Consider the following 115,343-nt stretch of genomic DNA (forward strand, 5'->3'; position numbering starts at 1 on the left):
ATGAATGGTGAAAATTGCCGCTTCATCTATGTACAGTAATGCCTGTGTTAAGCGTGCTTTTACTTCTGCACTACCTATGCCTTTTACTGCAAGGTTTTGACTAAGCGCGATAAAATACTCATCAGCAATAATTAGGTCATCCCAGTTATGTAGGCTTTCTCGAATAAAATCATCAATGCGGCCACGAATTTCTTCAGTGGCATCTTTGGTAAACGTCATCACCAATATTTGCTCTATGGGTAATGCCCGCTCCAGTAATAAACGCAGGAATATGCGAGTAATGTTATGAGTTTTCCCCGTGCCTGCACTGGCTTCAATTAGGTGTTTTCCCTGCAGTGCAATTGAACTAGCATTTAAATTATTCATTACTTAGCTCCTTTCTTCACTGAAGACTTAACCACTTGTAAGGCATCTAACATAGGTTGGTATAAGCTGAGCAACTTAAGCGAAATTTCATCATAGTTTGGACATGTTGGCCAAAAGTATTGCATGTAAGCATCTTCACCAAAGGCTTGGAAGGTGTTGCTGTCTGACCAAAACTGTTCAAATTGAGCTTGTTCAAAAACTTTGCTTTTTCTAATTTTTTCGACAATATCACCATTAAGTAACAACGGCTGATGCTGACCTAAATAAAACATTGCAATTAAACGCTGCAATTGTAGTTTGGCATCAACAATATCGCTGAAATAAAACTCGCTTGGCTTTTGCGTTTTAGTATCAAAATAATAACCATGGCTTGAAACTACCGTGCCTAAAACATCGGCATGTGTTTGTGAATCATCAGTTTGCGCTACTTGTAAAATAAGTTGATGCAAGTACAAGGTAAATAAGTCTTTCGCTTTCGCGCTACTGCTGCGATAAAACACTAACTTACCGGCAATAATAAGCAGCTTAGTGTTGACGGTGACACTTTTGGGTAGCACGGTTTTTAAGATCTCTAACTCAGCGTCAGAATATAAATTCGTATCAAAAACCTGCGTATTGCTTGCACTTAAATCGACTGTAACACTACAGTCTATCGGTTCAATGGCTATTTCTGTACTTGATTCTACGCTAGCGACTTCATTCGCGGCTACCTCGTTAAGAATGAAGTGACTAAAGTCTTCGCTGTCTTTTTGCCAGCCTTGAATTAAATCATCAGTGGTCGGTAAATCAGGTAAGTTTCCTGAAAGTTTTGCCGTGAGTAAAATATCTTCACAACTTTGCTTACTTTGCGATGGCGACAAATAATAATTGAGTAAGTCTTGTCTTAATAGGTAACTATCTAGCCTGTCGGGGACAAAAGGCTCAATATCATTAATCAGGGTATTGTGTTGCTCTAAATATAAGTAAAGTGAGTGCTGGCCGTAGTAACGGGCTGGGTGCTGATAAAAACGAATAATGTCGCTTGCTGAAGCACTGTCAACTTTAGCACTGTCGGCTAGCTCATTATCTTCAAGCAAGTTCACCCTGTCATCAGTTTCTTGCGCTGTATTTGCTCGTTTTAAATTTAACCAGTTGGCGTCAAAACTTGCATAACGGCCAAGGTAGTTTTGTTCACTAAACGCCTGCATCGGTAACTGCCTAATGTGTTCAGCTAACGCTTCACCTGACTCTTCATCTGTACTTTCATTCAGGCCTTCATTTAAGCCAAGCAAGCGCCAGCCGTAACCTCGCGCAAGGTATTCCATTAACTCTTTTAGTACTAATGACGGTTGACGTTCTTTGTTATTTTTAATGTTTCGGCCTTGAAAACTTAAATACAACGCCCGTCTGGCAGAAATAATCGCTTCTAAGAATAGATATCTGTCATCACCACGGCGGGATCTATCACCCAATTGTGCAGGAGTCGTCGACATTAAATCAAAGCTTAGCGGTTGCCGCTGACGTGGAAATTCACCGTCGTTCAAGCCCAACACCGCTATAATTTTAAATGGAATACTACGCATAGGTAGCATAGAACAAAACGTCACTTGCCCGACCATAAACTGACGACCGGGATCGGGCTGACTAAAGTGAGCATTTAAATAATCGCGAATAACAGACAAGCTAATTTCGCTGTCGTAGTCGGCATGCTGACAATATTCCACCAACGACTCTATGGCAGTGCGCACAATACTCAAGCCATTGTCATTTTCGTCTTCAAACAATTGTTGTAGCAAGTCAAATAAAAACTGCTGCCATTGGCTGGCACTACGCGCTTTTGACATGCTTATGGCTGATAATTGCAGTTGCTCAATAATCAGCATTAGCTTACCGAGTAATTCGCAGTCGCTACCTTCAATATTGGGTAACAGCATTTGATCTTGATAAATGACACTGTGATCACCAAAAGCAAAGCCACGCATTAAACGGGTTAAGCCTTGCTGCCACGTAAAGCTATCGCTGACTGAGCTGACGTTGGCTGAATTGGCGTTAGCTGAATGGGTTTTATCATCTCCTGCCGTTCGGCTTTGCGCTAATATTTGTTGTTTATGGGCTTTATCTAAGCCCCAATGCACTGAAGCGGCTTCAAGCCAATGGGTGATCTTTTCAATAGCTTCTAAATTAAGACCAAAACGATTTTGCATTGCCGGTAAACGTAATAAGGCAATTAAACTTGAAACCTGAAAACGACTGTCTGGCAGTTTTAATAATTCGGCAAATGCTGCAACTAATGGTTCAGCATCTTTACTCACCCTGTCGGCAATAGAACAAGGCAGTGGCGGTACTTCGTCTGCAATATCTTGCCAACCACGGGTAAATACGGCATTAACATATGGCGCGTATTGCTCAACTTGCGGACACATGACCAGTACGTCTTTTGGTGTTAAGCTTTTATCATCATTAAACTGATGCAATAACCAGTCATGCAAACCTTGAACTTCACGTAAGGCACTGTGAGCGCTGGTGATGATAATTGAGTCATCAATTAATGGTGATTTTTCTTCGCCCTTTTCTTCGGTATGTCGAGCATCAGACAAGGACAGAATATCTTGCTGTACTCGCGCTAAAATATTGTCTTTTGTTTTTTCTTCAAAAGAAGTTTCAAGGGGTTGAGCACTATCACTTTCTTTGGCGTTTATGTCTTCAACGGCTGATTCAAAAACATCAATATTGACGGTACTGTATTGGTACAGCAAAGCCATAAACTCTCGCCCTTGTTGGCCTAAATTGGCCAGCAGCGGATTGCCCACTTGGCGATTTATATCGGCCAAATTTTCCATTGCTGTTAAGTTTTTGTCTTCATCAGCCTCGACGGTAAAACCTTGGCCCTTTATCCAAGCTTCAATAGCACGTTTCTCAGTCACCACATCGCCCCAATAGGCATAACATGGGTTTAAATGAAAGAAATGCACATCAATTTTTTTACTCAATGCATTGATAAACTCAAGCCATAATGGCGCCATAGCGTTAATACCGAAGAATGATAAACGCTGCGGTAACAATTTCGATCTGGGATTTGTTTTATCAGTTAAGTCGATATTATTAAGGTTGCTAATGGCTAGCGCGACAAGTTCGTTGGGATCATAAGGTTGTTCGCTAACCAACAAATGCCAAAGCTTACCTTGCCAAATAGCGCTGCTTTCCATGTCTGAGTCACATTCATCAGCTTGGTCAGCTTGGTCAGCTTGGTCAGCTTGGTCATAAGCGATAAATTCGCCTTGATGCCAAGCATGTATCCATTCAGGGCGGAATATTAAATATTGTTCGTATAAATCGGCTAACTGACAGGCTAATTGATAGCGTTTTAATTGCTCGGCTTCGCTATGATTTTCGCGACAAGTTTCACTTTGTTCATTACCCACATGATTTACACGCCAATAGTCACTGGCCACTTGATAAGTTGTATCATTGAGCACTTCATTCGACGCCAGCAAAGTATCGATACGCCAAGCTAAAACTTCACGCGAGTATGGCGACTGATCTGGCACGTCTTCGTCACTGGCTAAATTACGGATCAAATTCCACAAATATTGTGACGGCAAAGCATAGCGCATATTCATGCTAATACCGCGCTGCTCTGCCAACGACATATTGAGCCAATGTTGCATACCAGCATTTTGCACAATAACGGTATCTTGAGCGAAAACAGGAAGAGGAGAAATTTGCTGAATTTTATCGAGCAACACTAACAAATTTTCCATTTTGTTAGCTGGGTAAAGATAGAACAAATGCGTGCCTTTTTAGCCATTTTTTCTTATGACTAAATTTAACCACATCAAGAACAATAACACTAGAACTGTTAAGCACTTGACCTTAACTTAGCGTAGAAAAAACTGGCTATAATTTTTTAGAATACGACCAACATCACTTTATAACAAAATTAGCTCGTTTACTGATCAACAATTACTCGAAATTGACTTTCAATATTGCGACGACTTAAGAGTTAGCTTCGAGAAATTTTGCAGATATGTGGTGAAAAAGCTCAATTGAATAACGATATTATCTATCTATGACATATCAAAAAAATTATTAAAAAACAGAGATGAAGACTCTGTTCTATAATTTAATTATTTTACAAAATTGGGAGCATTTAATTTAGTGGCCGTTAACCTAGTGTTAACCCCCTTTAAGATAAAGTGATAATCACTAAGGTCTGTTGATTTTTCATTTTTGTCTCTGCTATAGACTAATTTTAAAGAGTACAAGGCGAAAAATGTGCAATGTAGTTGTGCTACTTTAACGTTTTTCAACGAGGTTAGGTTGAAAATTAGTTATAGCTCTTCGAGTTGCCTTGAAAAATTGCCTCTGTGTGTTGCCTATATGGATGTAAGTACTTAGATTGTTTTTGGAACTGATAGCCTGTACTTAATAGTCATCTTTTTCAAGAGCAACAGAGTTATAAACAGAAAGCTCAACAGACTCTGGTAAAAGATTACAAAATCTTTGCCAAAAAAACGTTCAAACGCCGTAATTAAGTTACATCTTGGAGAGAGATATGCGCACAGTTTTTATCGCTATAACAGCGAGTCTACTTATAATTGGTTGCAGTGAGCCAAAAGCTAAATTTGAAGAAACTATTCGTCCGATTGCCTGGCAAACCGTTACCCAGACCTCATTAGATCAGGTACGAAGACTATCTGGTACGGTTTACCCAATAGAAGCAACTGATCTGAGCTTCGAAGTCAATGGTAAGGTAGCGTCAGTAAAAGTTAAATTAGGTGACTCAGTAAATCGTGGCGATGAATTAGCGCGACTTGACCAACGTAATTTTAATCTCAGTGTGCAATCTTCTCAGGCAAATCTCCAACAAGCTAAGGCAGCGCAAGTAGAAGCGGAAAATGAATACAAACGTTATGCTGAGTTGCTTGAACAAGGCTTAGTTTCTCGCTCAGGCTACGACAATGCTAAAGCGACATTTGAGTCAACAACCAGTGCGGTGAGTATTGCCAAAACACAACTCGATATTTCTCAAAAGAATTTGGACGACACGGTATTAATTGCGCCATATAACGGCATGATCACTAAGCGTATGATAGAGCCATCCATGCAAACTGCTTCTGGGCAGCCAGCTTTCGAAATTGCCGGAGAAGATGGTCTAGAAATACAAGTCATGGTACCTGAAAACTTAATTAAAGATTTAAGCAAAGGCAAAGATATTGCCATTGAATTTCCAGCCATTACCGGCATAAAAGCACGAGGAAGTGTAACAGAAATTGGTTCTCGCGCCGAAACGGCCAATGCCTTTCCCGTCACTGTGGTGATTAATTCTGACATCCCAAACCTGAGAGCTGGCATGACAGCTGAGGTTGATTTCACGTTTGTCGGCGTCGGTCGCACCGGCTATACCGGCAAAATATTTAGACTACCTATTTCAGCAATCTCTGCCGACAAACAACAAAAAGCTGCGGTATTTATTTATAACTCAACCACAAAATCATTAGAAAAAAGGTTTGTTCAAACTGAAAGTATTATTGATAACCAAGTACTTATCTCTTCAGGTTTGCAAGAAGGAGATATTATTGCCACTGCGGGCGTGTCTTTTTTAAGAGATGGTCAAAGCGTACGTTTGATCGACAAAAATGTTCGCCGTTTTAATTAATTCATCAGGAACAATAATAATATGAATTTTACTGAAATAGCGTTCAAGTATCGAAAATCCGTACTTATGGTATTAGCACTACTTTTAATTAATGGTGCATTTGCCTACTTTACCTTGCCCGCGCAAGAAGACCCGACCATTACCATTCGTGACGCCATAGTAACCACGTCATTTCCGGGCATGGCGCCCGAGCGAGTAGAGCAATTGATCACTCGCGCATTAGAAAAAGAAATTCGCAAAATTCCAGAAGTAGAAAAAATTCGCTCGACTTCGGTGACTGGCCGCTCGGTGATCCATGTCGAAATATATGACCGCTACTTTAATCTCGACAATATCTGGCAAGATCTACGCAATAAAGTTAAGCAAGCAGAAGTTAATTTACCTAGCGGTACGCTAACACCTCACATTAATGACTCTTTTGGTGATGTCTCTGTTGTCACGCTAGCCTTAACCGCCGACGGTTTCTCACTTGGTGAGATGTACGATATAGCGAAACACATACGCGACAACATTTATACCGTCAACGGCACTAAAAAAGTTGATATTATTGGTGCTCAAGATGAACGGATATTTCTTGAAGTTGCAAACGCTAAGTTATCACAATTAGGTATTTCACCCGCAACCATAATTAATGAATTGCGTAACCAAAATATTATTAGTTCAGGTGGGGAAATAGATACCGGCCTGTTATCTATGGTGGTTGAACCAACGGGGAACTTTACCTCTATTGATGAAGTCGCTAATACCCAAATTAGCATTCCTGGCACTGATGAGAGCTTTGCCGTTAAAGACCTTGTTACTATTCGCAAAGGCTATATCGACCCGCCTTATCAGCCAGCCTATTATAATGGTAAGCAAGCCATCATGTTTGCGGTATCCATGTTACCTGAATACAATTTATTGGAATACGCCCCACGAATTCAGTCATTAGTAACAGATATTACCAATACCTTGCCGATAGGCTACAACATTGACTATGCAACATTCCAAGCAGATCAGGTACAGCAAAGTATTAGCGGAGTTTCAACCAGCGTGCTTCAAACACTCGCCATTGTGCTCGTGGTTGTGATTGTATTTTTAGGCATGCGTACAGGTCTTATCGTTGGCTCAATTGTCCCCTTTGTTATGTTAACGACCTTAGCTATCATGCAGTTTAGCGGTATGGTATTAGAAAAAATGAGTTTAGCGACTTTGATTATCGCGCTTGGTTTATTGGTTGATAACGGTATCGTTATCGCTGAAGACTTTAAACGAAGAATTGAAAGTGGTGCCGATCGTTTTCAAGCCATGTGTCAAGGAGGCAAAGAACTGGCACTGCCTTTACTAAGCTCTTCTATCACCACCATTTTGTTTTTCTTACCGTTAATGTTGGCTGAAAATATTGCCGGTGAATTCACTCGTTCAGTGTCATTAGTTATTTTAATTACCTTAATGACCAGCTGGGTACTCGCCCTTACAGTTACACCAACCTTATGTTATTTTTTCATTAAAACAGATGAAAAAAAGCCTAACGAACAGACAGCAGCTACCAGCCAAAATGCGAGTAGTGCAAACGGCTTCTATGGCAAGTATGAATTATTTTTGCACTGGATAATGGCCCATAAAGTGTTATTTTTAAGCGCCATGATTGCCATACTTTTTGTTTCCTTATCAGGCTTTAAATATGTCGAACAACAATTTTTCCCTGATTCCGACCGTATGCAAATCATGGTATATGTTGATTTACCAAATGGTACCTCAACACGAGAAACCAATCGCCAAATGCAAGACATCTTCACTTGGCTTGATAAAGAAGAAACCTTCCCGCAAGTCACCAGTTATGCAGGCTATACTGGTTTCAACGGGCCTAGGTTTGTTTTATCGTTAAACCCAGAAGATCCCGCTGACAATAAAGGCTTTATCATTCTCAATATAAAATCAGGTACAGACTTAGATACTGTCGTTAACGAAATGCACAACGCATTATTAGACAATTTCCCTAATATTTCCGCCCGAGTAAAACGTATGTTCGCTGGCCCGTCAGACTCTAGCTCTATCAGCATTCAAGTCAAAGGACCTGATAAAGGCGTGATCTACGACAAAGCGCAAGAGATCATGACGGTTTTACAAAATGTGCCTTATACCAAAAATGTGCGTACTGATTGGGAGAATCGCATTGTAAAGGTACAAGTAAAAGTTGACCAGCATCGAGCTCGACGAGCAGGTGTTACCTCTGAAGATATCGCGACGGCATTACAAAGCTTCTTCTCCGGTGCTTCTGTCACTGAGTATCGTGATGGTGATGATATTATCCCAATTATTTTACGAGCTAATGAAGCAGAACGCTCAAACCTTGATAGGCTGCGTACGGTTTCCGTGATGTCGAGTGGCTCTTCAACTGCAATTCCATTATTGCAGGTTGCAGACTTTATGCCGGTAAATCAATTCGCAAAAATAAAGCGCGAGGATATGTTTACCACGATTACGGTTGAAGCCAGTAATACTGAAATGACCGCACAAGATCTACAACTGGTTATTGACGAAGATATTCAAAAGCTTGCACAAGATTTACCGGTTAATCATCATATTGAATACGATGGTGTTATTGTGCAGTCAGCTGAAGCGCAACAAGCACTAAGTGCCAATATGCCGTTTGTGTTAGGTTTAGTCGTTATCTTACTTGTCATGCAATTTAACTCATTTCGTAGAGCGTGGATTATTATATTAACTATCCCTTTGACCCTCATTGGCACCGTGTCTGGGCTACTAATAATGAGCGCACCGTTCGGCTTTATGGTGACCTTAGGTATTTACAGTTTGGCAGGCATAATTATCAATAATGGCATAGTGTTAATCGATCGGATTGATATTGAACGCGCCGAAGGCAAAGATGCTTATCAAGCCATTATAAATTCTTGTTTAACTCGTCTACGTCCTATCACCATGACGACAGTAACCACCATTATGGGGCTATTACCATTAATGATGGACAGTGGCTCTATGTTTTACGGTATGGCTACGGTATTAGCTTTTGGTTTAGGCATAGGCACCATATTAACGCTGGGTGTAGTGCCGGTGCTATATGGGCTATTTTTCAAGGTCAGTCGATGAATTATAATGTACTGCTAGTGGAAGACGATTTAGATTTAGCCAGTACCATAATTGAGTACCTCGCCTTAGAAAATATTTATTGTGATCATGCCAGTAATGGCATGCTCGCTTTAACCTTACTCAAGCAACATTCATTTGATGTGGTCGTACTCGATATTAATATGCCACACATGGATGGCCTAAGTGTCTGCATGAAAATGCGAGAGCTAGGTATATCAACCCCCATTATAATGCTAACCGCCCGCGACACCTTAGAAGACAAATTAGCCGGTTTTAATGCCGGCTCTGACGACTACTTAATAAAACCGTTTGCCATGTTAGAACTTATTGCTCGGATCCAAGTCTTAGCTAAACGTATCAGTGGTCAAAGTAATAAATTAACCAAATACGGTGTTGAGTTAAATTTTTCAGAAAAACAAGCGCATCGAAATGGTCGGCGGCTATCACTTTCACCTACCGGATGGATGTTGCTCGAGCTGCTGATGCGCAAAGCAAATAACGTTCTAACAAGACAACAATTACTGCAAACGGTTTGGGGGGATTCCTCACCAGAAAGCAATAGCTTGAAGGTTCATTTGTTTAAACTACGTCAACAATTAAATAAAAATAATGAACCTGAGCTAATTCACACGATTCCAGGTCAAGGCTTTATCTTTAAAAATAAAAATGATTAATATTCTATCGTCAAAAAAAAATAAAACATTCTCACTAAAGCAGTTTATTTTACAAACACAAACCATAGTCGTCCTAGCGTTTATCTTGGCCTACACAGTGATCGTAAATTATTATTTTATCGCCGGTTTAGATGAGTCAAATTATCAAGACTTACAATTAGAAGCCCAACACTTCGCCATGCGCTATAAAGAAAACAAAACGCTGCTGCCGCCAAACTCACTGCACTTTACCGGTTTTATCGATTGGCGTAATGTGCCCATTGCCAATCAGCAACACTTTCCTGAGCTTGAAAAAACCACTAGCATAGTCAATAACAATGTTGTCTTAACTTATAAAAACAATTGGTTACCTTCTCCAAAAGAAGTTATTTATGTTGTTGCTTTACCTTTGGTCGACAACAAAATGTTATTTTTATTTCGCCATATTAATCGGGAGAAATATGCCCTTTCTACAAATAGCAAAATATTTAATTTAGCAACGCTAACGCTCCCCATCGCATTGTTTTTTTTCTTATTGATACATTTAGCCATTAAGCTAACCTTAAAATATAACCTTAAGCGGCTCAATCACTTAGCTCGTTGGGTCGGCCAGTTAAATTTAGATAATGTAAAAGAAGCAACTCCAAATTTTAATTTTGATGAACTAAATCTCATTGCAGATAAACAAAAACAAACACTTTTGCAGATCAAAAATCTCGTTGAAAATGAGCAAGACTTCTTACGTCACGCTAGTCATGAATTAAGAACCCCCATTGCAGTGGTGCGCAGCAATAGTGAGCTGTTGACCAGAATATTATCACCTGAGACTTGCAGACAAATAAATATTCCCGCAAGCCAAAACGCGGTAAGTCGTATTACTAGAGCCGCACATAATATGCAACAACTTACCGAAACATTGCTTTGGCTTAGCCGCGAACAAGAAGCTGAACTATTAACTGAAGCCGTGAGTTTAAAACAGACGTTAGTTGAATTGATCGAAGACAATAACTACTTACTCAATGGCAAGTCGGTAGAAGTTTTTACCTCGCTAACTGACAGCGAGTTATATATTGCGGCAACACCTTGTCGATTAGTACTGAGTAATATTTTGCGAAACGCATTTCAATATACTCAGCAAGGTGCGATAAATATAACCTGCCACCAGCATAAGGTGCGTATCGATAATGTAAATTACCATGCCGAAGCTGAGCAAAAAACTAACAACACAGTGGTCAATAATACAGCCAATGACTACGGATATGGCCTAGGCTTACGGCTGGTGGAAAAAATCGTTACTAAGTTAGGTTGGCAATATCAAAATATTGCTATTCTCGATGGACGTTCGGTCGAAATAGACTTTTCTCAGGAAAAATAAAAAAAGGAGCTGATGCTCCTTTTTCAGTTATAACATAGGTTTAATTACATGTTATCTTTTTCACGATAATAAACCATTAAAGAGCCAGAAACGTTACCAACGGCGACTTCTTTAATAAACTGGTAATTTACATCATTAAAAAATGCTTTATATTTTTTGCTCGTGGCATATACAGCAACGCCTTCACTGTCTTTGTGTTCAGTCAAAATAGTGTTCACTGCTGCCATTAAGTAATGGCCAAAACCGTGATGTTGATGTAACGGATGAATGGCTATAAATGACAACATATGAAATTTTTTCAACGGCACTGCTGCTAAGACCACTTTTTCCTTTTCGATCATTTGTTTGGTACTAAAGTAACCCGCACCAAGTAACATCTTTAAGCGCCAATGCCAAAACCGTTCAGAAGCCACACCTTCTTCAGGATTATTCAAGCATGCCACACCAACCATAGTCTCGCCTAAATAAAGTCCTATCATTGGTTGTTTTGCTTGCCAAAAAGCACTAAGTTCTTCTCGAATAGACGCTCGTAGTCGCTGTTCATAGTCATTTTTTTCAGCGGAAAAAATCTCAAGAAATACCGGGTCGTCATGATAGGCTTGATATAATAATGACGCCGCTAACTTTAAATCCTCTGCAGATAAATAAGCGGCTTTAATATCGACATTTGCTTCGTCAATGACTGCTGATGACATCTAGATTCCCTCATAAATGATAAGATTTATTGTTATTTTTATGCGCTCACCTTATCAGTTTTTTGGAAATCAGGTCAAATTTAAATCTTCATCAACATTATTAAACAATGCTATTTCTCGCTATTTAAATGCATATTCACGTGAAATAGCTTCATTTCGCCTGATAGTTTACTTATGTTTAAAGCGACGACGGAATAACATAAACAGCATAATACTGATAAACATCCAATGGCTGCTGCCGCCATGTTCTTCAACATGCACAACCTCAATATATTCTGGATCATAATCACTACTTTCCAAAGGCAAAGAATATAAAGCATTGGTATCATCAGAGCTATAGGTGGCAACCACATCGCCATAACCCACTTCGTATAAATCAATCAGCACATCGTAATGTTCAGGGATGTAACCCGAATCTAGTTGTGTGATCACTTCAAATTCATCATCACTGCTATCGGCGGTAATAACAAAATCATCTGTTGAGAAATACAAAATCCAAGGGCCACCATTTTCACTAAAATATAAATCGGCATAAACCAGCGCTTGCTCGTTAGCAAAAGGGGATAAAACATCGGCATCAAAGCTAACACTAAAAGATCGGAAATAGCCGTCACCATCAATATCGGTTAGTAGCTCACTGTAACCAGAGTAAATAGCAAAACTATGATGGGCACTTGCTGTACCAGCCAAGCCATTCAACGCTTGCTTTTGTTTAGTGACCAAGCGTGACTGCGATAAATTAGCCTCTATTTTTCGAAGTTCGTTCACGTCATTTCGCAATTTTCCTAGGTGCTCTGAAGGCTTAAGAGCCAATGACGATTTAGCATCTTTTAATATAGATGCTTTGCTCTGTTCACTAGTCGTCAATAGCTTCTTAAATTGTCCAACGGATTGATGCGTTTTACCGATCTGCTCAGTGTTTTCTGCCATTGATAATTGACTCACTAAAACAACAGTTAACGCTAACGCTATTTTTAAATATTGATTAAACATAATTCCAGCCTCTTCATAAATTATGACTGTTATTAAACCTAAATTAATCTGAACCTTGGCTGAACATCTGTTTAAGACAATATTAAATTATTTAACGACTTTGATGGATCTGTTCAGTAACTATTCAGTTTTTATAGTTAATAATTAACATCGACTTGGATTACATCAGCCATTATTTTAAACTGACTGATATTATCGATTAGATCAGGTGGAAAAATGAAACGTAAGTTACTTATTATCTCTCTTTTAGGTTGTTTTATTGCAAGCTCAGCACATGCTAGCCTTGAGCCTAATAACGGGTTAGAAATAAGTGCACCGGCAAAATACGCAAAATCTAAACAGAAAAAATCAATAAGTGCTCAGCAAGCCGCTCGTATTGTTAAAAGTAAATATGGCGGCAAGGTCTTAAAAGTAAATGCTAGTGGCTCTAAAAATAACCCTAGTTATCGCGTGAAATTACTAAAAGACAACGGTCATGTAATTTCGGTAAATGTTGATGCCAAATCTGGCCGTGTATCGGGACGTTAATGCATGCGCATATTGTTAATCGAAGATGATGAAAACCTACAGCAACAAATTAAAGACCATTTAACATCGGCACAATATAGTGTTGATGTCGCAGGTGATGGTGAATCAGGCTTATTTCAAGGTCAAGAATGTCCATACGATGCTGCAATTGTTGATTTAGGTCTACCCAAACTTGACGGTGTTAGTGTGGTAAAGGCGCTAAGAGAGCAAGGTTTTAACTTTCCAATATTAATTTTAACCGCACGCGGTAGCTGGCAAGATAAAGTATCGGGCCTAGATGCCGGCGCAGATGACTACTTAACCAAACCGTTTCATATTGAGGAATTGTTAGCACGTTTAAATGCACTTATTCGCCGCAGTGCCGGTAAAGCAAGTCCTGTAATTGAAAATGGCCCTTTTTCAATTAATACCGCCAGCATGCAAGTTTTGGTCAATCAAACCCCCGTATCGCTGAGTAGTTATGAATATAAGTTGTTTGAGTATTTAATGCATCACCTAGGTGAAGTGAAATCAAAAACCGTACTCACCGAACATATTTACGATCAAGACTTTGACTTAGACTCAAACGTCATCGAAGTATTTATTCGACGTTTACGCAAAAAGCTAGATCCAGAAAACCAATATAAATTTATTGAAACCTTACGTGGCCAAGGTTATTTGTTAAAGAAATTTGACTAACATCATTCTGATATTTCAATATTTATATGGGTAACGCGCATTGCTAAATAAAATAAAAACCTCATTTAATTCCTTGCGAAATAGAGTGCTATTTAGCGCTTTACTGATGATTTTTATTTTGTTGCCTTTAGTTGGGGTTATCATTAGCAATGCCTACGAAAAGCATATGATCGCGGGGATAAAAAATGAACTAACCGCCTATTCCTTTTCCATTCTCGCTATTATTGAAGTCGAAAATGATACACTAATGATGCCGGATGAATTACTTGAAACTCAGTTTAACGTTAGTCAATCTGGACTTTATGCCGTTTTAACTTCTGTCACATCAGCCAACCGCGAACGTAATAGTGAGCAAACCACACAGCTAGCTCCCTCCCAATCAATTCCCGAGCAACTGTGGAGCTCTCAATCATTACTCTCGGTATGGCAAGCTCAGCAATTTCATCAACCTAGTTTAGGTGAGCATGACTTTTATCTGGCCGATATAGACACAAAGGCGCATTTTACCTATAGCATAACAATTAGCTATGGTAGCGAAGAACAGCCTTATCCTATGACTTTGCATATTATTAAACAAAAAGATAACTTAAATAAAATGATGACTGAATTTCATCATCAACTTTTGCTTGGCTTGGCTGGCCTAATGGCAATTCTATTGCTGTTTCAATACCTTTGGTCAATCTGGACGTTAAAGCCTTTAAAAACGCTACGCTCAGAGCTAAAGAGTGTCGAGCAAGGTACTAGCGAAAGCTTAGATGCTGTCTACCCTACAGAATTATCTCAGGTCACCGACCAGTTGAACTTGCTGCTTAGCGCTGAACAAAAACAAAGACAGCGCTACCGTAATGCCCTATCCGATCTTGCCCACAGTTTGAAAACTCCACTGGCCGTAGTGCAAAGTCAGTCGCAGCTATCAAAACTGACACAAGAGCAACTTGGTATTATCAATGACATGATAGAACATCAACTGCGCAAAGCGCAAAGTGCAGGCCAGTCTTCCTGGTACTTAGGCACAAAAGTTAAACCAGTCGTCGATAAATTAATAAACAGTTTGGAAAAAATTTATCAGGATAAATCGCTCAAGATCACTTCTCATCTCGAAGCACAATTATCATTTAAAGGCGACGAAGCAGATTTACTAGAAATATTGGGTAACTTACTCGACAACGCATGCAAAGCTTGTGTTTACCAAGTCAGTCTAAATATTAGTAATCAAGATGGCTTTACAACTATGATTGTCGAGGATGATGGTCCAGGCATCAGCCCGGCACTGCGTGAAGATATTTTACAACGTGGCACACGAGCAGACACCTATCAACATGGCCATGGCATCGGGTTAGCAATTGTCAGAGATCTAGTTGATAGTTACCAAGGCAGTATTGTCATTGAAAAGTCAGAGCGTTTAAATGGCGCTAGATTTAGCTTGAAATTTCCACACTAACTTCTACGATGATAACATAAATAAAGTGACTTAATTCAAGCTACTTTATAATAAGTAAATCAATGCCTTCTAGCATCAAGGTTAAATTCATATTTTACCCCTTATCTACGCGTTCCTTCTTAATAAACTAAGCAATTTTAAAAAATATAATCTTGTTCAGCTCTTGTTCAGTTTACAACTCGTAAAATAGCCAACATAACTTAAATTGTCTTCATTAATGAAACAGCATTAATACCTTTGTTTTATTGATTACAGCTTTTTAATTGGTCGGTAATTTGGAGTGATGAAATGAAAAACTTAAAAATAAACAAATCACTAAGTCGCTTGATTGTATCTCTTTCAAGTGCGCTTGCTTTGTCTTTAACTGCATCACAGAACTTGGCTATAGCCTCAGGTATTGACAATGCCTACCAAAATAATGACTCAGCAGCTTTGCCAGCACAAAGCAGTGCTTTTAGTAATGCTGAACTTGAGCAGATGCTAGCACCTATCGCCTTATACCCTGACTCACTCCTTAGTCATATTCTTATTGCCGCAACGTATCCTATCGAGGTCGTTGATGCCGAACGTTGGCTCGCAAACAATAGTCATTTAACTGATAGTGAGCTTGCTGATCAGGCAGAAAATAAGGATTGGGATGCCAGTGTTAAAGCACTATTACCTTTTGCAAATATTTTGCAAAAATTAAGTAATGACCTGCACTGGATGCGTAATTTAGGCGATGCCTTCTTACAAGACCAAGAGCAAGTTTTGGCAAGTGTTCAGTCATTGCGTCAACAGGCAGATCTTGCCGGCAATCTCGATAAAATGGACAACGTTAATATTGTTCGAGAAACTAAAACCATCATTATAAAGCCATCAACGCCTGAGGTTATTTATGTACCTTATTATAATACCCGTGAAATTTACGGACACTGGCGTTGGGCACATTTGCCACCTGTATACTGGCATTATCCTAGCCACTACAGCCATCATCATGGACCTTATTATTGGCATAACCCTGTTCATTTAACCGTGGGTTTATTTTTTGGTAGTGTGCATTGGCATAACCGACACGTTGTTGTGCATCACCATAAATCTCGCTATTACAAACATCATAGCAACAAGAAAGTGTCAACCAGCCGCCAAGGTAAAAAGTGGCAACATAACTCACATCATAGAAAAGGCGTGGCTTATAGAACTGCACATATTCAAAAAAAATACCGTAGTTCTACGCCAAGCAGACATCAGCAGAAAATAATCAGATCAAAAAATGCCTCTTTGCATACCAGTAAGCAGCATAAGTATAAAAGTACCAATACCTTACATAAAAAGGTTAGTCATAAATTAAAAGTAAATCAGGCCGTAAAAATTAACAAACAGGCAGCTAAGAAACATAACTTGAACAAAAGCGAGCCCTATAAGAATGCAAAGTGGCGCACTCACTCAAGTAGTAAGCCCAATGCCCATAAGGTTAAGACTGTGAAAGTTAATAAAAGCTACACTGGAAACAAGCCAACTTATACTGATAAAGCGGTTAAAACCCACAAGCCGGCAAAGGTATATAAGGCGAATAAATCGACCAGTAAGGCAAAACATACTAGCAGTCATAAAAAGCAATATAATCGTTCAAGTAAGAGTTCAGCAGCAAAAATGGCTAGCGTTAGTAGAAAAAGTCACAAGTCAGGTGGGCAACGACATAGTCAGAAAAAGCGCCATTAAGGCTAGCTGAAAATTGATACCAGGTTTCAGGGGGGAGCAAAAGGGGCAGTAACCACATCAGGTTATTGCCCCTTTTTTTTAACTCGTTAACATGACTATTAAAGCAACGACTAACGACCTTGCTCAATAGCAGTCAATACATCATCAACAAAAACAAGCTTAGTGCACTCATCTTTTGTTGTTAAACCGTCTTTATGCAAACGGTGTGTACGATAATAAACAACATTAACGGTTTTGCCGTCATCCAAATATGTCTCATTAAAATCGGCTACGCCCATTTCACGAGAAACCGCTGAAAACGCACTATTTAGTTGAATACGTGCTATTTTCTTTCTGTTTTCATATTCACGATCTTCAAAATTACTGCTAATAGAATGGCCATCTTCACCGCCAACCGCAATAACACAGCCAGTTAAACCCATGGTAAGTGGTGCAACAACAATTAACGCTAATAGTGATTTTTTCATATTATTTTTCTCTCAAGAAAGTAGTTATTTTGTCTAGTCTTTTGCAAATGCCAAACCAAGATTATAAAGAACTGATTAATAAGCGTTTTGTTAAAAATCGTCAAAAATATCACAAGACAGCATTAGTATTTTTCGCTAAAATATTGCCACTTATACATCTGAATTGTGAATTATGACTATATTTGATGAAATATCCATCATTGCCAATAAACTTGCCAATCAAGGTAAAAGCCCCAGTGTGGCATTAATTAAAGCAAGGTTAAGCCAACCGGTACCACTACCAAAAATCATCGAGGTACTGAAAAATTGGCAACACGATCCCAAGTTTGTTGCTAGTAAAAATGAAAAACCTGCTGAAACAACCGAAAAAGTAACAAATCAAGCGACAGAAGAAATATCCCAAGAGGTTGCAAAAGCCTTAGTTCCTATTCAAAATGAATTAAAAGAAATAAAAGCACTTTTACAGCAGTTAACAAACAACAAGTAGAAAATCAGTAAAAATAAGGTAGCTAAGCGTAGAGGAAATAATTGCCTAGCTATCATTTTGTATAACAGTTTTTAGCTCTCAAGTTGACTTGGCGGCAAGCGTGGAGATAGTGAACTAACAAAATCAGCCAAGCTATCTGCTAGTTTCTTATGCGCTTCACTGCCGACTTTTTCAACCCAAACTTCACCCGATTCATTATCTAATGAAATAATATGGTCATCATCATCCGTAACCGCAAAAAATATCGTTAGTTTTTGTTTAAGCTTATTTTTCATTAAAATATGACCAATAATATTTTGCTGCAAACGAGCAAAATCATCTTGATTCCATGCAAACAATAACGATAGATCACCCTCTTCACAATATGCATCCAAGGAATCACAATAAATTGTTGAAAAATAATCTTTAATATCATTGTGTATTGTCATTTCCAATGCAGATTCAACATTATCAAACGATAAGTCATCCATGACTTCCACCGGTTGCCACAAGGAATAAAGCTCTTGATGAATTCCTTGTTCACACGGTGAAGGCCAATTCTCATCTCGTTCAGTAATGGGTAAATGTTGAAACTTTTTCAGGTACCCTTGGGTATATTCTTGGGAAAAATTTTTCACTGCCTCAACCACAGAGGCATTTGATATTTTCATCTAAACACTAATTCCTATAAAATAACGTCAATATTGAATAAATAGCACAACCTAGAAGAAGCTACATAAAACATGAGCACTTATCAAAACGCCAAAGAACTTAGTAATTTAACGCTAGGGAAAACAACTGACTATTGCAGCCAATATAACGCAAAATTGCTTCAAGGGGTACCAAGAAGCTTAAACAGAGACGGATTAGGGCTTAATGCTAAGAGCCTCCCCTTTAGCGGTGAAGATGTCTGGTATGGCTACGAACTTTCATGGCTAAATAGCAAAGGCAAACCTGTCGTTGCTGTCGCTGAATTTAGATTTCCCTGTACCAGTGCCAACATCATCGAGTCTAAATCTTTCAAACTGTATTTAAATAGCTTTAATCAAACAAAGTTTGATTCATGGCAAAGTGTCGAAGATGCGCTAACCACAGACTTATCTCTAGTTGCCGAAGCAGGAGCAAAAGTTAAACTTTTTCCGGTTGACCAGTGCCCTGCTCTCGAAATTCAAGATAGCCCTGCCGTTTGCATTGATGATTTAGATATCGAGATCCATGACTATAAGCTTGAGCCTGAAATATTGGCATCAGCAACTCACGCTAACGCAATAACTGTTTCTGAACACTTAGTATGTCACTTATTAAAGTCGAATTGCTTAATCACCAACCAACCCGATTGGGCGAGTGTTTACATTAAATACACTGGCAAAAAAATATCTCATGAGAGCTTGCTTAAATACCTCATTTCATTTCGTCAGCACAATGAGTTTCATGAACAATGCGTAGAGCGTATTTTTTGTGATATTCAACGTTTTGGTCAAGTTGATGAACTAACGGTTTTTGCCCGCTACACTCGACGAGGTGGCTTAGATATCAATCCATTTCGCTCGACGCTTAACGAAAAAGCACCAAATTTAAGAACAATTCGTCAATAACTCGAAATAACTGCACAGTTTTTCAGCAACCAGTAGAAGTTTAGCGACTTCTGCTGGCTTTTTATACGGTTATGTTTATTATTAGCGTATAGTTGTATAAGGTTTTAACATTACTCATAAAACCTTATTTTGATTTAGAAAATTTAGTGTTTTATTTTTAAATATCCAGTTAGGGAAGATTTTTTATGGGCGACAATACCATTGCGGAACAAACCATCAGCCACTTGAAATCAAAGCTTGATGCCGCTATTAACGCTCGTAGTGAACTTGAAGAAGAGTTTAGTGCACAATCTGCTTTACTTACCAACTTTATCGGTAAGCTTTCTCAAGCCTGTAAAGGAATTGATAAATTATTAGACAATAAATTAGCAAAATTGCGAGCGTCACTAAAAAGTGCAACTAGCTTCGCTGACTTAGAAAATGAAATTAAAACCATCTCACAGCTGTTGCAGCAACATTCAGTGCAAAATGACAAAAACATCAAAAAAATGCACGAGCAGTTGCAAGCTTCTGGCATCAGTTTACAAAAAATTAGAAACTTGTCAGCAGCAGATCGTAAACAGTTAAAACTATTGGTTGAAAATAATCAGCAAAGTCAAGATTCATTAATTCAATACGTGCCGTTATTAAGTGAATTTATTGTATTTTATGAAGCCGCATTAGCAGCTAAAGACAAAACCCCAAGCGTTGGCTTGTTAAATAAAAACAATGCTGTTTCAGTAGAAAAAATTAATAAAGTTGATGCTAGCATTAATCAAGCTGAAAGCGGAAACTCCCAACAAGTTGCGTCAAAAGAGCTATTAGTTCGATTTGACTCTATTCTCAACAGCTTGGTGATGTCAGCAAAACACAAGGCTGATATTAAAAAAATAAAATCCAGCTTAAATGAAAATATTTCAAATCACATGCTGATGACAAAATGTTTGAATGTTTTCGATCTCATTATTGAAGATGTTAAACAAGAACGCAGTACAGCGAAGATTTTTTTATCGACCTTAAGCGAAACCTTAGCGACAGTACAAGCTTCGGTTAGCTCAACCATAGCGTCAAATTCAGATTCAAATAAAAAGCAAGACAAGATAAATAAAGAGCTGCACGAAAAAATTAATGAAATGAGTATCGGCATCAAGCAAGCAAATTCATTAACCGATATGAAAGAAGACGTTAATGATAAGCTCCTGCATATTGCTAAAACATTAGAAAAGAAAACGCAATTAGAAGAAAAACAACGTCAAGCACTAGAGAAAAAATTAAATAAAATGTCTGCACAAGTTGAGCAGCTTGAGCAACAAAGTCAAAATTTTGAAAAGCGTATTCAAGAGCAACAAGCAAAAAGTCTGCAAGATGCTTTAACTAAGCTAGGCAATCGCGCCGCCTTTGATGAACATTTTGCTCGAGAAATTGTTCGCTTTCATCACAAAAACTTTGATTTAGCGATAACTGTTATTGATTTAGATGATTTTAAGCGTATCAATGATACCTATGGCCACACTGCTGGTGACAAAACACTACAAGTTATAGCGAATACCTTAAAAAAAGTTGTTGGTAATGAAGCCTTTATTGGCCGCTACGGTGGTGAAGAGTTTGTCTTGATTTATAGTGGTGTCGATAAAATCACTGTTATTAACAAGCTCAACATATTACGCAAAAAAGTCGCTAGTTTACCATTTACCTTCAAAAATAATCGCGTCAGTATCACCTTGTCCATTGGTGTGTCTTTAGTTCAGCAAGACGACAATGTTCATTCCGCATTTGAACGTGCCGATGATGCTTTGTACAAAGCCAAAAAAGACGGAAAAAATAGAGTTATTTACGGATAAAATAATTATCGAGGAGGTCGAGCTATGCATACCCAAATAAACCCAGTAGGTAATATGAACCTACTATCCCAAGCTGAAGTCGATCATTTACAACAATCAGCAACGAGTAAGCTTTACAATCTCTATCGAAATTGTTCCCTAGCGGTGCTTAATGCCGGTAGTCATACCGATAATGCCGAAGATATTTATCAACAATTTCTCGACTTTCAAATTCAAGTGTTACGCCGTGAAAGAGGCGTAAAATTGGCATTAAATAATCCGCCAGAGCATGCCTTTGTTGATGGTGCCATTATTAAAGGTATCCAAGAACACCTATCTGCCGTGTTACGTGATATTTTATTTATCAATAATCGTTATGATGGCGCTACTGAATGCAAAGATAGTGCAACTGACATCACCTTTGATATTTTACGAAATGCCAATGCCATTATTCCTGACAGTTCCCCAAACTTGATCACCTGTTGGGGCGGCCACTCCATTAATAATACTGAATATAAATATACCAAAGAAGTTGGTTACCAATTAGGCTTGCGCGGCTTTAATATTTGTACGGGTTGTGGCCCTGGCGCCATGAAAGGTCCAATGAAAGGCGCCACTTTTGGCCATGCAAAACAGCGTAATACAACCGGTCGTTACATCGGCTTAACAGAGCCTAGTATTATTGCCGCTGAGCCACCTAACCCAATTGTTAATGAATTGGTGATCATGCCTGACATTGAAAAACGCTTAGAGGCGTTTGTCCGTATGTCGCATGGCATCATTATCTTCCCAGGTGGCGCAGGTACTGCTGAAGAGTTACTTTATATTCTTGGCATCATGCTTAATCCACAAAACCAATCACAAAAACTACCGATTATTTTAACTGGGCCACGTGAGAGCGCCGAATATTTCGCACAAATAGATAAATTTATTGCCGCAACTCTTGGTGAAACTGCACAACAACTTTATACCATCATTATTGATGATCCAGAGTTAGTCGCAAAGACCTTTAAATCAACCACTGAAGATGTCGTGGCTCACCGTAAACATACCGGCGATTCATATCACTTTAATTGGTCGTTAGTTATTGAAGCGGACTTTCAACACCCTTTTGAGCCTGATCACGACAATATGGCCTCGTTAAATTTACATTATCAACAAGATATAGCTTCATTAGCTGCCAACTTACGCCGAGCCTTCTCGGGTATAGTTGCTGGCAATGTCAAAGCTAATGGTATCAAGGCGATACGAGAACATGGGCCATTTGAAATTAGTGGTGATAAAGAAATGATGACCTTAATGGATACCCTATTAAATTCTTTTGTGAAGCAACAACGTATGAAGCTTCCAGGTAGCAAATATATCCCTTGTTATAAGGTTATTGAAGGTTAAGTTTTATGGCCGTACACTTGGTATTAATTGATGCATTAAACTTAATTCGAAGAATATACGCGGTTCAAGAGCGGCCGTTCTTAATGAATAATGAATTAGCTGAAAATACCAAGCAACAAGTATTATTCAATACCGCTAAGGCCTGTGAGCAAGCACTCAGTAAAATTATTGAGCAATTGCTCCCCAGTCACGCGCTCGCGGTATTTGACTCGCAAAACCCTTGCTGGCGCTATGACATTTATCCTGATTACAAGAAAGGGCGTAAAAAAATGCCCGAGCACTTGGCTAACAAGCTCGCTGATATTCAAGATTCATTTATGAAAAAATTTGTCGACTCGCTGATATCAGAAGAAGATGAAGCCGATGACTTAATTGCAACATTAGCCGTAAAGGTCGCCCTAAGAGGTCAAAATATTACGATTGTTTCAACTGATAAATGCTTTTTATCACTATTAAGCCCTAATATTAAGGTATACGACTACTTTAATCGCCGCTATTTAGATGACGAATATGTGATAAACAAATTTAATGTCAAACCTGATAAGTTAATGGATTTGTGGACATTAACCGGCGATAGCACCAATAAAATACCTGGTGTGGCTGGTGTTGGACAAGTCACTGCATCCAAGTTGCTTAATCAGTATGGTTCAATAAAAAGCACCTTAGCTGCCGATGATCTAAAAAATAGCATCCGAGAAAAGCTAGAGCAACACAAAGACCAAATAGCACTTAGTAGACAACTACTGACATTAAAGCTCGACATTCCCCTAGGATTTAATTTAAAAGATATTAGATTACCTTGTGAAAATGCACTTGCCAGCACTTAACATTCTGGTAACATCGCCAATATTACTTTCTAATGCGACTAATCACCTTTAAAATAAGACAGAATCGCAGCCAGAAATGAAAATTTAAATTATAGTTAGTAAAATATACCAGCTAAAACCATTGTAGAAAGGCTCAAGGAAAAAAAGTGAATAAAAAAGTCATTGTTAGAATACTAATTGCGTTAGCTGTATATGGCGTTTTTGTTGGCTTAGTTGTTAATTTTTATGATGACAGCCCAGCCAAAATGCAATGGGAAGATCGAGAAGCCTACAATCGACAATTTATCGCTAAACTAACTTTAGAAAAATTTAATTTTGACAGTGCAATTGAACAACTGGGTAGCCCGGATATTACCGAAGCTAAGATTGTTGATAATATTCGCTATCAAGTGAGTTTCTACCGCACTCAACACGTAAAATCAGATGGCATAACCACCCAAGACGAATGTACCGCGCTATTATTCGCTAATGGTATTTTAACTGCCATTGGTAAAACGGCGTATCAACAGTTCCAAAGCTTATAACGTTTTTATGCAGTTACTTAATAGTTAGCTCAGTTTTTCTCCAGAAATCATTATTAATCAACTGCTAAGCAATACTATAAATACCTGTTCATCAATGTTAAAGTTCGACAAAAGTTATACATTTCAATTTATTACAACAAAAACGTCAAATTCTGCAATAAATAAGACTAAAGTTTAAGTGCAAATTTCACTAACTGCTCCGATTAGTTGCTATAATTGCCAATATTAATGCGACTAAATCTATTAAAGCGGTGCTAGATCAAGAATCTCGCCGTCTATTTGTTGTATGTTTAATCAACAAATTTCGATTCTCGTCACTCACGAAAAGTAATATTCAAAAGGTAATAAAACAATGGCTAAACAAACCATCACGGTAATCCCTGGAGACGGCATAGGTCCAGACATTATAGACGCAACAATTAAAGTACTAGATAAAGCAGGTTGTGATTTTGAATATGAGTATGCGGATGCCGGTTTAACCGCACTAGAAAACCACGGTGATCTTGTTCCTGAGTCGACATTAGATCTAATCAAGAAAAACAAAGTCACTTTAAAAGGCCCACTTACCACACCGGTAGGCGAAGGTTTTACTTCAATTAATGTTACCTTGCGTAAGCAGTTCAAATTATATGCTAACTTACGCCCTGTACTTTCTTTTAAAGGCACTAAAGCTCGCTATGAAAATATCGATATTTTAACTGTTCGAGAAAACACGCAAGGTATGTATTCAGGTGCTGGCCAAGTGGTTTCTGAAGATGGAACACAAGCAGAAGCGATGAGTATCGTGACACGCGAAGGCGCTGAAAAAATACTAACGTTTGCTTATGAAACTGCCCGCAAAGAAGGTCGAAAAAAAGTAACAGCGGTACATAAAGCTAACATTTTAAAATCAACATCTGGCCTGTTCTTAAAAGTTGCCCGTGAAGTTGCTGCTCGTTATCCTGAAATTGAATCAACAGAAATGATTGTTGATAACTGTTGCATGCAGTTAGTGATGAATCCTGAGCAATTCGATGTCATTGTTACCACTAACTTATTCGGCGATATACTTTCTGACTTATGTGCTGGTTTAGTTGGTGGTTTAGGTATGGCACCAGGCGCTAATATTGGTGAAGATTGTGCAATTTTTGAAGCCGTTCATGGTAGTGCACCTGATATTGCAGGCAAAAACTTGGCAAACCCTACTTCAGTCATTTTAGCTGCACTGCAAATGCTAGAGTACTTAGAAATGAGCGATAAAGCTGACAAGATCAGAACAGCACTAACTGACGTCATTGCCACAGGTGATCGCACGACTCGCGACTTAGGCGGCACACACGGTACTACTGACTTTACCGATGCAGTACTAGAGCGTTTGTAAAAACACACTAATTATCAGCAATAAAAACCAAGCTTAATGCTTGGTTTTTTTATGCATAACGACAAACTACAAATTGCGAGCACAACGCACGCTAATAATTTTATAGCTATGAATTAGCAATTATAAAAACGACAACTATACTAGGGAATGTTTTGCGATGGCTAAATGCACATTGTTAAACAATAAGCTGTAATACCACACTATTCCAAAGAGGACGGTAGCCGTATTAGATGTCGTTAATTGCCGGTATTTACAAATAGATAAAGCTCTTCTTGGATAATATATTGAATAAAAAAGGACTTTTTATGAAACATATTGCCGTTAAAATTTTTGCCCTACTGCTAGTTTATGCTACAGCATTCACATCGAATGCCTCACTAATCAATTTTGATTTACTGGCACCAAATTCAAGTTCACTCATTAACTATGAAAATCAGCATCACAACGCTTTTTCTAGCAGCGAAGATGCTTTTCAAATTTATCAACGAGGTGTTGATAGCGATATTGCCGCCTCACTATTAGATGATAGTAATATTGCCGCTTCTGATAGCTTGGGGATCATAGACAGTAGTAACCATCAGAATTTTTTTGGTATCGTTGATACCGTCAACCCCGATAATTCGACAACCTTTGCCACGGCAACTTGGCAAATTGATATTAGTAATTTAACCATGTTAACGTTTTTAATTGATATGGCGGCGATGGGAGACTTTGAGGATAGTGATGAATTTTGGTGGCGATATAGCATTGACAATGCTCCGTTAGTAACCGTTTTTCAAGGATTAACAGATGAAAGCACTTCATACGACTATACTTTAGAAAGTGGCAGCGAAATATCACTTTCAGACCCTATATCAGTCGACTCCGTATTGCTTAACAATGAATTTCAACATTTTTCTTCAGCATTAGCCGGCTCTGGAAATTTACTAACCTTAGAATTAACTGCAAAAGTAAACGGGGGAAGTGAAGCAATAGCTTTTCAAAATGTCCAACTACAAGGCAGTTTGCAAAATATCTCAGTTAATGAACCTAACGTATTACCGATATTACTTTTAGCATTAGCCCTGCTCTTTAGAAAAATAGGAGGCTAATAACTAAAATACCCGTCATTATGGCTAATAGTATAATGACGGGCACAGAAATAGCGCAACTTATTTAAATTCTGGCTACAACTCTATCGGTGCTGGTGATAATAAGCGGGCATGTACGGTAATTTCTTCACGATCATAATATAGGTGTTTAGCATACAACTCATATTTTACTTTATAGGTTGAAAACGCATCTTTGATGCTTTGTAAGTCTTCTGTAACTTGCTGGTATCGCCCTTTCATCGGCAATTTCAAATTAAATATTGCTTCCTGACACTGGCCTTTCAATAACCATTCGCTCATTAATTTAGCAACGCGCTGTGGCTTTTCAATCATGTCACACACTAGCCAATAAACATTCTGCTTTTGTGGCACATATTTAAAGCCATCCATCATCCGGTGTTTAACTTGTCCGGTTTCCATTAATGATTCAGCCATTGGACCGTTATCAATAGACGTGACCATCATGCCGCGACGAACTAATTGATAAGTCCAGCCACCTGGCGCCGCCCCTAAATCAACGGCATTCATACCAGAAGTTAAGCGTGTTTCCCACTCATCGCGTGGAATAAAGTGTAAAAAAGCTTCATCTAATTTCAATGTCGAGCGACTTGGTGATGCGTTAGGGAATTTCAAACGAGGGATCCCCATTACATGCGCTGAGGTATTATGCGCAAGCGAAAAACCAAAAATAACTTCTTTGCCAGAAAGAAATAAAGCATGCAAAATTGCACCATCTTTATTGCCCTTTTCCGTCAATACTTTATTTTTTCTTAACGCTTGGCGTAATGGCACCGCTAATTTACGACAAAACTTAGAGAGTTCTTTGCCATCATTAGTATCCGGTGTTTCCATGCGTAAATCCGCATACTGCCATTCGTTACCCAATGCTTCAACTATCGTTTCAACACGATTATAGTCAGGTAATTCAATTTTTTCAGTTACCGTCATAAACCATTGGCGAGCAAAAATCAGACGTCGTAATGGCATCTTGTTCATCAATGCCTCACCTTCTGCGGGATTATTTAGGTGAAAATAAACCACACCTTGGTTTTTGGTCAGCTGCAAATAGCCATACACTTCGGTCCATGCCGCTTTTTCTTGAATTTCTGCGCCACATTCTTTTTCAAATCCTGGGCGACAATATAAAACTATTGCAGTCATTTAAATTAATTACCTAACTTATGTTGAAACATTTTTGCACCAGCATAACCAAGTAACAGCCAAGCAAGTGCAAATGAAAGCCCACCTGAAGGGGCCAATTTTCCGATCATGGTCACATCGAAAAAGGTTTTAATATATAAACTACCACTAAACAATATAATACCTAATGCAAAAAATATCGCGGCAAATATCAGTACAATGTTGCGATGAACCTTGTATAAAATAATCGTTAATATTAATGCAAGTGTATGAATAAATTGATATTGAAGTGCTATCGACAATCTATCTTGTAGTGCAAGTGGTAACGCTTGTCCGCCATGCGCTAACCAAGCGCCGAATAATACCGAAAAACAGCCACTGATACCAACAAATAGTGTCAGAAGCTTCGCTATTTTAACTGTATTCATCAATAAACCCCTTCATTTTTAATACGGCTGAAGCTCGGTGTTGCTTTAAGGTAAAGCCCGATTTTACTCTTGGCTTTAAATCATGGTCGCCGTCGGTAAAAAAATGAACCTGACACTTAACAGAAAAATCATAACTTTCAATTTCGGTTTCACTACCTAAAGCATCCCGTTGACCTTGTAATATCAAAATCGGTAATTGAGTTTCTTGTAATGGTGTTAAACGTAATTTATCCAACTTTTTAACCGGATGAAATGGATAGCCTAGGCATATCACACCTTGCAGCTGATGTTTTGCTGTGAGTTCTTTGTCACTCGCAATAGTAGCAGCAACTCGGCCGCCCATAGATTTACCGGCAATAAAAATAGGCAACCGGCTGTTAACACCAGCTAACACCTGCTGATAACATGCAATTAATTTCGGCATTCGGTCGGGTGGTCGTCTTTTTCCATCAAGTTTACGCTTATCCATATAAGGGAAATTAAATCGTAGAACATTCAATTGCTGCTTATTTAATAAACGAGTTAGCTCGGTTATATATTCATGTTCCATGTCGGCACCAGCGCCATGGGCAAATATAACTAATGCTTTCGCGTTATCAACTGTGTTTAAAATTTGACGTATTTCTGGCAAGTCTTCAATACTGTTATTTTCAGCCATTAGACAATCTGCCCTTCTTCTAATAATTCTTGTTCATCTGCCACTGTTTTCAACACCCATTCACGAAAGGCTGAAATTTTTCCTAGCTCTACTTGTTGTTCTCGACAGACAATGTAGTAAGAATTTTTGCTAACAAGCACTTCATTAAACGGACAAACTAAGCGTCCAGAGTCAATGTCTGGTTTGGCTAAAACACTATGCGCTAAGGCAACCCCTTGGCCATGAATTGCTGCTTGTACCACCATCGCAGAATGACTAAATATTGGGCCATGATTAACATTACCACCTCGAACATCAACATGTTTAAACCAACGTTTCCAATCTCTGCGTGAGGTATCATGCAATAAGGTATGATTTGCCAGATCCGCGATTTTTTTCAATGGTTTTTTACCTGCCATCAATAAGGGTGAGCAAACAGGAATTAAATACTCGGTATGCAATTGTTCCGCATGAATACCACTCCAACGCCCACGACCATAATATATGGCAATATCAACATCTTCAGTTAATGAGTTTTCGGGTTGATCAACGGCTTTGATTCGCACATCTATATCAGGATGTAATAAATTAAAGGTATTAAGTCGCGGTACCAACCACTGAATCGCAAAGCTTGGCTGCAAACTAACCGTTATCGCACCTTTTGCACCACGTGCTAGTAGCCGCTCCGTTGCTTCATGCAAAGAGTTAAAAACATCTTTAATATCTAAATAATATGATTGCCCTTCTTCGGTCAACAACAGAGCGCGATTTTTACGCATGAATAACTTTATGCCTAAATTATCTTCCAAGGCTTTTATTTGATGACTTATCGCCGCCTGAGTGACGAATAATTCTTCTGCGGCACGAGTAAAGCTCAATTGTCTAGCCGAGGCTTCAAATGCTCTCAAAGCGTTTAATGGTGGGAGTCTATTGGCCAAGTTACACCTGTATTTTCAAATAAATGATAAATTGCGACTGCATAATTCATCATAATAGCGACATAAGTAGTCGGATTAGTTTTTCTAATGAAAAACATTATAAATTGTCATTTTAAAAGTTACCAGCTTTACCGTAATATACTCGCCATAGATGAAGGACTTCATCTTTGCCCCGCACTGAGCGGGTAGAAAACAAACAGGCTCCCAACCCTTGTTTGCACGTGAAAAGAAAAAGTCCCAAAACATCTATAAGGACTATTGACGTTTTATTACAGGTGACTTATGAACAACATTTTAAAATTATCAGCTATTGCTGTTTTAGCTTTCATGGCAAACAGCAGCCAAGCAACAGAATTAGTAAAAGTACAACCAACTAATACAGTTGAATTTTTGGAAATTGCTAAAGTAGATTTAGCACAATCAATCAAGCTTAACACGGTAGAGATTAACCCTATCGAAAAATTGGCTCGTACTCAAGTAGCGATGGCAAGTGCTAAAGCTGAAAAACACCATGATGTAAGTGTTAAAATTTCATCTCTTGCCGAATAATCATAGTTTGGTAACAAATTAATTTCTCTAGAATTAATGCTCGCAATAAAAAAGGTGCCATTTGGGCACCTTTTTTGTTTTACCGCACAAATACTATGTAGACTCTTGGCTCTTTTAATCGGCCAAGGTAATGATATAGAGCTTCTCCGTTAAATAATCAACATCAAAACGTCTCTGGGCAAACTGTTTATCCGCTACATCCTTGGTCGCCACACAAGTTATTTTATAACCTAAAAACAATTCAGCAACATCATCAGACGTTATGGAAAAAGGAGGCCCTTCTAATTGCTTCTGTGGAAACTCTACCGTTACCAAAAATAGTCGCGTATTAGCGGTAAAGAAATGCTGTAAATGTGCAACATATTGCTGTTGCATTAGCTTAGGTAAGGCAATTAATGCCGCTCGGTCATAAATCCAATCAAAAGGCCCTGTTATATCCACAGATAGCTTAAAAAAATCACCTTGCAACAAGGATACATCAGGACAAAAATAATGTTTAAAATCACCAATACTGTCTTGCTGATATTCAACATCGTTTTCAATAAAGAAATCTCGACAGGCAATATTACTTAGCTCGTTTCCCGTTACCTGTAAAAACTGAGCTAGGTACGTCATATCGAGTGATTTGCCGCACAAAGGCACGAAAACACGTTTATCTGAAGGTAAGCACATGGGCTTAAAGTATTCAGTTAAAAATGGGTGTATTTGCTGTTGATGGAATCCTAACGAGTTCCGTTCCCAACACTTATGCCAAAAACTACTTTTCATACTTATGCCTAAAGCATTTTAGTTTAACCTAAGCCTACATTTAGCATGCTTAGGTTATTAAGCTTAACTTGGGAAGATACGGTTATTTTGCCAAACTTTGCTAATAATGCTGTCGAAAGATAAAGACGCCGCTTTTGAAAGCTTCTCTGCTAAACCTTTTTTCGTGGCATATTTAATTTGTACAAGTTTGTGAGATTTGCAGCGTGCTTGCAGGTAGTCATCACTGGTCTGTAATTCATCAACTAAACCGAGTTCTTTAGCTTGTGTACCAAACCAATGTTCACCTGTTGCAACTTTGGCAATGTCTAACTCAGGTCTATGTTCACTAACAAAGTTTTTAAACAGAATGTGAGTTTCTTCAAGCTCTTCAATAAACTTTTCGCGACCTTTATCTGTGTTCTCACCAAACATAGTAACGGTTCGCTTAAACTCTCCTGCCGTAAATTGTTCAAAATCAACATCATTCTTTTTAAGTAGTTTGTTGAAATTTGGCACTTGAGCGATCACACCGATTGAACCAATAATAGCAAAAGGTGCTGACACTATTTTATTTGCCACACAGGCCATCATGTAGCCACCGCTAGCAGCGACTTTATCTACCGATGCGGTTAATGGAATATTGTGCTGGCGAATGCGATCTAACTGCGAAGACGCTAAGCCATAACCATGTACCATACCACCGCCACTTTCCAAACGTACAAACACTTCATCGCTTGGTTTTGCTACCGTCAAAATGGCTGATATTTCTTCACGTAAAGAGCTCACTTCCTTGGCATCAATACTACCGTTAAAATCAACGACAAATAATCTCGGTTCCGCTTCCTTCTCATCCGCCGACTGATCTTTCGCGGCCTTTTTATCGGCTTTAGCTTGCTCTTTCGCGGCTTTTTTATCTTGCTTTTCTTTTTCCTTTAACTCTTCTTTTGATAGTAAATGATGAACAATATCCTCTTCAACTTCTTTATATTGCTCTGATAAGTCGGTAATTTCCAATTCGCCTTTTTTACCACCTTGCTTCATCGCTGAAGAAGCTATGGCAATAATAATAGCAATAACAGCGACAACAAAAGTAATTGCTTTAGCTAAAAACAATCCGTATTCGTACAAAAATTCCAATGTTTTTCTCCTAAGAAAAAACTCTACTCTATATATCACAACGACATACTTATTAAACATAAGCGCATTGCATCAATTCTTGGTTAATTATATGGGGGTTAAGTGAAAAAATAAAAGGCCTAATTGCGACATTTTATTACGACACAAGCGTTTAGAAGATATGAAAGGCAAATAAAAAAGCCCTCAAATGAGGGCTTTAAATTTAAACATTAACTGTAGTAATTATTGTTGAACAACAGCCGCATCAGTTACTTTAATTAATTGCCCCATTGAGGCAAAGAATGTCGCAACTTGCGTTTGCATTTCTTGGGTTGCTCTGCCACTTAATTCAGCATCAGGCGATGCTGCATTCGGACGCGGGTCCAGAATTGAACTATGGTGGCCATTAACAAACCTAACAGCACCTGAGCCATTTGTATCTTCACTAACGCCAGCTAAACCTAACAATGCGATAGCAGGCTCTGTTCCACCCATAGGCGTAAATGGTGCTGTATTGGTTACCGTTTGGTCAGACAAATTATCAACGCCGTTACCAACGACTTCAATTAAATGAGTTGGCGTGTTAGTAGCAGCTAATGCCTGTACATAAGCAATTGGGTCGCCTGAATCCGTCACGGTTTGTGCAGCAAAAGTAAACTGAGCAAAACCCGCATCTAGAGTCGCTTTTTGTGTTGCATCTAAAGCGTCATAAAAAGCAAAGTAAAAGTCACTTAATTGCTGCTGTGTATAATCAGCAGGTAAATTTGCTTCAACCGCAGCTTTAAAGTCCGGAGATAACTCTAGTGTTAAGTTAGACTTAGCTAAACCTTCAAATGCTGGTGACTCGATACCAAAGTTAGCCAACATTAAGCCTGGCATAGCCAGTGATGTACTGGCAATTTTGAATAAGCCGTCAACTTGAGGGTCTAAACTTGTATTTGCTAACCCAACAGTATTCATACCGTAAATGCCGCCTAATGAATGACCTAAAAGGTGAACTTTAGAGCTATCGACTTTAATTGGATTTCCGTCGCCGTCAACACCGCCTAAAAAGTTAATACCTAAACGTAAACCTAGTAAATCAGCGGTACTTTGACGGGTATTATCACGCATAGTTAACATGCTAGCTAAGTTTACATAATGCAACGTTGAAACTGTGCTGGTATTGATATCATCAATGCCGTCACCGTTTAAATCAAAGCCACGGCTACCATGTAATGGTTGGTCAATAGCAATGGTCGCAATACCATATAAAGATAACAAGCCTGTAATTGGTAACATTTGTTCTTTAGTCGAAGTAATACCATGCACTAACATGGCAACTGGCCAGCCATTTTCTGGCTCTTCAAGTGCTAGCAAGGGATTACCTTCACTATCTGTCATAGTTGCACGTATCGCATTCGCTACAGCTAGATCAGGCGTAGTCATCTGTACATCAATTGGTAACATGGCAGTAGTAGCTGGAATTGGATTGAATTTAGTTAAGTTACGTTCAGCATCAACTGCAACAACAGAGCTTAAATCACGTAAACCAAAATTCATACAAAAGCCGTCATTCGCATCCAATGGTCCGGCTGGAATAGCACTTGGGTTTGTTGCAGCTAGACCTGCTAACGTAGCGCCTGAATCACAACGAGCACGCCACCAATCATTTGCAGGTGCTAGTGGATTTTCAGCCGACGGTATACCAGAGTAATAAGGTAAGGTGATTGAACCACGGAAATAGTTAGCAGAAGAATATAATGGCACTAAATCAGCAGGAATTAAACCATCAAGCACGTTTGCCACTGACATACCGGTATCAGCGATACCAATTGCCGGTGTTCCGGCTAGAGCGTCAGCCAACATTTGTGGTACACCAGCAGCCAATAATGATTTAACGGTACTTAAAACACGTGTTGTTGACTGCGTAGTCATCGCCGCACTATAAATTAGCGTATCGCTATCAACACCTGCAGCAACTAATGCCGCTTCATAGCTATTGACTGTGCCTTGAAGTGCTAGCTGTGATGCATTACCTAGCGGCAAAGTATTGATATCTTGACGTACTAATTCATAGGTACTTGAGCCCGCAACCGCCTTACCGTTATTATCACGTAGGCTATTGGTCATTGCCATGATGTAGGTTGTTTCGGCTTTCAATGGCTGCATTGGGATAACACTAACATTATTACCTGATGCTTGTGTGACGAAATCTTGGCCAAAGGTTAACTCACCAACAATTTTACACGCTAAACCACGAGTAACAGAAGTACAGTCGCTATCATTTGCGTCTCCACCCATCACAGCTTCAAAAATACGAACAGCAGAAGGGTCGACACTGGTCGCGTCTAAAGAGGTGCCTGCTGGGAATTCAATCGCCAATGAAAATGGTTGCGATATTGACCAGCCGTCAAGCGCACTAATTGCCACAAAAGGGTCTGAACCATCTAAAGGGTCATCAACAGGTATTTCTAGAGTACCGTCAACAGTACCGGAAAAAATTAGATCATTTGGAATAGAAAGTCCGGCAGCGCCAGCACTTGGGTCAAACTTAACACGAGCTGTTGGAGTAACGGCGCTACCATTATCCACAACTTCTTTTTCAACGTCTTTTATGGTTTCGTCGTCACAAGCACTTAAACCTAATGTGCTGGCAATTGCGAGACTGAGTACTAGCTTTTTCATTTTATCTCCCCACGGACTAGTCTTTTATTTTTATAAACTTAACTATTTTTTAAGAATATGTTTTTATTGTTCTATAGTTTTGTTGACTTTTATACCTATCCTAGCATTAATTTCAACTTGTTAGACCAGTTAAACTTAACTCAAGAATAGATCAAGTGCTAGTGATTTTTTGATTTATTGTTAGTTTTTGTTAATGAATTGTAGTTTAAGGTCAAAAACACTCGTCAGCATAGTGCTGAAAGTAGTAGAATTATCAGCAAATTTTATTAGCAATTAATTCAGATGTTTGACTACTCAATTACCCCACAAGTTTTAGCGAACAAAACCATACTTATCACAGGTGCTGGCGCAGGCATCGGTCGCCAAGCCGCATTAACTTACGCTGAGTTAGGTGCAACCGTTATTTTGTTAGGAAGAACCGTCGCAAAGCTTGAAGCGGTATATGATGAAATATTAGCAAACGGTCACCCTGAGCCCGCTATTGTGCCACTAGATATGAAAGGTGCCACTAAACAAAACTACATCGACTTAACCTCCACTATTGTTAGTCAGTTCGGCAAACTAGACGGCGCATTACTTAATGCCTCAATGTTGGGCGAGTTAACGCCATTTAACCAAATTCATCAGCAAATTTGGACGGACGTTATGCAAGTGAATGTTAATGCACAATTCTTAATGGCTCAGGCATTATTACCGGGATTATTAAAAGCAGAAAACGCGTCATTAATCTTTACCTCTTCAGGCGTTGGCAATAAAGGTAAAGCTTATTGGGGAGCCTATAGTGTTTCTAAGTTTGCTACAGAAGGTATGATGCAAGTTATTGCCGATGAATACGAAAATACGTCATTAAGAACTAATGCCATTAATCCTGGTGCAACGAGTACGAATATGCGCAATAGCGCCTACCCTGCAGAGAATAAAGACAGCATTGCCTCACCAGAAGATATTATGCCGCTTTATGTGTATTTAATGGCGGATGATAGCAAAGCGATAAACGGCCAACGATTAAACGCACAATAAACCGTTGCAATATAAACTTAACTAACAAATTCGTTTTGATGTTTATGTTTAACGTAATTTTAGACAATAAAAAAGGCCAACAGTAAGTTGGCCTTTTTTCTATTTTGATTTAGTAGAATTAACGCAGCTCGCGACGCAATATTTTACCAACATTGGTTTTCGGCAGGTCGTCACGAAACTCGACAATTTTAGGGACTTTATAATTTGTTAAGTTTTCACGACAATGCTTAATAAGATCTTTTTCGGTTAGTTCAGGATCTTTACGAACCACAAATATTTTCACCACTTCGCCACAAACGTCATGTGGAACGCCAATAGCAGCAGCTTCTAATACCCCTTCATTACTGGCAACAACTTCTTCAATTTCATTTGGAAATACATTAAAGCCAGAAACAATGATCATATCTTTTTTGCGGTCAACAATTTTGAAGAAACCTTGCTCATTCATACAAGCAACATCACCTGTTGCTAACCAACCATCTTTAAGAATTTCATCAGTGGCTTCTTGACGATTGTAGTAACCTTTCATAACCTGCGGGCCTTTAACCCACATTTCACCCGCCTCATCAACACCAGCGTCACTGCCATCTTCTTTAACGATACGTATATCGGTCGAGGATGCCGGCAAACCAATGCTACCACTGTAGTGTGTTTGATTATATGGACATAGCGTCACTAACGGGGCACATTCCGTTAAACCATAGCCTTCAAGTAAGCGGGTTTTGGTGACACTTTCCCACTTTTCGGCAACCGGACGTTGCACCGCCATACCACCACCAAGTGATATTTTTAAATTAGCAAAACTAAGTTCACTAAAACCTGGCGTGTTTAACAAACCGTTAAATAGCGTATTTACTCCGGTAATGGCAGTAAAAGGATATTTCGCTAACTCTTTAACAAAACCCGGCATATCACGTGGATTAGTAATTAATAAGTTGGTTCCACCAAGGGTGATAAAGGTTAGGCAATTCGCGGTTAGTGCAAAAATATGGTAAAGCGGTAGCGCGGTTACCACAAGCTCGGCACCGTATTCCAATTGTGGCTTAATCGCTGCTTTCGCTTGCTCTAAATTAGCAACCATATTGCGATGCGTTAGCATAGCGCCTTTTGAGACACCTGTGGTACCACCGGTATATTGTAGAAAAGCTAAATCTTCGCCACTCAGTGAAACCGCCTTAAATGACGACTTATAGCCTTTTGCCAATGCCTTATTAAAATGCTCGGCATTGGCAATTTTAAATGCCGGAACCATTTTCTTAACATATTTAACAACACCGTTAACAACCGCGCCTTTCACTTTACCTAAGCGATCACCAAGCGAAGTTAAAATAACTTTTTCTACCGGTGTTTTATCAATAACCTTTTCCAAAATACTGGCAAAATTTTGAATGATCAAAATCGCCTTGGTATTGGAATCTTTTAATTGATGTTCTAATTCGCGCGCAGTGTAGAGAGGATTGACATTAACAACAGTTAAGCCAGCCAACAAGGCACCAAACAATGCAATAGGATATTGCAAACAATTTGGCACCATGATGGCAAATTTATCGCCTTTCACTAGCCCTAAATCATTTTGTAAATAGGCAGCAAAGGCAGTGGCTTGTTGAGCAAGTTCACGATAGCTGATCTCCGCGCCCATGTTAATAAACGCAGCTCGTTCTGCATATACCTCAGTATATTTATGGAACATATCAACGATTGAAGCGTATTTATCAGGGTCAATATCAAATGGAACGCCAGGAGGATAACTCTTCTCAAGCCAAATTTTTTCCACAGTGCCTTTCCTCTTTTATTTCTTATTCTTAATTTTAATGATACGTTTTATCAAATTTTCACTGGTCGATCCAGTAAATTTAAACACTTGTTTAAATTTAACGCGAAATTACTTAATTCAGTATAGATTAACTGACTACAAAAATACTCTGTATATAATCTTAATTATCTTATTTGACGAAGTTAGCAATCAGCTTGGCCGTTTTTTCAGCTTGTTCCATATGAACATGATGACCACCGACAAGTTCGTGGCATTCTAATGAAGTAAATAATCCACCAAACTCCTGCAATCCAAGGCTTACCATATCCATACCTTTATTGCCATATAACAGTTGCGTTGGAGCTTGAATATCAGTCATTATTTGCTTAACCTGAGCCATACTAAATCGGTACGGCGAAGTCGCACGCAAGCGACTATCAGAGCGCCATTGATAACCCTTTTCGGTATTTTCGATACCTCGACTTACAATCAACTGAGCATTTTCCGTACTTAAATCCGACACTGATGTTCGTGCCGCAACCGCTGAAGTCATGCTGGGGTGATAACGAATATTTTTATCACTGCGGGATAACCTACTAAACATGCCTTTGCGCAATTGGCGGGTAGTCTCTTTGCTATCTATGGCCAATAATCCAATAGAATCAATCAAGGTTAATGACTTAACATATTCTGGAAACGCAGCAGCAAATGCTGAAGCTACCATCCCGCCCATTGAATGGGCGACGATATCAATTTCTGACCACTGTTGTGATTGAAACAATTGCACCAGATCGTATAGCCAATCAAGAAAATGATAGTGTGCATCTTCACTGCGGTGGCTTGACAAACCATGACCCGGCCAATCAATAGCGATCAGATGAAATTCATCAAGGTAAGGGAACAGTGGTTGAAAGCTCGCGGCATTATCCAACCAACCATGTAAACACAATAATTTAGCTGCACTATCATTACCATTCGTTAACGCGGCAATTTTTTTTGAACCTATACTAAATTCTATTTCTGTTATCTTGTTAGGTTGCAACATCTTTGTCTCATATTCATTGCCTTTTAAGCAATGTACTTAAACTAGCGTGTAAATTTAATTTTACTTAATCGATATGTCATAAAAAGTGCCGCACTAAACCAAATTATCACCCAGACAATTTCAGGAATTAAGGTGATGTCAGCTAATGCCGCCCCATCACCCCGAGCTTGGCCATCAAGTAAATATAATGGACTCATTAAGCTATTAATTAACACTAATAAACCAGTGACTTGCAATAGTTTTTGCAAAATATTATGCGATGAAAATTTTAATTGTGCCGCTACTAACAAAATAAGTACCAAGACAATAAACAATGTCAGTAAGTCTCTAACCCATAACAAAATACTAGCACTGAGTAAGCACAATAAAATGATTGAAAAAGCGCGGGCAATATTACGATGCATAGACGCTAACGAAAATAGCAATCCGCCCCAAAGAATTGCACCACCATAGCCCATTAAACTGATCAGAAGTGTTGAGCCACCACGAGTAGTACATAAGCCAGCACCGTTAGGAAACAGCTGTATTTGTACGATAGTGCCGCCGGTTATTATTGCCGTTAAACCATGGCTAATTTCGTGAAAATAACTTTCTAGCCACTTAAAAGGAATTGAAACGATGGGAATTTGTAATACGATTAACGCAAAGGCAAATAACAACCAAAATTGATATCTTGCTTGAAAACTCAATTTTTTTTCTGGAGGTAAGAAATTTTTAGATAGCTCAGGCAAACAAATCGACGCCAAAAACTTGTTGAATATTATCGCGTTGAGCAATTGAGTCTACCGACTGATAAGCCGCAACAGCTGACTGATTTTGGCTAGACGGTGCGTCGTAACGACTATTGTCATTATTGCTGCCACTGCTTTGTTGCTGGCTGGCATTATTAAACGGCTGTAACTGTTCCCGTTCAATTAAGGCAATGGCTTGTTCATCAATATCAAAACGCTGCTGTGCATTTGCATCCGCTTGAGACTTTTGTGCTTGGTTTTCTTCACGTGCCACAGCGCGAGTACGTTGCTCTTGAGCTTGTACTGAACTAGGGGCGCGAACCGGTAAGTTTGCGCTGCTTGCTATGTTTGAAGAATTGTTCACTTGCATACGGGGTAATCTAACAAATTTTAATCAAAGTGAAAATAGTTTTATTTATCTTCACATTATAAAATTAACTTGGGATAAGGCCTGACAAATGCTTTATTACAAGTTAAAAACTACTCTCGTCCGGGAAGTTTCTTCCACGATACCGTATCTCGCACATATTTCGGTTGAGCGTGTTCTGCGTCAACACTATGTTGAGCAAAATCGATTTTACCAATTGCTAACATGGCTTGAGCGGTTGGAAATAATATTTCAGGCGAACCAGCGTTTGCTTTCAATGTCGCTAACTCTGTATAAGCATCCCAGCCCGTACCAACACCATAGGCAGGTAAAGATAAGTCCTTATAATATTGATTTACTAACTCCGGCTTTAACACAGTTTCTTCAGTTTTAGCTTGCATTATGCCTTGGTCATCTGCTTCAAAATAGCAAGTATAAACTTCCGACATACGTGCATCTATTGCCGCAATAACGCGACGTTCGCCTTTATCGATATACGCTTGTTGCGCCATCGCCTGCAGCGTTGAAACACCGCGCGCGGCCAATTCAGCTGAAAAAGCCAAACCTTGTGTTACGCCAATACCAATACGCACACCGGTAAAACTGCCCGGTCCTTGACCAAAAATAATACCATCAAGCTCAGCTAACTTGCAGTTGGCTTGCTTTAAGACATTATCAACCATAGGTAATAAACGTAAGCTGTGGGACTGAGGGCAGAGCTCATATTCACTGAACTGCTTATCATTAAATGTTATTGCAACTGAACATGCTTCAGTTGAGGCGTCGATGGCCAAAAAATTCACGTCAAAAAACCTTTTTAAAGTTCGCATTATTTCTTGCGGGCGAGTTTATCACTATTTTTACTGATGTTTGAGCAGTCTTTACATTAAGTGTTAATTATTATGCAAATTAATAGATAATATCTTGGTATATCAGCATTAACTTAGTTTTGATAAAAAATCAGCAGCTTGACCAATATCTCGGCTACGCTTCATTTCCGGTAAACTTTTTAGGAACACTTCGCCATAAGGACGATTAACCAACCTATCATCACATATAACCAGTACACCATTGTCACTAACATCACGAATTAGCCGACCAACGCCCTGTTTTAACGCAATAACGGCTTGCGGTAATTGAATTTGAGCAAATGGGTCTTTACCTTGGCGTCGAACATCTTCACTGCGCGCCTGTAATAACGGGTCATCAGGCGAAGCAAAAGGTAATTTATCGATAATGACACAGGTAAGTTTATCACCACGCACATCAACTCCTTCCCAAAAGCTTGCCGTGGCGAGCAATACCGCATCTCGCTGCTCAACAAATTCTTCCAGTAACTTACGCTTGCCCATTTGCCCTTGTACTAACAAGGGGTTTTCAATTTCTTCAGCCAATAATTCAGCGACTTGGTGCATCACTCGGTAACTGGTAAATAGCATAAAACATGCCCCAGCACTTGCTGCAATTAACGGTTTTGCTAACTCACCTAACGCTTTGGCTCTATTTCTATCATTAGCAGCCGGTAAATAACGCGGGATTATCAGTTGAGATTGTTTGCCATAATCGAACGGGCTATCTAGTAGTAAGCTTGCTGAATTCTCTATGCCTAAGTGACGTGAGAAATGTTTAAATTCGCCATCAACTGCCAGCGTGGCTGAGGTAAAAACCCAACCCGCCCCCGACTCCTTAACATAGTTGCCAAACTTATCGGCAACCGATAATGGTGTTTTATGCAACACCACATGACGAGGAGTGGTTTCGTACCAAAAACTCATGCCCATGGCATCAACATCGGCCATTATTTCGTACTGAGTTAATAAGTTAACCGCACGATCAAAACAATTATCTATCGCTTCATTACGAGAAACACAAAGCTTAATAACTTGATAAAGAAAGTCTAAATCAGTTTTAAGTAAGGCAAAGGCGTGTGAAAATCGTTGTTGCTGATGTTTTTCTCGCCAGTTTCCTCGCTCGGGATCATAGTTAAATAATAAGCGAAATTCTTGACTGGTTTTCAATAGCTTCTCTGCCGCTCTACCCAGCTGTTTGACGTCAGTTAATTCACTGCGATAAACCTGCAAAACATCCGTACATAAATCGAGTAATTGCCGTGTTGAAAACGCTTCACCAAAATATTCACTGGCAATATCAGCAATTTGATGGGCTTCATCAAATATCATCACGTCAGCCTTTGGGATCAACTCTCCAAACCCCGTATCTTTTAATGCCATGTCGGCAAAAAACAAGTGATGATTAACCACCACTAGATCGGCATCAATCGCTTTTTCGCGTGCTTTGATTAAGTAACAATCATCTATATTTGGGCAATCTTTTGCCAAACAATTATCAACCGTGCTGGTCACAAACGGAAAAACTGGCGAGCCTTCAGTTACATTGACCACTTCACCAATATCACCACTTTGCGTGCCATTAGCCCAGGCCCGAACTTTAACAAAATCTGCCAAAGTTTGTGCGTCGAGCTGGCCTCGCGATTGCTGATATTGTTCTAAGCGATATAAACAAAGATAATTAGCCCGCCCTTTTAATAAAGCGACTTGTGCGTTACTGGCCAGTGCTTTACGAATTAACGGTAAGTCTTTATGAAATAGTTGTTCTTGTAGGTTTTTTGTCCCTGTAGAGACAATAATTTTTTTCTGCCCTTGATCACGCTCAGCATCGGCTTTATTCGCCAACAAAGCAGGAATTAAATAGGCAAAAGTTTTGCCTGTGCCTGTTCCGGCCTCCACCACTAACGAACTTTTTTGTTCGATAGCCTTAGCCACTTCGAGTGCCATATCAAGTTGAGCTTGACGAGGAGAAAAGCCATTAATCGCTTTAGCTAAGACTCCTTGATGTGAAAACGCGTGTTCTACAGCACTCATTAAGAAAAGGTATAAAGGAATTTGCGCTCATTATACCCAAGCCACTTTAAGATGCGAGTTGATATTTATCGAAATATAAAGTTTAACTGCTTGGAAAGTTAGTGAGATAAAACGATTAATTCGCTAAAAAATGTTAAACAAAAATATCTAAATGGGGTTTGTCATCTTTGCTGGTTTTACTCTCAACATCATTATCATCAAAGATATCTATATTCTGACCAGTATTATCAGAAGGCACAGGAGAAGGTTCAATAACACTATCAGGTTTTGCCTCTACCGCTTGCTCTTGCTCACTTTCACTGTATGACGGTTTTTTATAATAATACTCATGATCTTCTAAACCTTGAATATCATCCGAAACCCCCGTTGCTGCGGCTTCTTTTGCTAGCGCTTTCACTTTTAAATTTGCACGTTTAATCGGCACGGGAACAACACGTGTTAACGCCGTAGTAAAAATATCCATGCTTGCCTCCCGTTATTAATAACGCGCTATTGAGTAAATTTAAAATATGCACTGAGATTATTGCATAGCCTTGCTTCTTTATCGACAATCAAAAGAAAAGCTTTAATAGTCCCGCATACTAGTTCTTAGATCGAAAGCAAACTAACTTAGTTCAAAATATAATATCGATGCAAAATTAAACACTTGCTCTAGTGATAAAATCAACGTAATGTAAAAACATAAATTAAAGTAACTACTTTAATTTATCTACGAGCTTTTGTTTAACATACATTAAGCAAAGCCATTTTAAACTTACAGCAAATTAATGAAATACTAATAGAGTAGACAACAAATGATATTAAACCTGATTGCCATCCATCTTCATCACCATCATACGGATTAGCTGCTCAGGTTTATTCGCTGAGGGGCTATGAACCTTTCAGCGGTGTAAGATAAATAAAAATTAATTTCTAAACCCCCGAAAGAGTTCACCTCTCTCGGGGGTTTTCGCATTTTTATGGCCTTAGAATTGTATATACATGATATTTTTTGAGCAATTTTAACAACAAAAAAAGCGACTAAATGAAGACAGAATTTAAAATTTAATAGGAAAGAACATGACAACAGAACCACGTTTACGCATCGCAATGCAAAAATCAGGTCGCTTAAGTGAAGACACCCAAGCCTTATTAAAACGCTGTGGCTTAAAGCTCAACGTATCAGATCGCCGCTTACTCGCCCACGTCACCAATATGCCTATCGATATTATGCGAGTACGCAGCAGTGATATTCCAGGTTTGGTGATGGACGGCGTATGTGATTTAGGGATTGTCGGCGACAACACCTTAGAAGAAACCGCGTTAGAGCGCGAATTAATGGGGCAAAAATCACAATACATTCGCACCTCAGGCTTAAACTTTGGTGGCTGTCGATTATCCATCGCTATGCCAGAAGGCTTTGAATATCAAGGAGTACAAAGTCTCGACGGCCTGAGATTTGCCACCACTTACCCGCAGCTACTAAACCGCTACGCAAAAGCCAATGGCATAAATGTTGAGTTTTGCTTATTGAAAGGCTCTGTTGAAGTGGCGCCTCGTGTTGGCCTATCTGATGGCATATGTGACTTAGTCTCTACCGGCGCAACACTAGAAGCCAATGGTCTTGTTGAAGTTGAGGAAATTTTTCGCTCAAAAGCCTCACTTATTCAAACCGCTGATGCTTTGGCACCGGAAAAACAAGCCATTCTCGATACCTTATTGCCACGTATTCAAGGGGTAATGAAAGCCAAAGAAAGTAAGTACATTATGTTGCACGCGCCGAAAGACAAAATTAACCAAGTTAGCGCGCTAATGCCAGGCAAAGAAACACCAACGATTCTGCCATTAGCAGGTCGAGACGATATAGTTGCCGTGCATGTTGTTGCAACTGAAACCTTCTTTTGGGAAACCATGGAGCAACTTAATGCCTTAGGTTGTAACTCTATTTTAGTGATGCCAATTGAAAAAATGATGGGATAGGAAAAGATTCAGTGCGAATTATCTCGACAACATTTGCACTGAACAATAACCCACTAAAGAAAATTATTAGAAGTTGAATGATATGAAAAATGAAATAATCAATTGGCAGAACTTATCCAACACTGAGCGCAAGTTTGCACTATCGCGCCCAGCCATTGCAGAAAGTGCATTATTGTCGCAGCAAGTAGAAAATATTTTAACCAATGTACGAAAAAATGGTGATGCCGCACTCTTTGATTTAACCGAGAAATTTGACGGCGTAAAACTTGAAAGCCTACAAGTTAGTCAAGCACAGGTTAACGCGGCTAAAACTCGCTTAACAAGCAAGCGACTTAGCGCCATTGAAAGTGCTTATGCAAATATAAAACGTTTCCACCAAGCACAAAGCACTGAAGATGTGCGTGTTGAAACTACACCTGGAGTGATCTGTACATTAAAAACCGAAGCTATTGCTAGTGTTGGTTTATATATTCCGGCAGGCAGTGCACCATTACCATCAACTGTGCTGATGTTAGGTGTTCCGGCGCAATTAGCTAAATGTCCGCGAAAAGTGCTGGTTTGCCCACCCGATAAAAATGGTCAATTGGCCGATGAAATATTGGTTGCGGCAGCACTTTGTCAAATTGATGAAATTTATAATATTGGTGGTGCTCAAGCTTGTGCGGCGCTGGCTTTTGGTACCCAAACAATAAAAGCAGTAAATAAAATATTTGGCCCAGGTAATAAGTATGTTACTGAAGCTAAAAAGCAACTATCACAACAAGTTAATGGTTTTGCTATTGATATGCCAGCTGGCCCATCGGAAGTGTTAGTTATCGCTGATAAGAATGCCAATGCTGGGTACGTTGCCGCCGATTTATTGTCACAAGCAGAGCACGGACCTGACAGCCAAGTTATGCTGTTATCTGACAGTGAAACCTTAATAGCTAACGTACAGTCAGCATTAACCGCGCAATTAGCTGAGCTTTCAAGAGCAAATATCGCTAAGCAAGCCTTAAAACAAAGCCGTTTAATATTAACTAGCGATTTAGCACAAGCGGTTGAAGTATCGAATGAATATGGCCCAGAGCACTTAATTATTCAAACCGACAACGCGCAAGCATTATTAACACAGTTACGTAATGCTGGCTCTATTTTTGTTGGGGCTTATACACCGGAATCTGCTGGTGATTATGCTAGTGGCACCAACCACGTGCTACCAACCTATGGCTATTCTAAAGTCGTTAGCAGCTTGTCATTAGCAGACTTTTCTAGACGCTTTACCGTGCAAGAAATTACCCGCCAGGGTTTGAGTAATTTAGCCGAATGTATTTGTGAACTTACCGATGCTGAAGGCTTAGATGGTCACAAACGTGCGGTAACTATTCGCTTGGAAGAGCAAGCTGCTGATAAAACGGGAGAAGCATAAATGACCATTGCCAACAAACTTGCTCGTAAAGAATTAATCGACATGGTGCCTTACCAGTCGGCACGTCGACTCCATTCAAGTAACGGCGAAATGGACAGTAAAATTTGGTTAAATGCCAATGAAGCATCGGGCTCAGGTCGCTATCAAGTCAATAGCAATAACATTAATCGCTACCCTGATTTTCAACCGGAAAACTTAATCTATGCTTACCGTGATTATTGTAGCTCGAGCATGGATAACATAAATGCAAATAATATCTTAGCGACTCGCGGTGCCGATGAAGGCATTGAACTACTGATCAGAACATTTTGCCAAGCCTACCAAGACAAAATATTAATTTGTCCGCCCACTTATGGCATGTATGCCATCAGTGCTGAAAACCATGGCGTTGATACTATTAAAGTACCATTAACGGCTGAGCTATCACTCGATCTTGAGGCGTTAAAAGCTCAAGTTGGTCAAGCAAAAGTAGTGTTTTTATGTTCTCCCGGAAACCCAACTGGCAATTTACTATCGCAAGCTGAAATTAAAGCCGCACTAGCATTATTTGCCGATACGGCCATTGTTGTGGTCGATGAAGCCTATATTGAATTTAGTCCAGAGCAATCGGTTGTCAATTGGCTAAAAGATCACCCACAATTAGTGGTATTGCGCACTTTATCAAAAGCCTTTGCTTTAGCGGGTTTACGCTGTGGCTTCACGTTAGCCAATGAAGACATTATTACCATGTTGAGCAAAGTTATTGCCCCTTACCCTATTTCAGCGCCGGTTGCAGACATTGCCAGTGCAGCGCTTAATGAGGCGGGTTTAGCGCAAATGAATGCAAGAGTGCAAGAAACAAAAACCTTACGCGGCGAACTTGCTAACTGGTTAGCGCAACAGAGCTGGTGTCAGCAAGTATTTGCCAGTGATGCTAATTTTGTTTTATTTCGCTGTGAAAATAACGCCAGCAAAAACTTTATTTTTGACCAACTTGTTGCCCACAATATTTTAATTCGCGACCAATCTAAACAACAAAGTCTATCAAACTGCTTACGAATAAGTATCGGCAGCGAGAGTGAATTATCACAATTAAAACAAGTAATAACGAACGCCATAACAGCAAATAAAAGAGAATTAGTATGAGCCAGCAGAATATTTTATTTATCGACCGAGACGGTACCCTGATTGAAGAGCCGGTAACTGATAAGCAAGTTGATAGCCTAGAAAAATTAGTTTTTGAGCCCAATGTTATTCCTGTGCTTATTGCCCTGCAAAAGAAAGGCTTTCGCTTGGTGATGGTGTCAAATCAAGACGGCTTAGGCACCGCAAGTTACCCACAAGCGGATTTCGACTTACCGCACGACAAAATGATGGCGATGTTTTCATCACAAGGTATTAGCTTTGATGAGGTGCTGCTTTGCCCTCATTTTGACGCTGACAATTGCAGCTGTCGTAAACCCAAATTAGGTTTAGTGAGTGATTATTTGCAACAAGGAAAAGTTAATTTTGCCAACTCTTATGTTATCGGCGACCGTGAAACAGATATTCAACTTGCCGCGAATATGGGCATAAAAGGCATTAAATATGATCGCCAATCATTAAATTGGAGTGATATTGCTGAGCAATTGCTCACTCAGTCTCGACAAGCGAATGTTGTTCGCACCACCAAAGAAACCGATATTAATGTCGCAATAAACTTAGATAAAGTTGGCGATATTAATATCAAAACTGGGTTAGGTTTTTTCGACCATATGCTTGAACAAATCGCCACTCACGGTGGCTTTAGCATGAATGTAAATGTTGATGGCGATTACCACATTGACGAACACCACAGCGTGGAAGACACGGCATTAGCATTAGGACAAGCATTAAAACAGGCGCTTGGCGACAAGCGTGGCATTGGTCGTTTTGGCTTTGTACTGCCTATGGATGAATGCCGAGCGGAATGTTCTATTGATTTATCAGGCCGGCCTTGGCTAGAGTTTGATGCAACATTTACCGACAATAATGTGGGGCAAATGTCGACTCAGATGGTGTCGCATTTTTTCCGCTCATTGGCTGATGCGATGGCGATCACCTTGCACCTTTCTACTACCGAAGGTAATTGTCATCATCAAGTAGAAAGCTTGTTTAAAGTTTTTGGCCGCGCCTTACGCCAAGCCATTACCATATCAGGTGATGATTTACCGAGTTCGAAAGGGTGTTTGTAAGATGACAACAAAGCAACAGACTAATTTTGTGATTGTTGATACCGGCTGCGCTAACCTTGCTTCGGTAAAATTTGCCGTTGAACGCTTAGGTTTTGCTATCAATATTTCCGATAACATAGAGGAAATAAAAGCCGCAGATAAAGTTATTTTACCTGGTGTTGGCAGCGCGCGTCATGCCATGGAAAATATTGTCGCTAAAGGTTTAGTTACGACACTACAACAACTTAAGCAACCGGTATTAGGTTTTTGCTTAGGCATGCAATTAATGGCGCAAACCTCTGCTGAAGGCGTTGATAGCCATGAGGCGGTGCAATGTTTAGGCTTAATTCCAACAGACATTCGCCCACTAGACGCACACAATTTGCGTATGCCTCATATGGGCTGGAATACCCTAACAGGTGTTGAAAATCATGCCATTTTTAAGGGCATTAAAGCAGGCGACTATTTCTACTTTGTGCATAGTTTTGCTGCACCTATATCTCAATACACCATTGCTCGCTGTCAATATGGCAGTGAATTTTCTGCTGCTATTGCCAAAGACAATTTTATTGGTTGTCAATTTCATCCCGAACGCTCAAGCGAGCTTGGCAGCAGAATTATTAAAAATTTCTTGGAGATGTAAGCCATGATGATCCCAGCAATCGATTTAATCAACGGTGAAGTCGTACGATTATTTCAAGGTGATTACCAACAGAAAACCAACTATCAATACACAGCAAAAGATCGCCAAAATGCTTATGCTAGCGCTGGCGCTACGGTTATGCACTTTGTTGACTTAGACGGTGCAAAAGACAGTGATAAACGCCAATTAAGCCTACTAAAAACCTTAGTTAATCACGACAGTATGATCATTCAAGTTGGCGGCGGCGTACGCTGTAAAGAAGACGTGCAGCAATTACTCAACTTAGGTGCTGACCGTGTGGTTATTGGCTCACTCGCTATTAAAGAGCCAAATTTAGTACGTACTTGGCTCAGTGAATTTGGCGGTGAACGTATAGTATTAGCACTTGATGTGAAAATTGATGCTGCAGGCAATAAAACCTTACCAACCCACGGCTGGATAAAAGACAGCGGCGTAAATTTAGAATCATTATTAGATGATTATATTGCCGCCGGCTTAATTCACGTACTGTGCACTGACATCAGCAAAGATGGCACCTTAACCGGTAGCAATGTTTCAATGTATAGCGAACTTTGCCAGCAATATCGGCAAATAAAATGGCAAGCTTCTGGTGGCATTGGTTCATTGGACGACATTAAAGCACTGATCCCTACCGGTGTTGATGGCGTCATTTTAGGGCGTTCTCTATTAGAAGGAAAATTTACCCTTGAGGAGGCTATTGCATGTTGGCCAAACGCGTAGTTTTTTTTGTTAAAGGTATCAGCCCATGTCTTGATGTTCGTGATGGAAAAGTCGTAAAAGAAAGCGATGCGACGCAATTGGGTAAATTAGAAATTAGGGAGCTATTTTTATGTTAGCCAAACGTATCATTCCTTGTCTCGATGTAAGAGACGGCAAAGTCGTTAAAGGTGTTCAGTTTCGTAACCACGAAATTATTGGTGACATAGTACCACTAGCGCAAAAATATGCTGAAGCCGGTGCTGATGAATTAGTATTTTATGATATTACTGCAAGTTCAGATGACCGTGTAGTCGACAAAAGCTGGGTAAGCCGTATTGCACAAGTTATCGACATTCCTTTTTGTGTCGCTGGCGGTATCAAAACAGAAGCTGATGCCAAACAGATTCTTATGATGGGGGCTGACAAAATATCAATTAACTCCCCTGCTTTGCGAGATCCAAATTTAATATCTCGCCTTGCCGATGTTTTTGGCCAACAATGTATTGTTGTTGGCATTGACAGTTTTTTCAATCAAGACGCGAACAACGGCCAAGGAGAGTATCAAGTTTATCAATTTACCGGTGATGAAACTCGCACACAAAAAACCAAATGGTGCACGCTTGATTGGATACAAGAAGTACAAAAACTAGGCGCTGGTGAAATAGTGCTTAACTGCATGAACCAAGATGGCGTTCGCCAAGGATACGACATTAAGCAACTTAGCCAAGTGCGTGCTCAGTGTAACGTCCCACTTATCGCCTCTGGCGGCGCCGGTGAAATATCACACTTTGTTGATGTTTTTCAACAAGCTGATGTTGACGGCGCACTTGCAGCCAGCGTGTTCCACAAAGGCATTATCGCTATGAACCAGTTAAAACAAAACCTTAAAGATAACCAAATAGAGATTCGACTATGCTAATTACCAATGAAAACATCAGCCAATTGGCATGGAATAAAATGAATGGTCTTATTCCCGCCATTATTCAACACCAAGATACCGGTGCGGTGTTAATGCAAGGCTTTATGAACATTGAAGCTTTGCAGCAAACACTAAGCTCAGGTTTAGCAACATTTTATAGTCGCGCGAAACAAGCACTGTGGTGTAAAGGCGAAACCAGCGGCAATTACTTAAAGGTTAGCCAAGTGCTGACCGATTGTGATCAAGACAGTTTGTTGATTGCTTGTCGCCCTGTAGGCCCTACTTGTCATTTAGGCACTGAGTCGTGTTTTCCTGAGCAAAAGCTTAGTCAACAAAATTTTCTTAGCCAACTTGAGCAAGTAATTGCCAGTCGTAAGAATGATGCGCCAGAAGATAGCTACACTGCTCACCTATTTTCACGCGGCACCACTAAAATTGCGCAAAAAGTCGGCGAAGAAGGCGTTGAAGTCGCATTAGCGGCAGTAGCTGAAACTAAAGCAGACTTACTAGGTGAATGTGCCGATTTGTTTTACCACACCTTAGTATTGCTACAAGATAAAAATATTGAGCTCAGTGAAGTGATGGAGGTATTACAAACAAGACATCACAAATAATAACAGCCCCGAATTAAATGTGAATGAAGAAGTCCCGACTTTGCTATTACACATCTGGCAATATGTGTAATAGCAAGGTAATAATTTTCGTTAATTATTCTGAAAAAATATAAAGGTGATGAAGTAGTGGTTATTTCCGGTAAAAATTAGCAAGCTTGTCGCTAATTGTTGCAAAAAACGTAAGACATCCACCAAAAAACATGTGCAACAAATTCCACACAGCCCAATAACAGCAAGACTTCCATCAAATTATCGTTGACGACATGATGGCTGAGACACTATAATAGCCGCCCTCAGTTAGGATGTAATAAAACGCTAAGGATTAGCATATGTTTAAATACTATTCGATAAAAAAATATGGCGCAAAATTATTACCTGCGCTTGAAAAACGTTATGGTGAAAAAGCTCATTATAGCGCCTCAGAAGTTAGAGCAACGGTATATCAGAACAACTTTAATCCCAAGTATTTGCCTCTTGCCTATTTACTATTTCTCGATCAAAATGCTTTAAAAAATGTACTCTATGTTGAATACCCAGAGCTCAACATTAGTCAGTACAAGCAAGAAATTATCGACTACCTAAATAGAAAACGTTATAACGGCTATTTAAAAAAATTAGCATAATACTCTCTTCGCTATACAAGAAACGGTAATCATGAAAAAATAGTACTAACTATTTTTTCATGTGATGCCCTATGTCTCATAAATCTGAATCCAATAAAATCAACTGGCAAAGTAAAACCTTTGCCGAACTCAATACCAATGAACTTTATGATTTGTTGAAGTTGCGTATTGATGTTTTCGTTGTAGAGCAAAGCTGTTTTTACCCCGACTTAGATGATCATGATCGCCACCCCGACACTCGTCATTTATTTTGCTATCAAAATGGTGTTATGACTGGCTATTTACGAATTTTGCCAAAAGGACTAACTTATCAAGATTATATTAGTATTGGCCGAGTTGTAATCGCGCCTTGCGCTCGCGGCACAGGTTTAGGTCACCAGTTAATGATAATGGCATTAGCTGATTGCTTACAAAATTTCCCCGATGATACGGTAAAAATATCGGCACAAGAGCATTTAGAAAAGTTCTATAATCAGCATGGCTTTGAGCGGGTTACTGAGATGTATTTAGAAGACGATATTCCACATATTGGTATGCTAAAAACCCGTTAAGCACTAACCATTCTACTAACAAAGCAGGTGCAACTAACACCTGCTGTTATCACATTTACTCTATGTGAAAATAAATAAGCGAATATTCTCGAAAGCTAAAATTAAAATTACAAAGAATGTTGATAACATTCCGACTTGTCTTTGCATTGAAACACCAATGGTTTTGCTTAAACCAATAACATGCAGTGCTCGGCCAACAACTAATGCAGCACCTAATGCATGTAACATGATTACTGAAGCATGATTTAGCTCATAACAAGCAAATAATATTAGTGCTACGGGCACATATTCGGAAAAATTACCGTGAACCCTGATCGCCTTAGCTAAATCTTTATTGCCACCATCATTAATGCCAACCTTAAACTTTTTCCTTAAACGAATAATATTAATGGCTAAGCCAATATATAAAATGCCAAGTAGGCTTGCGTAAAACCCCGTTATTGACAATGTCATCATGATAAATTCCTTATTACTAATTTTTATAGAGAATTGTTTTTATTATTGTTAGGAATAATACCTAGTCGAAAATGCAATGAACAGCGGCATTTACGTAAAAATGAAGTGCAGAAAGGCCAGACACAAGATATGAAAGAAAGTTATTAACCAGAGAGTTTATCGAGATGCGCTAAAGCGTTGAAATACAGGATGCCTGAGAAAGGCCTGAACATAAAAAAGCTCGCAGAAGCGAGCTTTTTTATAGAACATTTACTACTGAAAGAGCTAACTTACGCTAACTTCTCATTTAACAATGAGCTAACTTCTTCAACAGCTTGTGTACCATCGATAGTTAAGTACGCACAAGCGCCAGCACCGGCTTCTGCTTGATAGTATTCAACTAATGGTTTTGTTTGTTCATGATAGATGCCTAAACGCTTACGAACCGTTGCTTCTTCATCATCTGGACGAATTGATAAATCATCGCCAGTTTCATCATCTTTACCTTCCACTTTTGGCGGGTTGTAAACAATGTGGTAAACACGGCCAGAGCCAGCGTGAACACGACGTCCACCCATACGTTCCACAATCACTTCATCAGGTACGTCAAATTCGATAACATGGTCAACTGAAACACCATTTTCTTTCATGGCATCCGCTTGTGGGATAGTGCGAGGAAAGCCGTCAAGTAAGAAGCCGGCTTTACAGTCGTCTTGTGCGATACGCTCTTTAACTAAACCAATAATTAATTCATCAGAAACGAGTTGACCTGCGTCCATTACTTCCTTGGCTTTTTTCCCAAGTTCAGTTCCTGCTTTAATTGCAGCACGTAGCATGTCACCAGTAGAGATTTGTGGAATGCCAAATTTAGCCATTAAAAATTGTGCCTGAGTACCCTTACCTGCACCCGGTGCACCTAATAAAATAATGCGCATTTAGTATAACCCTATTTAATTAATGAATTGGTTTTGCGTAAAAGCTGACACTATACATATTCAAAGGGTTGCAAACAAGTAGCTAGCTGTGTAAAAAAACAAAAAAGAGGCTAAAAAGCCCCTTTTTTTGACTAAAGTCTAACGATTAAATTAGACTTGCAGCGCTGAAAACTTATTTTGTTAAGCTCAACATTAATTTATTCAAACGAGATACAAATGTCGCTGGATCTTTCAAGCTACCACGCTCAGCTAACATTGCTTGTTCAAACAATACTTCTGACCATTGTTTAAATTGTTCATCGTCTTGCTCATCGGCAACATGTTTGATCAAATCATGCTCAGCATTGATTTCAAAAATCGGCAATGCATCTGGAACTTCTTGGCCCACTGACTGCATTAACTTCATCATTTGGCTACTCATATCGTGCTCATCGGCAACGATACATGCTGGAGAATCCGTCAAACGTTGTGAAATTTTCACGTCTTTTGCTTTACCTTCAAGCGCCGTCTTAATGCGAGCGACTACTGAATCAAATTCTTGCTCAAGTTTTTCTTGTGCTTCTTTCGTTTCAGCATCATCCATATCACCAAGATCTAAGCCACCTCGGGTAACAGATTGTAATTGTTTACCATCAAACTCTGTTAAGTGACTGACTAACCACTCATCAATGCGGTCAGACATTAATAAAACTTCAATACCTTTCTTGCGGAATACTTCTAAGTGCGGGCTATTTTTCGCCGCTTCAAAGCTGTCAGCAACAACATAGTAAATCTTGTCTTGGCCTTCTTTCATGCGTTCAATGTATTGTGCTAATGAAGCACTTTGAATGCTGTTATCTTCATGAGTTGAAGCAAAACGTAATAACTTAGCAATCGCATCTTTATTAGCTGCATCTTCTGCTGGCCCTTCTTTTAACACTTGGCCAAATTCATTCCAGAATAACTGGTATTGCTCTGCGTCTTTTTTGCCTAATTTCTCAAGCATTTTCAACACACGTTTCGTACAACCTTTACGAATCGCTTGAGTGATTTTACTGTCTTGTAAAATTTCACGAGAAACGTTTAGTGGTAAATCGTTTGAATCAAGTAAACCTTTAACAAAACGTAAGTAGGTTGGCATAAATTGTTCAGCGTCATCCATAATAAACACGCGTTGTACGTACAATTTTAAACCGTGTTGTTTTTCACGATTGTACATATCAAATGGTGCTTTTGATGGAATATAAAGTAATGAGGTATATTCTGTTTTACCTTCAACTTTGTTGTGTTCCCAAAGCATAGGGTCAGCAAAGTCATGTGAAACATGCTTATAAAATTCTTTATATTCATCTTCACTAACATCAGCTTTTTCACGAGTCCAAAGCGCAGTCGCTTTGTTTACCGCTTCCCAGTGTGCGGGTACCGCATCACGCGCTTCAACAGCTGGTGTTGTTACATTACCTTCTTCGTCTTTCACTTCAGCAACGGCTTCAACAGCCGGTACTTCAGGTGTTAACATTTCAACAGATACTGAAATATGATCTGAGTATTTAGTCACGATAGACTTTAAACGCCAGTCATCGGCAAACTCTGACTCATCTTCTTTTAGGTGTAAAATAATGTCAGTACCGCGGCCTGTTTTTTCAATTTTCGCGGTAGTAAATTCACCTTCACCTTCAGATGTCCATTCAACACCTTCTGACGCTGCAACGCCAGCAGCACGTGAGCGTACGGTCACTTTATCAGCTACAATAAATGCTGAGTAAAAACCAACACCGAACTGACCGATTAATTGTGAGTCAGACGCTTGGTCACCAGAAAGTTGCGAGAAAAACTCAGCCGTACCAGATTTCGCAATGGTACCTAAGTGTTCAACGATTTGGTCATGTGTCATACCAATACCGTTATCAGAAATAGTTATTGTGTTGGCTTCTTTATCAGTGCTAACGCGAACACGTAAATCACCGTCGCCTTCATAAAGTTCAGCATTTGATAGTGCTTTGAAACGCAATTTGTCTGACGCATCAGCCGCGTTAGACACTAACTCACGCAAGAAAATTTCTTTATTTGAATAAAGTGAGTGGATCATCAACTGTAATAGTTGCTTTACTTCGGTTTGAAAACCATGAACTTCTTTTTGTGTCTCAGACATCTGAAAAACTTCCTACTTAACTAACATAAAATACTTGATTACTGTGAGCAAATAACGCAATTCCTCACTCGATAGTTAACATGTGGGGGTATGCATTAACTTTTCAAGAGAAAAAAATAAAAATAAGTGTTAATCATCATACGGGTTATTTTCCACAACTTCTTTTAACCTTTTTAAATGGTTATTAAGTTCGCTTGTCATATAAACACTGGCAGAATTTGGACCTATCAAAAGCTGCAGAGAAACATGGCTTTCAATTGAAGATTTAGTATTATCGATTATATGAAGCATATATTTTAGATTTGACTGAGGGATATTAAACCGTCTCAATAATTCAATATTTTCTATTAATGCAGGAAGGCAACTAAGAGCGTGAATCCATCCTTTATAAGTAATTAAGGCGTTTAAGCATATAAGTTGCTGTTTAATGCTTGAAACTAAACTCTTAATAACAGGCTTTCCATATTTGTCTACATATACTGTCCTTTTACTTTCAGGAAGATCTGTGAATGAAATTGCATTCGAGCTAATCCATTCGGACAAAACCGTGCCGTCTTTAGTTTCCGTACTAGGTTCAAAAAAAGATGCTATATACCGAGGGGGCTTTTCTCCTGTTTGAGATAAGGTGACCCAAATTTGATAATCATAAATTTTTCTAATCTTAAGCTCAGCAATTTCAAACGACTTAACTGCTTGCTCAATATAGAAATTAGCATTACCTTGAGAAACCAACTCTTTATGAGATTCCGCACTTCGCTTTAATTCTTTCTTTGTTGCTTGTAACTCTTTTGACTGAAGACGAATTGACCAAATTAAAAACACAATAGTAAAAAATGTTAAAAAGGGGTTTAGCAATCCGCCATAAAAATCACCTATTTGACCTATTTCATTTGGTTTTAAAGGTGAAGATGTAATATGAAAAACAAAGTAACTAACAGAAGCAATTAAAATAATAAAAAACGCAATAAAAAACATTTTAATCAGTGAATTAAGATTTATGTCATTTTCATCTTGCTTTGTTTTTTTATTAGATTCCATCTATTTATACGTCCTTGTATGTTATCTTAAGTAAATTAATACTAATTTTTATGTTACTTTAGTTAAGACTTAAATTAAATTCTTAATAGTTATCAATATCTGTTTTTAACATATTACTTATCATCATTAGTGATTTGCTAAGTATTATCAGTACACTTACATTAAAATTTCCCAAATTTTAAAAGCGTTAATACCCCGGATGTGTCATGTTATTTAATAAAAACAACAATGCGGCAATTTTATTGGCTGGCATTCTCGCTTTAGTCGTTGGCGTAGGGGTTGCGCGCTTTGCTTTTACCTCTTTATTACCTGCGATGTTGGAGAACCATTTAAGTATCGCTTTTGCGGGGGTACTGGCATCAATTAACTATATTGGGTACTTGTCCGGTTCAATTTTTTCTATTTTTATTAAAGACATACACTCAAAAGTAAGGTTTTTTAGGTTTGGCTTAGCTCTGTGTATTGTGACATCGTTATTATTAGGGCTAACTGAAAATCAATGGCTTTGGCTAGTATCGAGATTATTAGCCGGCTTTGGTGCAGCAATGGCACTTGTTGTTGGCTCAGCCATTGTGATGTCAAAGTTACAAAATACCAATAAAACTAAAGCAATGGGTATTCACTTTAGCGGTTTGGGCTTTTCAATATTAGTGTCTGATTTAATTATGCGGGCAGTATTTAACTTCAGTGACTATTGGCAACACGCGTGGATTGCTCTAGCCACAACCGGAGCCATTTTTGCTTGTTATTCTGCCTACATTCTCAGTTTTGAAAAACAGCCTGCAAACGAGGTTGTAAAACATCAATTTAATAAATCACTATTTAGCCCATTAGTGATAGTTCTTGCCCTAGCGTACTTTACTGAAGGTGTTGGTATGGTAGTACAAGCAACATTTTTACCCGACATTGTTAACTCATTAGCAGGTCTATCTGGCTATGGCGGTTATGCTTGGCTAGCTGTTGGTGTTGCCGGCATACCATCTTGTATTATTTGGATGCGCTTAGCACACCGCTATAACAGCGTCGACATTATGATGCTAGCCATGGCGCTGCAAGTTATTGGTATTTTAATCCCGACCTTTTCTAGTAACATAATGCTTAACTTACTAAGTGGTATTTTATACGGTGGAACCTTTATTGGCTTAGTCGCTTTATTTATGAATTTCGGTGGTCAATTGGCCGGTAAGAATCCGGTATTTATCATGGGCATGATCACCGCGGCTTACGGCGTTGGTCAAGTGGTTGCACCGTTATATTGTGTGGCATTGATAGAACATTTTGGCAATTACGATACCGCACTTTATCTCACCGCCGCTATTGTTGTTATCGGCATATTATTACTTAAATACGCAAAAGAAAATTTAATGGCTAATAGTAAGATTGCCAGTAGTTTATAAAAATACTTGAAGAGAATGTTCATTGTTTTTAGCACGGCAATGGCGAAATACAGTGGTCTTGTTATCAGCAGTTTTGCCACAGCCCTGACCTTCTGTTGCACTTAAAAACATCCAAATAGAAATGGTTTTATGTTTAACACCGTAACTCCCGCAATTTCAGCAATTTCAGCAATTTAGACTGTATAACTTTTCATACTGAAATAAGCCGTACTTGCAAGATGTAGAGCATATGTTAACTCGCGCCTTTTCAATGTATCACCTATACTTTTAGTTTATATTTTAACCACCTAAATAAAGCTGCGCTATAAATTGAAAGGCCGTTACGGCGATAAAGTAAAAAGGATATTCGCTTCATGTTAATCAATGTCATTTTGATTGCGCTCTGGTTCGCCCTAGTTAATTTTTGGCTAACCAGACATTTAGGCACAACTAATCTCGGTGTATTATTCGGGGTGCCTTTTGGCGCAGCTGCTTTCACTTATGTTGTAGATTTTTTAATTGACCCTAACGAGCAAGAAGAAATTAAAAGTGGTTTACGCAATAAAATAAAACGCCACCTTAACCAGCGTGTAATTAGCATTTTATATTTGCTGAGCTTTATTGTTGCCCTGACGGTTACCTCAATACACATTACGCCATTAGCCGACAACAACAAGCGTAATGTCAGTCTGACAGCACTTAATGCTGAAAAACCAATATCGAAGGCACAAACACAGCCCGGCAAACCTACCCGTTTCTTAGTGTTTATTAATCCCTTTTCAAACGAGTATACGCTAAGCCTTGCCGGCTACCTCGACAAAGTCATAGCGCTGCAACCATTTATAGGTACAACAATAGTTCCCAAACGAGATCTAATGCAGCAACCCACATTACTGTTTCGTCCAGCCGGACAGAGTAATGCACTTCTGGCTAATAAAGGCTGGTTTGAACTTTACCGGCAAAATAAGGCAGGAAAGTTCGAGAAGCTAACTGAACAACAAGGGAAATCTGCCTGGTTTCATGGTCCTGTTCGACAGCAGCCAAGCAGCTTGCACAATGATTGGCGGCTTGAGCTAACAGCAACCAACACAAATGCGACAACCGCCGCTATTTTGTTATTACGCTGGCGAAATCCCAAACCATTGGCCTTAAAAAACGACATAGCGCCCGGACAACTAATCTGCGCACTCATTATTAATGTCGATCGTCAACAATACTCCGCAGGTATGGTAAGCAAGGTGACTAGCGCCCCTTATCAAGATTTGCCTATATTCGATTTTATCCAAGAGGATTTAAAAAATGAATTGGAAAATATTAGTCATAGTGCTGATTCTGTCTGTAGTTGGCTTGCAAAAGGCGCAGGCTAATAACAAAACAACAATTCAGATATCAGTTACGCTTAGTGATAGCTATGCCAATGTGCTGGGTAGTGAAATGACAAACGAAGCAAAACGTTTGGCTGAAATTGAACTTGTGCAAACACTGCAAGATCTTATCCGCTACTTTAATTTTGTTCCTTCAACAACACCTGCAGAGCATCAATTACTGTTTCGTATCGCGCCACCGACAGCATCTGGTGCACAACCTATGCATAATATTCAAGATTACTACATTTACTTGAGTTTGAATAAAAAAAATATTCCCCTAGCAAAAGAGCTAAAATGGTTGTTTCGAGATGCCGCCTCAAGTCTGTCAGGTGCAGACACACCAATGTCAATTACCCAATCGTTAAGTCAAGACGTAAGAGAAAAACATAACAATATCATTGGGGAATTGCTTAGCCATGTAAGCTTCACCGCCAGTGCTACCTTTAAAAACACAGGCTCTGTTAAAGGCTGGTTTATTCAACATTCTGCAAAAGCCCTTTGTCTTTACAAACGCAGCAAATTACGTATTACTAGCATGGTGCCCGATGAAGGATTTGAAGATGAATTTTCGGCAGAAGTTAAAAAACACCGCGATGACCATATCACTACCTTCACTAAAGCAGAAAGTGATGTTTCCAGTTTATTGACCGCGCCAGAACAAGCGAAAGTATTGGCTGTTCATGTCGTAAGTTATGAAAGATTGTGTGAGCAATCAGACGCACTTACTGAAGTTTCACCTGCCAGCGTAAATTTTGCGCAAGGAGGTGAGTAATGAAACCTCTTACGCAACTATTTAGCGTAATAGCTTTGGTCATTGCCGCAATGCAAGCTATCGCAAATGCACAAACACTAGAGCAATACGTAAAACAAGGCCAATCGCAGCAAGCAATGCAAAGTATAGAAAGACAAAAAAATCACTGCATATCTGCAGCTGGGCAAGATAAAACCGCACAAGAGAATTGCAAGCTAAGCGCGATATTTTCAAGAGCTTGGCTTAACAGCCAGCGTGCCAAGTTTATAGCAAAACCAGAGACTATAAGTGCTAAACGACAAGCGACCCGTTTATTATCGCTTGCAAGAGATGAATATCTGACCATATTAAAATTGCGCCCAAGCCATAGTGCCAGCATTAATAATTTACTACTGGTGCTAGAGCAATTAGAAGATCATCGAGGGCTTATTAAGCTGCTGCCATCACTTAACAATGTTGATCAAAAAATGGAAGCAAGCGAAATTATTGCCGAATTAAGCATGAAACAAAACGATGCCGCTACCGCAACCATTTATTTGCTGAAGGCCTATTCCTTAAAACACAGTGACGGCACACTTAATCGGCTAATTACCGCATTTGCATCAAAACCGACATCAAAGCTAGCAGAAGAACTATTAACTTTTGCTAACAAAAACAGGGCCAAATATCCAACACACGCTAGCAAGTTATATGCAGCAGTGGCTAAGCACAAAACCGAAATAGAAATGTCAGTTTGGGATAATGCCGCACTTGGCTGGGTTCACATCATGAGTGAACAACGTCAGCTCAACGCTGAGTTAATTATGCAAACTTTTGATCTAGAGAAAGAGCCAGTATTTGCCGAGTTATATCGCCGAGTATCTGCTCAATATTTAGGTGCCAACGAACATAACGTAAAACTCAATCGACGTATTATGCAAACGGGTCGTGACAACGGAGGATGGTGGACAGAAAATGAATTTAGAACCCTTACTTTAGCGCTGGCTGGTTGGAGTGCTGGGCATCGTCATTTACTGAAAGGGAATGTATCTACAGCCCATGATATCTGGCTAGGTGCACTCTATTATTCACCTAATGTATTCGCTTATCGGCACGAGTTAAGAGATGAGAAAGCCGTAACACTGGAGTTACTTACTGACTTAGCTAGGCTACAACAACTTTATAAAGAGCAGCTTGATCTCGATGGAAAGAACTTCCAAGCAATTGAGAATTTACTTTTCAGAAGTAAGGCCAAGGCCTATGAAGGAGATGATTTAAAAGCCATTAATCGTCATCACACTTTGCTTGGAAAATTGTATGCTGACCTCGGTATTTTTGGCCGTAATACCCGTGGTGCCGAATTTCAACTAAGTAATGCCATATACACTGCAGAGCGCTTAGCAAAAAGGCAAAAGCAAACAAAACCTGAATTGCCACAACTCGCGAAACTTTTGGCAGATGGCTACGCTTGTAACCTTGCTCGCCAAAAAGAAAATTGCAAAAGTAAAAATGCTGAGGCCGGAAAATGGTATCAAAAGGCTATGCAAGGCTACCTGCAACTCGATGCCTTACCACAAGCCCAGCAAACCTTGAATTCAGCCAAAAAACTTTCGATAGCACCATCCCCGCAAGTTTTGGAACTGGAAAGCATTATTAAAGCACGTAGCGAGCCAAACTTACCGGGGATTGAAATCACGCCATGGTTACAGCAAAACAGTAGTAGCTTACCCGCTACATTTGTCGAAAGTCAGAAATTTAAAATATTGGCAGAACGAGGGTTAGAAGGTGATAAACAGAGTGCAACAGAAGCATTGAAGCTATACCAAAAAAGCACTATTAATTCCTCAATTATTGACCAGAGTCGAGTGCTAAAATTGCAAAAAATGGAAAACAATATCCGCGAACATTAGGGGCTGTTGATCTTTGTTTATATTTTCAGCAATAGGTTATTTTTAACGTTAGCAAAGCAGAATGAACGATGTTTGGTTGTTCCAAATAAGTGAGATTCTAATGCTGCTAGCGTTAAAAATAGTCATTGCCCAGAGGGCTGAGTCTAAAATTGCCTTACTTTGCGTTGAAAATGACTGATTTAGATGACTAAATTGCACTATTTTCGCCTTAATTAAGGCAATTTTAATTCTCAGCTGAATTAATAAACAAAGATCAACAGCCCCTAGGCAAAAAAATGGCATTGAGCCTTAAAGGAATTAACACTTAAAATATATATTATATTAATTTTTTGCTGATCAATTGCTTCTCTTTTGGGCAATAGTTAACATGATTGCAGTAAGGTCAAACGACCATAAGTGGCAGCCAAACTTACAACAACTTAATGCAGCAATGTAACAGGAGAATAAGGTGATAAATAAGCGACAAAGCCGACATAGCTGGAAAATACCATCGTTAGCTGTTGTTCTCTTTTGTATTCCATTGTTATCTTTTAGCACTTTGGCGACACAAGCTGTACTAGAAAAACCTGAAATCATTAACAGAGCACTACCAAAGCGAGAAATTGTGCTGGAAAATGATCAGGTACAAGTTGTTCGCCTTACCTACCCTGTCGGCACTGAATCTGGAATGCATACCCACGCGTTTGCTAATCGTGTGGTTTACTTTGTTAAAGGCGGTACATTAGGGTTAGTACCAAAAGATAGTAGTAAAGCAAGTAAAACCTTAACCGCTAGTGACGGACAAACCTTGTTCCTACCGGCCACCACACATAACGTGAAAAATATCGGCAATAGCGAAATTGTGATTGTTGAAACAGAGCTTAAATAGCTTTAGCAAAATGTCATGTTATCCCTTTTGCTTAACTTAGAAGCTGACTTCATCGCCTTCATTTAAAACATACAAGGGTATTTTCGAGTTCAATTCTTTATGCATTTTTAACAACCTTAATAACGGCGAGTGTGAACTATGATCACCCATTTGCCAGCTTGCATTGCCGTAACCCCATGGGATCATCACTTTACAATTAAGTTCTTGTGCTGCCACTAAAGCATCTTCTGGCGTGGTGTGCACATAGCGGTACCAATCACCACTTTCTTTGTGAAAGTAGGAAGCAATAGGCATTAAACAGACATCCATATCACCATAACGCTGTTGAATAGCTTTAAAGTGCTGGGAATAGCCAGTATCGCCAGCAAAGAATAGGCGTTTATCTTCATGTTCAATAACCCAACCGCCCCACAGTGTCGCGTCATTATCTTCGTAGATATAAGGCACTAAAATTCGGCTACTAAAATGGTGCGCAGGGACAAAGTTAATGGTTAAATCAGCGAGTTTGGCAGCTGAATACCAAGCCATTTCATTTATATCGTAACCATCATTTGGAAAATGTTCGGCAAAGCTTAACGGTACGTAATATTGTGGCTTATTACCAATGCTTGATATATCGTCTTTATTAAAATGATCGTAATGAATATGAGAATACATAACCGCATCAACATCAGCCATTTCACTTGCTGACGGCCATGTCGGTTCATTGCGAAAAAAACCTCCGCTTAACTTAAACGCCCAGTTCACTGGCCAATCAAACTGTTTGCTAACAGGGTCAAATAATAACGAGGTGCCATCGGGGCTTTCAATGTAAAAACTTGCGTGTCCTAACCAGCGAACCATAAACCCAGTGTTTAGCTGATGCTTTGCGTTTTCGCCAATAAAACGACAATTTTCGGCGGCTGATTTACATTCAACGACCGAAGAAGGCGGATAACAATTTTCTTTGCAGGTAATGGGGTAGGCTTTCTTTCCAGGAAACAAATTATCATAGCGTAAAGGGCTTGCTGAATTTTTTTGATATTTAATCACAGAGTCAGCTTGCTCAATGCGAGTGACTTGGTTGGTATTTACACAACCAAGCAAAAACACAAATACCATAGCAATGCTGAGCCATCGCAATTTACTCGCTTCCATTAATATATTCACTTCGTACTAGCTCAAGTTATTCATTAAAGGTTATAGTTTTTGCGACCAGATAGCGCATGCGACAAGGTGTTGCCGTCAACATATTCTAATTCACCACCTACCGGCACGCCGTGAGCAATTCGAGAAATATTAACATCATAGGTTTGACTAAGTTCCGCAATAAAATGCGCTGTTGCCTCACCCTCTACGGTTGGGTTTGTCGCTAAAATAACTTCGCTAAACTGCCCTGTTGCTAACTGCTGTTCTAAAACATCTAAGCCTAAATCATCGGGGCCAATGCCATCAAGCGGTGATAAATGCCCCATCAAGACAAAATAACGTCCTTGAAATTCACCGGTTTGTTCAATGGCAATAACGTCTGCCGGTGTTTCAACAATACATAATTGCGTGGCTATTTTTCGTTTCGGGCTTTGGCAGATATCGCACAACGCTTCTTCAGTAAAATTTCGACATTGCTGACAATGGCCGATATTTTCCATTGCTCGTCCTAATGTTTGCGAAAGCTTACTGCCACCATTACGGTTTCTTTCCAGTAAGTGAAATGCCATACGTTGTGCTGATTTTGCGCCAACGCCAGGTAAACATTTTAGTGAATCAATAAGCTCTTGAACTAATGGACTAAATTTCATTACGACTCTTTTTAACGGTTATGAACTTGAACAAGGCTTTTCTCATCAACAACCTTATTTAATTTATTATTTATTTCGTTGTTGATCACGGCCTAACAACGAAGATTGGCAGTTTAGCACTGGATTTAAAAATTTATAATCATTAATTAAAAAGATTTTATCTCCAATTCAGGTCGGTAATTTCACCTAAGCCGTGAAAAATTCAGTATGATAGTTACACTTAAACGTCATCATTATCATCTGCTGATTTAACTTTCTTAACAAGGGCAATTAATGCTAACAAATATCATAATAACGCTAGCGTTATTGTTTCTAACTTTTCTTGGCTTGCAGCGCTTATTTACCCTGCCTAGAAATATCTGGCTATTATTTTTAGTACAACCGTTAGTGATGGCAGCATCGCCAGTGATTGTTTTTATCGGCGGAATACTCGCCACCAGCATGGGCGCTGATCCCGCATTAGTGACCTTACCTGTAACGGTAATGATTTTAGGGGTGGCGAGTGCCGCCATTCCAGCGGCTCTTTTGGCAAAAAAGAAAGGCCGTCGTTTTGCCACTTATACGGGTTTTAGCTTAGGCTTATTGGGGACCTTATTGGCGATGCTAGCGGCAAAAAACGCCAGCTTTGAAATGTTTGTTTTTGCTAGTCTATTATTTGGCGCTAGCACGGCATTTATTCAGCAATTACGTTTCGCGGCGATCGAGAGTATTGCTGATAGTAAAGACATTCCAACCGTTCTATCGATATTAATGTTAAGTGGCATTTTTTCAGCATTTTTAGGACCTGAAATAGCGGTAACCGCCAAAGACTGGTTAAGCTCTCCGCACGGTTATGCAGGCTCATTCTTATTTCTTGCTGGGCTTTTCGTGATAGCTATGGTGTTAATGTTAAAATTCAAAAATCCAGAAGTTCAACAAAGTGATAGTCATGGCAACGCGAGGCCGTTAAGTGAAATTATTAAACAACCGATATTTGTTATCGCAATACTATCTGCCGCGATAGGTTTTGCGCTGATGAGCTATCTAATGACAGCAACCCCGCTAAGTATGCATCACTTACATGGCCACAGCTTAAATGATACCAAATGGGTTATTCAAAGCCATATTGCCGCGATGTTTATTCCGTCATTATTTACCGCGTTACTGGTAAAGCGTATTGGTTTAAAGAACTTAATGCTGGCAGGCACAATTATATATGCCTTAGTTACGGTAATTGCCTTGTCGGGCGAGCAAGTCATGCATTATTGGTGGGCTTTAATTTTACTCGGCATTGGCTGGAACTTTCTCTTTCTTACCGGCACATCATTGTTACCACAAAGCTATCAGGCCAGCGAGCGTCATAAAGTACAAGCCATTAACGACTTTGTTATTTTTGGTTTTCAAGCCACGGCGTCATTAATGGCGGGATGGATATTATTTAAAGCCGGCTGGCATGTTGTGGTACTAACCAGCTTACCTTTTATATTGCTGTTATTTGTAGTGAGCTGGTTTTACTTTAAAAAAGAACGCGCTAAAGCAATACCAGAATCAGCACAAGAGACAACAAACATAGCTAGTTCGAAAAACAAAAATCAGCCACAAAAAGAAGCATAATTGTGACAACGACTAACGAGAATAACTTAACCATTTTACAACGCGGCGAGCCCGTTTTAGCGCAAGTTGCACAAGCAATTACAGATGTTGATACTAGCGAAATAAAGCAAGTGATTACCGATCTCAAAGTGACCGTAAAAGAAGCTAAAGGTGTTGGTATTGCCGCACCGCAAGTCGGAGTAAGTTTACGTTTATTTCTGATGTGCTCTGCGCCAAGCGAGCGTTACCCAAATGCACCGTTGCTGCCACTTACTGTGGTGATAAACCCAAAAATAATCAATGCAAGCCAACAGCAAGAACTCGGTTGGGAAGGCTGTTTAAGTGTAAAAGGCAAACGCGCACTAGTTGCTCGACATAGTCGCATTGAAGTCAGCTATCTTGATGAAGCAGGCAACGCACATCACCAAACACTTATTGGCTTTTTGGCTCGTATTTTTCAACATGAATTAGACCATCTTGATGGCATCACATTTATTGAACGACTTGATAACGAAGATGAAGCTATTAGTGAGCAACAGTGGCGTGAGCAGCAACAAAATAGCGCCGCTAACCAATAAGACTTCAAATCAAGACTTCATTAAGCTTTAGTAATGCAAAGTGGTGAATACGTATGCAGCTGATGTTGCAAGGCTCATACTATTGCTAAGATGAAGGCAATATACATCACAGTCGTGTTCGGCAAGGCGATAAAAATCGCTGATTAACCGTAGTCGTTAATACCGAAATGACAACAATAAGAGTTTATATATGAGCACAAAACCACAACTAAGTTTCTGGCAAATTTGGACATTAAGTTTTGGCTTTTTGGGGGTGCAATTTGGTTTTGCATTACAAAATGCTAACGTTAGTAGGATCTTGTCTGATTTAGGCGCAGATCTTCACTCCCTCTCACTATTTTGGCTGGTCGCTCCAGTAATGGGCTTAATTATTCAGCCACTTGTTGGCTCAGCTTCTGACCGCACATGGAATCGCTTTGGTCGCCGTAGCCCATATATATTAGCTGGTGCCGTTGTTGCCGCTTTTGGCATGTCGTTAATGCCCAATGCGCCGCTATTTGTTGAATTAATTACGCCAATGCTATTTGGTGGCCTAATGTTAGCCTTGATGGATGCGGCATTTAACGTTGCCTTTCAACCCTTTCGCGCCATTGTTTCCGACATGGTACCCGCTAACCAACGCAACCTGGGTTATTCAATTCAAGCGTTTCTAATTAATGTTGGTGCGGTTATTGGTTCAATTTTACCTTTCGTGCTAACCAATGTTATTGGCCTTGAAAATACCGCAAAAGCTGGCCAAGTAGCACCTTCGGTTACTTGGGCATTTTATATTGGCGCCTCAGTATTAATAATATGCGTGCTTTGGACAGTGTTTAGAACCAAAGAACATCCGCCTGAGCAATATTATGCTTATAAAGGTATGAATGCTGAAGACGTTGCAAAAGAGCAAGCGCAAGTTAAAACACTAGCGGACAAGTTATCAGCATTTTGGCAGTTATTAACCACTATGCCAGAAGCGATGAAAAAGTTAGCGGTTGTGCAGTTTTTCTCATGGTTTACCTTATTCATCATGTGGGTTTACACCATGCCAGCCATTGCACAAAACGTTTGGGGTGTTGAAGCTAAGTGGTTTGACCCTACTTTCATCGAAAGTGTTGGTGGTATCCCTGAGCATATTGCTGCCGCAAAAGGCGCCGCTGGTGATTGGGTCGGTATTTTATTTGCTGGCTACTCATTATTTGCCGCTATTTTCTCTTTATTCTTAACCAAACTTGCCAATAAATTTGGTCGTAAATTGGTGTATTCATTGTCATTACTAGCGGGTGGTGTTGGCTATTTAAGCTTTTATTTTATCACCAATTCCGAGCCTACTATGGTTAACTTGCTTATAACCTCAATTGAAGTACCACAAGGCGCTGTCGATTTATTCATTCCAATGATAGGTATTGGTATGGCTTGGGCGGCAATATTGGCAATGCCGTACGCTATTTTAGCGGGTTCACTACCGGCGAGTAAAACCGGCGTTTATATGGGTATATTTAACTTTACTATTGCGGCACCACAAATAATTTCTGGTCTATTCGCAGGCTGGATACTAAGCAGTATTTTCGACAACCAAGCGATATACATTATTATGCTAGCGGGTGGCTCGATGATTTTAGGTTCATTGTCAGTGTATTTTGTTAAAGATAATGAAATCGATACTGATAGCGAAATAGAAGGCAGCACGAATACTGTCGAAGCATAGTAATTTTGAGTTAATTTTACTTTCGTGCACAAGAGCGCAAAAAGTAGTAAAACAAGTAGAATTCAACCATTAGAAAAGCCTACGTCATGTAGGCTTTTCTAATCATTAGGTAAAATATTTATCACTTTTTTATTAAAATCAATCCTTTTTCAAAAGTAAAATAACAAACTTTTGAACTAAAGGAGAAACAATCAAAATAGTGGGAAAGGCGACACAAAATGCAAATCCCCAACCTTGCAACCAAATGGAAAATAAGTCACTTACAACCCCCAAATTGAAGATGGTAATAACAAGCGACATTATGCCCGACATCATCAATGCCATGATAAAAGAAAATAGTAACTTTTGGTGCTTACGATCTATCATTCAACCGAATCCTAGAATTTATATAAATGCTTACGTCCATTATCACAGATAAGAGCTTTAAATCGTATCCTTGTGCAATCAAAAATTTTCAAAATACTACTGAACACTTGTTATTGCTTTTTTAACAACTAAATTTATGGGATATTATTTAGCCATGAAGTTAAAGGCGGTCAAGCTATGCAATACCAATTTAATGTTTTCGGTAAAAAGATGTTAGTTAAACGAGAAAATCAACAATGGCTATTATTTAACGATACAGACATAGGTATGCCAACACGAGTGTATGACGTGGTAATTCCTGAAGACATGACCGTAACGCAATTGGCCGTTTACTTGGATGATATATTTCATGAGTATGCATGTGATCGCCATCCAAATGTTTTTCGCATAAATTCATAATTACAGTCAAAATGTTTACTATGCACAATCAAAAACTTATCGCTATTGCAAGATGTATTAAACTTATAACTACTGAGTTTTATTACAAAAAAGCCAATACCTAAGGTAAGCTGTTACCAATTAAGTATTATTAATATATCTGATTTTTCTAGAGGTTAATTATGAAAGGCAGTTGTTTATGTGGTCAAGTTACCTACACTATTGAAGCGCCCATTAAAACATTTCAATATTGTCATTGTTCGCGCTGCAGAAAATTTACCGGTAGTGCGCATGCCGCAAACTTTTTTGTGCCACCAGCACAATTTAAATGGCTAACCGGTGAGGAGCTTGTTGGTCGGTTTGAGCAACCAGATGCGCAATATTTTGCCACCAGCTTTTGTAAAAGTTGTGGTTCTTCATTACCTTGGGCAACCCAAGGTGGAGCGAATATCGTTGTTCCGGCAGGCACCTTAGATGAGGATATCAACATTAAACCGCAACGCAGTATATTTTGGCAATCGCGTGCGCCATGGTACCAAGAAACTTGTGACATTCCTAAGCATGACTCCCGCCCTGCTAAAAAGTAACATTTTGAAATAGTTAATAATTATAAAGCTATAGCATCCTTATAAAAGTTACGTTAACATTCCGCTAACTTTATATAAGGATGTATTATGACCGGTTTTATTAAATTTTCTGTACTTGCCCTCTCACTTTCTTCGACAGTGCTTTTTGCTCAAGACAATCCACATGTTATAGGCTTACAAGCTGATTTTGGTGAGCTTAGTACTAAATCAAATGAAAATACTGAAAAGTTAGACGATATTTCAACAACTCACTACACCTTATCTTATCAATACAGTTTCAACGATAACTTTTCTGTTGGTGCAGGTTACCTTACTGGCGACAGTAGCTCATTTATTGCAATATTCGATTTTAACGACTCAGAACTTGAATACAGTGCCTTCATGATCAGTGCTAAAGCTCAACTTCCTATCTCAAAGAGAAATAGTTTATATGTGCAGCTAAACGCTTTGCAGTACGACTACGATATTCTAGACGATGATAAAACCATCTTTAATGATGATGGCTCTGACTTTGGCTACTCATTCGGCTGGAAATATCAATGGGACATGGGCTTAGGGTTGAAAGTCGGCTATGATGTCATAAATTTAGGCAGCGATATAGAGCTTAACGGTATCAGCATAGAAACAAGTTACCGATTTTAGTAATTGCGCTACACAACTCAAGCAATGTTAAGAGAAAAATTATGACAATACAGATCATCGAAGAAGTAGCACCTCTTGACGATTTTTTACGCTTGAGAATAATTTCAGGACTAACACCTCGCCCGGCAGAAGCGGCCAAAAAGGCTTTGCCTAATAGCCTTTTTGGTGTCCATATTCTAAATGATAAAGCTGTTGTGGGTATGGGACGTGTGGTCGGTGATGGCGCTTTAAATTTCGAAGTAGTTGATGTCGCTGTTGACCCTAACTTTCAAGGGCAAGGCTTAGGCAGCAAAATTATGACCAGTATTATGGCTTATTTAAATGATACAGCTCCCGAAGGCGCCTATATAACTTTGCTTGCAGATGTGCCAGAGCTATATAAAAAATTTGGCTTTGTGCTAAGTCGACCAGAATGCGAAGGTATGCATTGGGAGCCAAACGCTAAAAGTTAACTTCCTAACCATTAATCAGTGAAAATACCCGCATGTTACAAGCAATTATCGGTTTTGATATCGACGAAGAAAACCATTGGGTTGCAAAATTACAATGCGGTCACAATCAGCATGTTCGTCATCAGCCACCGTTTATTAATCGCCCTTGGGTATTAAATAAAATAAGTCGAGAGAAGATGCTTGGCCATCAACTAAACTGCAAGAAGTGTGATGAATGCTCAGTAAAAGATTTTGAGCCTTCATCTTTTCTACGATAGATACATGCGAAAATTCATAGCAAGAAAATCAACAAAAACCATATGATTAAAATGACTAACGACGACAAACAAAACATTATTGATACAAGCTGGCAATTGCATAGCATGGTTGAAACAAGTTACTTAAACAATTTAGCTAAAGCTGGCGATGATGACTGGTTAGAAAAGCAACGCTTATTACTCGCCGACATGGCATTACACCTACTGCAAACCGCATTAACCCCTGGAGATATGGAGCTTAATAAGCTACAAAATAACTTACATGCCATTTTAACCATATCAGATCAATTTCTACCTAAAGCCGATTTAAAGCAAGCAACAGAAAAATTATATCAACAATAAAACATCGAAATTAAAATGACAGAAGCATTACTTACCCTACTCACCACCACCGCTCTTTTGCTTGGCTCTCCGGGCCCTGCACCTCTGGCTCTCGCTGCAACTGGCGCCACCTTTGGTAGCAAAAATGGCATACCTTTTTTACTCGGTATATTATCTGGCTTAACCGTGGCAATATTCTGCGCCAGCATTGGTTTGGCAAGTTTGTTCATAACATTGCCAACTATGAAGCTAATATGCCAATTAGTCGGTGCCGGTTATATCCTATTCATTGCCTATAAAATTGCCACTGCACCAACAAATATCGACGATGCACCGATAAACCCACCAAACTTCAAAGACGGCTTTATATTAAACCTACTTAACCCTAAAGCATATGCCGCGTTTTTAGCTATATTTTCACAATTTCTCTTACCACTTGAAACAATAAGCTATAGCTATTTGGCCACCGGAGTCGCCTGCTTATTGGTGGCCACAGTAGTCGATATATTGTGGTTGCTCTTTGGCAGCATATTGCGACCTATTTTTGCCAAACCTAAACAAGCCCGTGCGATCAGAGTGATATTTGCATTATCTATGCTAATTGCCGTGGTATTTGCTTTAACGGGATAATAACGAAAAAAGGCTGCTAATCAGTCAATTAACAGCCTTCTTAAGTGGTATTTAATTACCCAGCTTTTCTATCTCAACAAGCCCTTAGCTGCCACAAGATTTACGCACCACTAAGGTTGTTGGCATCAATTGTGTTTGTGCTTCTTCACCACTGACTAGCTGCAATAGTTTATCAACCAACAATTCGCCCGCTAACACGGTATCTTGTTTAGCGGTTGTCATCGGTGGAAAAGTAAAGCTAGCCGTCGCGATATCATCAAAACCAACGACAGCAATATCATTTGGCACGTTATAACCGGCCTCTTGTACGGCCCGCATAGCGCCAATAGCAATTAAATCACTTGCAGCACAGATCGCATCAAAGCTGACACCTTTAGCAAGTAATTGCTGCGCAGCTTGATAACCTGACTCATCCGTTGATACCGCATCAATTTGTAAATTGCGATCAACATTCAAATTATTGTCTTTCAATGCCTGACAGTGACCATTATAACGATCTAAAAACTCTGGAGAGCCAGAGGTGACGCCTCCTAAAAAAGCAAAATTTTTCCGGTTTTGCTTAATAACATGCTCAGTCACTTGATAGCCACCATGGAAGTTATCGCAACCAACGGAAACTACCGATAAATCCTTAACATCTGCGCCCCAACGAACAAAATGAGTTTCTTGCTTGATCAACTGAACTAATTTCTCTTCATAGTCAGTGTAATCACCGTAACCTAGTAAAATAATACCATCCGCTTTTCGGGTATCTTCAAAATCAGCGTGCCAATCATTGCTCATTTGTTGAAATGAGACTAATAAGTCATAACCTTTTTTAGCGCTGGCACGGGTAATGCTGCCTAACATAGACAAAAAGAACGGGTTAATTAATGAGTCGTCATTGGTAGGGTCTTCAAACAATAACAGCGCAATTGTGCCACTTTGCTGAGTGCGCAAACTACTGGCATTTTTATCAACCTTGTAATTTAGCTCTTTCGCTATTTCTTGCACACGACGGCGTGTTTCTTCATTAACTAAAGGGCTATTACGTAATGCTCGAGATACCGTCGATTGAGAAACGCCGGCACGATAAGCAATATCAAATGATGTTTGTTTTGATTTCACAGTTTACCTACAAGTGAAAATTCTTAACTCATCTTAACTGAGCACTTTATCTAAGTACATAATTTAATTAGTGATGAGTCAACGGCTTTAAGCCAATAATTGATAGCGCTGACTTCTTCATCAACAATCAATACGAATACGCTATAGCAATAGACCGCCATTGAATTAAATTCACTTCAACTTTTGCATAAAAATACATACGTATGCATGCAAAATATTAAAATTATCTGCTGTGCATACGTATGTAGTTCATTGCTCTAACGTCAGACATCGGCATAATTAATTCAACAGTTAAATTACAGCATCAGTTAAAACAAAAATTATAACTTGATGGTCGCTCCATCAATTACATCTTGTCTCATTAAGGGATTAATTCTAGACATGCCGTATCTTCACCTTGTTGCGAAATCGCCGTGGTGAAAATTTACCGACATAATTATGTCCGATAGAAGAGTTTGAAGTTATATGGTTACCAAAACAAAAGCGTCGACTAAATCGAAGTCTGCAGTAAAAAGCAAAAACCAATCAATTACTGTGGCTGATATTAGCCAACGAATTGAGCACCATTTGCAATTCACTAGCGGTGAACAAAGCAGTGCCAACCAAAAGCCCGCCTATTGGCGCGCAACATCGCTTGCCCTGAACGATATCATTGTTGAAAAATTACAAAGCACTAAAGTGCGACAAGCCAAAAGCGAAGCAAAGTCAGTTAACTATTTATCACTTGAATATTTAATGGGTCGTTTACTGTCAAACAACTTACATAACTTAGGTTTATACACCAACACCGAAAAAGCCTTGAAAAAAATGGGCTTTGAATTGGCCGACCTTTGTGAAGAAGGCGCTGATTTAGCCTTAGGTAATGGTGGTTTAGGTCGTTTAGCGGCATGTTTTTTAGATTCACTAGCAACGCTTGATTACAACGCCATGGGTTATGGGGTGCATTACCAACATGGCTTATTTAAACAAAGCTTTGTGGATGGCCACCAAATCGAAACACCTGATATGTGGCGTGAATTTGGCAGCCCATGGGAAGTTTGTCGTCTTGAATCAAGCCAAACTATTCCGCTTTATGGTCATGTTGAAGAAATTGCTCAAGCTGATGGCACTACCAAATCAGTTTGGCATGCAGGTAAAATGCTAAAAGGTGTACCTTGGGATGTACCAATTGTTGGCTACAATTCAAAAACAGTAAACGCATTACGTTTATGGGAATGTCGCGCTGACAGTGCATTTGACTGGCAGCAATTTAACAATGGCGACTATCTAAATGCCCATCAACAACAAGTTGCCGCTGAAACCGTTTCAAAAGTGTTATACCCGAACGATGAACATGACGCCGGTAAAGAGTTACGTTTTGTTCAACAATACTTCTTCTGTGCCTGTTCAGTACAAGACATAATCGCTCGATTTGAAAACCAATACGGCTTGATCAGCGATAGTACAAACTGGCCAACATTTTGTGAAAAAGTAGCGATTCAGTTAAACGATACTCATCCGACGATCGCCATTCTAGAATTAATGCGCACACTTGTTGATGCGCACGGCATAGATTGGGACAACGCCTGGAGCATTTGTCAGAAAGTATTCGCGTACACCAACCATACTTTATTGCCTGAAGCATTAGAGAAATGGTCAGTAGCCTTATTCGAACGTGTCTTACCGCGTCACCTAAGTATTTTATATCGCATTAATGAAGCGTTCTTAAACAATGACGTTGAAGCACTTTGGCCAAACAACAATGAAATGCGCGCACGCTTATCATTAATTGAAGAAGGTCACGAACGTAAAGTAAGAATGGCACACCTTTGTGTTGTGGCTTCTCACAAAGTGAACGGCGTGGCACAAATTCATTCTGACTTAGTAAAACAAGATTTATTCCCCGAGTTTAACCAGCTATGGCCTACAAAGTTAACTAATGTAACTAACGGTATTACCCCGCGTCGCTGGTTAAAAGCCTGTAATCCTTTGTTAGCAAAATTACTTGATAACACCATTGATGGTGACTGGGCAAAAGATCTCAACAGCTTAAGCGAATTAGAGAAGTTTGCTGACGACGCCGCATTCCAGAAAAAGTTTATGGCCATTAAGCATCAAAACAAAATTGCCCTAACCAAAGAAATTAAAATGCTGACTGGCGTAACGGTAAGTCCTGACGCGATTTTTGATGTGCAAATTAAACGTTTACATGAATACAAACGCCAACACCTAAATTTATTGCATATCATCGCCTTGTACCGCCGATTATTAGCTAACCCAGAATTAGATATGCAACCTCGCGTATTTATTTTTGGCGCTAAAGCGGCACCGGGTTACGAATTAGCGAAAGAAATTATTTACGCAACCAATAAAATTGCGGAAAAAATTAATAACGATGTTCGTATTCAAGACAAGTTAAAAGTAGTGTTTTTACCTAACTACCGCGTCAGTTTAGCCGAAAAAATTATTCCAGCAGCGGATGTGTCTGAGCAAATATCAACCGCAGGTAAAGAAGCTTCTGGTACTGGCAATATGAAACTAGCCCTAAATGGTGCAGTAACAATTGGCACACTTGATGGCGCTAACATTGAAATTGCTGAAGAAGTAGGCGACGACAATATTTTTATTTTCGGCTTAACAGTTGATGAAGTGAAAGCCCTTGATGCACAAGGTTACAACTCGTACGAGTACTATGAAAATAATGCCGAAATTAGAGCTTGTTTAGACTGGTTAGACACTGACTACTTTACGCCGGGTAACCCAGGTGAGTTATCTGCAGTTAAACGCTGTTTCTTAGCAGGTGGCGACCCTTACAAAGTATTAGCTGATTTCCAAACTTATTCTAATGCCCACCAGGCTTTAGATAGCGCGTATAAAAATCAGCAACAGTGGGCAAAAATGGCCATTTTAAATACTGCACTCATGGGCAAGTTTAACTCTGATCGCTCCATTGAAGATTACGTGCAAAACATCTGGCAACTAACACCGAGCGTATAAAGCTCGGTTTTAAACGCCAGTAATAGCAATAGTTAGCTGTAAATAAAGGACAAACAATGGCATTAACAAACCGTGAAATAACTAGCCTACTTAACGCTAGCCACCCTAACCCTCATCATACTTTGGGCTTGTGCCCAGATAATGAAACGGGTTATCTGGTGATCACGGTTTTCATGCCTCATTTAATGGCTAATAACGCTATTGAGGCATGCATTGAAATTCTTGATAGCAAGACAAAAAAAGTACTCGGCAAGCTAAAACCACTAGCTAGCGAAGGCTTGTACGCACTGAAATTAAGAAGAAAGAAAGTTTTTGATTACCAACTGCAAGTTAGCCAAAACATCAACGGTGAGAAACAAAGCGTTATCTGTGATGACGCTTTTGCCTTTTCATCAGATCAGATTTTAGGTGAACTCGATTTACACCTATTACGCGAAGGTAATCATCAAAGTGCTTATAAAAAACTTGGCGCACACTTAACATCATTATGCACAATCTCTGGCCGAAAAGTCAGTGGTTGTAGTTTTGCTATTTGGGCGCCTAATGCTAGCCATGTCAGCGTTATTGGCGACTTTAATCACTGGGACGGTCGTTGTCATCCAATGGCCAACGCCGCTCATCACGGCGAAAGTAGCGGTTATTGGACGCTATTTCTGCCAAACATTGAAGCCGGCGCCTTATATAAATTTGAAATAAAAGACCATGCAGGTAATTTACAACCTGCAAAAGCTGATCCCTTTGGTATACAAGCGCAGTATCGACCCGATACAGCCTCGATTGTCGCCAATGAAAAAGACTACCCATGGCAAGATCAGCAATGGCTAAGCGAGCGCGCACAGCGTAATGGCCGCAACGCAGCAATCTCTATCTATGAAGTGCATTTAGGCTCATGGCAACGAGATGAAAATAACGAGTATTTAAACTATCGCACCATTGCCGATAAGCTTATTCCGTATACTATGGAAATGGGCTTTACTCATCTGCAATTAATGCCAGTAAGCGAGTTTCCATTTGATGGCTCTTGGGGTTATCAGCCCGTTGGCTTGTTTTCACCCAGTTCACGTTTTGGTAGCCGCGAAGACTTTCAATACTTTGTTGATCAATGTCACCAAGCGAACTTAGGTTTGTTAATTGATTGGGTGCCCGGCCATTTTCCCAGTGATCCGCATGGTCTTGCCCAATTTGATGGCAGCCACTTGTATGAACACGCTGACCCACGTCAAGGCTATCACCCTGACTGGAATACCCTAATTTATAACTATGGCCGTGTTGAAGTGGCAAACTTTCTGCGCGCCAGTGCCTTACATTGGCTTGATACCTTCCATGTTGATGGTATTCGCGTTGATGCGGTCGCCTCAATGTTGTATTTAGATTACAGCCGCAAAGAGGGTGAGTGGATCCCCAATAAGCATGGTGGTCGTGAAAACCTAGAAGCGGTTGATTTTCTCCAGCGTTTTAATGAAGAGCTTTACTCGCTCTACCCCGGCACTTTTTCTGTTGCTGAAGAGTCAACCTCATGGCCGGGGGTTTCTCGCCCTACCGAACACGGCGGTTTAGGTTTTGGCTACAAATGGAATATGGGCTGGATGAACGACAGTCTAGAATACATGAAGCGTGATCCTATTCATCGTCAGCATCACCATAATGAATTAAGTTTCGGCTTGGTTTACGCCTTTGATGAAAACTTTGTCCTGCCATTAAGTCATGATGAAGTAGTGCATGGTAAAGGCTCGCTTATCGCTCGTATGCCAGGCGATGCCTGGCAGCAGTTTGCAAACCTACGTGCATATTATGGTTTTATGTGGGCGCACCCAGGTAAAAAACTACTCTTTATGGGTTGTGAATTTGCCCAAGGTAAAGAATGGGATCACGACCAATCTCTCGACTGGCATCAACTCGATATTCATTGGCATAGCGGTGTACAACGTTTAGTGAAAGACTTAAATAAAGTCTACACCACTACCCCTGCACTATATCAAAAAGACTGCCAGCAAGAAGGGTTTACTTGGTTAGACCATGAAAATGCGCAGCAATCTATTTACAGCTTTATTCGCTTCGGCGATAACGGCGCCGCCCCCGTTATTGTACTGTGTAATTTCAGTACACAAACTCAACCTAACTTTGCTGTTGGTGTACCTGAAGCAGGACATTATAAAGAATTAATTAATACCGATATGGAAATTTACGCTGGCTCAGGCCAAGGTAATACCGCAGCAGTGCAAAGTGTTAACTCGCCATGGCAAGGCCAACCCCATCATATCCAAGTTACTGTACCGCCAATGGCAACGGTAATATTTAGCTTACAAGGAGCGAATTAACCCTGTGAGCCAATTTGCTATCACATCAGGTCGTTGTTTTCCGCTTGGCGCGAGTTTTATCCCTGTCGATAAACAAAATGTCAGCGCACAAAATAACAACGACGGTACTAACTTCGCACTATTTTCTGCTCATGCAGAAAAAGTCGAGTTATGCCTGTTTGATGAAAGTGGTGAAAATGAAATACAGCGCTTAGAGTTGCCGGAATATACTGATGATGTATTTCATGGTTTTGTGGTAGGGATCAAACCCGGCGCATTATATGGCTATCGCGTTTACGGTCCATTTGAACCCCATAATGGTCATCGTTTTAATCCAGCAAAACTATTGCTCGACCCCTATGCAAAAGCGCTACATGGTGAAGTTAAAAACTCACCTTTACATTATGCCTATCAGCAAAGCACTGATGACGGAAAGTCACAGCAATGCCCGCGACAGGATCTAACTTTAGATCTTCAAGACAATGCTAAGGCTATGCCTAAGTGTATTGTTGTTGACACAAGCACCATTCAGCCATGTCAAACTCATCCACAAGTTCGCCAACGCGACAGCATACTTTATGAAATGCATGTCAAAGGTTTTACTGCTCAGCATCCTAATATTCCGGTGGAGTTAAAAGGTACGTTTGCTGCTTTGGCAAACGAGCATACTATTGAGTATTTAGTTGCTCTTGGTATCACCAGCATAGAATTAATGCCCGTTCATCAGTTTTTAAATGAAGCATTTATTGAAGAAAAAAACCTCAGTAATTATTGGGGCTATAACAGCGTATCATTTTTTGTACCGCAAGCTAGCTACTGCTATGCCGGTGGTGCGGCGGAAAGTATCAAAGAATTTAGAGCCATGGTGGAAACGTTTCACCAATATGGCATCGAAGTGATCCTCGACGTAGTTTATAACCATAGCGCCGAAGGCAATGAGCTAGGACCAACCTTAAGTTTCAAAGGTATCGACAACGCTAGCTATTACCGTTTGCAAAGCCAAGACAAGCGTTTTTATGAAAACTATTCAGGCTGTGGTAACACCTTAAATATTGCCCACCCGCGGGTATTGCAACTAGTAACTGATAGCCTACGTTATTGGGTAGAAACCATGGGCGTTGACGGCTTTCGTTTTGATCTTGCCACGATCTTAGGCCGTGAAAACCCACACTTTAATGCTAATAACGCATTTTTTAGCGCGTTAAAGCAAGACCCTATTTTGTCACAAACCAAACTCATTGCTGAGCCTTGGGATATCGGCCACGATGGCTACCAACTGGGTCGCTTTGATAAAAGCTGGCTAGAGTGGAATGACAGATTTCGTGATACCTGTCGCCGTTTTTGGCGAGGTGACGAAGGCATTGCCCCAGAGTTTGCTGCCCGCTTACATGGCTCAAGTGATATTTTTGAACAAGCCAGTCGTCGTCCAAGCGCCAGTGTAAATTTTATCACTTCTCACGATGGCTTTACCTTAGAGGATTTAGTCAGCTATCAAACGCCGAACAACTTAGTTAATGGCGAGAATAATCTTGATGGCCATGGCAGTAACTTTAGCTGCAATTTCGGTCATGAAGGTGCATCTGACAACGTTACCATCAATCGCCTTAGAGCCAGACAAAAGCGCAACCTATTAGCCACCTTATTTATTTCTCAAGGCACACCTATGCTGCTTGCCGGCGATGAAATGAGTAATAGCCAGCAAGGTAATAACAATGCCTATTGCCAAGACAATGAAATTTCTTGGTTAAACTGGTCTCACTTAGCTGCAGAAAATAGCAGCGAAAATGATGAAATCACGTTTGTTAAGCAACTTATTCAATTAAGAAAACAGCATCCGTTACTCAATCGCAGTCATTATCATCATGGTCAACAAGTATCAAATAAAACCGCGCTAAAGGATATTGATTGGCTCAATTGTCGCGGTGAGTATATGCAAGCATCAGACTGGCAAGACCGAGACATCAAATGCTTTGCCATGTTACTTGCACAAACTGACGATCTATTGCCGGAAAATACTGAAGATGTCATCCAAGATGACGCATTGCTGGTTATATTCAATGCTCACCCCTGTGAAATAAATTATCAACTGCCAGCCTTAAAGGGTTATTGGCAGCAACTGCTCAATACCGCTGATGAAACACTCATTAAGCAAGAAAACGCAGTACGCAAAAATATTACCGCATCAAGCATCAATATCCCGGCACATAGCTGCCGAGTATTGAGCTTTTTGACCTCTGAACAACAGCCGGGTCTTACCCAAAGATCATCGGTAGCAAATTTTAAAAATAATAGCGCTAGCGCAAATCTGCGTAGCGATAAGCAAAGAGAAATATAGAATGAATCTAATTGAAAAACTTGCAGAACTCGTAGGCTTTCATGCAACATATACCAATTCATTTGGCGAGCAAGTTTATGCCAAAGATGAGGCAAGACACTCATTACTTAACGCTATGGGCTATGATCTTTCTTCAGATGAAAGCATCAATCGCAGCATTACCGAACTAGAACAAAAAAACTGGCGTGATATGCTGCCGCCAGCACATATTGCCAAGCTTGAGGCAGAGCAGCATCAAATTACGATTAGCCTTGCTAACTCAGATATACAGCAACTCAGCTGGGAAATTCTTTTAGAATCAGGTGAAAAAATCAACGATACTGTTTCACTAACCCAGTTCCCCGTAATAGATTCTGCTAATTTTTCAGGACAAACTTTTAATAAATATGCCCTGCCGTTACCAACGCTAGCGCAAGGTTATCATCAGTTAAATATAAGTTACGGCGAAGCAAGTGCCAGCTGCCCATTAATTTATGCACCGCAAACTTGTTATAGCCCGCAAGAAGCATCAAGTGATAAAATGTGGGGTTACGCCGCGCAGCTTTATTCATTAACCAGTGAAGATAACTTAGGAATGGGCGACTTTGGCGATTTGGCCAAATTGGTTGAAAAATCAGCTGCGCAACAAGCTTCAGCTATTGGCCTAAACCCGTTACATCCCTTGTATCAAAATAATCCAGCGCACCGTAGTCCTTATTCTCCGACCAGTCGTTGTTTTTTGAACACCCTTTACATTGACATAAAGCAAGTACCAAACTTTGCTGCTTGCCAAGCGGCACAAAGCCGTTTTAATAGTGAAGAAGTACAAAATAAAATTGCTTATGCACGACAAACTGAGCTAATTGATTACCCTGCTGTTGCTGACATTAAATTTGATCTCTTAGAAATTCTATTCCAAGACTTCATTACCACAGCCCCGATTGAATTAGCTGAATTTAATGACTTTAAAAATGACCAAGGTGATGACTTATTGCAACTGGCAACATTTGAAGCCTTGTATGAATATTTTCGACAAACTGACTTCAACGCTTATGGCTGGCCAAACTGGCCAAGTGCTTATCAATCACCCAACAGTGATGAAGTAAGAGCGTTTCAACAAGAGCACAAAACACGCATTGATTACTTTTGTTTTGTGCAATGGTTGGCTCATCGTCAATTAAAGTCGATTGCTAATAAGGCCTCTGAATTAGGCATGCCGGTCGGTTTGTACCTCGATTTAGCGGTTGGTTGTGACGGCTCAGGTGTTGACGTTTGGTCAGACAAAGACGTTTATGTTGCTGGTGCTGCCGTTGGCGCGCCACCAGATGCGATGAATACTTTAGGCCAAGACTGGGGCCTAACGCCAATTAACCCAGTTGCCTTACAGCAGCAAGGTTATCAGCCACTAGTTAAAGCGTTGCGCAGTAACATGCAATATGCCGGTGCACTACGTATTGATCATATTCTAGGCTTAATGCGTCAATATTGGGTTGCGCCGGGCATGAAAGCCGACGAAGGAGTTTATATTACCTTCCCATTAGAAGACATCTTGCGCATTATCGCGCTAGAGTCTCGCCGCAATAACTGTGTAGTTATCGGTGAAGACTTAGGTACCGTGCCAGACGGTTTCGGTGAAATAATGGCACGCGCTGGTTTACTGTCGTACAAAGTCTTATTTTTCGAGCGTTGGGACTCTGGTTTCTTTATGCGCCCAGAACTCTACCCAGCGCAATCTATGGTGACGGTATCAACTCATGATTTGCCGACTCTTGCCGGTTGGTGGACTGGTAAAGATCTTGAATGGCGTCAAAAGTTAAACCTTTACCCGAATGAAGAAATGGGCCAAAACGAACGCAGCAGCCGCATTGAAGATCGCCAATTACTGGTTTCTGCATTAGATGATTTAAATGTTATCGACATGAGCAAAGCGCCAGAACAAGCGCCGGCAAAAATGAATCGTGAATTGAACTTAGCCGTTCAAAAGTACATGGCACAAGCACCGAGTCATATTCAATTAATTCCACTGGAAGATACTTTAGAGGTTATCGAGCAAGTGAACATTCCAGGTACCATTGATGAACACCCTAATTGGCTACAAAAACTACCTGTCAGTATTGAAGCGTTCGATCAAACCGAATCAGTGACTGATTTAGCGGCGGCAATGAGAAATGCTCGTCCTCGTACTTAACCGTATTAAAAATAAATAGGATAGATAAATGTATAAGAAAAATAAAATATCTAGATTACTGTTTTCAACAGCCATCTCACTGAGCTTAATGGCATGTGAGAACGCCACCGATAATGAAAATAAAAACACCAACAGCGCTACGAAAGCGCCTACCGCTGTTGAAGTTAAAGCGAGTACTCAAAGTGAAGCTCCAAACCAAAGCTATAAAACAGCTGCTGATCTTCCCCATTACCTTGAGCGTGATGTGCAAGAAGAAGTGTTCTACTTTGTTATGCCTGATCGTTTTAACAATGGCAATACCGATAATGATCTCGGTTCGAAAACTCAACCGATATCTGCTGGTGGTTTAGACAAAACTCACAAAGGTATGTTTCATGGCGGCGATATCCAAGGCCTAAAAGACAAACTCCCTTACTTAAAAGAGTTAGGTATTTCTGCTATTTGGTTAACGCCAATTTTACGAAATCAGGCGATGCAAGCTGACAGTTCCGGCTATCACGGCTATTGGGTATTAGACTTTACCGAAATTGATCCGCATTTAGGCAGCAATGATGATTTAAAAGATCTGATCGACAGCGCTCACAACGAAAATATCAAAATCTATTTCGATATTATTACCAACCATACCGCCGACGTTATTAAGTACACTGAATGCCATGGTGAAGATGGCTTACAATGGTTAGTCGAAACTGATAAAGGTTGTCCGTTTAAGTCAGTCGCCCAATTAGCGGCTGGTGATAAATACACTACGGTTATTCCAAAAGGCCAAGAGCAATTAAAAACTCCGGCTTGGTTAAACGACACCAAGTACTATCACAACCAAGGTGATTCTTTTTGGCAAGGTGAAAGCTCAAAACGTGGTGACTTTGCTGGCCTTGATGATCTAAATACTAACGACCCAGAAGTGCTTAAAGGCATGACTGAGATTTTCAAAAATCTTATCACTGAATTTAAACCTGACGGCTTTCGTATTGATACCGTAAAACATGTTAATACCGAATTTTGGGCAGAATTTTCTCCTGCTCTAGTGAAGCATGCCCAAGCAGAAGGCATTAAAAACTTCTTTATGTTTGGTGAAGTCTATAGCTTTAGCAGTAAAGAGTTAAGTGAATACACCACCGATGGCAATATGCAGTCGGTATTAGACTTTGCTTTTCAAAGTGCCATGACGCAAACATTAGTCGAGCAAAAAGGCACTAAAGCGTTGGCAACATTATTTGCTAACGACGGTGACTATCTTGATCACGATAGCGATGCTAATCAGCTAATGAACTTTACTGGTAATCACGACATGGGCCGTTTTGCTTACATGCTAAAAGAAAGTGGGTTCAACTACAGTGAAGAACAAATGGTAAAACGTAGTTTGTTGGCCCACGCCATGACCTACTTTATGCGCGGCGTGCCTATTATTTACTACGGTGACGAACAAGGTTTTGTTGGTGACGGTGGCGATCAAGCGTCTCGTCAAGATATGATGCCGTCATTCGTTGCCAGTTATAATGACGATGACTTATTGGCAACTGATGCCACAACTGCAGATGATAACTTTGACACTCAGCATCCAATTTATCAAAGCTTTGCCAAGTACGCTGATATTTTCTATCAATACCCAGCACTACGCAGAGGCGAGCAAGCAACGGTGTTTCAAGTGGACGACAACAACATTTTTGCCATCACCCGTACAATAAGTGACGGGCAAAGCATGTTAGTGGCATTTAATACGGGCGATAGTATTGCTAAGGCAAAAATAACCACAAATGGCAACGAATATAAGCAAGTTGCCGGCAATAGTAAACTGGTGAAAAATGCCGAGAGCACTTCTGAAAATGCAACCTTTAGCATTGAAATGCCGCCTCTAAGCTTTGCTATTTATCAAAAAGTAAAATAGCTTCATCCTACTTTAACCATAGAATAAAGTCTTAACTTTCAGCCCATTAATATGTCGATATTAATGGGCTTTTTCTTGGTCGAAAATTACTTATAACATTTACTAAACCCATTTAGCGCCAAAACTTTTTCAGCCATTTTGGTCGGCCACAGCAATACAATTTTTCTGCCTCAATAACTTTCTTAGTCATTATTTTTGTCAATATTTTATTTATTATTTCAAAATAATATATTGCATACAATTTACAATATATTGAAGTTTGTGTTACATATATTCGCGTTATTTATAAAACCAAGCTTTTGATATCAGCAAACAATGCCATAAGCCATCAATGCTAAGTACAACCAACTATCACTAACTAGCTGAATAACAGATAAAAATATAACTAAAAAAATAATAACCAGAGGGAAAGTAAAATGTCTTTTAAAATGCTTACATTAACAAGTGCAGTGCTAATCGCACTAGCGGGTTGTGGAGGTAGTGACTCAAAAACCGAAACTGTTGAAGTACCACCTGCGCCAGTAGTTACCCCAGAGCCTGAAGTCGACTTTACCAGTGCTGACGTTGAAGCGGTAAAGCTAGGCGTAGTAAAAACCAATATCAACACCATCGAAGGCCAAGGCATTTCTTACTATGTTGATGTTGAAGAAGAAGCAGAAACCTTAGTGGTGAGTTTATTCAGTGGTATTGCCAATAAATCCTTAGGCGATCCAGATGTTTATGTAAAATTTGATCAAGAAGCCAGTGCTGGCGAAAATGGCGTATTCGACTGTGTTTCATATAACGGCACCGACTACAACGAAACCTGTATAATCGACAAACCGCAAGCAGGTCGTTACCACATTTTTATTGACGCATACGAAGGCGGTGACGCAGTAGACGCCTCTATGTTTGCCACCACCGAATTATTTAGCGGCAACATCTTATGTGATGAGCCAGTTCGCATTCGTGCGCAAAACATGAGCAATGAAGAGCTAGAAGAAGCCTGTACTGTTATTAGCCAGACCAAACGCGTATTCGACAACGTCTTAAGCTCTGACATTACGCCAGAGTTTCAACAAGCGGTTGAAAACGATCTTAACGAAGTCACTAACATTCATATTTTCGAAAGCTTATCTAATCATGCCTCATGGGCAGAGCACCTTTTTGATACCAGCAATACCAGCGGTATTTACTTTGAAACTAGCCCAACGAATTGGTGGCACAGCTCTGATATCCTAACCTTTAATGCCCTTGAATGGAGTGACGGTCGCACGGTAATTCGTTCCCTTAATCATGAATACATCCACGCGCTAGATGGTCGCTACAATAAAGAAGGTGGCTATAAAAGTAACTTAGGCTGGTGGAGTGAAGGTTTGGCAGAATATCTAAGTACTTTTTATCAACTACCGTTCACCCGCGTAACAACTGCTAGCAGCAGCGACCCATACACCTTGGCAGAAATTTTTGCCGGTGACGCTAATTACTATTCTTGGGGTCAACTTGCGGTAGCATTTTTAATTGAATCTCACCCTGAGCTCGTCAACCAAATGCTAGTACATATGCGCGCTGGAGAATGGACTGAATTCGATGCCTTATTGGCGAATATTGCTACCGATAACCAAGCAGAGTTTGAAACTTGGTCAACCTCCACCTTACCTGAGCAATACAACAACAGTGTTGAAGTACTGACCTTAGGCGACTACAAACAAATTAATGGTCGTGGCGGTTGGTTATTCTCAGTTGATGTGCCAGCCGGACATGAGGCGGTAACCTTTGCCACAAGTGGCGGCTCAGGCAATGTTGATATGTGGGTAAATAAGGGCCAGGCAACCCACCCGTCACTTGACGACACCTTCACTTGTACTTCAATCACTGATGATAGTAACGAAGAAACCTGTACCATAACAACACCAGAATCTGGCAAGTATTATGTTGCCATCTCATCTGATTTTGTTGGCTCAGACATTATCGACCTTAACTTTAGCGCTTGTGCCGGCACTGACTGTACCGTTGCATTACCCGAGCAGTTGGAGAAAATTGTTGCAACCGAACCTTACCTGCCACATTGGCCAGAAAAAGGCACTATCGGTACCTGTAGTTTAGCAGAAACTTATTATGACTCAGCTAAGCCAGCGCTTGATTTATCTATAACTAACCCGACTGACAAGCTAGTAAAAGTCTATTGGTTAAGCCGCAGCTCAGGTGATAAAGGCGGTAACTCTTACGCAACATTAGCGAAAGATGAAAGTTACACCGCTGACGATTGGGATATCGGCCACCGCATCATGCTAACCGATGGCGCTGATAACTGTTTAGGTGTTGCACTACTTAACGATGAAAACAATGCCTTTACTGTTACCGAAGCTATGGTAGAAAATGCCTTAGATGAAGCGCCGCCGGTTGAGATCCCAGAGCCTACAGCTGAAGTTGGCAGCTGTGATCTAGCCGTACCTTATACGCGTCAGTCAGGAAATGCACCAGACTTACAAGTGGCGAATACCCTAACCTCACCCGTGAAGTTATATTGGATCAACAACAATACTGGTGAACCATTACTCAGTACCGTCTATGCCACTTTGGCAGAAGGTGAAATTTATACCGAAACATTCTGGGCCATTGGCGATCGTATGATGGTAACGGACGAAAGCGATACATGCATCGGTGTACTTGACCTAAATGCCACTAGCAATATTTTTGTTGTACAGTAAACTCAGCACTTATATCAGAACTAGTTATTAAATAGTGAAGCAGCTGGCTAAGGTATTGAAAATCCTAGCCAGCTTCTATTTTGCTCTAAAAAATAGCGGGAATTTAATGAAGCAAATATGTCAAACATCAAGATTAACCATCAGGCAATTCAATCTCAATGATGCCGAGTTTATTGTCCGACTGCTCAATGAAAAGTCTTTCATTGAAAATATTGCCGATAAGCAAGTAAGAACTATTAGCGATGCTAAAAACTATTTAACAACAGGGCCAAAGGCAAGCTATAAAAATTATGGCTACGGTTTATATGCCGTGTTATTAGAAAATAATGATAAATCCAGCGCTGAAGCACCAGATGAAAAACTAATAGGCATGTGTGGTTTACTGAAAAGACCAGAGCTAGATTATCCCGATTTAGGTTATGCTTTTTTACCTGAATTTTGTGGCAAAGGTTATGCAAAAGAAGCCGCCGAAGCGGTATTAAAAAATGACGTTGTCGCACATTCTCTAAACACTATTTTAGCAGTGACCTCACTGACGAACCAAAGCTCCCATAATTTATTGAAAAAAATAAACTTCAGCTTTATCGGCACCATGCAATTGTATGGCTCAGAAAGTAATGTTTATCAGTTTCGCGTATAACAAGTTTCAACAACTCCTAATCAACTAGAATCCATGACGATAAGAGGTTATGCATTAATTGTCATTTCTATTACCTTTTTGCCTCTTTGTTAGTGCTTTACAATCATGTTCAATAGTTACTTTAAGACTTGGCATAAATCAGATTCTTTCCCCTCTAATATGGGATAATGAGGTCAACCAACATTTATACATAGACTATTACTTAACTCAGATTGAGAAAGCACTTACACCTATTTAGAGATAGCAGAAAGAATGAACAAAATTATCAATGAAAGAATAAACAAACTCCGATTATTAGATTTAGAAAATGTTGAATATGATTTTATAGTAGAAAAAGTTAGTGAATTAGTTATTCTTGCTTCTCAAGCAAAAGCGCTCCATGAAGCAACCACAGTAGCATGTACTTTGAAAAAAGGAGAACGGTTATTTAGAGCCCATTTCAAGCATAATAAGGACGACAAATTAACTCGTGAGAAAACCCCTACATATGTAAATTCAATATTAGCGCCACAGAAAAAACTAGTGAAAGGCTTTCAGAGATGTAATCCACCACAAAGTCCAATGTTTTACGCTTCGACATGTATAGAGCGCTCGCTAAGAGAATGTCGAGCAAACACTGGTGACTTTTTGTTTCTGTCAGAGTGGGAAGTTATAGAAGATTTAAACATAACTTCGGTGACTACGAATATTCCTGACAAGTTGTTGCACTCCCACTCGATACTATTTAATTTTTTTGCAGATAAATTTATTCAGCGTATTCACCACACGTTTAGCTATGAATACAAGTTAACAGCGGCTATTACACAGGTACTTTTAGGGGTGAAAAAGAAAAACAGTTCATTAGCTGGGATAAGCTATCCATCTGTAGTTTCAAAAAAACGAGGAGAAAACTTTGCACTATTGCCAGAATTTCAAAGTAAACTAAAGCTTGTAAAAACACAAAAAGTCGAAATAGCAAAAACAACCCCGCTAGAATATGTTTGGGTGGAAATTGAAAGTACGACTAATTTTTACAATAATCGCATTAATTGGCGTACATTTGAACAATCCATAATTTTTCCTAAAAACATTCCTATTTTGGAAAAAGGGCAAGACAAGGTTGGTCACTATATAAAGTTAGTAGATGGACAAATATTGCGTGGTTCCATTCAAGGAATTCGTGAACTCTAATAAAAGTTGTATACAGCTATTCTCCAACAAAAATCACTTCTTCACCGCTTTCTAACCAAAGCGGGTATTTGGCCATAACTTTGGTGAACATTCGGCTTTGCAAATAACGGTTTAGCCATTTTTGCAGGTTTGGATATGGCGATTGCAAATACCACTGGCGCTCTACTCGGGCAAATTGTCGAATAAAAGGTAATAAGGCAATATCGGCTAAGCTTTCTCGCGCTGAGAATAAAAATTCGTATTTAGCTAGGCGTGTTTCTAATAATTGAATATATGCTTCACAAGCTATTCTGCAATCAATTAACGTAGTTTCACGGTAGCGTTTAGCACATTTATACGCTTCTAGACGGACTTTAAATTCAACATCAAACTCATTAATCAGCGCTAACATTTCGTTTAATAATTCCGGATTTATTTTATGCAGTAAATTATCGGGGTCAGCACGATTAAGCGCCCACAGCATAATATCGAAACTTTCATCAATAACCTTAATTTGCTCCGAAGCTTCGTTTAACACTAAAACTGGTACTGTGGCTTTAGGCGAAGCAACTATCATTTCTTCAGGTTTATTGCTTAGCACAATATCACGCAGCGCTATAGGCAGTTGCGATTTATAAATCGCTATTCGTGCTCGCATGGCATAAGGACAATTTCTTAACGAATAAAGGATAGGTAGTGCCATTATTTTCTTCTTTTTAAAACTATACGCATTATAAAGTGCAACTTTAACGGTATTCATTCGGGAAATATACGGGTAAAATCCCTGCTCTTAAATTTAGCGAACAATAAGTTGTAAAAATGGAACCCAAAATTGAATTATTAGCGCCCGGTGGCGATGTTGATGCCATCAAAGCGGCCATTATTGCCGGCGCTGACGCGGTATATTGTGGCTTAGACACACTAAACGCCCGAAATCGCGCTGCTAATATTTCCTTCGAGCAACTTATCGGTATTATTCGTTTAGCGCATCAATACGATTGCCAAATTTTCTTAACGCTAAATATTATTATTTTAGAACGTGAATTTAAGTCGATTGCCAAATTGCTCAGCAAACTCGTTAACACCACATTAGACGGCGTTATCGTGCAAGATATCGGCATGTTTAATATTATTAAAAAGCATTTCCCAACATTAGATATTCATGCATCTACCCAGTTAACTACCCATAACATTGGCCAAATTCCCTTTCTGAAAAAACTGGGGGCGTCTCGGGTTAATTTATCTCGCGAGTTAAACCTGCGCGAAATTACCGCAATCAATAAGGTTTGTGTCGAGCACGACGTACTCACCGAAGTGTTTGTTCATGGCTCACTTTGTGTTGCCTTTTCAGGCTTATGTTATTCAACCTCTGCCAGCGTCGGTAATTCCGGTAACCGTGGCCGTTGCAGCCAAGCGTGTCGTGAAGAATACGAAACCACGCCATCAGGCCATAACTTCCCGTTAAACATTAAAGACAATTCCGCCTTTTTTGACTTACCGGCATTAATCGACGCTGGCGTGCATTCATTTAAAATTGAAGGACGGATAAAAGGCGCTAACTATGTGCATACGGTAGTTGATAGCTTCCGCAAACAAATTGATGGTTTCCTTAATACGGGCGAGCTAACCGAAGATGGCGAGCGTTTATATAAAGTATTTAACCGCGACTTTTCCAATGCCTTTTTGCGTGGTGATTTAAACCAGTCGATGTTTATTGATAACCCGCGTGATAACTCAAAAGTTCATGCGGTAAACAAATTTAAAGCTGATGAAAGCCAAGCAATTTCGGTAGTGCAAATTCAAGACGTTGAGCAAAACCTGCAAGCCGATAAAAATACTATTGAGGCGGAAGTGGTTGAAAAAATTAAACACTTAAGCATTGAAAAAGTGCCGTTAAGCTTAAGCTTTGCAGGCCAACTTGGACAAGCGTTAGCGATAACCGTAACAACCGAAGGCTTCTCTGTTGAGCAAAATACCTTTACCGTGCAATCAACAAGTTTATTAAGAGCCAGTGATAAAGCCTTTATTGACGCAGCTACCATTAACAAACGTTTTAAAAGCTTTAATAATGCTGAGTTTTTACTAAAAGAAATAAACTGCGATAACTTAAACGATGGCTTAAGCATTCCCTTTAAAGAGCTCACTGCCCTTAAAAATGACATTGCTAGCCGGTTAAATAATTCTGTCACTGTATTACCTGAAGTAACCTTACCACCCTTGGTTAGTCACCCTAAAGCTGACGTTAAAAACGGCAATAAAGCTCAATTATCACTATTAATTTGTGATGAGTCTGATGTTGAATTGGCTAATGTTACCGATGCCGATATTTACTTTAAATTACCTGATGCTTACAAGCGTGGCTGTACTAAATATGTTGGCTTTTTACAGGCGAATCCGCGTTTAATTCCGTGGTTTCCGGCAGTGTTAATTGGCAAAGATTACGATGTTGCGGTTAATATTTTAGAGCAAGTAAAACCAGAGTTGATCGTTACCAACAACACAGGTATTGCTTATCGCGCTAATGAATTAGGTATTAAATGGATTGCAGGACCATTTTTAAATACCACTAACTCATACGCATTATTAGCCTTAAAAGAAGATTTTGACTGTAGCGGCGCTTTTATTTCTAATGAAATTAATGCCATGCAGATAAAAAACATTGCTCGTCCAGATAACTTTAAATTGTTTTACAGTATTTACCACCCTATTTTGTTGATGACCAGCCGCCAATGTTTCTTCCAACAAAGTGTTGGTTGTGAAAAGCCCCGTATCGACAACGGATGTATGTTGTCGTGCGATAAGTCAACCAGCATCACCAACCTTAAAGGCGTGCCGTTTGCTATCGACAAACAAAAAGCCGGTTACCCGAGTATTTATAACCAAGACCAGTTTTTAAATATGGAAATTATCGAAGACTTATCACACTTGTTTGATGGCTTTATGATTGACTTAACTAACATTGGCGCAGGTGACAGAGCATCGCCAGATAAAGCCTTGTTGATCCAACAGTTCGAAGAATTGCTGTCTGAGCAAGCAACAGATAACGACTCAGCAGTCAAACAACAATTAAATGACTTAGTACCTGAGTCTACCAATATTCAATATCATAACGGTCTGTAAAAATAGCATTAGTTTTATGTTCTCAGATAAAACTTAGCAATTAAAAAAGCCCTGTTATTACAAAATAACAGGGCTTTTTTATTAACAAACCAACAAAATTAACTTGCTAGCTATGCTTTATCGGCGTGCCTGTTTCAGGGTCAATACGATCGAGCGACGGGCCATTGTAGTCCCCTAATAATAACTGTACGACCGCTTCACCATATTGCTCAAACCAAAAATCCCCTAGCTCTTTTAGTTTTTTAATATTGGTTTTACTGACATCATCCATCGCATCATCAGGTGGATTTGGTAAACCCGGTTGTTTTAACAGCTTGGCATTAACACGTATGTAACTGCCTTGGTCCATCATGGTAATACCTTGATAAGCCACAACGCGCTCATCACTGAGGATGTCGAGAATCTTACCTTTCGTCATCCATTGCAATGCGCCCCAACCTCTTGATTCTGGACCATTAATTTTTCTGGTCATAAAGCCAGTACCAATTGACAACACCCGTAAGTCACTAATTGATTCATCACTCCAACACCGCCTTGCTTCTGCAATTGCACACATGGTTGGATTGTTGGCAATAACACCACCATCAATAAGCCAAGACTCGTCTTGCTCTGGCGGTACTTCTAACTCTTTAGTTGGAAAATATGTTGGCGCGGCACTAGAAGCATCGGCGACCTGATAAGAGTACAAAGATTGATAATCAGCTTTGGTCGATTTAATGATCATAGGTCGGCGTTTTTCTATGGCATAAGTCACCGCTAAAATATGTTTATTTTCAGGTATATCATCAATTCGTGCCTCTTTAAATTTCTCTTTCAGCACCTTAGTTTTGTCTTTTGCTTCATATTTTGGCGCATTGACACCGTCAATCTCAAACCAACCTTTGTTTTCAGTGAAGATTTTCTGCGCGGTTTTATAGTTATATAATTTGTTGATTTCATCCATGGTCATATCTGTTGTAGCAAGTGCCAAGGCAATAATACTGCCGGTACTTGTACCAGCATAGAAATCAACACAATCTCGAATTGTTTTACCATTTAGTTGTAACTTCTCTTCCACCTTGGAAAGAAATTGTGTGGTCGCTGCTCCTCTAATACCACCGCCATCGAGTGACAAAATTAGTTTTGACATAATAGCTTCCTTTTATTTAGCAAATGTAGTTTGTTACCTTGCTTTTCCATATAACACTAATTAAAAATCTAGTAATCGCTTGTTTATTAATCTGTTATAAAAAATTTTATTAACTATAATTTTGTAAAAAACACATAGTGAGAATAGAATAAAAGAAGAAAATACGGCAATAACTAAAAGACAACTCCCTTTATCAACAAGGTATCAAATCAAGCTTAGTGTTTCTTGCTTAAATTTCCACTATTGAGATATTACGCTTCTAATTATATTTCAGAAATAATTGACGGTGGCTCCGAAATTCAGCTGGGTATTGAAGGAGAACTCACGAAGGAGAAAAAAGCCGTAATGCTAACAGAAGTAAAACCTATTATCGGTCAAAAACATTCTGGCGTGAAATAACCGGTTGACGAGATAACAAATGATTATGCGGATTTAAAATAAACGATACTAACAACCAAAACCATCACAACATAAGCCAAAAACTGTATGCCTGCTTTACGGTGTTTAATGGCAAGTGCAGACACAGTTTCATTTGTAATACCTTGTAGTATTCTTAGCCCATTAGAAGATACAAACACCAGCGGAGTTTTAAAAAGTTTTGGAGAGCCAAGTTTTTGCCAAACCTCAGCTTCATATGTTTTTACTGATTGATAATATTTATACTCGGCGATACCTGAACGCAGCATTAGTAAAAACAAAACGGAAACAAGTACAATAAACATTAACATAATGACTCCTAATAACTTTCCCCAAAAGCTGATAAATATTACTTATCAAATTTATTTAGTACGAATAATATTACCGAAAACAACGCCAATACCGGCAGCAAAAACTAATCTTAGCCCAGGGTTTCCATACATTGCCAAACCAAAAATCATACCAACGCCAGCACCAAGCGATATAGCAATGTCCATATTATTGGCCTTATTGGCACCATTACTTTCTTGCTTTTTATTTATTGTTTGGTTCCTTTGAGCACACACGGCTTCATGATATACAAACATAAAATTGGCAATTAATAAATCTACTTCCTGAGTAGTATTGAGCATAGCTTCGCAACTGGCACTTTATCTTTCGTTATTTTTCTTTCGAAAAATGACTCAACGATAAACCACGATTGGTGTTATCTGCAGGTGATAGCTTTCGTTTATTAAAATAAGTTACGGCACTGCTTGACCATTTCTTGCTTCGAGTAATCGATACCAATCTTCACGTGAATAATCTAATTCAAGAGCTTGTTTAGCTACAACTATGCGCTCAGGGGTTGTAGAACCAATAATAGGACAAATACCAGCAGGGTGTTTCAATAACCAAGCGAGAATAATCTGCCAAGGTGCACAACTATATCTTTCACTTTGTTTAGCCAATTCATTTTCAATACGTTGCTCATCGTCAACTGAGAAGGTATTGCCCCAAGCAGAATAAGCCACACCGCCCAAAGGACACCACGCAATAGGTGTTATGCCATGTTGCTGACATTGATCTAGCGTACCATCAAGTAAAGTATCGATATTATGAATATTGATTTCCACTTGGTTAACCAATAATGGCATTGAAACAGCTGACTTTAATAACTCAACTTGCGAGGGTTTAAAATTACTAATTCCAAAATGTTTGACCTTACCAGTGGCTTTTAATCGTGCAAAGGTTTCAGCCACTTCATGTACATCGAACAAATAATCAGGGCGATGCAATAGAAACATATCTAAATAATCAGTATTTAACCGTTTGAGTGAGCCTTCGACACTTTCTAACAAATATTGCTGACTAAAGTCATAACGTGTTGGTGCGTAGCTGTCTTGATCATTATTACGCGGTCGAATTCCTGCCTTCGAGGTGAGAATAATTTGCTCACGTAACCGTGGCTTTTCTGCCAGTATTTCACCAAACAGACTTTCACATGCCCCGCCACCGTAGATATCGGCATGATCAAAATGATTATAGCCCTCTTCCAAAGCGGTCATAATCGCGCGCTTGCCTTTATTGCGATCATCAGTGGTATTATCGCCGGCAATGCGCATACAACCATAAATAAAACGTGAAGATTCGACCGTTGAGTTGCCAATTGATATTTTTTTCATATCTGTCCTTATCCTAAAAATTTTTTGTATTTAGTGATCGTTAGTACCTACATCAACGCTTGTTAATCGGGTACAACAATTTATATCCAATTAAGGTACTCGCATCAACAAAGATAACGGTTTTAGTGCATATTCTATAATTTGCAAAAATTTTCTAAATACTCGTCGTGCGTCGGTAGCTTAGATAAAGGTTCGAGCTTAATATTTTTAATTTTCTCTAACATTACATTTAACTGCTGTAATGGCATTTCATTGGCCATAGGGTGATAATCCTGTGGCTCTATTCCTTGTCCTAGCATGACTTGTAACCAAGAGCCCTCATTAAATAGGTCATTTTGTTCACGAAATATTTTGCCACTTTCTTTAAATAATTTAATTTTTTCCGCTAGTGACTTTGGAATTTCCATAGCTCGTAAATCGCGCCACAATTGGCTGTCGTCTCGTTGGTTAACATGATAATGCAAGATAATAAAATCTCGGATTTGTTCAAATTCTACTTTCGACTGCCTATTATATTCATCAACTTGCGCTTCACTAATACCGTTTTGCGGAAACATATGAATAAGCCGAACAATTGCCGATTGAATTAGGTGAATACTGGTTGATTCCAGAGGCTCTAAAAAGCCGCTAGATAACCCGATGGCAATAACGTTTTTATGCCATTGCTTACGTCGACGGCCAGTGGTGAACTTGATCACTTTAGGCTCAGCTAAAGGCTCAGATTCAATATTAGCCAACAGTAATTCTTTAGCTTGCTTATCAGTATAATGTTTACTGCTATAAACCAGACCATTGCCATTTCTGTGTTGCAAAGGTATTCGCCATTGCCAGCCGCCCGCATGGGCAATTGAGCGCGTATAAGGTAATGTTTCATCAAACCTTTTTGATGGTACAGCAATAGCGCGATCACAAGGTAGCCAATGCCCCCAGTTTTCATAGCCGGTATTTAATGTTTGCTGAATTAATAAGCCTCGAAAACCTGAGCAATCAATGAATAAATCGCCACTAACTTCTTCTCCATTTTGAAGAACTAAAGCATTAACATTACCAGAACTCTTGGATTGCTTAACGTTGGCAACCATGCCTTCGGTGCGTTTAACGCCAATTTTTTCGCTAAATTTTCTTAAAAATCGCGCATACAAGCCAGCATCAAAATGAAACGCATAAGGGATATCGATAATAGGATCTTTCGATTTTATTTGCGCAAATTTACCTTGCGTTGCGCATAGATAATTTAGGTCATAATCCCATAAGTGATTTTCTAAGCCAGCATCTTGTGCACGTTTTAAATAATGATGAAAATGACAAAATGGTGAGCTTTTACCTGCGGCGCCAAAGGTATGAAAATAACTTTCTTCGGTATTTTTCCAGTGTTCGAACTTAATGCCAAGTTTTATCGTCGCCTTTGTTTCTCGTAAAAATTCGGCTTCATTTATACCTAAAGCACTATTGAATAACCGAATCGGTGGGATAGTGGCCTCGCCCACACCAACACTGGCAATATCATCAGACTCAACCAACTCAACAGCAACACTCGTTCCCATTAATTTTTTGATCAACGACGCTGACATCCACCCCGCAGTGCCACCACCTAAAACAACAACTTTTTTAATGTTATTTGCCATTTGTAATTCTCTTTCTATCAAATTTAGCTAGTAATTTTTTATCAGTAAAAATAATAAAACCTGCTAGAAGCCTAGCAGGTTTTATAGTTACAAACACATCATCAAATTCTTGCGATAATTAAAACTTGTAGTTAATACCTAAAGAGTAATTAGCACCATATGATTGATAAGATCTAATTTGACGAGAGTCTGCCGCTTCAGCTTTCAATGTATCTTCATCCGTTATATTTTGTGCTTGCAAAGTAATACGTAAGCCTTCAAGTGATGCAATACCTGATTCTTTAAAGTCATAACTAATTTGCGCATCCCAAACTTCTGAACCTAAATCTTCAACAGGAACAAGTGCTAAACTTAGGCCACGCTCTTCTGTTAAAAATTCATCACGTTTAGTACCGGCAATACGGAATTCAAAGCCTTTGTATTCATAGTAAGCTGTTAATGAATAACTTTCTTCTGAAAGGCCTGGAATTCTTTCTCCATCTTCTAACTCACCATCAAGAAAAGTCGCACTAACGGCAATACCAAAACCTTCTAAGTTTTCATGAATCAAACGAAATGGCAAACTCGCTTGCAACTCATAACCTCTAACAAAGCCTTCTAAACCATCTTCAGTTGAATCAACTAAGCCATCAAAACTAACAGGGGCTAGATGCTCGCCACCATTGGCACAATTTTCATCATTATCTACTATGTTCTCGGGTGAGATTACACCATTTAAATAACAACCTTGTGATTGGTGGTATCCTTCAATGTAAAACGCAGATAAATCAGTAGCTGTATCTCCGCTTCTATGCCAATTTTTTAAATCTTTATAGAAAAACGTTGCCGCAAAATAACCATCGTCAGCAAAATAGTTTTCGTATGACAAGTCAAACTGGTTCGCTTCAAGTGGTTTAAGAGTTGGATTGCCTGAGCTGCCAGACCATGGGCTATTTTGAATAGCAGAGCTGCCAATTTGTTGATCATTAAACGCAAATGTGACGCGGTTATTTGGTTTCATATCATCCATACGTGGACGACTTAACACTTTCCCCATGGCCGTACGAATAAATTGATTTTCAGCCACTTCAAAGCTTAAATTTAATGTTGGTAAAATATCGGTATACGAATCACCACCAGTTGCAGGGGTCGCATCTACACGACCATTTGCATTGTCTACCACCGAGTAGCCTGTTGATTTTTGGTCAATATTAATCGCTTGTAAGCCAATATTACCACTCATTAATACATCACCAAACTCAGCTTCTAAGTTTAATTTTACGTAAGCAGACAATTGCTCTTCTTCAACAGTATAGGTATCACCCAAGCGATCGGTTTGCACTAATGAAGCTGCTGTTTCGGTATAATAGCCACTTTTATATAAGCCAAGACTGTCGTATGCCAAGACTCCATTAATACCAATAAAGCCAAGGTCAGCAACCCCTAACACGTTAGGGATTGGGCCATCATTTGGATACTCTGGCGCTGTTAAGTAGTCACCTTCATTAATTTTTTCTTTAGTACGATCTGAGTATAAAACACCGGTTTCAACCCCAGAAATAATGCCATACTCTAACAAGCCTTCAACTTGTAAGCGCACACTATCTAAGTCTTCTTCAAACTCTGGTCGGTTAATAAAACCATCTTGCGCGTCACTACCAATAATTGGTGCACCCCACGCTTGTGGGCCAGCTAAACGCATTAAACTTTCATCTGTATAATCAACACCTGCTAATGTTGGGTGGTCACTATACATAACACCTGTAGATGTCATCTGCCAAGAGCGCGCAGCAGCAGGACGACCATCAACACCAGCACGACCGACGCCAGAATAACTTTCAACATCAATAATTGACTTCTCTACTGAGCCGGTAGATACATCTAGCTCTACTGTCCAATCATCATTTAACGCATACTCTACATTTAAACCAAAGGTCGTTAATTCTGAGTCTTGGGTACGAGCATCATTTCGCACTACTGAATGAAAACCATCCCAGTAACCTGAGGTTACTAAACCGTCTTCAACATTGGTTTCAGTATAATTTACGCCGCCCCACACTGGGCCGCCTTCTTCTAGGCCACGACGAACATCGTTTTCATTAAAGTCTATGTATAAAGCATCAAATTGTATTTTTAACGCATCTGTTGGTGCGTATTCAACGATTGCAGCAATCGAATCGCGCTCTAATAGTGCTGAACGAGCAAATGAGTCATGGCCACCTAAAATTTTGTTACCGTCTGGGGTATCTGCATAGCCCCAGGCACGAAAGTTTTCTTCTTGACGAGGAGTTTCCAAAGATGACAAGACTAATGCAACACCTAATGTGTCATCCATAAACTTATCAACGTAGTTAAATGAAAAACGATGACCATCGTTATCATAATCTGGGTTGGCCGAATCTTTTTTGTTTTGCTCAAAGTTGGCATTGAATGCCATAACTGGCTCAGAATTTAGCGGGCTTACTGTTTGTAAATCAACCGTGCCACCAATGCCTTGCGATACTAAACCAGCTTCAGGGGTTTTATATACCACGACATTAGAGACGATTTCCGTTGGATATAAGTCATACTCAACACCTCGGTTGTCACCCATACCTAATAATTCACGACCGTTAAGAGAAGTGCCAACATAGTTTTCATTAAAACCACGAACCGATAAACCACTGGTGCGGCCATTTCGTCTTTCGCCAGTCACACCAGGAAGACGTGCTAATGATTCAGCAACACTGGTATCAGGAAGCTTACCAATATCTTCAGCCGATAATACTTCAACAATAGAGTTTGAACTCATTTTAATTGCTTGAGCACGCTGTAAACTGCCGCGTATGCCGGTAACTGTTATTACTTCAACTTCTTTTTCTTTTGCTTTTTCATCAGCCACTTCTTCTGCAAGAGCAGGCAGACTTAATGCCATAAAGCCGCTTGATAGCAAAGCCAAAGTTACTCGGCTTGGTTTGAAACTTAACATTGGTGAACTCCCCTAAACATCCCTGCTTTAATTATTGTTCAGCGTTCCTGCGCTGATGTAACTAATTTGTATTTGCTTTTCTCTGCATTTTTAGCAGACGCTCCTAATATAGTGTGAGCAATAAGTAATGAATACCATCTGCATACGTATTCATCACACCGTTCAGCTGGTAAGCGTTAATTGATGCCTTTCACCAATGACTTATTGAATTAATGAAACAAAGATTATTCTAATGATAAAACAATAGCTACTTTCAATAGAGCTTTTTATTTATTCTCCAAAATCTCTTTAAATACAAAGGATAATGGAAAATTTCATTCTCTCACTTCAATAAAGCTAGTTTGGATTACACTAATTTACAGATGATTACCCATTTCAATAAATCAATGCATTTTACAATTGCAGTCAGCGCTGAATACGTATGTAAGCCAGCCAAATAAAATAGCATCCAAAGAATAATGTTATCGTTTTGCAATAAAAAACGCTCTAGCAAGCTAGAGCGTTTTAATAGTTACGGAGCAATGCTAAATCATTAGCCTGCTCTAATTCATTACTATTTACTTTTTCGATATGGTTACTGTTGGCGCTTCCGGATTAGGTCCTGTGACCGTAAACACATAAGTCCCAGCTTCATCAGCAGTGAAAGACAAATTATCACTTGAACCCTGCGATAAGATTAGTGGCTGATTTAGGTTAGCAACATTACCTTCATCACCGGCACCTAAGTTGAACGTAGACCAATCACTTGAAGCGACTTTAAAGCCATAACCTGCTGCATCTAAATCAATTTCAACAGAATAACTTGCATTTCCTTGATAAGTCACTTCATCCACTACACCCCAATCATTCATCTCACCACGAACATATACACTGGAACCAGCAAACATTTCTGCTTTGAAGACGGAAATTGTTGGAGCCTCTAAATCAGAAGCATCGAAAGTAAAAGTATATTCTTGCTCAGTAGCAAAGGTCATCGTTAAATTATCATTACTGCCTGACAACAATAATTGTTCTTCTGTTAATAGCACTTCTGCATCATCCGCTGGTGCCCCCATGTTAACAGTTGACCAATCCACAGAGGCAACTTTAAAGTTATGGGTAGCAGCATTAACAGTAAAGGTAGCAGAGTATTTACCATTACCAATATAAGTCAGCGGATTTGTTTCCCCCCAACCATTCATATCACCGCGAATATATGGCACGGTACCCAAAAATGGTTCCTCATTTGTGACAGTTAATACCGGTGCTTCAATATTTGAGGCATCAAGGGTAAAGGTATATGTAGACTCAGTAGTTATTGATAATGCTAAATTATTGCCACCGGAGGCGAGTGAGAAATCAATATCCTCTTCAACCACATTACCTGCTTGTGGAGCGCCCAAGTTAACTGTACTCCAATCGCTAGAAGCAAGTTTGAATTCATAGTCTTGTGCTGTTAGCTTAATTGAAGCTTGGTAAATACCGTCACCACGATAAGTTAACGCATCTGTTGTGCTCCAATCATTCATGCCACCACGCACATAAACCGCTGTATCACCATAAGGTACTACATCAGGTGCTCCAGATGTTGCGATTGCGGATAAACCAGCTCCCTGTTGCTCACCTTGTGCCTTAACAAATACCGCTGTTGTTAGTGCTGGCACCGTAAATGTCCCCTCATCTTCGCCTTGATTAAAGCTGGCACCAGAAGCCGTACTATCAGCTGAATTTAACTGCACACTATGTAAACTAAAATCTTCTGCAGTAGGTACTGTATGCGACAATTCAGTATTTGAGCCATTTACGACAACGACGATAGCATCATTTGCCGGATCTAAATCTTCCAAATCACTGCCATCATCAATACTCATAACAATTAAGCCTTGAGTTTGGCCTTTACCGATATTATGAAAACCAACACGGTTAATAATATCTTGTGCGGTAGTTAAGCTAAATAAAGGGCTAGTCGTTCTAATATTTAAGAACTCATTGAAAACACTTGAAGCAAATGAAATTTCAGCCACTCCAACATTACTATCGGCATTAAGTGCAATACGTAATAACTCTTCATCACTTTTGCCACCTTTATCAAGAGGTAATCCTTTATTCCAGTTATTACTGTCAAAGGTAAAATCAACAAAATTGTACCAATCACCCGCATCATAGGTGTTACGATCTAACGACTTAGAGCGTAAAAAATCACCGCCCATTTGTAAGAATGGAATACCTTGAGAAAGTAATACAATTGAATGTGAAACATTCTGAGCTCTAACTCGTGCTTGCATATCCATTGAAGGAGAAAGTACAAACTGCAATTGATCCCATAAGGTTTCATTATCGTGTTTTGAAATATAGTTGATGACATCAGCAGGGTCTTTAGCATACATATTTGGTGAAAATGCACTACCTAAACTGCTAGTGCCACTGGCACTTTTCAGCACATAATCGGCAAGTGAACCGGCTAGGCCAAGTTTAATAATATCTTGCTGCTTATAGGCATCATTATCATTGGCATCATTACTAAAGAATTTCCCTTTTCTAATACCATCACGCAAGCGGTCATTAAAGGTGCCTATTTCACTACCTGCCATATTAAATTGGTTCGCTTGTTCAAAACCACGATCATCACGGGTCCAGCCTTCACCATAAAAATGGGTATCACTGTCAATCGCTTGAATAATATCTCTGGCGGCAAGCATTTGCTCTTTCGAACCATGGCTCATAATGTCAAAACGAAAACCGTCAAAGTTATAATGCTGGGTCCATATTTTTAACGAATCCACCATCACTTTATTCATCATACGATGTTCAAGTGCAGTATCGTTACAACAAGTTGATTGAATAATAGCACCTGTTTCGATATTTCTACTGTGATAGTAGCCCGGAACAACCATATCCAAAACTGAGTTGTTCGATAAGCCAGCAGAGCTAGTGTGGTTATAAACAACATCTAACACGACGCGTAAACCTAAGTCGTGTAAAGCTTTGATCATAGCCCTCATTTCAGTAATACGAGCTACACCATCAGCGTTAGAAGCATAAATGCCATCTGGTACATTAAAATGCTTAGGATCATAGCCCCAGTTAAAGCTATCTACTTCGCGTAGCGCGTTCATTAAATTTGCCGCGTCATTTGAGTAGCTATTGTAACTTTCAAAAACTGAAGCCAGTGTTTCATCCGCCCCCTCAACACCGCAAACAGGCGCATCAGCTTTAATAGCACAAAGCTCTGCTACCGTATTATCCATATTAACTATAGATGCAGGGTCTTCATTGATTGATGCAATATCATTTGCCGGTAACATATGAAAATAGCTTAAGCCATTATCGACCAATTTTTGTAAATGTTGCACAGGTAAAGAATTTGTTTCAGTAAAGGCTAAGTACTTACCCCTGTTTTCCGCATCTGTACTTTCATCTAACGCGCTAAAGTCACGAATATGGCCTTCATAAATAACCGCATCTTCATAATTGCCAGCAGCAACTACGTTATGATCTTGCCAGCCCTCGGGCATAAGCTCAATATCAGTTAAATCAACAAACTGGGAGTAATCACCATTGGTAGAAAGCCCCACAGAGTATGGGTCGGAGGTCAATAAGGTTTCTAATTGTTTACTTTGATAATGATAAACTGACAATTCAAAGCGATAGAATTGGCGATCTAAACTCGCATCACCTTGATATGACCAAACACCTGTATTGGCGTCTTCAGTCATTGCTTGGCTAGCCGTTTCCTTTTTATCAGCGTCATATACTTTTAGCGTTACACTTTGCGCTGTTGGTGCCCATACGGCAACATTAATATTTTCATTGTCGTAAGTAACGCCAAGCGTCGCTTCATCTGCATCCGCCTCACCTTTGGTATAAACATCGTCAAGCGCTTTAGCTGTTTGCACATAAGTGGCTGCAATCGCTTTGCCTTCACTGTTGTAACCAACTAAAACCTGTTGATTTTTTAATACCACTTTCGCTTCATCTATCGACCAATCACCTGAAAATGCTTTCCATTCACTAACAAGTGGAGCATTAGCTTTTTGTTCGTCTGATAAGTCGACGGCAGACAAAGTAATTGCTGTACCGTTAACGTTATCATTGTCATCCGCTTCAATGTCTGCATTGGCCGAATGATGCAGGCGAACCTCAGTTACCGCTTCATCAACATTCCAAGCAAAAGTGTTACTATCAATCCAATGCGCAGCATAATCAGCAATTTGTAAAGGTTGCTCACCTAATGAAACAATAGGGTATTCAAAAATTGACGCAACACCTGAAAAAGTGAAGTTCATCCGTTGATATGTTTCATCATCTTGTTTTAGTGGCATTTTAAAATCACCACCGCCAAACTCTTTACCGGCGTCATCAGTACCTTTATGAATGATGAAGTTACCACAATCACTAAAGTCATCAATTAAGTTTACAACCCAATAGGCGCCATAGTTAGCATCTACACCGGTATGCACTAAACCATTGTCCCAACTTGGCGCTAGCGAGTCTTCAGCATAAGCATTGCAGGTAGGATCATTCCAATTGTGCATTTTGTATTCATCATACTCGCCGTCGGCACGGTTATAATAAAGTACGGCTTGAGTGTCACTTGGAAAGAATTCTGGCGCAGGTGCGTCAGGATCAACCCCCACAACACAACTCTCATTTAGTGCATCTGGTACTGTAGGCACTGGACATTGAATAGGCTCAGGTGCTACACACGTTGATCCAGTAGCATCTGGCACCATAGGTACATCACATGTTAGTAACGTTGTACCTGACTTTGTTGAATCTGAACCGCCACAGGCAGACAGTACGATAGTAATAAATGTTATAGCAAGCAGCCGTAACATTGAGTTTTTATAAAACATAAATTCTACTCCAATAGCTAGGTGCTTATAACGAATAAGTCATACCCAAAAAGAACTGGCGGCCAAAATATTGAATCGTTCCTGTTTGCGCTTTAACGCCAAAGTAACTTTTGGTTGGCTCATCAGTCAGGTTATTGATTTGAAATACCACATTAAAATTATCGTTAATTTGATACGAAGCTTGGTAATCAACAATGGTTTCAGCATCGTAATTAACTGTTTGAGCTTCTACGGCAACTTGCTCAGATACAAATTCATCGCGATAACGAATGCTGGCACGGGTTTCAAAACCTTCATATTCCCAAAATAAGGTAGTTTGAAAGACATTTTCAGATAACCCTGGCAATGAAATAGGTAAATCTTGTAACCCTGTCTTTGATATTTGTTGAATTTCACTTTCGGTATACGAATAACTTGCTTGCAAACCTAAGCCTGACCAAAAATCAGGTAAGAAAGAGAATATTTGCGTATAAGTAAACTCAATTCCTTGTATATAACCTCCTTCTTCATCATTAAATGCGGTTTCGAAAGAGCCATTTCTTACTTCTAACGGCACGCCACTTACTGGATCAACCATTTGCTCTGGTACCGCTAACCCGTTGGCAGCAAAGTCATACTCACTAATGGTTTGTGTCACTATACCTGTTGAATCAATATCTTTATAAAAAATCGCTGCAATCAGTGAACCATTGCCTTCTTCGAAATACCTTTCATAAGACAGATCATATTGATTAGCATAAAAAGGTTTTAAATGCGGGCTATTTTTAGCTTGACCACTAATTTCAAAGTAAGTTTCAGTTTCGGTTGAAATTCGGGTTAAGTTAGTACTGCTATTTGACGCCAATCTATCGATATTTGGTCGACTCATCACCTTGGCAGCAGCAAAACGTATTTGATCACTATCAGTTAACCTAAAGTTCAAGTTCATTTGCGGTAAATAGTCTGTATAACTGTTGCTAATTTTCGTTGGAAAATATCTATCATTAACTAAGCCAACTTCATCAGTGATATACTGCGCACCTAACGCGACATCACCACCAACATCTTGCAATGACGTAGCCGCTTGTTTAGTGTCGACCACCCGTACACCAATATTACCGGTAACAGGAATACCGCCAATTTCCGCATCAATATTAGCCATAATATAAACGGCTGTAATATCTTCAAATACAGTGCCGCTTTCTTTCAACGTCCAATCATAGTTATTCAAATATGGGTTTTCACCATTTACCGCATCACCTGAAAAACCCCATGTTTGCACGGGCTGAGGAACACCATTAGGGAACCAAGCATTAAGTACCGCATCTTGATCTAGCGCTAGGTAGCTGGGGAAATATGAAAAGTCGCCTGACCAATTAACAACAGTCGCCATATCAGAGGTTATATTTAACGGAGCTTCAGGAGAATTGAAGCTACTATCGCTGCCATATTCGAAAACTGATCTCTGGTTGTCATACTCACGTTCAGAGTAACGAGCACCAAATTCGATAGATGAAAAATAGTCATTATCTAATTGATAGGTAAAATCTAAACGAACAGCACTAACTTCATCTTTATTTTCATATGGATAAATGCCGTATTTTGTCACCATCACCTTATTTAAATCAGTTAAGGCGTCAGCTTGATTAAAGCCGACATCAGGAAGGTTTAAGCCATTTAATCCGTAGCTAATAGAAACATTATTATCAAATTCTGGGTTTTCAGCGTTAGCATCAGTAGAGACCAATGACCAAATCAAACCATTTCGAAAGTTACTCTCTGCTGAAGAATAAGAAAGATCGATATTGACATTTAAGCGCTCTGTTACATCCCAATCCGCATTTAAACCTAAGCTTTTTACTTCATCATGATCGGTATTATCATCATTGACGACTTCAATACGCGTTGCACTGTTCGAGGTGCGATTAAACGTACCGCCAATAATTGAATTATCGTGATAAATAGGGTTACTAATCGCGGCTTGACTGCCCTCAAGTTTTACCCGATAGCCGCGTGCAAATTCTTCAGAATCAAATTTTGAGTAAAATCCGTCAAATTTTAAATTAAAGTTATCAGTGGGTTGCCACTCTATAGTGGTTACATAACCATTGCGGGTTTCTTCACCACCTTTATGTTGTAATTCAAAACCTTCACTAATAAATTCACATTCAGGACAACTTGTTGTGCCACCGGTATCTCCTTCAACTTGATCAACATCTCGGGATTTATCATAAGCTAAACCAATGAATTGCTGAGTTGCACTCGGCTGAAATAAACGTGCATAACCAAGTGCAACACCTAGTGTTTCATCCATAAATTTACCTTGGTATGAAACACTAAAACGGTGTCCATTCGAGGTAGCATCTGGAATATCACTTGCTAAATCGTTATACATACCACGTGCATTAACAGTAAACTTATGTTCTTGTTCATTTTTTAGTGGGTTAGCAGTTGTCATCTCAACAGAGCCGGCAACACCACCTTCGATCATTGAGACTTTGGGTGACTTATAAACCGCTGCGTTTGAAATTAACTCAGACGGGTATTGGTCAAACTCAACACTGCGTTGACCACTAGTAGAAACTTGTTCACGGCCATTTAAGGTGGTAGAAATAAAGCCACCCGACATACCGCGAATATTTATTTCAGCGGCCTGACCACCGGTTCGTACGGCAGAAATACCTGGTAACCGCGTTAAGGCATCAGCCATTGAAACATCAGGCAAGGCACCTAAGTCATCAGCGGTGATTTGTTCAGAGACTGTATCGGCAAAACGCTTTTGATTGATAGAATCAATCAGTGAGCGACGAAAGCCAGTAACTTCAATAACTTCAATTTCTTTGTCAGCTTGGCTTTCTTCTTTTTCATCAACTTGTTGAGCATAACTGGCCCCTGACAAAGTTAATAAACCACAAGAAATCATCGCCAATGTGAGCTTATTGGGCTTGGATTTAAACATAATAGATTTTCCCTCTATATCATCCTTGAATTTTTATTTTTTGCTTTTATTAATTCATGGCTATTAATTTCATAGCTGATTAAATATAGAAGGCTTCTTTAGATATGCACAGAGTATGCATACGTATTCACAGACTCCCCCTTCCCATAATTTTACTTATAGAAAGAGTATGTTTTTGCTAGACAAATCAGACATCATCCCTTTGAATAGCTGAGTTACCGTATAATTATCTCCCCCTTAAACGTCTAACATTGTCAACAAATTTCATTCTCATTTAGATGCTGAATACGTATGCAGATATTCAGCTAAAACTAAAAAACTTAGCGGTCAAATACATCATTAGAATGAATGACTTCAGCATTAATTATTGCACACTAAACATTAAGGTATCCGTTTGGCATTGATAAATACTCATGGGCATACCATTTTCAATCACTTGTAGAGTTTTCTTGTTTAGCTGTAGTTTATAATCTCCAGGAATTAAGCTGTACACTAAGCTTAAATCTAGCATAGTTGCGACATTGCCCTTAGCTCGAATCAATTGATAGTCAGTAGATGTCGGTTTTGAACGTTTCACCATAGGTCCTTGATATGAAACCTGCTTGCCATATTTATCAGTGATGATAAAAAGGTTTGAGGAAAAACCTTCTAAAGGTGTATACCAAGTTAATATTGATAAGTCACTATCACATTGATTCAATAGTACAAAGTCAATAAAAATACCGTCAACTATGCATTGCTCTGCGGCAATATTTAATTTACAACTTATTGGTGGCTGTTCAATTTCAAAATCATTTTGATCAAATTCGGTCGGCATAAACCCTTCCATAATTTAGAGCTCCTTACTACGACTCATTAACAACATAAATAATAAGCAGCATTTAACAAGGTAAAATAACGTTACGCTAATTTTAATACGCTATGCCTTGATATCGCATACTTAACCGCTATTGGTAAATTCCATTTACTTTTTAAGTAAAGCAGTGTTTTCAATAAACATCACGATTAATTGTAAAATTATTTTTCGCTATGCATTTGAAAATATATGATCAGCCTACGAGCAAAAACAGCTGTTACCTTAGCTGTTTGCATATTGAATTACTCTCATCACAATAAAAATGGCGACTAACTATCTGTCACTATTGCTGAACTCCAAATAGCTAAATTGCTACTACTAATACGCAGCTGTATTAAATGGTTAACCAGTTACGTGAATACGTATGCAAGTTAATGTATTTTGCCTGCTAGCGTTTTATGCTTGAACAACGACTTTTTAACAACTAGAGCAATAATGAAAAATATCGCGTTCCCTTTATCCGCACTGTTTATTGGCTTATTTTCCAGCGCCATGGTTTTAGCAAAAACAGTACATGTCAGCTCTCCAGATAATAAAATCACCATTAGTGTTAATGATGACAACCAACCTAATTACCAAGTAATCTTTGATGGCGAGCCGGTAATTACCACGTCAAAGTTAGGCATGTTATTTAACAACGCGCATGGTTTTAGCGATGGTTTCAAAATCACTTCAGTAAGCAAAGCGACTGCAGACTCAACGTGGCAATTACCATGGGGAGAGCGTAAAAATGTTATCAATAATCATAATGAATTACTGCTCACTTTCACCACAGAGCGAGATAGCGCCAACCAATACAAAGTTCGCTTTCGCGCCTTTAACGAAGGTATTGGTTTTCGTTATGAAGTACCGAAGCAAAAGGGTCTAAATCAAGTAGAAATTACTGATGAACTCACTGAGTTTGCTTTAGCCAACGCAAAAGAATCGACCGCCTGGTGGATACCTGCTCGCGGCTGGAATCGTTATGAATATGTTTACAACACGACAAATGTTGAAAGTGTTGATAGAGCCCATACCCCGTTCACTTTTAAATTACCTTCTGGCACCCATGTCAGCATTCACGAAGCCGCGCTAGTTGATTACGCTGCCATGACTATTAATCAACAGCGCCCAGGTACTTTAAAGGCTGACTTAACACCTTGGTCAGATGGCAGCTTAGTAAAAACTAAAACAAGCTTTAAATCGCCATGGCGCACCATACAAATCAGTAAAGACGCGGTCGGTTTATTAAATTCAAACTTAATACTCAACCTTAATGAACCCAACAAGCTTGGTGATGTTTCTTGGGTTGAACCAGGCAAATATGTTGGTATTTGGTGGGGCATGCACATTAATGCCAATACCTGGGGCAGCGGTAAAAAGCACGGTGCCACCACCAGCGAAACCATGCGCTACATGGACTTTGCCGCTGAGCATGGTTTTTCTGGCGTGTTAGTGGAAGGTTGGAATATTGGTTGGGATGGCGAATGGTTCAGTAATGGTGATGTCTTTAATTTTACCAAGCCGTATGATGATTTTGATATCGCCAAAGTAAGTCAGTATGGTGCGGAAAAAGGTGTACGTTTAATTGGTCATCATGAAACATCGGGCAGTGTTACCAACTACCGTAATCAAATGTCAGATGCTTATGCACTTTATGAAAAACATGGCGTTAGCCAAATAAAAACCGGCTATGTTGCTGATGGTGGCAATATCAAACGTATCGATGAAGATGGCATAGTGCGCAAAGAATGGCACGACGGCCAATTTATGGTCAATGAATATCTGCACAGTATTACTGAAGCCGCTAAGCATAAAATTAGCATCAATACCCATGAGCCAATTAAAGCAACTGGGCTACGCAGAACCTACCCTAACTGGATAGCGCGCGAAGGCGCTCGAGGCCAAGAATTTAATGCTTGGGGCACACCACCAAACCCACCTGAGCATACCGCAATACTCCCTTTTACTCGTTTACTAGCTGGCCCGATGGACTTTACCCCAGGTATTTTTGATATGAGCTTCAACGGTTTAGGCAGTGAAAGTAACCGACCACAAACCACTTTAGCAAAGCAACTTGCACTATATGTTGTACTTTACAGCCCTATTCAAATGGCGGCTGATTTACCCAAAAACTATCAAGCAAATATGCCTGCTTTTCAGTTTATTAAAGATGTACCTACCGACTGGCATGAAAGTATCGCCATTGCTGGTGAAGTTGGTGACTATGTAGCCTTTGCTCGTCAAGAGCGCTATGGCAATGACTGGTATTTTGGTGCCCTTACCGATGAGAATGCTCGTGAAATCACCTTGAAATTAGGCTTTCTTGAGCAAGGTAAACGTTATCAAGCACAAATTTATCGTGATGGTGACAAAGCTGAATGGATAAACAACCCGTATGATTTAATCATAGAAAATAAAGAAGTGACTTCTAGCGATAAAATGACCTTAGCGTTAGCCACCAGTGGCGGTGCAGCAATTCGTTTTAAAGCCTTAGATTAATCTACCGAACAAGTATTATTAACCACCCGAAAGCCACGATATTTTATCGTGGCTTTTTTACCTCACTTAACTGCATTTACTATCGCCACTTTAGCTCGCTTAAAAAATTCAACTTCAAGCACTAATCAAACTCCCTTATACTCAGTTTCAGCAAAGAAAAAGTTGTAACAAAAATAAGAAAAGGAATACTTGTGAGAACCTCTGTTAAATACCGTCTGATATTTTTAGCAATTGCAATAACGAGTTATTATTTAGGTTTTAAGTTTATTCCTGAAACGACAACTGAAGCATTCGGCTTATATTCGGTAATTATCGCAAGTGTTGTTTACTTTCTCATTTTGCCGATACTCTATTGGTTTTTAATCATTAAAGCCGGTAAGCAAAAAGCTTGGAAATTATTGATTATTCTCAGTCTTTCCAGCGCCGTAGCCCGCTACAGTTTCCCAGAAGACATCGCACAATACTTTGATTTTATTTTATGGTTGCGTTATCCCATTATTGCCGTGTTACTGATAATTGAATGCTATTTAATGTTTGTTATTGTTAAAGGACTTTGGCAAGCACGTAACTTATCTGGTGATCCACACATTGGTGCCATTGAAAAATACGATGATGAAAAAAAACAAGGCTTAGCACTAACCTTTGCCACAGAGCCCGCAAGTTGATACTACACGATTCCACGCTTATCAAAAAATCATCCAAAATCACTTAATAAAATTACCTTATTGTCAGGCAAAGCTTGGCACTTTTTCGCTATGACATTAGGCTTAATTCTGGCGGCAACTGTTAGCTATAAACTACTGGTGGATTGGAGCGAAATAGCAGCATCAATGGCGGCAATACTTATTCTCTATGGATTTATTTTAATGGCAGCAAATTATCGTTTATCACGTCATTACTCCATCTACATCCAAGATAACAAATTGATCATTAACAACTCTATTTTTAATTTTATGCCGGTGCATTTAGCTGATATTACATCGGTTGTCTTAAATAACGCTGAGGAATATGAAAGCAATGGAAGCAAAACCAGTGATTTATTAAAAATAGGCCGTGCTAAGCAGCACAATATAAAAATCACCTTCAATCAGCCGGTAAAATACTGGGGCATGATGGGCGCGTTCGTTGAATCATTCGAACAAGTTTTAATCAACGTTGAACAACCAACTGAATTTGTTCATGCTTTGGCACAAATTAATTCACCACAACCACAAGTAGCTTGATAGAATATCGGCAATTAGGCTATTACTTTAGTTCAGCAATTTTCACTATAAGCATGATAAGGGTATTTCTTTGCAACATTTAGTTTGGGATCTTGATCCGGTATTTTTCTCCATAGGACCACTTACCGTCCATTGGTATGGTGTGTTATTCGCGACCGCAATTCTTTCTGGTTTACAGGCAATGAAATGGATATTTCAAACTGAAAAACAAGATACGGTCGCTTTAGATAATTTATTGGTTTATATCGTTATTGGCGTCATAGTTGGCGCTCGCTTAGGTCATTGCTTCTTTTATGATCCCAGCTACTACTTTGCTAATCCAATGAAAATACTTGCCATTTGGGAGGGCGGACTTGCCAGTCATGGTGGCGGTTTAGGCGCTATTATTGCTGCCGGTTTTTACAGCAGAAAAAATAATATGAATTTTATGTGGCTTCTCGATAGATTAGCCATCTGTACCGCACTGTTTGGCTTTTTTGTGCGTAGTGCTAACTTTGTTAATTCAGAAATTCTCGGCACCGCCAGTGATGTGCCTTGGGCCGTTGTTTTCTCAAGAATTGACAATGTTGCTCGCCACCCTTCTCAATTGTATGAAGCGTTTGCCTACTTAGCGATATTTTTTATTTTAATGGTTTTTTATAAACAAAAGAAAGAAAAAACGCCACAAGGTTCGGTTCTTGGCGTATTTTTAATTCTAATTTTTACTGCTCGCTTTCTGATTGAAATGTTAAAAGAAAAACAAGCCGCTTACACCGCAGATATCATGTTAACAGCTGGGCAAATGTTAAGTATTCCATTTTTTATTGCCGGTATTGCGCTAGTTATTTGGTCGGTAAAAAACAGCAAACAAATAAAATAGTACCCAGGTCAAAAATCTATGAGTAAAAAATATTACGTGATATGGAAAGGCGCGAAAACAGGCGTTTTTGAACATTGGAACGATGTTAAAAATCACACCCAAGGACGAGCTGATGCACAATACATGGGTTTTGCTTCTAAAGCAGAAGCTGAGCTCGCTTTTCAATCGACTTACACTAAAGCACTAACAAAACGCTCAATGAGCAAAAGTAGCACGACTAAACCTAGCGCTTTTGCGGCTTATGTGAAAGCAAGTGACGCGCCTTCAGCCGCTAAGCAAGCAGCCGATATCAACATTTATTGTGACGGTGCCTGCTCTCCTAATCCAGGTAAATCTGGTACTGGTATGGCGGTATATCAAAAACAAAAATTAGTAGAACTTTGGTATGGTTTGTACCTTCCGATGGGCACCAATAATACCGCTGAGCTCAACGGCATGTTAGCGGCATTTAGATACGCACAAGTACATATAAAACAAGGTAAAACGGTGCAAGTATTATCTGACTCTAAATACTCTATTGACTGCATAACTAAATGGGCAAAAGGCTGGCAGGCAAAAGGTTGGACTCGTGGCAAAGGTGAGGAAATTAAAAACCTTGAAGTCATCAAGCAATGCTTTTCACTTTATCAAGCCTTAAAAGCGAACTTAATTATTAGCCACGTTAAAGGCCACGCTAATATTGAAGGTAATGAACTTTCTGATCGCATGGCGGTATTGGCGAGAATGCAACGAGAAACAGCTTTAGTGCAATATCAAGAAACCATTGATATTAAAACTATACTGGCGATGCCATCGGGCTAGTGATCTTTATCACAAGTATTAATATAGTAAGGTAATTTCCCCTTGAAACTAAGAGGAAATTGCCTTGTTACTGACTTACTGTAAAATCAATAATTCATCATGCTTTACCAATAATTATTTCAATTAAATTTCAATAACTTAAACAAAAATCAAATCATTTAATCTTATTCTTTTGATGCTAACCTTTTTGATTTTCTATCGACTTACTTCATCAGTCCTATTCATACTGTTTTAAAAACATCAGCAGCTAACAGAAAAATCACAGCATAATAACCATCAATCAACAAACGTAACGCCATCGTACAATTTAAAGCAAGAAATAACACTATCGTACAATTTAACACAGAAAATCAGTGATCTAGATCATGTTTCATTTTGATCTTAGCTATACAGGCTATTAGACAATTATATAATAGTAACTGCCTAAAACAGGTAATGATTAAACCACTTTTATGATGTGTCGATACATGAAGCTATACTGAAGCCAATGAAAGCTGCGTCTCGACTATAGAGGAACCGTCTTGAATATTGAACGAGACTTTGCATTTTTAAGCAAACGCACAGCAATCGCGGATAAAGTTAAGTATATACGCCAGCAACTCAATCTGAAATACCAAGTCATCGACCGTATTTCTATCGTGCTTTACCATGAAGATCGAAACACATTACAAACATATGTACTCGATGAAAATAGAAACAGTCAATTTTCAAACTATGAAGTGAATTTTGACCAATGCCGCTCTTTATATGAAATAGCACAAGAAAAAAGTGCTCGCATTGTCAACGATATGTCAGTGTTTTCAAATAATAAACAATCACATTCCGACAAAATAGAAATGGCTGGCTACCTTTCA

96 protein-coding genes (2 of these 96 cut by a window edge) are annotated in these 115,343 nt (G+C 39.5%); 58 read left to right on the forward strand and 38 right to left on the reverse strand.

Annotation, left to right across the window (positions count from 1 at the left end; translation table 11 throughout):
• Both recB and recC read right to left on the reverse strand, forming a co-directional pair.
• On the reverse strand, nt 1-366 hold the start of the coding sequence (recB, locus tag AC27JP_RS09980) for an exodeoxyribonuclease V subunit beta (RefSeq protein WP_487114583.1). The gene continues 3,294 nt to the left of window position 1, outside the view; only the first 366 of its 3,660 coding nucleotides appear in the window; it begins with the start codon at nt 364-366; the stop codon falls past the left edge of the window.
• The gene (gene recC / locus AC27JP_RS09985) at nt 366-4,133 is read right to left on the reverse strand and encodes an exodeoxyribonuclease V subunit gamma (RefSeq protein ID WP_487114585.1); all 3,768 of its coding nucleotides are present in this window, start codon (nt 4,131-4,133) and stop codon (nt 366-368) included. Before recC ends, recB begins: the two co-directional genes overlap by 1 nt.
• A gap of 767 nt (nt 4,134-4,900) precedes the next feature.
• On the opposite strand from recC, the gene AC27JP_RS09990 reads away from it, so the two are divergent.
• Genes AC27JP_RS09990 through AC27JP_RS10005 form a run of 4 tightly spaced genes read left to right on the forward strand, consistent with a single transcriptional unit; the run spans nt 4,901 to nt 11,122 of the window.
• A complete protein-coding gene (locus AC27JP_RS09990; protein WP_487114587.1) occupies nt 4,901-6,004 on the forward strand; it encodes an efflux RND transporter periplasmic adaptor subunit in 1,104 nt (367 codons plus the stop codon).
• Between the two features lie 21 nt (nt 6,005-6,025).
• The gene (locus AC27JP_RS09995; protein WP_487114589.1) at nt 6,026-9,094 is read left to right on the forward strand and encodes an efflux RND transporter permease subunit; all 3,069 of its coding nucleotides are present in this window, start codon (nt 6,026-6,028) and stop codon (nt 9,092-9,094) included.
• The gene (locus tag AC27JP_RS10000) at nt 9,091-9,768 is read left to right on the forward strand and encodes a response regulator transcription factor (RefSeq protein ID WP_487114591.1); all 678 of its coding nucleotides are present in this window, start codon (nt 9,091-9,093) and stop codon (nt 9,766-9,768) included. Before AC27JP_RS09995 ends, AC27JP_RS10000 begins: the two co-directional genes overlap by 4 nt.
• A complete protein-coding gene (locus AC27JP_RS10005; protein ID WP_487114593.1) occupies nt 9,761-11,122 on the forward strand; it encodes a sensor histidine kinase in 1,362 nt (453 codons plus the stop codon). Before AC27JP_RS10000 ends, AC27JP_RS10005 begins: the two co-directional genes overlap by 8 nt.
• A 44-nt stretch (nt 11,123-11,166) precedes the next feature.
• Here the strand turns inward: AC27JP_RS10005 and AC27JP_RS10010 are convergent, their stop codons facing one another.
• Together AC27JP_RS10010 and AC27JP_RS10015 are read right to left on the reverse strand one after the other, a co-directional pair.
• Nucleotides 11,167-11,817: a GNAT family N-acetyltransferase gene (locus AC27JP_RS10010; RefSeq protein WP_487114595.1), complete on the reverse strand. Its 651-nt coding sequence runs from the start codon at nt 11,815-11,817 to the stop codon at nt 11,167-11,169.
• 168 nt (nt 11,818-11,985) lie between these two features.
• Entirely contained in the window at nt 11,986-12,810 is an 825-nt protein-coding gene (locus tag AC27JP_RS10015; protein WP_487114597.1) for a choice-of-anchor H family protein, read from the reverse strand.
• Nucleotides 12,811-13,026: 216 nt separating this feature from the next.
• Here AC27JP_RS10015 and AC27JP_RS10020 point away from each other — a divergent pair, with 216 nt between their 5' ends.
• The 4 genes from AC27JP_RS10020 to AC27JP_RS10035 all read left to right on the forward strand — a co-directional run bounded on the left by AC27JP_RS10020 (nt 13,027) and on the right by AC27JP_RS10035 (nt 17,158).
• Nucleotides 13,027-13,338, forward strand: coding sequence for a PepSY domain-containing protein (locus AC27JP_RS10020; RefSeq protein ID WP_487114599.1), 312 nt, complete (start codon nt 13,027-13,029; stop codon nt 13,336-13,338).
• Nucleotides 13,339-13,341: 3 nt separating this feature from the next.
• Nucleotides 13,342-14,016 carry a response regulator transcription factor gene (locus AC27JP_RS10025; protein WP_487114601.1) on the forward strand — a complete coding sequence of 225 codons (675 nt, stop codon included), beginning with the start codon at nt 13,342-13,344 and terminating at the stop codon, nt 14,014-14,016.
• Nucleotides 14,017-14,056: 40 nt separating this feature from the next.
• Nucleotides 14,057-15,457, forward strand: coding sequence for an ATP-binding protein (locus AC27JP_RS10030; protein ID WP_487114603.1), 1,401 nt, complete (start codon nt 14,057-14,059; stop codon nt 15,455-15,457).
• Nucleotides 15,458-15,745: 288 nt separating this feature from the next.
• Nucleotides 15,746-17,158, forward strand: coding sequence for a DUF3300 domain-containing protein (locus AC27JP_RS10035; protein WP_487114605.1), 1,413 nt, complete (start codon nt 15,746-15,748; stop codon nt 17,156-17,158).
• 110 nt (nt 17,159-17,268) lie between these two features.
• Here AC27JP_RS10035 and AC27JP_RS10040 read toward each other — a convergent pair whose 3' ends face one another.
• Complete coding sequence (locus tag AC27JP_RS10040; RefSeq protein ID WP_487114607.1) at nt 17,269-17,625, reverse strand: DUF3192 domain-containing protein; 357 nt, start codon at nt 17,623-17,625, stop codon at nt 17,269-17,271.
• A 172-nt stretch (nt 17,626-17,797) separates the two neighbouring features.
• On the opposite strand from AC27JP_RS10040, the gene AC27JP_RS10045 reads away from it, so the two are divergent.
• On the forward strand, nt 17,798-18,112 hold the full coding sequence (locus AC27JP_RS10045) for a hypothetical protein (protein WP_487114609.1): 315 nt from the start codon (nt 17,798-17,800) through the stop codon (nt 18,110-18,112).
• Between the two features lie 71 nt (nt 18,113-18,183).
• On the opposite strand, the gene syd is transcribed toward AC27JP_RS10045, so the two are convergent.
• On the reverse strand, nt 18,184-18,762 hold the full coding sequence (gene syd / locus AC27JP_RS10050) for a SecY-interacting protein (protein WP_487114611.1): 579 nt from the start codon (nt 18,760-18,762) through the stop codon (nt 18,184-18,186).
• 72 nt (nt 18,763-18,834) lie between these two features.
• On the opposite strand from syd, the gene queF reads away from it, so the two are divergent.
• The 7 genes from queF to AC27JP_RS10085 all read left to right on the forward strand — a co-directional run bounded on the left by queF (nt 18,835) and on the right by AC27JP_RS10085 (nt 26,679).
• A complete protein-coding gene (gene queF, locus AC27JP_RS10055) occupies nt 18,835-19,686 on the forward strand; it encodes an NADPH-dependent 7-cyano-7-deazaguanine reductase QueF (RefSeq protein ID WP_487114613.1) in 852 nt (283 codons plus the stop codon).
• A 185-nt stretch (nt 19,687-19,871) separates the two neighbouring features.
• Nucleotides 19,872-21,506, forward strand: a complete 1,635-nt coding sequence (locus AC27JP_RS10060) for a GGDEF domain-containing protein (protein ID WP_487114615.1) — start codon at nt 19,872-19,874, stop codon at nt 21,504-21,506.
• A gap of 24 nt (nt 21,507-21,530) precedes the next feature.
• The gene (gene ppnN / locus AC27JP_RS10065; RefSeq protein WP_487114617.1) at nt 21,531-22,877 is read left to right on the forward strand and encodes a nucleotide 5'-monophosphate nucleosidase PpnN; all 1,347 of its coding nucleotides are present in this window, start codon (nt 21,531-21,533) and stop codon (nt 22,875-22,877) included.
• Nucleotides 22,878-22,882: 5 nt separating this feature from the next.
• On the forward strand, nt 22,883-23,704 hold the full coding sequence (gene xni / locus AC27JP_RS10070) for a flap endonuclease Xni (RefSeq protein WP_487114619.1): 822 nt from the start codon (nt 22,883-22,885) through the stop codon (nt 23,702-23,704).
• Between the two features lie 146 nt (nt 23,705-23,850).
• The gene (locus AC27JP_RS10075) at nt 23,851-24,228 is read left to right on the forward strand and encodes a DUF3192 domain-containing protein (protein ID WP_487114621.1); all 378 of its coding nucleotides are present in this window, start codon (nt 23,851-23,853) and stop codon (nt 24,226-24,228) included.
• A gap of 352 nt (nt 24,229-24,580) precedes the next feature.
• A complete protein-coding gene (locus AC27JP_RS10080; RefSeq protein WP_487114623.1) occupies nt 24,581-25,588 on the forward strand; it encodes an isocitrate dehydrogenase in 1,008 nt (335 codons plus the stop codon).
• Nucleotides 25,589-25,893: 305 nt separating this feature from the next.
• A complete protein-coding gene (locus AC27JP_RS10085; protein ID WP_487114625.1) occupies nt 25,894-26,679 on the forward strand; it encodes a hypothetical protein in 786 nt (261 codons plus the stop codon).
• A gap of 75 nt (nt 26,680-26,754) precedes the next feature.
• On the opposite strand, the gene rlmM is transcribed toward AC27JP_RS10085, so the two are convergent.
• Genes rlmM through AC27JP_RS10105 form a run of 4 tightly spaced genes read right to left on the reverse strand, consistent with a single transcriptional unit; the run spans nt 26,755 to nt 29,822 of the window.
• Nucleotides 26,755-27,840, reverse strand: coding sequence for a 23S rRNA (cytidine(2498)-2'-O)-methyltransferase RlmM (rlmM, locus tag AC27JP_RS10090; RefSeq protein WP_487114627.1), 1,086 nt, complete (start codon nt 27,838-27,840; stop codon nt 26,755-26,757).
• A 5-nt stretch (nt 27,841-27,845) separates the two neighbouring features.
• A complete protein-coding gene (locus AC27JP_RS10095) occupies nt 27,846-28,247 on the reverse strand; it encodes a DUF423 domain-containing protein (protein WP_487114629.1) in 402 nt (133 codons plus the stop codon).
• The gene (locus AC27JP_RS10100) at nt 28,234-28,905 is read right to left on the reverse strand and encodes an alpha/beta family hydrolase (RefSeq protein WP_487114631.1); all 672 of its coding nucleotides are present in this window, start codon (nt 28,903-28,905) and stop codon (nt 28,234-28,236) included. Before AC27JP_RS10100 ends, AC27JP_RS10095 begins: the two co-directional genes overlap by 14 nt.
• Nucleotides 28,905-29,822, reverse strand: a complete 918-nt coding sequence (locus AC27JP_RS10105; protein WP_487114633.1) for a transcriptional regulator GcvA — start codon at nt 29,820-29,822, stop codon at nt 28,905-28,907. Before AC27JP_RS10105 ends, AC27JP_RS10100 begins: the two co-directional genes overlap by 1 nt.
• Nucleotides 29,823-30,104: 282 nt before the next feature.
• Here AC27JP_RS10105 and AC27JP_RS10110 point away from each other — a divergent pair, with 282 nt between their 5' ends.
• The gene (locus tag AC27JP_RS10110; RefSeq protein ID WP_487114635.1) at nt 30,105-30,371 is read left to right on the forward strand and encodes a hypothetical protein; all 267 of its coding nucleotides are present in this window, start codon (nt 30,105-30,107) and stop codon (nt 30,369-30,371) included.
• A gap of 114 nt (nt 30,372-30,485) precedes the next feature.
• Here AC27JP_RS10110 and tmpT read toward each other — a convergent pair whose 3' ends face one another.
• From tmpT to AC27JP_RS10125, 3 genes are all read right to left on the reverse strand, one after another.
• Complete coding sequence (gene tmpT / locus AC27JP_RS10115) at nt 30,486-31,139, reverse strand: thiopurine S-methyltransferase (protein WP_487114637.1); 654 nt, start codon at nt 31,137-31,139, stop codon at nt 30,486-30,488.
• Nucleotides 31,140-31,202: 63 nt separating this feature from the next.
• The gene (gene sohB / locus AC27JP_RS10120) at nt 31,203-32,255 is read right to left on the reverse strand and encodes a protease SohB (protein ID WP_487114639.1); all 1,053 of its coding nucleotides are present in this window, start codon (nt 32,253-32,255) and stop codon (nt 31,203-31,205) included.
• A gap of 222 nt (nt 32,256-32,477) precedes the next feature.
• Nucleotides 32,478-34,901: a VolA/Pla-1 family phospholipase gene (locus tag AC27JP_RS10125; protein WP_487114641.1), complete on the reverse strand. Its 2,424-nt coding sequence runs from the start codon at nt 34,899-34,901 to the stop codon at nt 32,478-32,480.
• A 282-nt stretch (nt 34,902-35,183) separates the two neighbouring features.
• Between AC27JP_RS10125 and AC27JP_RS10130 the strand changes: the two genes are divergently transcribed.
• Nucleotides 35,184-35,921 carry a YciK family oxidoreductase gene (locus AC27JP_RS10130; protein ID WP_487114643.1) on the forward strand — a complete coding sequence of 246 codons (738 nt, stop codon included), beginning with the start codon at nt 35,184-35,186 and terminating at the stop codon, nt 35,919-35,921.
• Nucleotides 35,922-36,039: 118 nt separating this feature from the next.
• On the opposite strand, the gene fadD is transcribed toward AC27JP_RS10130, so the two are convergent.
• The 7 genes from fadD to AC27JP_RS10165 form a co-directional block, all read right to left on the reverse strand.
• On the reverse strand, nt 36,040-37,695 hold the full coding sequence (gene fadD / locus AC27JP_RS10135) for a long-chain-fatty-acid--CoA ligase FadD (RefSeq protein ID WP_487114645.1): 1,656 nt from the start codon (nt 37,693-37,695) through the stop codon (nt 36,040-36,042).
• A 169-nt stretch (nt 37,696-37,864) separates the two neighbouring features.
• Nucleotides 37,865-38,719 (reverse strand): alpha/beta fold hydrolase, encoded by an 855-nt coding sequence (locus tag AC27JP_RS10140; RefSeq protein ID WP_487114647.1) that lies wholly within the window; start codon nt 38,717-38,719, stop codon nt 37,865-37,867.
• A gap of 41 nt (nt 38,720-38,760) precedes the next feature.
• Nucleotides 38,761-39,450, reverse strand: coding sequence for a M50 family metallopeptidase (locus AC27JP_RS10145; RefSeq protein WP_487114649.1), 690 nt, complete (start codon nt 39,448-39,450; stop codon nt 38,761-38,763).
• A complete protein-coding gene (locus tag AC27JP_RS10150) occupies nt 39,443-39,820 on the reverse strand; it encodes a hypothetical protein (protein WP_487114651.1) in 378 nt (125 codons plus the stop codon). Before AC27JP_RS10150 ends, AC27JP_RS10145 begins: the two co-directional genes overlap by 8 nt.
• Nucleotides 39,821-39,930: 110 nt before the next feature.
• Nucleotides 39,931-40,620, reverse strand: a complete 690-nt coding sequence (gene tsaB / locus AC27JP_RS10155) for a tRNA (adenosine(37)-N6)-threonylcarbamoyltransferase complex dimerization subunit type 1 TsaB (protein WP_487114653.1) — start codon at nt 40,618-40,620, stop codon at nt 39,931-39,933.
• Between the two features lie 135 nt (nt 40,621-40,755).
• Complete coding sequence (gene yoaA / locus AC27JP_RS10160; protein WP_487114655.1) at nt 40,756-42,699, reverse strand: DNA repair helicase YoaA; 1,944 nt, start codon at nt 42,697-42,699, stop codon at nt 40,756-40,758.
• Between the two features lie 133 nt (nt 42,700-42,832).
• The gene (locus AC27JP_RS10165) at nt 42,833-43,162 is read right to left on the reverse strand and encodes a hypothetical protein (protein ID WP_487114657.1); all 330 of its coding nucleotides are present in this window, start codon (nt 43,160-43,162) and stop codon (nt 42,833-42,835) included.
• A 596-nt stretch (nt 43,163-43,758) separates the two neighbouring features.
• Here AC27JP_RS10165 and hisG point away from each other — a divergent pair.
• The 10 genes from hisG to AC27JP_RS10215 all read left to right on the forward strand — a co-directional run bounded on the left by hisG (nt 43,759) and on the right by AC27JP_RS10215 (nt 52,307).
• Nucleotides 43,759-44,658: an ATP phosphoribosyltransferase gene (gene hisG, locus AC27JP_RS10170; RefSeq protein ID WP_487114659.1), complete on the forward strand. Its 900-nt coding sequence runs from the start codon at nt 43,759-43,761 to the stop codon at nt 44,656-44,658.
• A gap of 82 nt (nt 44,659-44,740) precedes the next feature.
• Nucleotides 44,741-46,066, forward strand: coding sequence for a histidinol dehydrogenase (hisD, locus tag AC27JP_RS10175; protein ID WP_487114661.1), 1,326 nt, complete (start codon nt 44,741-44,743; stop codon nt 46,064-46,066).
• The gene (gene hisC / locus AC27JP_RS10180) at nt 46,067-47,191 is read left to right on the forward strand and encodes a histidinol-phosphate transaminase (RefSeq protein ID WP_487114663.1); all 1,125 of its coding nucleotides are present in this window, start codon (nt 46,067-46,069) and stop codon (nt 47,189-47,191) included.
• Nucleotides 47,188-48,258 carry a bifunctional histidinol-phosphatase/imidazoleglycerol-phosphate dehydratase HisB gene (gene hisB, locus AC27JP_RS10185; RefSeq protein WP_487114664.1) on the forward strand — a complete coding sequence of 357 codons (1,071 nt, stop codon included), beginning with the start codon at nt 47,188-47,190 and terminating at the stop codon, nt 48,256-48,258. The genes hisC and hisB overlap by 4 nt, the downstream gene beginning before the upstream one ends.
• A 1-nt stretch (nt 48,259) precedes the next feature.
• Complete coding sequence (gene hisH / locus AC27JP_RS10190; RefSeq protein ID WP_487114666.1) at nt 48,260-48,880, forward strand: imidazole glycerol phosphate synthase subunit HisH; 621 nt, start codon at nt 48,260-48,262, stop codon at nt 48,878-48,880.
• A gap of 3 nt (nt 48,881-48,883) precedes the next feature.
• The gene (gene hisA / locus AC27JP_RS10195; RefSeq protein WP_487114668.1) at nt 48,884-49,621 is read left to right on the forward strand and encodes a 1-(5-phosphoribosyl)-5-[(5-phosphoribosylamino)methylideneamino]imidazole-4-carboxamide isomerase; all 738 of its coding nucleotides are present in this window, start codon (nt 48,884-48,886) and stop codon (nt 49,619-49,621) included.
• Between the two features lie 109 nt (nt 49,622-49,730).
• Complete coding sequence (hisF, locus tag AC27JP_RS10200) at nt 49,731-50,519, forward strand: imidazole glycerol phosphate synthase subunit HisF (protein ID WP_487114670.1); 789 nt, start codon at nt 49,731-49,733, stop codon at nt 50,517-50,519.
• Nucleotides 50,513-51,133 (forward strand): bifunctional phosphoribosyl-AMP cyclohydrolase/phosphoribosyl-ATP diphosphatase HisIE, encoded by a 621-nt coding sequence (hisIE, locus tag AC27JP_RS10205; protein ID WP_487114671.1) that lies wholly within the window; start codon nt 50,513-50,515, stop codon nt 51,131-51,133. The genes hisF and hisIE overlap by 7 nt, the downstream gene beginning before the upstream one ends.
• 329 nt (nt 51,134-51,462) lie before the next feature.
• The gene (locus AC27JP_RS10210; protein ID WP_487114673.1) at nt 51,463-51,756 is read left to right on the forward strand and encodes a DUF6559 family protein; all 294 of its coding nucleotides are present in this window, start codon (nt 51,463-51,465) and stop codon (nt 51,754-51,756) included.
• 98 nt (nt 51,757-51,854) lie between these two features.
• Complete coding sequence (locus tag AC27JP_RS10215) at nt 51,855-52,307, forward strand: GNAT family N-acetyltransferase (protein ID WP_487115197.1); 453 nt, start codon at nt 51,855-51,857, stop codon at nt 52,305-52,307.
• Nucleotides 52,308-52,367: 60 nt separating this feature from the next.
• Here the strand turns inward: AC27JP_RS10215 and AC27JP_RS10220 are convergent, their stop codons facing one another.
• From AC27JP_RS10220 to AC27JP_RS10235, 4 genes are all read right to left on the reverse strand, one after another.
• Entirely contained in the window at nt 52,368-52,763 is a 396-nt protein-coding gene (locus tag AC27JP_RS10220; RefSeq protein ID WP_487114675.1) for an MAPEG family protein, read from the reverse strand.
• A 269-nt stretch (nt 52,764-53,032) separates the two neighbouring features.
• Nucleotides 53,033-53,677 carry an adenylate kinase gene (gene adk / locus AC27JP_RS10225; protein WP_487114677.1) on the reverse strand — a complete coding sequence of 215 codons (645 nt, stop codon included), beginning with the start codon at nt 53,675-53,677 and terminating at the stop codon, nt 53,033-53,035.
• 172 nt (nt 53,678-53,849) lie between these two features.
• Complete coding sequence (gene htpG, locus AC27JP_RS10230; RefSeq protein ID WP_487114679.1) at nt 53,850-55,808, reverse strand: molecular chaperone HtpG; 1,959 nt, start codon at nt 55,806-55,808, stop codon at nt 53,850-53,852.
• A 129-nt stretch (nt 55,809-55,937) separates the two neighbouring features.
• Nucleotides 55,938-56,846, reverse strand: a complete 909-nt coding sequence (locus AC27JP_RS10235) for a hypothetical protein (RefSeq protein ID WP_487114681.1) — start codon at nt 56,844-56,846, stop codon at nt 55,938-55,940.
• 206 nt (nt 56,847-57,052) lie between these two features.
• Between AC27JP_RS10235 and AC27JP_RS10240 the strand changes: the two genes are divergently transcribed.
• The 5 genes from AC27JP_RS10240 to AC27JP_RS10260 all read left to right on the forward strand — a co-directional run bounded on the left by AC27JP_RS10240 (nt 57,053) and on the right by AC27JP_RS10260 (nt 63,097).
• The gene (locus AC27JP_RS10240; RefSeq protein ID WP_487114682.1) at nt 57,053-58,243 is read left to right on the forward strand and encodes a YbfB/YjiJ family MFS transporter; all 1,191 of its coding nucleotides are present in this window, start codon (nt 57,053-57,055) and stop codon (nt 58,241-58,243) included.
• Nucleotides 58,244-58,596: 353 nt separating this feature from the next.
• Nucleotides 58,597-59,589 carry a hypothetical protein gene (locus AC27JP_RS10245; protein WP_487114684.1) on the forward strand — a complete coding sequence of 331 codons (993 nt, stop codon included), beginning with the start codon at nt 58,597-58,599 and terminating at the stop codon, nt 59,587-59,589.
• A complete protein-coding gene (locus AC27JP_RS10250) occupies nt 59,522-60,361 on the forward strand; it encodes a hypothetical protein (protein WP_487114686.1) in 840 nt (279 codons plus the stop codon). Before AC27JP_RS10245 ends, AC27JP_RS10250 begins: the two co-directional genes overlap by 68 nt.
• The gene (locus AC27JP_RS10255; protein ID WP_487114688.1) at nt 60,361-62,229 is read left to right on the forward strand and encodes a hypothetical protein; all 1,869 of its coding nucleotides are present in this window, start codon (nt 60,361-60,363) and stop codon (nt 62,227-62,229) included. Before AC27JP_RS10250 ends, AC27JP_RS10255 begins: the two co-directional genes overlap by 1 nt.
• Before the next feature lie 448 nt (nt 62,230-62,677).
• A complete protein-coding gene (locus AC27JP_RS10260) occupies nt 62,678-63,097 on the forward strand; it encodes a cupin domain-containing protein (protein ID WP_487114690.1) in 420 nt (139 codons plus the stop codon).
• 36 nt (nt 63,098-63,133) lie between these two features.
• On the opposite strand, the gene AC27JP_RS10265 is transcribed toward AC27JP_RS10260, so the two are convergent.
• Nucleotides 63,134-64,234, reverse strand: coding sequence for an MBL fold metallo-hydrolase (locus AC27JP_RS10265; protein WP_487115199.1), 1,101 nt, complete (start codon nt 64,232-64,234; stop codon nt 63,134-63,136).
• 35 nt (nt 64,235-64,269) lie between these two features.
• The gene (recR, locus tag AC27JP_RS10270; protein WP_487114692.1) at nt 64,270-64,875 is read right to left on the reverse strand and encodes a recombination mediator RecR; all 606 of its coding nucleotides are present in this window, start codon (nt 64,873-64,875) and stop codon (nt 64,270-64,272) included.
• A 273-nt stretch (nt 64,876-65,148) separates the two neighbouring features.
• Between recR and AC27JP_RS10275 the strand changes: the two genes are divergently transcribed.
• The 3 genes from AC27JP_RS10275 to AC27JP_RS10285 all read left to right on the forward strand — a co-directional run bounded on the left by AC27JP_RS10275 (nt 65,149) and on the right by AC27JP_RS10285 (nt 68,712).
• On the forward strand, nt 65,149-66,468 hold the full coding sequence (locus AC27JP_RS10275) for an MFS transporter (RefSeq protein WP_487114694.1): 1,320 nt from the start codon (nt 65,149-65,151) through the stop codon (nt 66,466-66,468).
• A gap of 2 nt (nt 66,469-66,470) precedes the next feature.
• Entirely contained in the window at nt 66,471-67,025 is a 555-nt protein-coding gene (gene def, locus AC27JP_RS10280) for a peptide deformylase (RefSeq protein WP_487114696.1), read from the forward strand.
• Between the two features lie 190 nt (nt 67,026-67,215).
• Entirely contained in the window at nt 67,216-68,712 is a 1,497-nt protein-coding gene (locus tag AC27JP_RS10285; RefSeq protein ID WP_487114698.1) for an MFS transporter, read from the forward strand.
• A 138-nt stretch (nt 68,713-68,850) separates the two neighbouring features.
• Here the strand turns inward: AC27JP_RS10285 and AC27JP_RS10290 are convergent, their stop codons facing one another.
• Nucleotides 68,851-69,078, reverse strand: a complete 228-nt coding sequence (locus tag AC27JP_RS10290; RefSeq protein WP_487114699.1) for a DUF2798 domain-containing protein — start codon at nt 69,076-69,078, stop codon at nt 68,851-68,853.
• Nucleotides 69,079-69,255: 177 nt separating this feature from the next.
• On the opposite strand from AC27JP_RS10290, the gene AC27JP_RS10295 reads away from it, so the two are divergent.
• From AC27JP_RS10295 to AC27JP_RS10325, 7 genes are all read left to right on the forward strand, one after another.
• Nucleotides 69,256-69,477: a DUF7661 family protein gene (locus tag AC27JP_RS10295; RefSeq protein WP_487114701.1), complete on the forward strand. Its 222-nt coding sequence runs from the start codon at nt 69,256-69,258 to the stop codon at nt 69,475-69,477.
• Nucleotides 69,478-69,638: 161 nt separating this feature from the next.
• On the forward strand, nt 69,639-70,043 hold the full coding sequence (locus AC27JP_RS10300; RefSeq protein ID WP_487114703.1) for a GFA family protein: 405 nt from the start codon (nt 69,639-69,641) through the stop codon (nt 70,041-70,043).
• An 87-nt stretch (nt 70,044-70,130) separates the two neighbouring features.
• The gene (locus AC27JP_RS10305; RefSeq protein WP_487114705.1) at nt 70,131-70,685 is read left to right on the forward strand and encodes an outer membrane beta-barrel protein; all 555 of its coding nucleotides are present in this window, start codon (nt 70,131-70,133) and stop codon (nt 70,683-70,685) included.
• Between the two features lie 41 nt (nt 70,686-70,726).
• Nucleotides 70,727-71,137, forward strand: a complete 411-nt coding sequence (locus tag AC27JP_RS10310) for a GNAT family N-acetyltransferase (RefSeq protein ID WP_487114707.1) — start codon at nt 70,727-70,729, stop codon at nt 71,135-71,137.
• A gap of 32 nt (nt 71,138-71,169) precedes the next feature.
• Nucleotides 71,170-71,394: a DUF3565 domain-containing protein gene (locus AC27JP_RS10315; RefSeq protein ID WP_487114709.1), complete on the forward strand. Its 225-nt coding sequence runs from the start codon at nt 71,170-71,172 to the stop codon at nt 71,392-71,394.
• Nucleotides 71,395-71,445: 51 nt separating this feature from the next.
• Complete coding sequence (locus AC27JP_RS10320; RefSeq protein ID WP_487114711.1) at nt 71,446-71,736, forward strand: hypothetical protein; 291 nt, start codon at nt 71,446-71,448, stop codon at nt 71,734-71,736.
• Nucleotides 71,737-71,751: 15 nt separating this feature from the next.
• A complete protein-coding gene (locus AC27JP_RS10325) occupies nt 71,752-72,345 on the forward strand; it encodes a LysE family translocator (protein WP_487114713.1) in 594 nt (197 codons plus the stop codon).
• A gap of 84 nt (nt 72,346-72,429) precedes the next feature.
• Here the strand turns inward: AC27JP_RS10325 and AC27JP_RS10330 are convergent, their stop codons facing one another.
• Entirely contained in the window at nt 72,430-73,452 is a 1,023-nt protein-coding gene (locus AC27JP_RS10330; protein ID WP_487114715.1) for a LacI family DNA-binding transcriptional regulator, read from the reverse strand.
• A gap of 465 nt (nt 73,453-73,917) precedes the next feature.
• Here AC27JP_RS10330 and AC27JP_RS10335 point away from each other — a divergent pair, with 465 nt between their 5' ends.
• The 8 genes from AC27JP_RS10335 to AC27JP_RS10370 all read left to right on the forward strand — a co-directional run bounded on the left by AC27JP_RS10335 (nt 73,918) and on the right by AC27JP_RS10370 (nt 89,615).
• Nucleotides 73,918-76,428, forward strand: a complete 2,511-nt coding sequence (locus tag AC27JP_RS10335; RefSeq protein ID WP_487114717.1) for a glycogen/starch/alpha-glucan phosphorylase — start codon at nt 73,918-73,920, stop codon at nt 76,426-76,428.
• A gap of 56 nt (nt 76,429-76,484) precedes the next feature.
• Complete coding sequence (glgB, locus tag AC27JP_RS10340; protein WP_487114719.1) at nt 76,485-78,746, forward strand: 1,4-alpha-glucan branching protein GlgB; 2,262 nt, start codon at nt 76,485-76,487, stop codon at nt 78,744-78,746.
• Nucleotides 78,747-78,750: 4 nt separating this feature from the next.
• Nucleotides 78,751-81,060: a glycogen debranching protein GlgX gene (gene glgX / locus AC27JP_RS10345; RefSeq protein WP_487114721.1), complete on the forward strand. Its 2,310-nt coding sequence runs from the start codon at nt 78,751-78,753 to the stop codon at nt 81,058-81,060.
• Between the two features lies 1 nt (nt 81,061).
• A complete protein-coding gene (malQ, locus tag AC27JP_RS10350) occupies nt 81,062-83,227 on the forward strand; it encodes a 4-alpha-glucanotransferase (protein WP_487114723.1) in 2,166 nt (721 codons plus the stop codon).
• A 28-nt stretch (nt 83,228-83,255) separates the two neighbouring features.
• The gene (locus tag AC27JP_RS10355; protein WP_487114725.1) at nt 83,256-85,115 is read left to right on the forward strand and encodes an alpha-amylase family glycosyl hydrolase; all 1,860 of its coding nucleotides are present in this window, start codon (nt 83,256-83,258) and stop codon (nt 85,113-85,115) included.
• A 416-nt stretch (nt 85,116-85,531) separates the two neighbouring features.
• A complete protein-coding gene (locus AC27JP_RS10360) occupies nt 85,532-87,805 on the forward strand; it encodes a collagenase (protein WP_487114727.1) in 2,274 nt (757 codons plus the stop codon).
• Nucleotides 87,806-87,911: 106 nt separating this feature from the next.
• On the forward strand, nt 87,912-88,445 hold the full coding sequence (locus AC27JP_RS10365) for a GNAT family N-acetyltransferase (RefSeq protein WP_487114729.1): 534 nt from the start codon (nt 87,912-87,914) through the stop codon (nt 88,443-88,445).
• Between the two features lie 252 nt (nt 88,446-88,697).
• Entirely contained in the window at nt 88,698-89,615 is a 918-nt protein-coding gene (locus AC27JP_RS10370) for an RES family NAD+ phosphorylase (RefSeq protein WP_487114731.1), read from the forward strand.
• Nucleotides 89,616-89,631: 16 nt separating this feature from the next.
• Here AC27JP_RS10370 and AC27JP_RS10375 read toward each other — a convergent pair whose 3' ends face one another.
• Nucleotides 89,632-90,297 carry a glutathione S-transferase gene (locus AC27JP_RS10375; RefSeq protein ID WP_487114733.1) on the reverse strand — a complete coding sequence of 222 codons (666 nt, stop codon included), beginning with the start codon at nt 90,295-90,297 and terminating at the stop codon, nt 89,632-89,634.
• 116 nt (nt 90,298-90,413) lie between these two features.
• On the opposite strand from AC27JP_RS10375, the gene AC27JP_RS10380 reads away from it, so the two are divergent.
• A complete protein-coding gene (locus AC27JP_RS10380; RefSeq protein ID WP_487114735.1) occupies nt 90,414-92,714 on the forward strand; it encodes a peptidase U32 family protein in 2,301 nt (766 codons plus the stop codon).
• Nucleotides 92,715-92,820: 106 nt separating this feature from the next.
• Here AC27JP_RS10380 and AC27JP_RS10385 read toward each other — a convergent pair whose 3' ends face one another.
• The 9 genes from AC27JP_RS10385 to AC27JP_RS10425 form a co-directional block, all read right to left on the reverse strand.
• Nucleotides 92,821-93,843 carry a patatin-like phospholipase family protein gene (locus tag AC27JP_RS10385; RefSeq protein WP_487114737.1) on the reverse strand — a complete coding sequence of 341 codons (1,023 nt, stop codon included), beginning with the start codon at nt 93,841-93,843 and terminating at the stop codon, nt 92,821-92,823.
• A gap of 422 nt (nt 93,844-94,265) precedes the next feature.
• Nucleotides 94,266-94,571, reverse strand: coding sequence for a hypothetical protein (locus AC27JP_RS10390; protein WP_487114739.1), 306 nt, complete (start codon nt 94,569-94,571; stop codon nt 94,266-94,268).
• A gap of 51 nt (nt 94,572-94,622) precedes the next feature.
• A complete protein-coding gene (locus AC27JP_RS10395) occupies nt 94,623-94,892 on the reverse strand; it encodes a hypothetical protein (protein ID WP_487114741.1) in 270 nt (89 codons plus the stop codon).
• A gap of 111 nt (nt 94,893-95,003) precedes the next feature.
• A complete protein-coding gene (locus AC27JP_RS10400; RefSeq protein WP_487114743.1) occupies nt 95,004-95,924 on the reverse strand; it encodes an aldo/keto reductase in 921 nt (306 codons plus the stop codon).
• 134 nt (nt 95,925-96,058) lie between these two features.
• The gene (locus AC27JP_RS10405) at nt 96,059-97,549 is read right to left on the reverse strand and encodes a tryptophan halogenase family protein (RefSeq protein ID WP_487114745.1); all 1,491 of its coding nucleotides are present in this window, start codon (nt 97,547-97,549) and stop codon (nt 96,059-96,061) included.
• Nucleotides 97,550-97,667: 118 nt separating this feature from the next.
• On the reverse strand, nt 97,668-100,496 hold the full coding sequence (locus AC27JP_RS10410) for a TonB-dependent receptor (protein ID WP_487114747.1): 2,829 nt from the start codon (nt 100,494-100,496) through the stop codon (nt 97,668-97,670).
• Nucleotides 100,497-101,053: 557 nt separating this feature from the next.
• Entirely contained in the window at nt 101,054-105,331 is a 4,278-nt protein-coding gene (gene pulA, locus AC27JP_RS10415) for a pullulanase-type alpha-1,6-glucosidase (protein WP_487114749.1), read from the reverse strand.
• Between the two features lie 25 nt (nt 105,332-105,356).
• A complete protein-coding gene (locus AC27JP_RS10420; protein ID WP_487114751.1) occupies nt 105,357-108,269 on the reverse strand; it encodes a TonB-dependent receptor in 2,913 nt (970 codons plus the stop codon).
• A 364-nt stretch (nt 108,270-108,633) separates the two neighbouring features.
• Nucleotides 108,634-109,086 carry a hypothetical protein gene (locus AC27JP_RS10425; RefSeq protein ID WP_487114753.1) on the reverse strand — a complete coding sequence of 151 codons (453 nt, stop codon included), beginning with the start codon at nt 109,084-109,086 and terminating at the stop codon, nt 108,634-108,636.
• 531 nt (nt 109,087-109,617) lie between these two features.
• On the opposite strand from AC27JP_RS10425, the gene AC27JP_RS10430 reads away from it, so the two are divergent.
• From AC27JP_RS10430 to AC27JP_RS10455, 6 genes are all read left to right on the forward strand, one after another.
• Nucleotides 109,618-111,606, forward strand: a complete 1,989-nt coding sequence (locus AC27JP_RS10430) for a glycoside hydrolase family 97 protein (RefSeq protein ID WP_487115201.1) — start codon at nt 109,618-109,620, stop codon at nt 111,604-111,606.
• 191 nt (nt 111,607-111,797) lie between these two features.
• The gene (locus AC27JP_RS10435) at nt 111,798-112,271 is read left to right on the forward strand and encodes a hypothetical protein (RefSeq protein WP_487114755.1); all 474 of its coding nucleotides are present in this window, start codon (nt 111,798-111,800) and stop codon (nt 112,269-112,271) included.
• Nucleotides 112,272-112,361: 90 nt separating this feature from the next.
• Nucleotides 112,362-112,829 (forward strand): hypothetical protein, encoded by a 468-nt coding sequence (locus AC27JP_RS10440; protein ID WP_487114756.1) that lies wholly within the window; start codon nt 112,362-112,364, stop codon nt 112,827-112,829.
• Nucleotides 112,830-112,899: 70 nt separating this feature from the next.
• Nucleotides 112,900-113,688, forward strand: coding sequence for a prolipoprotein diacylglyceryl transferase (gene lgt / locus AC27JP_RS10445; RefSeq protein ID WP_487114758.1), 789 nt, complete (start codon nt 112,900-112,902; stop codon nt 113,686-113,688).
• Nucleotides 113,689-113,706: 18 nt separating this feature from the next.
• On the forward strand, nt 113,707-114,489 hold the full coding sequence (locus tag AC27JP_RS10450; RefSeq protein WP_487114760.1) for a ribonuclease H family protein: 783 nt from the start codon (nt 113,707-113,709) through the stop codon (nt 114,487-114,489).
• A gap of 521 nt (nt 114,490-115,010) precedes the next feature.
• Nucleotides 115,011-115,343, forward strand: the start of a protein-coding gene (locus tag AC27JP_RS10455; protein ID WP_487114762.1) for an HD domain-containing phosphohydrolase. The gene runs 807 nt beyond the window's last position; the window shows 333 of its 1,140 coding nt (coding positions 1-333); the start codon lies at nt 115,011-115,013; the stop codon falls past the right edge of the window.

The organism is Colwellia sp. SU-HH01172 (assembly GCF_057553355.1).

Bases quoted from the DNA above. Each gene is read 5' to 3' on its own strand.
- AC27JP_RS09990 (WP_487114587.1), top strand. From the start codon at position 4,901: ATGCGCACAGTTTTTATCGCTATAACAGCGAGTCTACTTATAATTGGT.
- AC27JP_RS09995 (WP_487114589.1), top strand. From the start codon at position 6,026: ATGAATTTTACTGAAATAGCGTTCAAGTATCGAAAATCCGTACTTATG.
- AC27JP_RS10000 (WP_487114591.1), top strand. From the start codon at position 9,091: ATGAATTATAATGTACTGCTAGTGGAAGACGATTTAGATTTAGCCAGT.
- AC27JP_RS10005 (WP_487114593.1), top strand. From the start codon at position 9,761: ATGATTAATATTCTATCGTCAAAAAAAAATAAAACATTCTCACTAAAG.
- AC27JP_RS10010 (WP_487114595.1), bottom strand. From the start codon at position 11,817: ATGTCATCAGCAGTCATTGACGAAGCAAATGTCGATATTAAAGCCGCT.
- AC27JP_RS10015 (WP_487114597.1), bottom strand. From the start codon at position 12,810: ATGTTTAATCAATATTTAAAAATAGCGTTAGCGTTAACTGTTGTTTTA.
- AC27JP_RS10020 (WP_487114599.1), top strand. From the start codon at position 13,027: ATGAAACGTAAGTTACTTATTATCTCTCTTTTAGGTTGTTTTATTGCA.
- AC27JP_RS10025 (WP_487114601.1), top strand. From the start codon at position 13,342: ATGCGCATATTGTTAATCGAAGATGATGAAAACCTACAGCAACAAATT.
- AC27JP_RS10035 (WP_487114605.1), top strand. From the start codon at position 15,746: ATGAAAAACTTAAAAATAAACAAATCACTAAGTCGCTTGATTGTATCT.
- AC27JP_RS10040 (WP_487114607.1), bottom strand. From the start codon at position 17,625: ATGAAAAAATCACTATTAGCGTTAATTGTTGTTGCACCACTTACCATG.
- AC27JP_RS10045 (WP_487114609.1), top strand. From the start codon at position 17,798: ATGACTATATTTGATGAAATATCCATCATTGCCAATAAACTTGCCAAT.
- syd (WP_487114611.1), bottom strand. From the start codon at position 18,762: ATGAAAATATCAAATGCCTCTGTGGTTGAGGCAGTGAAAAATTTTTCC.
- queF (WP_487114613.1), top strand. From the start codon at position 18,835: ATGAGCACTTATCAAAACGCCAAAGAACTTAGTAATTTAACGCTAGGG.
- AC27JP_RS10060 (WP_487114615.1), top strand. From the start codon at position 19,872: ATGGGCGACAATACCATTGCGGAACAAACCATCAGCCACTTGAAATCA.
- ppnN (WP_487114617.1), top strand. From the start codon at position 21,531: ATGCATACCCAAATAAACCCAGTAGGTAATATGAACCTACTATCCCAA.
- xni (WP_487114619.1), top strand. From the start codon at position 22,883: ATGGCCGTACACTTGGTATTAATTGATGCATTAAACTTAATTCGAAGA.
- AC27JP_RS10080 (WP_487114623.1), top strand. From the start codon at position 24,581: ATGGCTAAACAAACCATCACGGTAATCCCTGGAGACGGCATAGGTCCA.
- AC27JP_RS10085 (WP_487114625.1), top strand. From the start codon at position 25,894: ATGAAACATATTGCCGTTAAAATTTTTGCCCTACTGCTAGTTTATGCT.
- rlmM (WP_487114627.1), bottom strand. From the start codon at position 27,840: ATGACTGCAATAGTTTTATATTGTCGCCCAGGATTTGAAAAAGAATGT.
- AC27JP_RS10095 (WP_487114629.1), bottom strand. From the start codon at position 28,247: ATGAATACAGTTAAAATAGCGAAGCTTCTGACACTATTTGTTGGTATC.
- AC27JP_RS10100 (WP_487114631.1), bottom strand. From the start codon at position 28,905: ATGGCTGAAAATAACAGTATTGAAGACTTGCCAGAAATACGTCAAATT.
- AC27JP_RS10110 (WP_487114635.1), top strand. From the start codon at position 30,105: ATGAACAACATTTTAAAATTATCAGCTATTGCTGTTTTAGCTTTCATG.
- tmpT (WP_487114637.1), bottom strand. From the start codon at position 31,139: ATGAAAAGTAGTTTTTGGCATAAGTGTTGGGAACGGAACTCGTTAGGA.
- AC27JP_RS10125 (WP_487114641.1), bottom strand. From the start codon at position 34,901: ATGAAAAAGCTAGTACTCAGTCTCGCAATTGCCAGCACATTAGGTTTA.
- AC27JP_RS10130 (WP_487114643.1), top strand. From the start codon at position 35,184: ATGTTTGACTACTCAATTACCCCACAAGTTTTAGCGAACAAAACCATA.
- AC27JP_RS10140 (WP_487114647.1), bottom strand. From the start codon at position 38,719: ATGTTGCAACCTAACAAGATAACAGAAATAGAATTTAGTATAGGTTCA.
- AC27JP_RS10150 (WP_487114651.1), bottom strand. From the start codon at position 39,820: ATGCAAGTGAACAATTCTTCAAACATAGCAAGCAGCGCAAACTTACCG.
- yoaA (WP_487114655.1), bottom strand. From the start codon at position 42,699: ATGAGTGCTGTAGAACACGCGTTTTCACATCAAGGAGTCTTAGCTAAA.
- AC27JP_RS10165 (WP_487114657.1), bottom strand. From the start codon at position 43,162: ATGGATATTTTTACTACGGCGTTAACACGTGTTGTTCCCGTGCCGATT.
- hisG (WP_487114659.1), top strand. From the start codon at position 43,759: ATGACAACAGAACCACGTTTACGCATCGCAATGCAAAAATCAGGTCGC.
- hisD (WP_487114661.1), top strand. From the start codon at position 44,741: ATGAAAAATGAAATAATCAATTGGCAGAACTTATCCAACACTGAGCGC.
- hisC (WP_487114663.1), top strand. From the start codon at position 46,067: ATGACCATTGCCAACAAACTTGCTCGTAAAGAATTAATCGACATGGTG.
- hisB (WP_487114664.1), top strand. From the start codon at position 47,188: ATGAGCCAGCAGAATATTTTATTTATCGACCGAGACGGTACCCTGATT.
- hisH (WP_487114666.1), top strand. From the start codon at position 48,260: ATGACAACAAAGCAACAGACTAATTTTGTGATTGTTGATACCGGCTGC.
- hisA (WP_487114668.1), top strand. From the start codon at position 48,884: ATGATGATCCCAGCAATCGATTTAATCAACGGTGAAGTCGTACGATTA.
- hisF (WP_487114670.1), top strand. From the start codon at position 49,731: ATGTTAGCCAAACGTATCATTCCTTGTCTCGATGTAAGAGACGGCAAA.
- hisIE (WP_487114671.1), top strand. From the start codon at position 50,513: ATGCTAATTACCAATGAAAACATCAGCCAATTGGCATGGAATAAAATG.
- AC27JP_RS10210 (WP_487114673.1), top strand. From the start codon at position 51,463: ATGTTTAAATACTATTCGATAAAAAAATATGGCGCAAAATTATTACCT.
- AC27JP_RS10220 (WP_487114675.1), bottom strand. From the start codon at position 52,763: ATGATGACATTGTCAATAACGGGGTTTTACGCAAGCCTACTTGGCATT.
- adk (WP_487114677.1), bottom strand. From the start codon at position 53,677: ATGCGCATTATTTTATTAGGTGCACCGGGTGCAGGTAAGGGTACTCAG.
- htpG (WP_487114679.1), bottom strand. From the start codon at position 55,808: ATGTCTGAGACACAAAAAGAAGTTCATGGTTTTCAAACCGAAGTAAAG.
- AC27JP_RS10235 (WP_487114681.1), bottom strand. From the start codon at position 56,846: ATGGAATCTAATAAAAAAACAAAGCAAGATGAAAATGACATAAATCTT.
- AC27JP_RS10240 (WP_487114682.1), top strand. From the start codon at position 57,053: ATGTTATTTAATAAAAACAACAATGCGGCAATTTTATTGGCTGGCATT.
- AC27JP_RS10245 (WP_487114684.1), top strand. From the start codon at position 58,597: ATGTTAATCAATGTCATTTTGATTGCGCTCTGGTTCGCCCTAGTTAAT.
- AC27JP_RS10250 (WP_487114686.1), top strand. From the start codon at position 59,522: ATGAATTGGAAAATATTAGTCATAGTGCTGATTCTGTCTGTAGTTGGC.
- AC27JP_RS10255 (WP_487114688.1), top strand. From the start codon at position 60,361: ATGAAACCTCTTACGCAACTATTTAGCGTAATAGCTTTGGTCATTGCC.
- AC27JP_RS10265 (WP_487115199.1), bottom strand. From the start codon at position 64,234: ATGGAAGCGAGTAAATTGCGATGGCTCAGCATTGCTATGGTATTTGTG.
- recR (WP_487114692.1), bottom strand. From the start codon at position 64,875: ATGAAATTTAGTCCATTAGTTCAAGAGCTTATTGATTCACTAAAATGT.
- AC27JP_RS10275 (WP_487114694.1), top strand. From the start codon at position 65,149: ATGCTAACAAATATCATAATAACGCTAGCGTTATTGTTTCTAACTTTT.
- AC27JP_RS10285 (WP_487114698.1), top strand. From the start codon at position 67,216: ATGAGCACAAAACCACAACTAAGTTTCTGGCAAATTTGGACATTAAGT.
- AC27JP_RS10290 (WP_487114699.1), bottom strand. From the start codon at position 69,078: ATGATAGATCGTAAGCACCAAAAGTTACTATTTTCTTTTATCATGGCA.
- AC27JP_RS10295 (WP_487114701.1), top strand. From the start codon at position 69,256: ATGCAATACCAATTTAATGTTTTCGGTAAAAAGATGTTAGTTAAACGA.
- AC27JP_RS10300 (WP_487114703.1), top strand. From the start codon at position 69,639: ATGAAAGGCAGTTGTTTATGTGGTCAAGTTACCTACACTATTGAAGCG.
- AC27JP_RS10305 (WP_487114705.1), top strand. From the start codon at position 70,131: ATGACCGGTTTTATTAAATTTTCTGTACTTGCCCTCTCACTTTCTTCG.
- AC27JP_RS10310 (WP_487114707.1), top strand. From the start codon at position 70,727: ATGACAATACAGATCATCGAAGAAGTAGCACCTCTTGACGATTTTTTA.
- AC27JP_RS10315 (WP_487114709.1), top strand. From the start codon at position 71,170: ATGTTACAAGCAATTATCGGTTTTGATATCGACGAAGAAAACCATTGG.
- AC27JP_RS10320 (WP_487114711.1), top strand. From the start codon at position 71,446: ATGACTAACGACGACAAACAAAACATTATTGATACAAGCTGGCAATTG.
- AC27JP_RS10325 (WP_487114713.1), top strand. From the start codon at position 71,752: ATGACAGAAGCATTACTTACCCTACTCACCACCACCGCTCTTTTGCTT.
- AC27JP_RS10335 (WP_487114717.1), top strand. From the start codon at position 73,918: ATGGTTACCAAAACAAAAGCGTCGACTAAATCGAAGTCTGCAGTAAAA.
- glgB (WP_487114719.1), top strand. From the start codon at position 76,485: ATGGCATTAACAAACCGTGAAATAACTAGCCTACTTAACGCTAGCCAC.
- malQ (WP_487114723.1), top strand. From the start codon at position 81,062: ATGAATCTAATTGAAAAACTTGCAGAACTCGTAGGCTTTCATGCAACA.
- AC27JP_RS10355 (WP_487114725.1), top strand. From the start codon at position 83,256: ATGTATAAGAAAAATAAAATATCTAGATTACTGTTTTCAACAGCCATC.
- AC27JP_RS10360 (WP_487114727.1), top strand. From the start codon at position 85,532: ATGTCTTTTAAAATGCTTACATTAACAAGTGCAGTGCTAATCGCACTA.
- AC27JP_RS10365 (WP_487114729.1), top strand. From the start codon at position 87,912: ATGAAGCAAATATGTCAAACATCAAGATTAACCATCAGGCAATTCAAT.
- AC27JP_RS10370 (WP_487114731.1), top strand. From the start codon at position 88,698: ATGAACAAAATTATCAATGAAAGAATAAACAAACTCCGATTATTAGAT.
- AC27JP_RS10375 (WP_487114733.1), bottom strand. From the start codon at position 90,297: ATGGCACTACCTATCCTTTATTCGTTAAGAAATTGTCCTTATGCCATG.
- AC27JP_RS10380 (WP_487114735.1), top strand. From the start codon at position 90,414: ATGGAACCCAAAATTGAATTATTAGCGCCCGGTGGCGATGTTGATGCC.
- AC27JP_RS10385 (WP_487114737.1), bottom strand. From the start codon at position 93,843: ATGTCAAAACTAATTTTGTCACTCGATGGCGGTGGTATTAGAGGAGCA.
- AC27JP_RS10390 (WP_487114739.1), bottom strand. From the start codon at position 94,571: ATGTTAATGTTTATTGTACTTGTTTCCGTTTTGTTTTTACTAATGCTG.
- AC27JP_RS10395 (WP_487114741.1), bottom strand. From the start codon at position 94,892: ATGCTCAATACTACTCAGGAAGTAGATTTATTAATTGCCAATTTTATG.
- AC27JP_RS10400 (WP_487114743.1), bottom strand. From the start codon at position 95,924: ATGAAAAAAATATCAATTGGCAACTCAACGGTCGAATCTTCACGTTTT.
- AC27JP_RS10405 (WP_487114745.1), bottom strand. From the start codon at position 97,549: ATGGCAAATAACATTAAAAAAGTTGTTGTTTTAGGTGGTGGCACTGCG.
- AC27JP_RS10410 (WP_487114747.1), bottom strand. From the start codon at position 100,496: ATGTTAAGTTTCAAACCAAGCCGAGTAACTTTGGCTTTGCTATCAAGC.
- pulA (WP_487114749.1), bottom strand. From the start codon at position 105,331: ATGTTTTATAAAAACTCAATGTTACGGCTGCTTGCTATAACATTTATT.
- AC27JP_RS10420 (WP_487114751.1), bottom strand. From the start codon at position 108,269: ATGTTTAAATCCAAGCCCAATAAGCTCACATTGGCGATGATTTCTTGT.
- AC27JP_RS10425 (WP_487114753.1), bottom strand. From the start codon at position 109,086: ATGCCGACCGAATTTGATCAAAATGATTTTGAAATTGAACAGCCACCA.
- AC27JP_RS10430 (WP_487115201.1), top strand. From the start codon at position 109,618: ATGGTTTTAGCAAAAACAGTACATGTCAGCTCTCCAGATAATAAAATC.
- AC27JP_RS10440 (WP_487114756.1), top strand. From the start codon at position 112,362: ATGACATTAGGCTTAATTCTGGCGGCAACTGTTAGCTATAAACTACTG.
- AC27JP_RS10450 (WP_487114760.1), top strand. From the start codon at position 113,707: ATGAGTAAAAAATATTACGTGATATGGAAAGGCGCGAAAACAGGCGTT.